The sequence below is a fragment of the Streptomyces sp. NPDC019890 genome, assembly GCF_044903445.1.
Taxonomy (GTDB): domain Bacteria; phylum Actinomycetota; class Actinomycetes; order Streptomycetales; family Streptomycetaceae; genus Streptomyces.
In genome coordinates, this window is the sequence record NZ_JBJDQK010000001.1 from 672,251 (window position 1) to 787,593 (window position 115,343).

The 115,343-nt window shown below is 68.1% G+C and carries 94 protein-coding genes and 2 pseudogenes (2 of these 96 running past the window's edge); 41 read left to right on the forward strand and 55 right to left on the reverse strand.

Annotation, left to right across the window (positions count from 1 at the left end):
* The 11 genes from ACI2LP_RS02985 to ACI2LP_RS03035 all read right to left on the reverse strand — a co-directional run.
* Positions 1-39, reverse strand: partial view of an ABC transporter ATP-binding protein gene (locus ACI2LP_RS02985; protein WP_404722765.1) — the beginning only. 858 nt of this gene lie to the left of the window's left edge; the window shows 39 of its 897 coding nt (coding positions 1-39); its start codon is at positions 37-39; the stop codon falls past the left edge of the window.
* Positions 29-1,021 (reverse strand): branched-chain amino acid ABC transporter permease, encoded by a 993-nt coding sequence (locus ACI2LP_RS02990; protein WP_404722766.1) that lies wholly within the window; start codon positions 1,019-1,021, stop codon positions 29-31. Before ACI2LP_RS02990 ends, ACI2LP_RS02985 begins: the two co-directional genes overlap by 11 nt.
* 10 nt (positions 1,022-1,031) lie before the next feature.
* On the reverse strand, positions 1,032-1,979 hold the full coding sequence (locus ACI2LP_RS02995) for a branched-chain amino acid ABC transporter permease (protein WP_404723044.1): 948 nt from the start codon (positions 1,977-1,979) through the stop codon (positions 1,032-1,034).
* Positions 1,980-2,394: 415 nt separating this feature from the next.
* On the reverse strand, positions 2,395-2,823 hold the full coding sequence (locus ACI2LP_RS03000; protein WP_404722767.1) for a nuclear transport factor 2 family protein: 429 nt from the start codon (positions 2,821-2,823) through the stop codon (positions 2,395-2,397).
* A gap of 146 nt (positions 2,824-2,969) precedes the next feature.
* The gene (locus ACI2LP_RS03005; RefSeq protein WP_404722768.1) at positions 2,970-3,401 is read right to left on the reverse strand and encodes an Rrf2 family transcriptional regulator; all 432 of its coding nucleotides are present in this window, start codon (positions 3,399-3,401) and stop codon (positions 2,970-2,972) included.
* A gap of 219 nt (positions 3,402-3,620) precedes the next feature.
* Positions 3,621-3,995, reverse strand: a complete 375-nt coding sequence (locus tag ACI2LP_RS03010) for a hypothetical protein (RefSeq protein WP_404722769.1) — start codon at positions 3,993-3,995, stop codon at positions 3,621-3,623.
* A gap of 28 nt (positions 3,996-4,023) precedes the next feature.
* On the reverse strand, positions 4,024-5,952 hold the full coding sequence (locus ACI2LP_RS03015; protein ID WP_404722770.1) for a polymorphic toxin-type HINT domain-containing protein: 1,929 nt from the start codon (positions 5,950-5,952) through the stop codon (positions 4,024-4,026).
* Between the two features lie 189 nt (positions 5,953-6,141).
* The gene (msrB, locus tag ACI2LP_RS03020; protein WP_404722771.1) at positions 6,142-6,549 is read right to left on the reverse strand and encodes a peptide-methionine (R)-S-oxide reductase MsrB; all 408 of its coding nucleotides are present in this window, start codon (positions 6,547-6,549) and stop codon (positions 6,142-6,144) included.
* 23 nt (positions 6,550-6,572) lie between these two features.
* Positions 6,573-7,967, reverse strand: a complete 1,395-nt coding sequence (gene murC / locus ACI2LP_RS03025) for a UDP-N-acetylmuramate--L-alanine ligase (RefSeq protein WP_404722772.1) — start codon at positions 7,965-7,967, stop codon at positions 6,573-6,575.
* Positions 7,968-8,025: 58 nt separating this feature from the next.
* A complete protein-coding gene (locus tag ACI2LP_RS03030) occupies positions 8,026-8,493 on the reverse strand; it encodes an indole-3-glycerol phosphate synthase (protein WP_404722773.1) in 468 nt (155 codons plus the stop codon).
* 106 nt (positions 8,494-8,599) lie between these two features.
* Positions 8,600-9,373, reverse strand: a complete 774-nt coding sequence (locus tag ACI2LP_RS03035; RefSeq protein WP_404722774.1) for a pyrimidine reductase family protein — start codon at positions 9,371-9,373, stop codon at positions 8,600-8,602.
* Here ACI2LP_RS03035 and zapE point away from each other — a divergent pair.
* From zapE to ACI2LP_RS03050, 3 genes are all read left to right on the forward strand, one after another.
* Positions 9,372-10,481 carry a cell division protein ZapE gene (gene zapE / locus ACI2LP_RS03040; RefSeq protein ID WP_404722775.1) on the forward strand — a complete coding sequence of 370 codons (1,110 nt, stop codon included), beginning with the start codon at positions 9,372-9,374 and terminating at the stop codon, positions 10,479-10,481. The two genes, ACI2LP_RS03035 and zapE, sit on opposite strands and share 2 nt — an antisense overlap.
* A gap of 35 nt (positions 10,482-10,516) precedes the next feature.
* On the forward strand, positions 10,517-10,942 hold the full coding sequence (locus ACI2LP_RS03045) for an OsmC family protein (protein WP_404722776.1): 426 nt from the start codon (positions 10,517-10,519) through the stop codon (positions 10,940-10,942).
* A gap of 153 nt (positions 10,943-11,095) precedes the next feature.
* Positions 11,096-12,472 (forward strand): alkaline phosphatase PhoX, encoded by a 1,377-nt coding sequence (locus ACI2LP_RS03050; protein WP_404722777.1) that lies wholly within the window; start codon positions 11,096-11,098, stop codon positions 12,470-12,472.
* A gap of 165 nt (positions 12,473-12,637) precedes the next feature.
* Here ACI2LP_RS03050 and ACI2LP_RS03055 read toward each other — a convergent pair whose 3' ends face one another.
* Positions 12,638-13,051: an organic hydroperoxide resistance protein gene (locus tag ACI2LP_RS03055; protein ID WP_404722778.1), complete on the reverse strand. Its 414-nt coding sequence runs from the start codon at positions 13,049-13,051 to the stop codon at positions 12,638-12,640.
* Between the two features lie 98 nt (positions 13,052-13,149).
* On the opposite strand from ACI2LP_RS03055, the gene ACI2LP_RS03060 reads away from it, so the two are divergent.
* Positions 13,150-13,647: a MarR family winged helix-turn-helix transcriptional regulator gene (locus ACI2LP_RS03060; protein ID WP_404722779.1), complete on the forward strand. Its 498-nt coding sequence runs from the start codon at positions 13,150-13,152 to the stop codon at positions 13,645-13,647.
* A gap of 102 nt (positions 13,648-13,749) precedes the next feature.
* Here the strand turns inward: ACI2LP_RS03060 and ACI2LP_RS03065 are convergent, their stop codons facing one another.
* Positions 13,750-15,174: a S1 family peptidase gene (locus ACI2LP_RS03065; protein WP_404722780.1), complete on the reverse strand. Its 1,425-nt coding sequence runs from the start codon at positions 15,172-15,174 to the stop codon at positions 13,750-13,752.
* 142 nt (positions 15,175-15,316) lie between these two features.
* Complete coding sequence (locus ACI2LP_RS03070) at positions 15,317-15,802, reverse strand: cupin domain-containing protein (protein ID WP_404722781.1); 486 nt, start codon at positions 15,800-15,802, stop codon at positions 15,317-15,319.
* 108 nt (positions 15,803-15,910) lie between these two features.
* Here ACI2LP_RS03070 and ACI2LP_RS03075 point away from each other — a divergent pair, with 108 nt between their 5' ends.
* Positions 15,911-16,780: a polysaccharide deacetylase family protein gene (locus ACI2LP_RS03075; protein ID WP_404723045.1), complete on the forward strand. Its 870-nt coding sequence runs from the start codon at positions 15,911-15,913 to the stop codon at positions 16,778-16,780.
* A gap of 24 nt (positions 16,781-16,804) precedes the next feature.
* On the opposite strand, the gene ACI2LP_RS03080 is transcribed toward ACI2LP_RS03075, so the two are convergent.
* Entirely contained in the window at positions 16,805-16,981 is a 177-nt protein-coding gene (locus ACI2LP_RS03080) for a hypothetical protein (RefSeq protein WP_404722782.1), read from the reverse strand.
* 93 nt (positions 16,982-17,074) lie between these two features.
* Entirely contained in the window at positions 17,075-17,752 is a 678-nt protein-coding gene (locus ACI2LP_RS03085; RefSeq protein WP_404722783.1) for an AIM24 family protein, read from the reverse strand.
* Between the two features lie 81 nt (positions 17,753-17,833).
* On the opposite strand from ACI2LP_RS03085, the gene ACI2LP_RS03090 reads away from it, so the two are divergent.
* From ACI2LP_RS03090 to ACI2LP_RS03120, 7 genes are all read left to right on the forward strand, one after another.
* Positions 17,834-18,598, forward strand: coding sequence for an aminoacyl-tRNA hydrolase (locus ACI2LP_RS03090; RefSeq protein ID WP_404722784.1), 765 nt, complete (start codon positions 17,834-17,836; stop codon positions 18,596-18,598).
* A gap of 109 nt (positions 18,599-18,707) precedes the next feature.
* On the forward strand, positions 18,708-19,472 hold the full coding sequence (locus ACI2LP_RS03095; protein WP_404722785.1) for a DUF4142 domain-containing protein: 765 nt from the start codon (positions 18,708-18,710) through the stop codon (positions 19,470-19,472).
* 139 nt (positions 19,473-19,611) lie between these two features.
* Complete coding sequence (locus tag ACI2LP_RS03100) at positions 19,612-20,988, forward strand: DUF692 domain-containing protein (RefSeq protein WP_404722786.1); 1,377 nt, start codon at positions 19,612-19,614, stop codon at positions 20,986-20,988.
* A gap of 6 nt (positions 20,989-20,994) precedes the next feature.
* Positions 20,995-22,059 carry a TIGR04222 domain-containing membrane protein gene (locus ACI2LP_RS03105; protein ID WP_404722787.1) on the forward strand — a complete coding sequence of 355 codons (1,065 nt, stop codon included), beginning with the start codon at positions 20,995-20,997 and terminating at the stop codon, positions 22,057-22,059.
* 74 nt (positions 22,060-22,133) lie between these two features.
* Positions 22,134-22,889, forward strand: a complete 756-nt coding sequence (locus ACI2LP_RS03110; protein WP_404722788.1) for a DUF4142 domain-containing protein — start codon at positions 22,134-22,136, stop codon at positions 22,887-22,889.
* 64 nt (positions 22,890-22,953) lie between these two features.
* On the forward strand, positions 22,954-23,724 hold the full coding sequence (locus ACI2LP_RS03115; protein WP_404722789.1) for a TIGR04222 domain-containing membrane protein: 771 nt from the start codon (positions 22,954-22,956) through the stop codon (positions 23,722-23,724).
* 99 nt (positions 23,725-23,823) lie between these two features.
* Positions 23,824-25,425, forward strand: coding sequence for an alpha/beta hydrolase (locus tag ACI2LP_RS03120; RefSeq protein WP_404722790.1), 1,602 nt, complete (start codon positions 23,824-23,826; stop codon positions 25,423-25,425).
* Between the two features lie 63 nt (positions 25,426-25,488).
* Here ACI2LP_RS03120 and hemQ read toward each other — a convergent pair whose 3' ends face one another.
* A complete protein-coding gene (gene hemQ, locus ACI2LP_RS03125) occupies positions 25,489-26,202 on the reverse strand; it encodes a hydrogen peroxide-dependent heme synthase (protein ID WP_404722791.1) in 714 nt (237 codons plus the stop codon).
* A gap of 4 nt (positions 26,203-26,206) precedes the next feature.
* Complete coding sequence (gene hemG, locus ACI2LP_RS03130) at positions 26,207-27,637, reverse strand: protoporphyrinogen oxidase (protein WP_404722792.1); 1,431 nt, start codon at positions 27,635-27,637, stop codon at positions 26,207-26,209.
* A gap of 127 nt (positions 27,638-27,764) precedes the next feature.
* Between hemG and ACI2LP_RS03135 the strand changes: the two genes are divergently transcribed.
* Entirely contained in the window at positions 27,765-28,679 is a 915-nt protein-coding gene (locus ACI2LP_RS03135) for a DUF4349 domain-containing protein (protein ID WP_404722793.1), read from the forward strand.
* 28 nt (positions 28,680-28,707) lie between these two features.
* Complete coding sequence (locus tag ACI2LP_RS03140) at positions 28,708-30,087, forward strand: FAD-dependent oxidoreductase (protein ID WP_404722794.1); 1,380 nt, start codon at positions 28,708-28,710, stop codon at positions 30,085-30,087.
* 82 nt (positions 30,088-30,169) lie between these two features.
* Here ACI2LP_RS03140 and ACI2LP_RS03145 read toward each other — a convergent pair whose 3' ends face one another.
* Genes ACI2LP_RS03145 through ACI2LP_RS03155 form a run of 3 tightly spaced genes read right to left on the reverse strand, consistent with a single transcriptional unit; the run spans position 30,170 to position 31,747 of the window.
* Positions 30,170-30,589, reverse strand: a complete 420-nt coding sequence (locus ACI2LP_RS03145) for an arsenate reductase ArsC (protein ID WP_404722795.1) — start codon at positions 30,587-30,589, stop codon at positions 30,170-30,172.
* Between the two features lie 28 nt (positions 30,590-30,617).
* Positions 30,618-31,364 (reverse strand): aquaporin, encoded by a 747-nt coding sequence (locus tag ACI2LP_RS03150; protein WP_404722796.1) that lies wholly within the window; start codon positions 31,362-31,364, stop codon positions 30,618-30,620.
* Positions 31,361-31,747 carry an ArsR/SmtB family transcription factor gene (locus tag ACI2LP_RS03155; protein ID WP_404722797.1) on the reverse strand — a complete coding sequence of 129 codons (387 nt, stop codon included), beginning with the start codon at positions 31,745-31,747 and terminating at the stop codon, positions 31,361-31,363. The genes ACI2LP_RS03150 and ACI2LP_RS03155 overlap by 4 nt, the downstream gene beginning before the upstream one ends.
* 101 nt (positions 31,748-31,848) lie before the next feature.
* Here ACI2LP_RS03155 and ACI2LP_RS03160 point away from each other — a divergent pair, with 101 nt between their 5' ends.
* Entirely contained in the window at positions 31,849-32,358 is a 510-nt protein-coding gene (locus ACI2LP_RS03160; RefSeq protein WP_404722798.1) for an ArsI/CadI family heavy metal resistance metalloenzyme, read from the forward strand.
* 52 nt (positions 32,359-32,410) lie between these two features.
* On the opposite strand, the gene ACI2LP_RS03165 is transcribed toward ACI2LP_RS03160, so the two are convergent.
* Together ACI2LP_RS03165 and hemE are read right to left on the reverse strand one after the other, a co-directional pair.
* The gene (locus ACI2LP_RS03165) at positions 32,411-33,535 is read right to left on the reverse strand and encodes an acyltransferase family protein (protein ID WP_404722799.1); all 1,125 of its coding nucleotides are present in this window, start codon (positions 33,533-33,535) and stop codon (positions 32,411-32,413) included.
* 405 nt (positions 33,536-33,940) lie between these two features.
* Positions 33,941-35,005 carry a uroporphyrinogen decarboxylase gene (gene hemE / locus ACI2LP_RS03170; protein ID WP_404722800.1) on the reverse strand — a complete coding sequence of 355 codons (1,065 nt, stop codon included), beginning with the start codon at positions 35,003-35,005 and terminating at the stop codon, positions 33,941-33,943.
* Between the two features lie 92 nt (positions 35,006-35,097).
* Here hemE and ACI2LP_RS03175 point away from each other — a divergent pair, with 92 nt between their 5' ends.
* From ACI2LP_RS03175 to ACI2LP_RS03195, 5 genes are all read left to right on the forward strand, one after another.
* The gene (locus tag ACI2LP_RS03175; protein WP_404722801.1) at positions 35,098-35,769 is read left to right on the forward strand and encodes a DUF3000 domain-containing protein; all 672 of its coding nucleotides are present in this window, start codon (positions 35,098-35,100) and stop codon (positions 35,767-35,769) included.
* A gap of 319 nt (positions 35,770-36,088) precedes the next feature.
* Positions 36,089-36,751: a response regulator transcription factor gene (locus ACI2LP_RS03180; protein ID WP_108153209.1), complete on the forward strand. Its 663-nt coding sequence runs from the start codon at positions 36,089-36,091 to the stop codon at positions 36,749-36,751.
* Positions 36,752-36,830: 79 nt separating this feature from the next.
* Positions 36,831-38,108: an HRDC domain-containing protein gene (locus tag ACI2LP_RS03185; protein ID WP_404722802.1), complete on the forward strand. Its 1,278-nt coding sequence runs from the start codon at positions 36,831-36,833 to the stop codon at positions 38,106-38,108.
* A 267-nt stretch (positions 38,109-38,375) separates the two neighbouring features.
* Positions 38,376-39,596, forward strand: a complete 1,221-nt coding sequence (locus ACI2LP_RS03190) for a thiolase family protein (RefSeq protein WP_404722803.1) — start codon at positions 38,376-38,378, stop codon at positions 39,594-39,596.
* A gap of 73 nt (positions 39,597-39,669) precedes the next feature.
* On the forward strand, positions 39,670-41,796 hold the full coding sequence (locus ACI2LP_RS03195; RefSeq protein WP_404722804.1) for a 3-hydroxyacyl-CoA dehydrogenase NAD-binding domain-containing protein: 2,127 nt from the start codon (positions 39,670-39,672) through the stop codon (positions 41,794-41,796).
* Positions 41,797-41,937: 141 nt separating this feature from the next.
* Here the strand turns inward: ACI2LP_RS03195 and ACI2LP_RS03200 are convergent, their stop codons facing one another.
* Complete coding sequence (locus ACI2LP_RS03200) at positions 41,938-43,089, reverse strand: hypothetical protein (protein WP_404722805.1); 1,152 nt, start codon at positions 43,087-43,089, stop codon at positions 41,938-41,940.
* Positions 43,090-43,202: 113 nt separating this feature from the next.
* On the opposite strand from ACI2LP_RS03200, the gene ACI2LP_RS03205 reads away from it, so the two are divergent.
* A complete protein-coding gene (locus tag ACI2LP_RS03205) occupies positions 43,203-43,589 on the forward strand; it encodes an NTP pyrophosphohydrolase (RefSeq protein ID WP_404722806.1) in 387 nt (128 codons plus the stop codon).
* 36 nt (positions 43,590-43,625) lie between these two features.
* Here ACI2LP_RS03205 and ACI2LP_RS03210 read toward each other — a convergent pair whose 3' ends face one another.
* The 11 genes from ACI2LP_RS03210 to ngcE all read right to left on the reverse strand — a co-directional run bounded on the left by ACI2LP_RS03210 (position 43,626) and on the right by ngcE (position 56,871).
* Entirely contained in the window at positions 43,626-45,143 is a 1,518-nt protein-coding gene (locus ACI2LP_RS03210; protein ID WP_404722807.1) for an amino acid permease, read from the reverse strand.
* 163 nt (positions 45,144-45,306) lie between these two features.
* Positions 45,307-47,220 carry a 1-deoxy-D-xylulose-5-phosphate synthase gene (dxs, locus tag ACI2LP_RS03215; protein ID WP_404722808.1) on the reverse strand — a complete coding sequence of 638 codons (1,914 nt, stop codon included), beginning with the start codon at positions 47,218-47,220 and terminating at the stop codon, positions 45,307-45,309.
* Positions 47,221-47,390: 170 nt separating this feature from the next.
* Positions 47,391-48,680, reverse strand: coding sequence for a sugar ABC transporter permease (locus ACI2LP_RS03220; RefSeq protein WP_404722809.1), 1,290 nt, complete (start codon positions 48,678-48,680; stop codon positions 47,391-47,393).
* Positions 48,677-49,465: an ATP-binding cassette domain-containing protein gene (locus ACI2LP_RS03225; RefSeq protein WP_404722810.1), complete on the reverse strand. Its 789-nt coding sequence runs from the start codon at positions 49,463-49,465 to the stop codon at positions 48,677-48,679. The genes ACI2LP_RS03220 and ACI2LP_RS03225 overlap by 4 nt, the downstream gene beginning before the upstream one ends.
* Before the next feature lie 207 nt (positions 49,466-49,672).
* Positions 49,673-50,785: a substrate-binding domain-containing protein gene (locus ACI2LP_RS03230; RefSeq protein WP_404722811.1), complete on the reverse strand. Its 1,113-nt coding sequence runs from the start codon at positions 50,783-50,785 to the stop codon at positions 49,673-49,675.
* Between the two features lie 121 nt (positions 50,786-50,906).
* On the reverse strand, positions 50,907-52,106 hold the full coding sequence (locus tag ACI2LP_RS03235) for an ROK family protein (protein ID WP_404722812.1): 1,200 nt from the start codon (positions 52,104-52,106) through the stop codon (positions 50,907-50,909).
* A 393-nt stretch (positions 52,107-52,499) separates the two neighbouring features.
* Positions 52,500-52,943, reverse strand: a complete 444-nt coding sequence (locus ACI2LP_RS03240; protein ID WP_404722813.1) for a MarR family winged helix-turn-helix transcriptional regulator — start codon at positions 52,941-52,943, stop codon at positions 52,500-52,502.
* Positions 52,944-52,945: 2 nt separating this feature from the next.
* Entirely contained in the window at positions 52,946-53,413 is a 468-nt protein-coding gene (locus ACI2LP_RS03245; protein WP_404722814.1) for a MarR family winged helix-turn-helix transcriptional regulator, read from the reverse strand.
* 103 nt (positions 53,414-53,516) lie between these two features.
* Positions 53,517-54,446 (reverse strand): carbohydrate ABC transporter permease, encoded by a 930-nt coding sequence (locus ACI2LP_RS03250; RefSeq protein ID WP_404722815.1) that lies wholly within the window; start codon positions 54,444-54,446, stop codon positions 53,517-53,519.
* A gap of 14 nt (positions 54,447-54,460) precedes the next feature.
* A complete protein-coding gene (locus tag ACI2LP_RS03255; RefSeq protein WP_404722816.1) occupies positions 54,461-55,390 on the reverse strand; it encodes a carbohydrate ABC transporter permease in 930 nt (309 codons plus the stop codon).
* Between the two features lie 44 nt (positions 55,391-55,434).
* A complete protein-coding gene (gene ngcE, locus ACI2LP_RS03260) occupies positions 55,435-56,871 on the reverse strand; it encodes an N-acetylglucosamine/diacetylchitobiose ABC transporter substrate-binding protein (RefSeq protein WP_404722817.1) in 1,437 nt (478 codons plus the stop codon).
* A 514-nt stretch (positions 56,872-57,385) separates the two neighbouring features.
* Between ngcE and ACI2LP_RS03265 the strand changes: the two genes are divergently transcribed.
* Positions 57,386-61,222 carry a GH92 family glycosyl hydrolase gene (locus ACI2LP_RS03265; protein ID WP_404722818.1) on the forward strand — a complete coding sequence of 1,279 codons (3,837 nt, stop codon included), beginning with the start codon at positions 57,386-57,388 and terminating at the stop codon, positions 61,220-61,222.
* A 204-nt stretch (positions 61,223-61,426) separates the two neighbouring features.
* Positions 61,427-62,347, forward strand: a complete 921-nt coding sequence (locus ACI2LP_RS03270; protein ID WP_404722819.1) for an FG-GAP repeat domain-containing protein — start codon at positions 61,427-61,429, stop codon at positions 62,345-62,347.
* Positions 62,348-62,429: 82 nt separating this feature from the next.
* Here the strand turns inward: ACI2LP_RS03270 and acnA are convergent, their stop codons facing one another.
* On the reverse strand, positions 62,430-65,144 hold the full coding sequence (gene acnA, locus ACI2LP_RS03275) for an aconitate hydratase AcnA (RefSeq protein WP_404722820.1): 2,715 nt from the start codon (positions 65,142-65,144) through the stop codon (positions 62,430-62,432).
* Between the two features lie 402 nt (positions 65,145-65,546).
* Here acnA and ACI2LP_RS03280 point away from each other — a divergent pair, with 402 nt between their 5' ends.
* The 3 genes from ACI2LP_RS03280 to ACI2LP_RS03290 all read left to right on the forward strand — a co-directional run bounded on the left by ACI2LP_RS03280 (position 65,547) and on the right by ACI2LP_RS03290 (position 68,241).
* Positions 65,547-67,076 (forward strand): helix-turn-helix domain-containing protein, encoded by a 1,530-nt coding sequence (locus ACI2LP_RS03280; protein ID WP_404722821.1) that lies wholly within the window; start codon positions 65,547-65,549, stop codon positions 67,074-67,076.
* Between the two features lie 651 nt (positions 67,077-67,727).
* A complete protein-coding gene (locus ACI2LP_RS03285; protein ID WP_404722822.1) occupies positions 67,728-67,952 on the forward strand; it encodes a DUF6193 family natural product biosynthesis protein in 225 nt (74 codons plus the stop codon).
* Between the two features lie 76 nt (positions 67,953-68,028).
* The gene (locus ACI2LP_RS03290) at positions 68,029-68,241 is read left to right on the forward strand and encodes a hypothetical protein (protein ID WP_404722823.1); all 213 of its coding nucleotides are present in this window, start codon (positions 68,029-68,031) and stop codon (positions 68,239-68,241) included.
* Here ACI2LP_RS03290 and ACI2LP_RS03295 read toward each other — a convergent pair.
* The 6 genes and pseudogenes from ACI2LP_RS03295 to ACI2LP_RS03320 all read right to left on the reverse strand — a co-directional run.
* Positions 68,210-68,461: pseudogene (locus ACI2LP_RS03295) on the reverse strand (helix-turn-helix domain-containing protein); the annotation flags it as partial. The gene ACI2LP_RS03290 and the pseudogene ACI2LP_RS03295 sit on opposite strands and share 32 nt — an antisense overlap.
* 39 nt (positions 68,462-68,500) lie before the next feature.
* Positions 68,501-71,638: a caspase family protein gene (locus ACI2LP_RS03300; RefSeq protein ID WP_404722824.1), complete on the reverse strand. Its 3,138-nt coding sequence runs from the start codon at positions 71,636-71,638 to the stop codon at positions 68,501-68,503.
* Positions 71,635-73,725, reverse strand: coding sequence for a dynamin family protein (locus ACI2LP_RS03305; RefSeq protein WP_404722825.1), 2,091 nt, complete (start codon positions 73,723-73,725; stop codon positions 71,635-71,637). The genes ACI2LP_RS03300 and ACI2LP_RS03305 overlap by 4 nt, the downstream gene beginning before the upstream one ends.
* Positions 73,718-75,079 (reverse strand): lipase family alpha/beta hydrolase, encoded by a 1,362-nt coding sequence (locus tag ACI2LP_RS03310; RefSeq protein ID WP_404722826.1) that lies wholly within the window; start codon positions 75,077-75,079, stop codon positions 73,718-73,720. The genes ACI2LP_RS03305 and ACI2LP_RS03310 overlap by 8 nt, the downstream gene beginning before the upstream one ends.
* An 885-nt stretch (positions 75,080-75,964) precedes the next feature.
* Complete coding sequence (locus tag ACI2LP_RS03315) at positions 75,965-76,903, reverse strand: tyrosine-type recombinase/integrase (protein WP_404722827.1); 939 nt, start codon at positions 76,901-76,903, stop codon at positions 75,965-75,967.
* Positions 76,904-77,252: 349 nt separating this feature from the next.
* Complete coding sequence (locus ACI2LP_RS03320) at positions 77,253-77,564, reverse strand: helix-turn-helix transcriptional regulator (protein ID WP_404722828.1); 312 nt, start codon at positions 77,562-77,564, stop codon at positions 77,253-77,255.
* A gap of 1,472 nt (positions 77,565-79,036) precedes the next feature.
* Between ACI2LP_RS03320 and ACI2LP_RS03325 the strand changes: the two genes are divergently transcribed.
* The gene (locus tag ACI2LP_RS03325) at positions 79,037-79,588 is read left to right on the forward strand and encodes a class I SAM-dependent methyltransferase (protein ID WP_404722829.1); all 552 of its coding nucleotides are present in this window, start codon (positions 79,037-79,039) and stop codon (positions 79,586-79,588) included.
* Positions 79,589-79,827: 239 nt separating this feature from the next.
* On the opposite strand, the gene ACI2LP_RS03330 is transcribed toward ACI2LP_RS03325, so the two are convergent.
* Genes ACI2LP_RS03330 through ACI2LP_RS03340 form a run of 3 tightly spaced genes read right to left on the reverse strand, consistent with a single transcriptional unit; the run spans position 79,828 to position 84,208 of the window.
* Complete coding sequence (locus ACI2LP_RS03330) at positions 79,828-80,730, reverse strand: phospholipase D family protein (RefSeq protein ID WP_404722830.1); 903 nt, start codon at positions 80,728-80,730, stop codon at positions 79,828-79,830.
* Positions 80,727-82,604, reverse strand: coding sequence for an ATP-binding protein (locus ACI2LP_RS03335; protein WP_404722831.1), 1,878 nt, complete (start codon positions 82,602-82,604; stop codon positions 80,727-80,729). Before ACI2LP_RS03335 ends, ACI2LP_RS03330 begins: the two co-directional genes overlap by 4 nt.
* On the reverse strand, positions 82,601-84,208 hold the full coding sequence (locus ACI2LP_RS03340) for a DEAD/DEAH box helicase (protein ID WP_404722832.1): 1,608 nt from the start codon (positions 84,206-84,208) through the stop codon (positions 82,601-82,603). The genes ACI2LP_RS03335 and ACI2LP_RS03340 overlap by 4 nt, the downstream gene beginning before the upstream one ends.
* Before the next feature lie 698 nt (positions 84,209-84,906).
* On the opposite strand from ACI2LP_RS03340, the gene ACI2LP_RS03345 reads away from it, so the two are divergent.
* The 5 genes from ACI2LP_RS03345 to ACI2LP_RS03365 all read left to right on the forward strand — a co-directional run bounded on the left by ACI2LP_RS03345 (position 84,907) and on the right by ACI2LP_RS03365 (position 93,565).
* Complete coding sequence (locus tag ACI2LP_RS03345) at positions 84,907-86,079, forward strand: cysteine desulfurase family protein (RefSeq protein WP_404722833.1); 1,173 nt, start codon at positions 84,907-84,909, stop codon at positions 86,077-86,079.
* 62 nt (positions 86,080-86,141) lie between these two features.
* Positions 86,142-87,248 carry a DUF4007 family protein gene (locus ACI2LP_RS03350; RefSeq protein ID WP_404722834.1) on the forward strand — a complete coding sequence of 369 codons (1,107 nt, stop codon included), beginning with the start codon at positions 86,142-86,144 and terminating at the stop codon, positions 87,246-87,248.
* A 2-nt stretch (positions 87,249-87,250) separates the two neighbouring features.
* Positions 87,251-90,856, forward strand: a complete 3,606-nt coding sequence (locus ACI2LP_RS03355) for an ATP-binding protein (protein ID WP_404722835.1) — start codon at positions 87,251-87,253, stop codon at positions 90,854-90,856.
* Positions 90,853-91,689 (forward strand): phosphoadenosine phosphosulfate reductase family protein, encoded by an 837-nt coding sequence (locus ACI2LP_RS03360; RefSeq protein ID WP_404722836.1) that lies wholly within the window; start codon positions 90,853-90,855, stop codon positions 91,687-91,689. Before ACI2LP_RS03355 ends, ACI2LP_RS03360 begins: the two co-directional genes overlap by 4 nt.
* A gap of 1,009 nt (positions 91,690-92,698) precedes the next feature.
* Positions 92,699-93,565, forward strand: a complete 867-nt coding sequence (locus ACI2LP_RS03365; protein WP_404722837.1) for a phosphoadenosine phosphosulfate reductase — start codon at positions 92,699-92,701, stop codon at positions 93,563-93,565.
* Positions 93,566-93,677: 112 nt separating this feature from the next.
* On the opposite strand, the gene ACI2LP_RS03370 is transcribed toward ACI2LP_RS03365, so the two are convergent.
* Positions 93,678-94,526, reverse strand: a complete 849-nt coding sequence (locus tag ACI2LP_RS03370) for a hypothetical protein (RefSeq protein WP_404722838.1) — start codon at positions 94,524-94,526, stop codon at positions 93,678-93,680.
* A 264-nt stretch (positions 94,527-94,790) separates the two neighbouring features.
* Here ACI2LP_RS03370 and ACI2LP_RS03375 point away from each other — a divergent pair.
* The 8 genes and pseudogenes from ACI2LP_RS03375 to aspS form a co-directional block, all read left to right on the forward strand.
* A pseudogene (locus tag ACI2LP_RS03375) lies at positions 94,791-95,001 on the forward strand (NUDIX hydrolase); the annotation flags it as partial.
* Positions 95,002-95,214: 213 nt separating this feature from the next.
* On the forward strand, positions 95,215-95,820 hold the full coding sequence (locus ACI2LP_RS03380) for a GIY-YIG nuclease family protein (RefSeq protein WP_404722839.1): 606 nt from the start codon (positions 95,215-95,217) through the stop codon (positions 95,818-95,820).
* Positions 95,821-95,847: 27 nt separating this feature from the next.
* A complete protein-coding gene (locus ACI2LP_RS03385) occupies positions 95,848-97,155 on the forward strand; it encodes a DGQHR domain-containing protein (protein ID WP_404722840.1) in 1,308 nt (435 codons plus the stop codon).
* A gap of 476 nt (positions 97,156-97,631) precedes the next feature.
* The gene (gene metG, locus ACI2LP_RS03390) at positions 97,632-99,350 is read left to right on the forward strand and encodes a methionine--tRNA ligase (RefSeq protein ID WP_404722841.1); all 1,719 of its coding nucleotides are present in this window, start codon (positions 97,632-97,634) and stop codon (positions 99,348-99,350) included.
* Positions 99,351-100,121: 771 nt separating this feature from the next.
* Positions 100,122-100,598 carry an NUDIX domain-containing protein gene (locus tag ACI2LP_RS03395; RefSeq protein ID WP_404722842.1) on the forward strand — a complete coding sequence of 159 codons (477 nt, stop codon included), beginning with the start codon at positions 100,122-100,124 and terminating at the stop codon, positions 100,596-100,598.
* A 476-nt stretch (positions 100,599-101,074) separates the two neighbouring features.
* Positions 101,075-102,364: a serine--tRNA ligase gene (gene serS / locus ACI2LP_RS03400; protein ID WP_404722843.1), complete on the forward strand. Its 1,290-nt coding sequence runs from the start codon at positions 101,075-101,077 to the stop codon at positions 102,362-102,364.
* A gap of 108 nt (positions 102,365-102,472) precedes the next feature.
* Entirely contained in the window at positions 102,473-103,066 is a 594-nt protein-coding gene (locus ACI2LP_RS03405; RefSeq protein WP_404722844.1) for a GNAT family N-acetyltransferase, read from the forward strand.
* 337 nt (positions 103,067-103,403) lie between these two features.
* A complete protein-coding gene (gene aspS / locus ACI2LP_RS03410; RefSeq protein WP_404722845.1) occupies positions 103,404-104,726 on the forward strand; it encodes an aspartate--tRNA(Asn) ligase in 1,323 nt (440 codons plus the stop codon).
* A 69-nt stretch (positions 104,727-104,795) separates the two neighbouring features.
* Here aspS and ACI2LP_RS03415 read toward each other — a convergent pair whose 3' ends face one another.
* From ACI2LP_RS03415 to ACI2LP_RS03440, 6 genes are all read right to left on the reverse strand, one after another.
* Complete coding sequence (locus ACI2LP_RS03415) at positions 104,796-105,329, reverse strand: restriction endonuclease (protein ID WP_404722846.1); 534 nt, start codon at positions 105,327-105,329, stop codon at positions 104,796-104,798.
* Positions 105,330-105,580: 251 nt separating this feature from the next.
* Positions 105,581-106,366: a hypothetical protein gene (locus ACI2LP_RS03420; protein ID WP_404722847.1), complete on the reverse strand. Its 786-nt coding sequence runs from the start codon at positions 106,364-106,366 to the stop codon at positions 105,581-105,583.
* 8 nt (positions 106,367-106,374) lie between these two features.
* On the reverse strand, positions 106,375-107,274 hold the full coding sequence (locus ACI2LP_RS03425) for a radical SAM protein (RefSeq protein ID WP_404722848.1): 900 nt from the start codon (positions 107,272-107,274) through the stop codon (positions 106,375-106,377).
* Positions 107,271-108,572: a radical SAM protein gene (locus tag ACI2LP_RS03430; RefSeq protein WP_404722849.1), complete on the reverse strand. Its 1,302-nt coding sequence runs from the start codon at positions 108,570-108,572 to the stop codon at positions 107,271-107,273. The genes ACI2LP_RS03425 and ACI2LP_RS03430 overlap by 4 nt, the downstream gene beginning before the upstream one ends.
* Positions 108,573-108,576: 4 nt before the next feature.
* A complete protein-coding gene (locus tag ACI2LP_RS03435; RefSeq protein WP_404722850.1) occupies positions 108,577-108,933 on the reverse strand; it encodes a hypothetical protein in 357 nt (118 codons plus the stop codon).
* Positions 108,934-109,112: 179 nt separating this feature from the next.
* Entirely contained in the window at positions 109,113-109,499 is a 387-nt protein-coding gene (locus ACI2LP_RS03440; RefSeq protein ID WP_404723046.1) for a helix-turn-helix domain-containing protein, read from the reverse strand.
* A gap of 613 nt (positions 109,500-110,112) precedes the next feature.
* Here ACI2LP_RS03440 and ACI2LP_RS03445 point away from each other — a divergent pair.
* Positions 110,113-111,111, forward strand: coding sequence for a phosphotransferase family protein (locus tag ACI2LP_RS03445; protein WP_404722851.1), 999 nt, complete (start codon positions 110,113-110,115; stop codon positions 111,109-111,111).
* A 242-nt stretch (positions 111,112-111,353) separates the two neighbouring features.
* On the opposite strand, the gene ACI2LP_RS03450 is transcribed toward ACI2LP_RS03445, so the two are convergent.
* The 3 genes in view from ACI2LP_RS03450 to ACI2LP_RS03460 are tightly spaced (at most 41 nt apart) and all read right to left on the reverse strand, a layout consistent with a single transcriptional unit that may run on beyond the window.
* Positions 111,354-113,462 (reverse strand): ATP-grasp domain-containing protein, encoded by a 2,109-nt coding sequence (locus tag ACI2LP_RS03450; RefSeq protein ID WP_404722852.1) that lies wholly within the window; start codon positions 113,460-113,462, stop codon positions 111,354-111,356.
* On the reverse strand, positions 113,459-114,604 hold the full coding sequence (locus ACI2LP_RS03455; protein ID WP_404722853.1) for a glycine amidinotransferase: 1,146 nt from the start codon (positions 114,602-114,604) through the stop codon (positions 113,459-113,461). Before ACI2LP_RS03455 ends, ACI2LP_RS03450 begins: the two co-directional genes overlap by 4 nt.
* A gap of 41 nt (positions 114,605-114,645) precedes the next feature.
* Positions 114,646-115,343 carry the 3' portion of an aspartyl/asparaginyl beta-hydroxylase domain-containing protein gene (locus ACI2LP_RS03460; RefSeq protein WP_404722854.1) on the reverse strand. It continues 274 nt past the right edge of the window, so the window shows 698 of its 972 coding nt (coding positions 275-972); its start codon lies off the right edge, out of view — the gene reads right to left on this strand; its stop codon occupies positions 114,646-114,648.

The following is a 115,343-nucleotide window of genomic DNA, read 5'->3' on the forward strand; positions in this document are numbered from 1 at the left end:
CAGCGGCTTCCGGGGCATGGGGGAGGTGTCAGCGGGCACTGAGCAACATCTCCTTCTTGCTGCCGAGAATGCCCTGCGGTCTGAACGCGACCAGCAGGATGAGTGCGAGCCCGACCAGGGCGAAGCGCACGGCGCCGACCTCCGCCGGGCTGATGACGTCGGCCGAGATGTAGCCCGCGTCGATGGCCTGCCGCAGCCCGCTGTCCAGGAAGGTCAGTACGAACCAGAACAGGACCGAGCCGACAATCGGGCCCATGATCCGCCCGGCTCCGCCCAGCACCAGGATGGTGTAGAGGAAGAAGGTGACGCCGGGATCGAAACTGTCCGCGCTCGCCGACTGCACCTGGATCGTCTGCATCATTCCGGCCGCCGCACCGATCACGCCGCCGATGATCAGGCTCTGCATCTTGTACGCGTAGACGTTCTTGCCGAGGCTGCGTGCGGCGTCCTCGTCCTCGCGGATGGACCGGATGATCCGGCCCCACGGGCTGTGGATCAGCAGGGCGAGCAGCGCCGCGACAACCATCACCAGGCCCCATACGACGATGAGCACCCACAGGTCCCGGGTGTTGAACTTCACCAGCCAGAAGCCGTAGCTGCCGCGCGGGATCGGGTTCAAGTCGTAGAAGTCGTTGGCGAACCGCTGCAGGCCGAACACACCGCCGGTGGTCGGCTCGGCCCAGCTGGAGCGATAGAACAGCCGAAGTGTCTCCCCGGCGGCGATCGTGGTGATGGCGAGATAGTCGGCTCGCAGCCTCAGGGTGGGCAGGCCGAGCAGCAGGGCCAGCACGACGGCCGAGGCCAGCCCGACCAGGATGCCGAGCCACATGGGACCGCCCCAGGTCGCCACGGTGATCGCGAGCCCGTACCCGCCGACGAGCATGAAGCCGACCTGACCGAAGTTCAGCAGTCCGGTGTAGCCGAAGTGCAGGTTGAGCCCGATCGCGGCGAGCGCGTAGATGGCGGCGATGGGCCCGATGCCGGACCGGATGGCGTCGGAGAAGATGACCGAGAAGTCCATGGCGCACCCCTCACCCGACCCGTTCCCGCTGTCCGAGGATCCCCTGCGGACGGATGAGCAGCACGATGATGAGCGTCAGCAGCGCCCAGGCGTACTGCAGGTCGATCGGGAACCACAGGGTGGACACCTGGGCGACGATGCCGATGACAAGGCTGCCCACCATGGCCCCGTACGCCGAGCCGAGTCCACCGAGGATGATCCCGGCGAACATGAGCAGCAGCAGCTTGAAGCCCATGTCCCAGGTGACGATCTCTTCCAGCCCGAAGAAGACTCCGCCGAGGGCTGCGAGACCACCGCCGAGCATCCAGACCACGAGCACCACGCGCTGTACGTCGATGCCCGAGGCCTCTGCGAGGTCCCGGTTGACGGAGACGGCACGGATGGCCGTGCCGATGCGCGTCTTCTGCAGCATCGCGGCGACGGCGAGCAGCACCGCCACCGAGAGCAGGGTGACGGTGAGATCCCGCGGGGTGATGCCGACGGGACCGAGGTCGTACGCCTTTTGGACGTCGTACTGGGCGTAGGAGCCGGGCCGCGCTCCGTAGAGCACGAGTACAACGTGCCGCAGCAGCAGCGACAGTCCGATGGTGACGATGAACAGGTTGATCAGCCCGGTGCCCCGGGCTCGCAGCGGCCTCATGACGCCCCGCTCGATGGCCCCGCCCAGCAGGGCCCCGAAGACGACCGCGGCGAGGGTGGCGGGGATCAGGTGCCACTGCGGACCGGCCGCGGAGACATTGAGGAAGAAGGCGAACGTGGCGCCGATGGTGACGAGCTCGCCGTGCGCGAAGTTGATCAGATGGACGGTGCCGAAGATCAGGGAGAGCCCGACCGCGCAGATCGCGATGATGACGCCGAACTGAATACCCTCGATCAGAGCCTGCAGGAAGCGCGCACCGAAGTTCGGGCCGCGCGGGACCTCATCACCCTGCGCCGACGCGTTGACCGCGGGCAGCATCACAAGGAACAGGGTGAGTACTGGTACCAAAAACCGCTGATAGCGCACGGGATGTCCGGTCTCTCACGACCACCCTTTGTCACTCAGTGTAAGGGCAGCTTGATTTTCTGGCTCGTGGAGAACCCTAATCTTCTGGCTCGTGGGGAACCCCCCGCTCACCGCGCGTCGCTCTCACGCGTCCCGCGACCTGAGCAGCGCGCCGCCCAGCAGCAGCGCCCCGGCCGCGTATCCGGCGAGAACCGCGAGACCCTTGACAGCCTACGAAACGGGCCTGGTGGTGCCGGGGACCCGGCCTGACGCCGGGCAGCCCGCTCCGTCGTAGCCGGGTGACGGTTCGTCATGGTGCGCCGGGACGTGACGCCCACCGGTCCCGTTCATCAGGCACCGGGGGCCGGTGAACCGCCCCCGGGACGGGTCAGTCGTCGGCGCCGTAGGCGTACGCGATCGCGTATGTGTCCTCATAAAGGTGCAGGCGGACGATCCGGCCGTTCTCCACGGTGAGGTGGACGGCCACGGGCGCGCTGAATCTGCGGCCGGTCGCCTCCATGGTGTTCCCGAAGCGGCCGAGCACGACCGCGTCGGAACCGTCGACGAGGATGTTGTGGATCGTGGTCTCGGCCGTACCCGGGACGAAGGCGGACCACATCGTCTTGAAGTACTCGGGTACCTGCTGCCGCTGTGAGCGGTGTCCGGCCCAGGGGAACTTGTCACCTCCGGGCACGAACCAGTCGATCTCCTCGGCGAAGTTGTCGGCGATGCGGTCGGCATCGCCTTCGGCGATCAGCCGAAGGAATGTCTCGACCGTCCCGCGGACGGTGGGTGTGTGGTTGGTGTCGGGTGACACGACTGCCTCCAAGAACGAGGATGGTGTGGGTGGTAACCATTTTGGTTACGTCTGAGGGTGTGGCGGAGGCCGGATGCCGACTGCGAAGCAGGAATCGGCTCCGGTCCTCCGCGCTCCGGATCGGGTGGGCTTCAGGCGGGTGGGCTCTAGCGGGCGGCCAGGACGTCCCGCAGTACGTCGGTGAGCGTGGTGCGGGCCAGTTCGCGCCGGACGGTGTCCTCGATCCCGTCGTAGATGTTCTGCATGGCCGGCCGGATTCCGTAGCCCACCGGGCATTCCTGGTTCGGTGTGGCGCGGTGCATGGCGAACAGGGTTCCGGGCTGTACGGCGTCGTAGACGTCCAGCAGGGTCATGGATTCGAGTTCGCGCGACAGCATCCAGCCCGCGCCTGCTCCGCGCCGGGACTCGACGAGCCCCGCCTTGCGCAGCTCGGCGAGCAGGCGCCGGATGACCACGGGATTGGTGTTCACGCTTTCCGCGATCTGCTCCGACGTGACGACCTCGCGGCCGTAACGCTTGTTGAGCTCCATCCACGCCAGGGCGTGAGCGGCGATCGTCAGCCTGCTGTTGGCGCTCATCTCGACTTCGCTCCTCCCGATGGTCGTAACCATAGTTGTTACGATTGCGGGCAGTCAAACTGTGGTGCGACCCGCCTCCAGCGGCCTGGCATGCTCACCTCTGTGCTGACCGAGGGCGCCGTGGTGGACCCCACCCCGGCAACCACCAAGATCGGCCTGGAGTCTGCCTGGCGAAGGCCCGGACCCGGCGCGTACGCAGCACGGGCCTTCGCCCCCGTACTAGGCGCGGACTTCCGTGGAGATCATCCCGGTATCCGGGAGCGCGCTGGGCGGCTCATCGCCGTACCAGGCGTATTCGATCGCCGACAGATATCCATCGGTGGCCCAGAGCAGGATCTCTCCGAAGAGTGATCCCGACTCGTCCACGACGGTCGCGTCCACAGGGATGACGCCCGCGGCAGCCGGCGAACGAGGAGCGCCTTCCAGCACCTCCAGGTCGACGCTCGCCGAATCCGCTGCCCATTGCGCAACCACCCGCGCGAAGCCGACCTGGGTTCGCAGTTCGGCCGCTCCGGGGAACTCGTTGGCGAGGATCAGATTGACGACAGCCCTCTCCCCCTGGGTCAGGGGGCGGGGATCCATTGCGATCGGCATGGCACAGTGCCTTCGGATAGAGCGGACGCTAGTTTCCCGTGAACTTCGCGGGAATGAAGGCCGTGCCGAGCCGGGGGACTCCGTTCACCACGGCTCCTCGGATCGTGACCACCTCGCCCGCGATGAGTCGGTTCACCTCGTATTTTCCCGCGACCGGGAGGTCTGTCGCACCGCGAAGGCTGTCCAAGATCCCACGCAGCGCTTCTTCTCGGCCTCCGGCTTTCGCGACCAAGGCCCCGAACCCGTGCTTGGGCGGGTCGATCACATGCTCAAGATTCGCCGGAGTGTTCCACGTCGACCAGGCCTCATCCAGAGTCTCCGTCGTCACTCGGCAGCCAGGGCCCGTGTTGTGCACCAGGACCGGGGTGTTGCCCGCCAGCACGTAGTAGGTGTGCAGATCGGCGACGGTGAGGTTGTGAACCTTCTGGTTCTGCGCGGTCCACGCCGCGACGGCACTGATCTGCACCTGGGTGCCTGCGCTCGTACGCAGCCACATGCCGGCCTTGAGGCCGTCCGCGGTGGTCCATTCCCTGAGGTTCTCGGTCCAGAAGGGGTGACCGTCCGTGGCGGTGACGGAGGACGTGCCGTCACCCCTGCCGTCGTCAGCCTTCACATCGACCTTGACGAGGTTCTTCTCGCCCTCTCCGGTGATCAGATCGGTAACCGGTTCGGCCTCGGTACGGCCGGTGTCCGGGTCGGTGGCGAGGACCTCGTCGCCCACCTGCACCTGCTCGATGGGCACATGGAAACCGTCCGCCATGAGCACCGGGGTGCCACCTGGGAAGCTGTTGCAGGGGACGGCGCCGCCGCTCTTGCGGGCCTTGCCGACCTCTTCCGCCGTGAGGGCCTTGCCGCCGGCCCTGAGCCAGTGCAGCACCGACAGCGAACCGAGCACCCGCTCCTGCGTGCTCAACTTCTCACCGGTCACGAGATCCTTGCCGGTGATCGCGTCGACGATGCCCTTGCCGTCGCCGATGCCGGGCAGCAGATCCAGCAGCAGCGACATCCTTCGCTGCTGCTCGGCGTCGTCCGACGAGCCCGAGCCCCAGGTGTCACCGATGTGGGAGAAGTCGAAGTCGATGCCTGGCATCTCGCGCAGCTTCTCTGCGCCCTTCTTGATACCGGCGACGTGCTTGTTCGCCTCCTGCACGCCCTTGTTGGCCTGAGCGATGCCCTCGTTGAGCTCCTTCATGCCCTTGTTGGCCTTGGAGACGCCCTTGTTGGCCTGCTTCAGGCCCTTGTTGACCTCGGCGACGCCCGCGTTCATCTCCTTCAGGCCACGGTCCATCTGGGCGAAGCCCCGGTTCATCTTGTCGAAGGCCGCGTTGATGTCCGCGAGGTCCTTCTTGAAGTCGAACACGGGCTTGGCGGCCGGGTACTTCTTCGGCTCGTAGTCCGGGTAGTGGTCGCCCACCGTGACGGTCAGGATGGCCAGCGCCAAGAGAGAATCGCTCTGGGCGCCCAGCAGCCGGTCGGCCTTGGCCATGTCGGAGCCGAGGCCGTCGAGGTGCGGCTTGGCGGCCTTGAAAGTCTTGACCGCCTGCTCCAGGAGCTTCAACTGCTGCTCCGGATCAGGGGCCTTGGTGGGGTCCGCCAGGTCGCCCGGCTTCAGTTCGCCCAGAGCCTTCAGCTCTTTGTTCAGAGCCGTGAAGCTCGCGCCGTGGTCCTTCATGGCGTCCTGCGTGATGTACAGGAACAGGGCCGTGCCGATGCCGAGTTTGACGGCCTTCCCGGCGAAGTCCTTGAGGCAGCCCGGCCTTTCCAGCAGCGGCAGGCGGTCACAGTTCGCGTATCGCGAAACCTTCGCCGCGATCTCCGCCAGACTCGGCTCGTCCCCCCGTTCCGCGGCGACAGCATTGCCGGCGGTGCCCGCGCCTCCTGCGAGCAGGATGCACAGCGCGACGATGATCGTCGCGACTCTCGATTTGAGGTTGTGGTACATGAATTCCTTGCTCAAGGGGCCGCGTTACCTCCGGTACCCGCGGCCCCTCGTTCCCCGTGACAGAAAGCGTCTTGTTACTGGCGCGTACGCCGTGTGGTCGGGTGCAGTTTAGCCAGGTTCATGTACGTCTCCGCACGGGGCGCCGACGGCGGTGCAACGCCGCAACGGCACGAACGCCGCGGCATGCCCCCTCGGGCGCAGACCTCAGCCCTCGTCCGGCGCCAGCCGCAGCGAGATCGAGTTGATGCAGTACCGCTGATCCGTCGGCGTCGGGTAGCCCTCCCCCTCGAAGACATGCCCCAGGTGCGACCCGCACCGCGCGCACCGAACCTCCGTGCGGACCATCCCGTGCGTGCGGTCCTCGATCAGTTCGACCGCGTCCGTGTCCTTCGGGTCGTAGAAGGACGGCCAGCCGCAGTGCGACTCGAACTTCGTGTCGGAGCGGAAGAGCTCGGCGCCGCATGCGCGGCAGGAGTAGACGCCCGCCGTCTTGGTGTCCGTGTACTCACCGACGAACGCAGGCTCCGTGCCGGCCTGCCGCAGCACCTTGTACTCCGTGGGCGACAGCTCCGCGCGCCACTGCTCGTCCGGCTTTTCGACGTCGTACGTCATGAGAACGGCTCCCTCGGTTCGCCTCAGTTCGACAGGCGGGCCAGGATCGCCGGACCAAGGTCCGTGACATCGCCCGCGCCCATGGTGAGAACGAGATCACCGGGCTTCGCCATTCCCGCGATCACGTCGGGGACGGTCGCCTTGTCGTGGACGGGTGTCACGTCCGCGCCCGCGGCCCCGGCGGCGTCGATGATCAGGGCGCTGGTGATGCCCGGGATCGGGTCCTCGCGGGCCGGGTAGATGTCGAGGACCACCGACGCGTCGGCCAGTGCAAGGGCCTGGCCCATCTCCGTGCCCAGTTCCTGGGTGCGGGAGAAGAGATGCGGCTGGAAGACGACCAGCAGCCGGGAGTCCGCCGCCGCGCCGCGCATCGCCTCCAGGTCGGCGGTCATCTCGGTGGGGTGGTGGGCGTACGAGTCGATGACCTGGACGCCCGCGGCCTCGCCCTTGAGCTGGAGGCGGCGCTTGACGCCGGTGTACTTGCCGATCGCCGAGGCGAGGTTGTGCGCCGGGATGCCCAGGGCGACACCGGCGGCGAGGGCGGCCACGGCGTTGTGGGCGTAGTGGCTGCCGGGGACCGAGACCGTGAAGGTCAGGAAGCGGTTGTCCAGCAGGACGGTGACCTCGCTGGTGAGGCCGCGCGGGGTGATCTTGTGGACGCGGACGTCCGCCGTCGCGGACTCGCCGTAGGTGACGACCTTCAGCGTGGAGAGGTCACGCACGCGCTGCGTCAGCTCCACCGCGCCCGACTGGTCCGCGGAGATCACCAGCGTGCCCCCGGGGACGACCTTGCCGACGAAGGTCTCGAAGGAGTCGTAGATCTCGTCCATCGAGGCGTAGTTGGCGTGGTGGTCGAGCTCGACGTTGAGGACGATCGCGACCTCGGGGTCGTACTTCTGGAAACTGCGGTCGCTCTCGTCGGCCTCGGCGACAAAGATCTCGCCCTCGCCGTGGCGGGCGTTCGTCCCGGGCCCGGCGAGGTCACCGCCGATGGCGTACGAGGGGTCGAGGCCCAGCTCGGTCAGGGCCACGGCCAGCATCGAGGTGGTGGTCGTCTTGCCGTGCGTGCCCGCGACGGCGATCGAGCGCAGGCCGGTCATCAGGGAGGCCAGCGCGTCGGAGCGGTGCACAACCGGGACGGACAGCTCGGCGGCGCGGGCCAGCTCCGGGTTGTCGGGGCGGATGGCGCTGGAAACGACGACGCAGCTGGCGTCGGAGGCCAGGTGCTCGGTCGCGTGCCCGATGTGGACGGTGGCGCCCAGCTCCCGCAGCGCTTGAGCCGTCGCCGACTCCTTGGCGTCGCTGCCCGCGACCTTCGCACCACGCTGCGCGAGAATCTTCGCGATGCCCGACATTCCGGCGCCCCCGATGCCGATGAAGTGCGGGCGTTCCATGGCGCTAGGGACGGCGGGTGCCATGCGTGTGTCTCCCCAAGATGTACGAGTGGTGCGCTGCGAGTACGTGCGAGGCTCCAGCCTATTCGCTGTGCGCGAAGAGCTTGAGCACCGGTACGCCGACCTTGTGACGGGCTCGGGAGGCCCAGTCCCGGTGGAAGAACTCCTCCACATAGTGCGGCGCGGTCAGCACGATCACCTCGTCGCCGCCCACCTCGTCCACCACGGACTTGAGCATGTCCAGCGGATGGTCCTCGACGATCCGGCCCACGGCCTCGGAGCCCGCGGCTCGCAGGGCGGCGACGGAGTGGTCCAGGGCGCGCTCGGCGGGGGCCTTCGCCGCCGCGCCCTCCGGTTCGTCGCCCTCCCGCACGGCGTCCTTCAGCTCGCCGAGCGCCACGTCGTCAATGGCGCGCAGCAGCACATCCTGGTCCCCGCGGGGCTGCATCAGCACGACGAAGGAGACGGCCTCGCGGCCGTGCAGGGTGGTGACGAATTCCACGTCGTCGGACGTCAGGGGCTTCTCGATCATCAATACGCTTGTGAACACGTCAGGAGCCCTTCTGCGGAAACCATCCTGCCCCGTGCCTGACGGGGGTCTGCGAGACTAAGTGTGCCCGGCCGAAGTTAACCGGAACGACCAATTCCGCCGATTGTCAGATGTGACGGTAGCGGGTGAAGAGGAACCCCGCCTCCTCCAGCACCGAAGCCACGGCAAACCTCTCCGGAACGGCCAGCGCCTGGCCGCCGGCGATGCGCTGTGCGTCCCCCGCCGTCATCGTCGGCGACAGCGTCAGACACAGCTCGTCCAGCACCCCGGCCGCCACGAACTGGCCCAGCAGCCGCGGCCCACCCTCGGTGAGCAGCCGCACCAGGCCGCGCTCCGCCAGCGCCCGGACCGCCCTGGCCGGCTCCACGCCGGGTCCGTCCCCGGCGATCACCACCTCCGCGCCCGCCTTCTCGGCGGTGCGGATACGGTCCGGGGGCGCCGCGGCCCCGGTCAGCAGCAGCGTCGGCACCAGCGGCTCGGCGAACAGCGGCAGCGAGAAGTCGAGGTCGAGCGAGGCGCTGACCACGGCGATCGCGGGCGCGGGGCCCTGACCGGCCGCGGCCCGCCGCTGCGCGAAGACCTCGCGGGCGCGAGCGGGACGATAGCCCTCCAGTCGGACCGTTTCGGCGCCGACCACGACCGCATCGGCGAGCCCGCGCAGTACACCGAAGATCCGCATGTCCGTCTCGGAGGAGATGGCCTGCGAGCGGCCCTCGTGCTGGGCGGCCCCGTCCAGCGTGGAGACCATGTTCGCCCGCAGCCAGGCCGGGCCCGTGGCCCCGGTGCCCTCCGGATACACATAGGCGTCGGCCAGCTCGTCCACGGACCACTCGCGGTCCTCGGCGGCTGTCTGGTCGGTCACAGGGAGCAGGCGTCGCATGCGATGCAGTCTTCCACGGCCCTTACAGTTGGGAACTGTGTCGACCAGTGCCATAGCCGAAGCGGCCCCGCTCTCCCTCTGCGCCCGCGAGCCGCATGTCCCCGCCGACCGGCTGGTGGCCGAGATGGTGCCGCCGCCGCGCTTCGACTCGGTGCGCTTCGACACCTACGTCCCCGACCCGAACCAGCCCAGCCAGCGCGAGGCGGTCACCGTCCTGAGTTCCTTCGCCTCGGGACTCGGCGGGGCGCACGCGAGCGGCTCCGGCCGGCGCAGGTGGTTCGCCAGGAAGCCCGCGGCCCCCGCCGCCCCGCGCGGGGTCTATCTGGACGGCGGCTACGGCGTCGGCAAGACGCATCTGCTCGCCTCCCTCTGGCACGCCACCCCGGCGGAGCCCTCCCTGAAGGCCTTCGGCACGTTCGTCGAGCTGACGAATCTGGTCGGCGCCCTCGGCTTCCAGCAGACCGTGCAGACCCTGAGCGGACACCGGCTGCTCTGCATCGACGAATTCGAACTGGACGACCCGGGCGACACCGTCCTCGTATCGACGCTCCTCGGCAAGCTCGTCGATGCGGGCGTCGCGCTGGCGGCCACGTCCAACACGCTGCCCGGCAAGCTGGGCGAGGGCCGGTTCGCCGCCGCCGACTTCCTGCGCGAGATCCAGGGGCTCTCGGCGCGCTTCCGCCCGCTGCGGATCGACGGCGAGGACTACCGCCACCGAGGGCTGCCCGAGGCCCCTCCCCCGTACTCCGACGAACAGGTCACCAAGACCGCGTACGCCACCGACGGCGCGTCCCTGGACGGCTTCCCGCAGCTGCTGGAGCATCTCGCGAAGGTGCATCCGAGCCGGTACGGGGCGCTCACCGACGGTCTGCGCGCCGTCTGCCTCACCGATGTGCAGCCCATTCCCGACCAGTCGACCGCGCTGCGGCTGGTGGTACTCGCCGACCGGCTGTACGACCGGGAGGTGCCTGTGCTGGCCTCCGGGATGACCTTCGACCGGCTCTTCAGCGAAGAGATGCTGAACGGCGGCTACCGGAAGAAGTACTTCCGGGCAATCTCCCGGCTGACGGCGCTGGCTCGGGACGCAAAGGGTCTGGTGGCGCAGTAGGTTTGGGGCCGTCACCCCGACCGAAGGGAAGCATCATGGCCGCTACGCGTACCGCCCACACCATCTGGGAGGGCGATCTCCTCCAGGGCTCGGGCGAGGTCACCCTCGACTCCTCCGGCAACGGCACCTTCGCCGTCTCGTGGCCGGCCCGCACCGAGCAGCCCGGCGGCAAGACCAGCCCGGAGGAACTGATCGCGGCCGCCCACTCCAGCTGCTACTCGATGGCGTTCTCCAACATCCTGGCCAAGGCCGGCCACGCGCCGACCCGCCTGGAGACCAAGGCCGACGTCACCTTCGTGCCGGGCGAGGGCATCACCGGCAGCCACATCACCGTGCGCGGCGAGGTCCCGGGCCTGGACAAGGACCGCTTTCTCGAGCTGGCCGAGGACGCCAAGAAGAACTGCCCCGTGAGCCAGGCGCTCGCCGGTACGACGATCACCCTGACCGCCGAACTCGCCTGACACCCGGCCCTCGCTCGACCCGGCCACAACACGAGGCGCAGTGGCCCGCATGGTTACGTGTCACCGATGTGCGTGATACACACGTGCGGGTCACATCTCCTGTCCTCCCCCATGGCCTTCGGCATGGGAGGTACCCCCACAGGGAGTTGCCTCATGTCTTCACGACCTGAAGAGTCCGCAACACGACGTCAAGTCCTCGCACGTACCGGTGCGTTGAGCGCCGGTATCGCTTTCACCGGCGCCCTCTCCGAACTCTTCGCAGGCACCGCGGCCGCCCGCGGCCACAGCGGGTACGGCCCGCTCGTCCCCGACCCGGCCGGGCTGCTCGATCTGCCGAAGGGTTTCCGCTACCGGGTCCTCTCCCGCGAGGGCGATCAGCTGCGCTCCGGCGAAGGACAGGTCCCCAGCAACCACGACGGCATGGGTGCCTTCGCGGGCAGCCGTGGCCGCGTGCACCTCGTCCGCAATCACGAGAATCGCGTCACTGCCAAGATCGGCGTCCCGACGATCGAGGGCCTGACCTACGATCCGATGGGCAAGGGCGGCTGTACGACGCTCGAGCTGGACGGCCGTAACAACGTCCTGTCCGAGCGGGTCGCGATAGCGGGCACGGCCGTGAACTGCGCGGGTGGGCCAACCCCGTGGGGCACCTGGCTCACCTGCGAGGAGACCGAGGACCGAGCGGGTACCAACGGCTACACCAAGGACCACGGCTTCATCTTCGAGGTCGACGGCGCCGATCCGCGCCGTACCGGAGCCGTGCCGCTCACCTCCATGGGCCGCTTCCAGCACGAGGCGATCGCCGTCGATCCGAGGCACGGGATCGTGTACGAGACGGAGGACGCCTTCGACCGGCCGTTCGGGCTCTTCTACCGCTTCCTGCCCGACAAGCCACTGGGCGGCACCGGTTCGCTGCGCGCGGGCGGCGCCCTGGAGGCGATGCGGGTGCCGGGCGTGCCCGATCTGTCGGCGATTCAGGAGACCGGCGCGAGCTTCGACCGCGTCGAGTGGGTGCCCGTACCGGACAGCCAGGCGAAGCAGACGCCCATCAGGCTGCAGGACTTCGGTCCGAAGGGCATCACGCACGCGCAGAAGCTGGAGGGCTGCTACTGGGGCGGGAGCTCGGTGTACTTCGTCTCCAGTTTCGCCGTGAGCAAGGCGGGCTCGGCGGCAGACCACTTCGGGCAGGTCTGGAAGTACGAGCCGCACCGGCGCCGGCTCACGCTGGTGATCGTCTTCGGTCCGGACACGGACATCCAACTGCCCGGCGAGTCGCCCGACAACATCTGCCTCGCGCCCAGCGGCGGCCTGATGGTGTGCGAGGACGGGAACGGCGCGCAGCATGTGTTCGGGCTGACGAAACGCGGCGAGGTCTACCCGATGGCGCGAGGCGCGCAGAACATCGGTACGCCCGAGGAGCCGGAGTGGGGCGAGTTCGCGGGCGTCACCTTCTCCCCGGACGAGAACACCATGTACGTCAACTGCTACACGCCCGGCACAACGTTCGCGGTCACCGGGCCGTGGTGCTGACGGGTCGACTCACCCGGCCGTGGGGCGGGTGCGGCGCAGCACGCGCGTAACGCAGCCGCCTCACGGCCTCAAAGATCGTCGACACGCGGAGGGGGCGTGAAGCAGAAAGCGGCCGCCCGGGAGTCCGACCCGGGCAGCCGCCACTGACCACTCGATGACGAGTGACTACTCGATGACGAGCTCGACCGGCAGGTTGCCGCGGGTCGCCTTGGAGTAGGGGCAGTACGCGTGCGTCTTCTCCAGCAGGTCGCGGCCCGCCTCGCCCTGCAGGTGGTCGGGCAGCTCGACCCGCATGATCACGGAGAGGCCGAAGCCGCCGTCGGTGTCCTTGCCGATGCTGACCTCGGCGGTCACCGAAGCGTCCTTGACGTCGATCTTCTCCTGGCGGCCTATGGCGCCCATCGCGCTGGCGAAGCAGGCGGCGTACCCGGCGGCGAAGAGCTGCTCGGGGTTGGTGCCCTGCCCATTGCCGCCCAGCGCCTTGGGGTGGGCGAGCGGCAGGTCGATGTGGCCGTCGGAGCTGACGGCGCGGCCTTCGCGACCGTTGGCAGTGGCGACAGCGGTGTAGAGCGCGTCCATGAGTTGCATTCCTCTGCGTCCGTGGAGAACCGTTGCCACTACTACAGCACACAATTCAGTTGTGCACAACTTAATGGCGCGCGGAGTACGCTGGCCCCATGGAGAAGACGACGTTGACGACCGTGCCGGACGAGGACTTCCTCCGCCTCGACCACCAGATCTGCTTCACGCTGCACGCGGCGTCCCGCGCCTTCAACAGCGTCTACCGGACCGTGCTGAAGGATCTGCACCTCACCTATCCGCAGTACCTGGTGATGCTGGTGCTGTGGGAACACGGCGAGCTGCCGGTGAAGCAGATCGGTGAGCATCTGCGCCTGGACTCGGGCACCCTGTCGCCCCTGCTCAAGCGCCTGGAGGCGGCGGGCTACGTGGAGCGCAGGCGCAGCCCCGATGACGAGCGCTCCGTCACCGCCCGGCCCACGGCCGCGGGCACCGAGCTGCGCGAGAAGGCGCTGGGCGTGCCGCGCCGGATCGCCGGGGCCACCGGCATGCCCCTGGAGCGCATCCGTGAGCTGCGCGCCGACCTCGAAGCGCTGACCGCCACTCTGGACGGGGCGGGCCTGGACACTCCCGACTGCGCGACCGAGGACGGCTGACGGTCGCGGCCGGCCGAGACGGGCAGGGCGCCGGCCTGACGCCGATGCACCCCGAAGCCCCGGACATCCGCCGACGTCCGGGGCCTCTCGCTGCTGTCGGCGTCAGCCGCTCTGGCCGCTGTTGTTGCTCGGGCTGAGCTGGCCCTGGCCGTCGTCGGCCGCGCCGCCGTTGTGGTCGGCACCGGCGTCCGCCGCGCCACCGTTGTTGTCGGCAGCACCACCGTTGTTGTCCGCAGCACCGCCACCGTTGTTGTCGGCCGCGCCACCGTTGTCGTCGGCGCCACCGGCAGCGTTGTTGTCCGCAGCACCGCCGCCGTTGTCGTCCGCCGCGCCACCGGCGGCGTTGTCATCGGCGCCACCGGCGGCGTTGTTGTCCTGACCGCCGCCGTTGCCCTGGCCGGCGCCGTCGCCGATCTGGGCGCCGACCGCCGCCAGGGCCGTCGTCACGGGCTGGAAGAACGTCTCGCCGCCCTGGGTGCAGTCACCGCTGCCGCCCGACGTGAGGCCGACCGCGCTGCCGTCCTGGGTGAAGAGCGAGCCGCCGCTGTCACCCGGCTCCGCGCAGACATCGGTCTGGATGAGCCCGGTGACGGTGCCCTCCGGGTAGTTCACCGTGGCGTTGAGCCCGGTCACCGAGCCGTCCTTCAGACCGGTGGTGCTGCCCATCCGGAAGACCTGCTGCCCGACCGCGGCGTCCGCCGCCTGCTTGATCTGCACCGTCTGCCCATTGCCCACGTCGACCGCGCTCGCGGCCTGGGTCGCCGGGTCGTCGTACTTGACGAGGGCGAAGTCGCCGTCGCCCGGGAACGTCGCCGCCTCGACCGTACCGATGGGCTGGCCGTTCGCGGCCTCCGACCACTGCTTCGCTGCGACCCCGCAGTGGCCCGCGGTCAGGAAGCCGGGGCTGCCGTCCTGAGTCGTCACATTGAAGCCGAGCGAGCAGCGGGCGCCACCGCCGAAGATGGCGTCGCCGCCTTCGAGGAAGGGCTTGAACTCACCCGCTGACTTCTTGATCCGGGCCATACCGTCGCCCAGGGACTTCACTGCCGTCTCGAGTCTGTCCCACTTGCCGCCGGAGACCGTGCGGTCCGCCGTGACGAGGATCTGGTTGGTCCTGGGGTCGACGGCCCACGCCGTTCCGGGGATGGTGGCCTTCTGAGCCAGTGTGCCGGCGGCGGCCTTCAGCTCGCCCACGCTGTTCTCGACGCTCCGCGCCACCGCGCCGGCCTTCTTGACCTGGACGACCAGGTCGTTGTCGTCGCCCACGACGTTCACGACGAGCTGCTGCTTGTCGGCGTCGTAGTACGCCCCGCCGTATGCCTCGCCGAGCTTCTCACCCAGCTGCTGGACGAGTTGTGCCGCTGCTGCGGCGCTCAGTTTCTCGGGGGCCGACCGTGCTTCGGATCCCGATCCGGATCCGGACTGCGAAGCGTTCGCGTTCGGAAGCAGGATGGCCGCGGCGGCGACGCCCACCGCTCCTGCTCCCGCGAGAATTGCCTTCCGCTTCGATATTCGCCTGTGACTCAACTCGTCGCCTCCTGTAGGGGGGTACGGAGACCGGTTGCCGACGGAAACCGGGGGACGCGTCCGACCCTTGATACGGATGGGGCGTGAGTTGTACTCATCAACGGTGTGGAAAAAGTCCTCTGACGGTCCGTAAGGCAGAGCACTACAACGGCAGTTGGGTGCCGCAACGACTGCAGTAACGTGCAGCGATGTCCTCGGCGGGACGGTCACAGCCGGGGCAGATCCGGTTCAGCAGACAGGCCGCTTCGCCGCCTTCGCGCCCGGCGGCACTGCGGATGGAGAGTCCGGGACGACGGCTGTGCACCGTCACATAGAGCAATCCGTTCTCGTCGGCGAACAGTGAACGCCGGGTGTGGTGCGGCAGCCAGGCCACACAGCCGGGCTCCAACGGCTGCTGTCCGCCGTCCGTTTCCAGCCGTCCGCTGCCGCCGAGCACGCACAGCAGCACATCGAGCTCCGGGTCCGAATGACCGGCGACCCGGGCGTCTGCCGGCATGCGGATGATGTTCGCGTCCAGCTGCCGCCCTTCCTCGGAGAGCCGCCACAGCGCTCCTCCCCGGTCGTCCGGCACATCGTGAAGCAGCTCCGCGATACGGGCGAGCACACCGGCCACAGGAGGCACAGTCATGTTCTTCCTTTCACACACACCCGGAGGAACCCAGACCCGACGCGGGAGAGCCGCGCTCCGATAGTCGGATTGATCGGATACGTTCCGCCCGTGACCCTTTTCGTACGAATGACTGCCGTGGCCGCCATGGGAGCCGTGCTCGTCGGCTGCGGAAGCGACGTCGGCAGCAAAGCCAACCCCGCGTCCACGGCGGCACCCGGCAGCACGGCCGCCGCTCCGGCAGCGCCGCAGCCGGGGAAGCCTATCGAGAAGCCGACGGAGCAGAAGGTTCCCACGGTCGCACCCGGGCCCAGCGGGTTGACGCCCGTCTTCGAGCGCGCCCCCAAGGCGAGGAGTAATACGGCGCCGAAGACCGTCGCGCTCACCTTCGACGCCGACATGACCGCCGGGCAGGGGCCGCGGGCGGCGCGCGGCGAGCGCTTCGACAACCCCGGCCTGATCGCCTCGCTGCGGAAGCTGAACGTCCCCTCGACCGTCTTCATGACCGGCCGCTGGGCCGAGGAGTACCCCGACCAGGCGAAGGCGATCGGCAACGACCCGCTCTTCGAGGTCGCCAATCACTCGTACAGCCACTACGCCTTCAAGTCCCCCTGCTACGGCCTGCCGGTCGTCGAGAAGAACGGCATGCGCGCCGACGTGGAGCGGGCCTTCGCCGCCTTCAAGAAGGCCGGGGTGCGCAATGTGGTGCCGTACTTCCGCTTCCCCGGCGGCTGTTACAACGACGCCGCCCTGCGCGCTCTCGCCCCCGTGCAGGTGACGGCGGTCCAGTGGGACGTGGTCAGTGGCGACGCCTTCGCGACGGACGCGGACGCGGTTGCCGAGCAGGTGCTCGCGGGGGTCCGGCCGGGGTCGCTGGTGGTCATGCACTGCACGCGCAGCGCGGCGCCTGTCACCGAGCAGGCGGTGCGGACGATCGTCCCTGAACTACGCAAGCGGGGCTATCGCTTTGTGAAAGTCTCGGACCTTATGCGCGGCTAGGGGGTTTTCTTCTCTCTCGGCCGGCTAGCCCGAGCACGCCGTCCGCTGGGCCTCCTGCCACTCGCAGACGGGGCAGAGCGTCGCGCCCTTGACCGACTCCGGATACTCCGTCGGCTTCCGGCACAGCACGCATTCGGCCCACGGCGGACCACCGGCCGCTACGGGCGCGGGGGCCGTTGTCTCGCAGTACGGCTCGTCCATGTGTACGAGGTTAACTCGCGTCCGACGCGACGTCCGCGCCGCGGAGCGCGCTCGGGGCACAAGGCCAGGGCGGGCGCCCGCGGCGGCGGAGTTTCAGTGGGCCGACGCGCTCTGCGGGGTGAGCTCGCTGGGACGTACGATCACAAATCCCTCGCCCTGGAGCATCAGCTGGACGGCCTCGCCCGAGCCACCGCGGATCATCGAGCCGATGGACTGCGAGCGGTGCAGCGAGGTGTTCAGCTGAGCGCTCCAGCCGACGACCGCGTCCGTGTCGACGTACACGGGCTGCTGGGCGGTGACGGGTATGACGATGGGGTTGCCCTCGCAGATGACGGCGAGCTTTCCGTAGCCGGTGAAAACGCTGTTGAAGAGGCCGCCGCCGGTCATGCCGGCGCCCTTCACCATCTTGATCTCGTACGAGAGGCTGGCGTCGAAACAGAGGACGTTGCGGCCGTTGACGGTCAGGGCGTCGCCCTGGTCGATGTCGACGATGAAGCAGTTGGCTGCCTCGTGCGCGAACCACGCCTCGCCCTGGCCGCGGACCGCCATCAGCGGCAGGCCCTCCCCGGTGACGGCGCGCTTGAGCATGCCGCCGATGCCCTGGCCCTTGCGCTCGAACTGGAGATTTCCGCGGAAGGCGATCATCGACCCCTGTCGCGCGTGCATCTCGCCGTTGACGGCGTACTTGATCGACTTGGCGTTCTGCAGGGTCATACCGGGCGCGGTCGCCTGCTGCGCCATGTTCTCCGTGGCGAAGAGATCACTTTTCATGGGGTGCATCGTGGCCCGGAGGGATTCGTTCCGCCAACAATCCCGGCAGAGCGGGACAGGACGGCTGGCAGACTGGCCGGTGTGAGCAGCGAAGAAACCCGCCCGGACAGCCCCTCCGCCAGTCCGTCCGACGGTCCGTCCAACCGGCCGTCCGACAGCCCTTTCCGGCACGAGAACACCGCGCGCGACGAGGCGCCCCAGTTTGTGCTTCCACTGGTGGTGCGCATCGAGAAGGCCGAACCCCCGGCGCGTACCGACGCGCTGGAGACCGCGGCCCGCGCGGTGCTCGAAATCCTCAGCGACGAGCGGTCGCTGGGCGAGGGCCAGTGGTCGCAGGCGATACGGGACTGGCAGGACGCCCGGATCCGCAAGGTGGTGCGGCGGGCGCGGGGCGCCGAGTGGCGCAAGGCGTCGGCGTTGGAGGGCCTCACGGTGACGGGTGAGGCCGCCGAGGTACGGGTCTTCCCGCCCGTCCCGCTGGACGGCTGGCCCAAGGAGCTGGCCAAGCTCCAGGTCTCGGGCACGGACCTGGACGACCCCGAGCCGCCGGCCGCGCCCGACCTCGCGGGACCGGTCCTCTGGCTGAGCCCCCATGTCGACATGTCGGCCGGCAAGGCGATGGCGCAGGCCGGGCACGGTGCGCAACTGGCCTGGTGGGAACTGTCGGAGGCGGACCGCAAGGCGTGGCGGGAGGCCGGTTTTCCGCTGTCCGTACGCACCGCCGAGCCGCGGCGGTGGGGAAAACTCACGGTCAGCGGGCTGCCGGTGGTGCGGGACGCGGGTTTCACCGAGATCGCTCCGGGGTCCTGCACGGTGGTCGCGGATCATCCATCGCTGCGCGGCTGAACAAAGCCACCCCCCGTTACGTACCCTCCAGTACCGCCGATTAGGTTGAACGCCGTTTCGGTCGGCGGTTGGTTGCCGTGAAACGCATCTCGGCTCTGGAGGCACATTGTTGCGGCGCATCAACGGAACAGCACTCATCATCGCGGCTCTGGTCGCCACGGTAGGGGCGCTGGCGTTCCCCGTGTGGTCCTATGCGGACCGTTCCGGCACCGGTCAGGACAACCTCAATGCCTCAAGCGTGGCGACCCAGTGGGGGCCGCTGACGGCCACGGACCGGGACTTCCTGGTGAAGGTCCGGCTGGCCGGGCTCTGGGAGCTGCCCGCGGGACAGCAGGCGATCGAACGCGCGCCGACGAAGGCGATCAAGGACACGGGTGACCACCTCGTCGTCGGCCACACCGACCTCGACAAGCGGGCACGCGATGTGGCGGCGAAGCTCGGCGTGGAACTGCCGAACCAGCCGAACGAGCAGCAGCAGGGCTGGCTGCGGGAGCTGTCGGCGGCGAGCGGCGAGGAGTACGAGCGCAAGTTCGCGAACCTGCTGCGCAATGCGCACGGCAAGGTCTTCGCGCTGGTCGCACAGGTCCGGCACACCACGCGGAACACGCTGATACGTCAGCTGGCGACGGACGCGAACCAGACGGTGCTCGACCACATCACCATGCTGGAGTCGACCGGTTTCGTGGACTTCGACGCCCTCGCCAACGAGGCTGCCGGCAAGGCGACGGCAAGCCCGACCGGTCCGCCGCCGCCGAACGGGAACCTGCCCCCCGCGCCGGCGCCCGCGTCCCCGACCGGGCAGGACCAGTCGTTCACGTCGCGGCCCTCGACCCAGCCGGGAGCACCGACAGCGATCAACACCAACCGTCCGTGACAGAGGGGCCTGTCCGGTTCGCCGGCAGCCTGCGGAACCTCAAATCAACCTCTGAACGTCCCCTCCCCTGGATTCGCCGCCGTCCGGCGGGGCCATGAGCCCTGCACGCACCGGCACACGGCGCAGGGGGAGGGGACACATGGAACTCGGTATCGGCATCGGCTGGCGGCCTGAAATCGCGGACGCGGTCGAGGAGCTGCAAGGCGTCGACTGGGTCGAGGTCGTCGCGGAGAACATCTGCCCGGGCCATCTGCCCGCCGCGCTGACCCGGCTGCGCTCGCGCGGTACCCGTGTCATCCCGCACGGCGTCTCGCTCGGCCTGGGCGGCGCGGACCGCCCGTCGCAGCAGCGGCTCGCGGATCTGGCGGAGCGGGCGGTGGCGCTGGGCGCGCCGCTGGTCACGGAGCACATTGCGTTCGTACGGGCGGGAGGCGTGCTCACCGCGTCCCCTCAACTGGAGGCGGGCCACCTTCTCCCCGTCCCCCGCACCTGGGACGCGCTGAAGGTCCTCTGCGAGAACGTCCGCATCGCCCAGGACTCGCTGCCGGTGCCGCTGGCGCTGGAGAACATCGCGGCGCTGATCTCCTGGCCGGACCAGGAACTCACCGAGGGCCAGTTCCTTGCGGAACTGGTCGAGCGGACGGGCGTCGGCCTGCTGATCGACGTGGCCAACCTCCACACGAACCACGTGAACTTCGGCGAGGACCCGTCGAAGGCGCTGGACGAACTCCCGGTCGAGGCGATCGCGTACGTCCATGTCGCGGGCGGCGTGGAACGCGACGGCGTCTGGCACGACACGCACGCCCACCCGGTGACGGAGCCGGTCCTCGATGTCCTGCGGGAACTCCGGTCGCGGGTGTCTCCGCCGGGCGTCCTGCTGGAGCGGGACGACGACTTCCCGCCCACGGCTGAACTGGCGACGGAACTGCGCACGATCCGCGAGACGGTGACGGCGGGGTCGCACGGCACCGCACCCACGGCTGTCCCGCACGGCGAAGCCCGCGCCACTGAAGGCACGGACACCGGACCGCGCAACGCATCCCGTGCAAGCGCGGGGCCGGGGGCCCGCCCCCAGGCCCAGGGAGAGGCGGCGGCGGACAGCTCACCCGGTGCCCGCGAGCGGGGCGCGCTCGCGCAGGCCGCGCTGCTCTCCGCTCTCGTCGCCGGCACCCCCGCTCCCGAAGGCTTCAGTCCCGGACGCCTGCGCGTACAGATCCGCGCCCTCGCCGCCAAGCGCGCCGACGTCGTCGCCAAGGTCGCCCCCGAACTGCCCGGGATCCTCGGCGCGGGATACCGGAGCGCCTTCCTCGGATACGCCAAGAACCGCCCCATGCGCGCCGGTTACCGCCAGGACGCGCTCGACTTCGCCGAGCAGTTGCTTGTCGCCGGGCGGCCCGAGGACGACAGTGCCCGGCGCGCGCTGACCCGTTGGTGGGAGGAGCGCGCCGCCCCGCACCCTCCGCGGCGCTCCGCACGGATCGTACGCGCGGCCCGCGCCGCGCTCGTCAGAAGGTGAAGCCCGATGGTCCTGCTCGCCGTACTCGTCTATGTCGCCATCGGCGCCTCGTCCGCCGCACTGATCATCCGCTCCGCCGCGTCCTCACCCCGCCCCCGCCATCCCGCCACCACCCAGATCCAGCACGTCTACGAGGCCGCCTTCCTCAGCGGCGGTCCCGCCCGCGTCACCGACTCCGCGCTCGCCGCGCTGCACGCGGACGGCCGCCTGGTCATCGGGGGCCCGGGCATCGTCTCCGTGCGCCACGCTCTCGCCCACGACCCCGTGGAACGCGCCGTGTTCGAGCAGCTGGCCGCCGCGCCGACGGGCGCACTCCACTCACTGCGGCGGGCGGTGATGCGCCACCCCGCCGTGCAAGAGGTCGGCGACGGTCTCGCCGCCCGCGGGCTGATGACGCCGCCGGGACAGAACCGGGCGCTGACGGTGTGGGGTCTGACCCAGGGCATCGTGTGCCTGCTGGCGTTCCCCGTCTCCATCGTTCTCACCGTCGTCATCTTCGTCGACGACGCCGTGGGCGGCGCGGACGACTTCGCCCCGCCGTTCTTTGCCATGGTCTTCCCCGCACTGATCGCGGGCATCGTCATCGGCTTCGCCATGGCGAAGCGCTCCAAGCGCCGGATCACCCCGGCCGGGCGGGACGCCCTGCGCTCGTACGGAGTGCAGCACGCCCAGGTCTTCTCGTCGGCCCATCTCGTCGCCGTGCACGGTCTGCGCGGAGTGCCGGACCCCGAGCTCCAGGCGCAGCTGATCGCGGCGGCACGATTCCCGGCGGCCGGCGACAGCTCCTCGTCGTCGTACACGGACTCCACCGCCGTGTGGTGCGCGGGCTCGAGCCCGGGATCCGGCTGCGGCAGCTCCAGCTGCGGCGGCTCCTCCGGATCCAGCTGTGGCGGCTCCTCCGGATCCAGCTGTGGCGGCTCCTCCGGATCCAGCTGTGGCGGCTCCTCCGGATCGAGCTGCTCCAGCGGGTCCAGCTGCGGAGGCTCGTCCGGATCCAGCTGCGGAGGGTCGAGTGGATCGAGCTGCTCCAGCTCCAGCGGATCCAGCTGCGGTGGCGGCAGCAGCTCCTGACCCCGCACTTCGCCCAACAACCCACAGGATCACCCCGGTGCCGACTAGCGTGCGGATCGCACGCAGGAGGCACCATGCGTACCCTCACCGGCACCGGCCTGATCGTCGTCGCCCTGACGGCGACCATCGCCGCGATCCTGTTCCCCGTCTGGTCCTACGACGACCGTTCCGGCACCGCCCAGGCCAATCTCTCTGCCGGTTCCGTCGCCACCCCCTGGGGCCCGCTCTCCGCCGCCGACCGGGACTTCATCGTCCGTGTCAGACTCGCCGGCCTGTGGGAGCTCCCCGCGGGCCAGCAGGCCGTGGGCCGCGCGCCCACGGTCGCGATCAAGGTGGCCGGTGAGCATCTCGTCGAGGGGCACACCTACCTCGACGCCCGCGTCCGCGAGGTCGCGGCCCGGCTCAACATGGAGCTGCCCAACCAGCCGAACCCTCAACAGCAGGGCTGGCTCAGGGAGTTCTCCGCCGCGCGCGGCCAGGAGTACGCGACCAAGTTCGCCAATGTCCTGCGCCGCGCCCACGGCAAGGTCTTCTCGCTCGTCGCCGACATCCGCAACAGCACCCGCAACACACTCGTGCGCGCTCTCGCCGACGACGCCAACACCACCGTGCTCGACCACATCAAGATCCTTGAGGCGACCGGGCTCGTCGACTTCGACGCCATCGCCGCCGGGGCGGCCGGCACCGGGACCGCGAGCCCCACCGGACCGCCGCCGCCCGCACCGGGGGCGACACCGTCACCCGCCGACGCCGTCACACCCACCCCGGCCACCTCCTTCTCGTTGCCGCCCGCGGCCTCCCGCCCCCGCGCCGGCGTCACGAACCCATAACGCCACGGTCCGCATGGTGAACAACCCATGGCACTGGTGCGGACATCTCACGTAGAACTCGGCCATGCTCTGGGTCCTCTTACTGCTGGTGGCCTGGGTCGCGGCGGGCATCAGCTGCGCCCGGCTCTGCCTCGCCGCCGTCGAAGCCGCTCGCCCCGGCCCACCCGAAGGGGCGGTGCACGAGCGGCAGTTGAGCCTGTACGAAGCGGCCTTCCTGGCCGGCGGCCCGCACCGGGTCACCGAGCTCACCCTCGTCTCGATGCACCGCCGCCGCATGCTGCTGCTCGCGCACACGGGCTGGGCCACGGTCGTCGTCCCGGACGGCGAGGACGACCTGGAGCGCTCGGTCATCGGCGCGATAGGGCCGGCAGGTCAGGCCCGGATAGGGGCCGTACGGGCCGCCGCATCCGCCGCCGACGCGGTACGGGCCCTGGCCGACCGGCTCGTCAGCGCCGGGCTCGCCGTCCCGGACCCTGCCAGGGCCTCGGTGGCGTCCGCCGTGCGCGCCGTCCAGGGTGCGGCCGCGCTCACCGTCGCACTCGCGGCCGCCGCGCTGCTCCTCCCCCGGGAGCAGAGCGCGAACGCACCGCTCCTCGGCTGGTTCGCGCTTCCCCTCCTCCTCACCCTGGGCTGTCTGGCCATCGCGCGGATCGAGGTGCATCCGTACACCCGCTGGGCCTCACCCGACGGCCAGCGCCTCCTCGGCACGCTCTCCACCGCCCGGGGCACGCTCACCGCCGTCGCGGTGCGCGGCGTCGCCGCGCTCGACGATCCACACCTGCGAGCGGCACTCACCAGCGACCGCCGGGCGCGGGTGACGCATCGGAGTCATTGACTTCGACACCGGACATTTGTCCTTTACACGATCAACTGATCCGCAAAGGATCCCTTTGTCCTGTGGCCATACGGCCACCGTGCGCACGAAGGGAACGCGATGAGAGCAGTTGCGATGTACGGGGCCGTGACAAGCCTCAGTTCCTTGGTCATCTCCGCCCTGGCCGTCGCACCCGCCGGCGGCACGACCACAGCGAACGCCCAGTCTCACGGCACCACCGTCGCCGCCGAGCGCGCCGCCGCCGCGGGCATCACATTCGGCAACTGCCCCAAGACAGAGATGCTGCCCTCTCCCATCCAGTGCGGCTCGGTCGAGGTCCCGCTCGACTACGCCGATCCGTCGGGCCGTCAGATCTCCCTGACCGTCAGCCGGGTGAAGGCGAGCGGCAAGCCGGCCGAGTACCAGGGCGCCTTCGTCTACAACCCCGGCGGGCCCGGCGCCTCCAGCATGAGTTTCCCGCTGGCAGCGCAGTTCCCCGAGTGGAGCCGGATTGCCCGCGCCTACGACATCGTGGGCTACTCGCCGCGCGGCGTCGGCCGCTCCGCCCCGCTGTCCTGCCAGGACCCGGCCGACTTCGCGAAGGCGCCGACGCCGGCTCCGGTGTATCCGTCGTCCTCGTACAAGCTGGAGCGGATCGCGCAGGCGAAGGCCTATGCGCAGGGCTGCGCGCGCACCGCGGGTCCGGCGCTGCGCCACTACACCTCGCTCAACAACGCCCGCGATCTCGATGTGCTCCGCGCGGCGCTCGGCCAGCAGCGGCTGACTTTCATGGGCGCCTCGTACGGAACCTACTTCGGGGCGCTGTACGCGACCCTCTTCCCCTCCCATGTGCGCCGCATGGTCTTCGACTCGGCGGTGAACCCCGAGCCGGGCCGGGTCTGGTACCGCAACAACCTCGACCAGTCGCTCTTCTTCGAGAAGCGCTGGGCGGACTTCCGCACCTGGGTCGCCAAGCACGACAAGACGTTCCACCTGGGCGCGACGCCCGAGGCGGTGGCGAGCAGCTACGAGAAGGCACGCGCACAGCTCGCGCTGAAGCCGGCGGGCGGCACGGTCGGCCCCGGCCAGCTGCATGCGACGTTCCTGGGGGCCGGTTATTACGACGACTACTGGGTGTCGCGTGCCACCGCGCTCGCCGAGTATCTGAAGGGCAATGAGAAGCCGCTGATCGCGCAGGCCGCGCCGCGGCCGGAGGAGGCACCGGAAGCGGAGAACGGCAACGCCGTGTACACCGCGGTCGAGTGCAACGACGCCCCTTGGCCGACCGCGTGGGAGGTCTGGGACCACGACAACACCAAGCTCGCGCGCCGGGCGCCGTTCGAGACCTGGGACAACGCCTGGATGAATCTGCCGTGCGCCTTCTGGCCCGCGCCCCGGCAGCAGCCGCTGGACGTCCGTACGAAGAAGGGTGCGCTGCCGCCGACGTTGATCCTGGCTGCCGAGCGGGACGCGGCGACGCCGTACAAGGGGGCGCTCGAGCTGGCGCACCGGCTGAAGGGTTCCGTGCTGATCACGGAGGAGGACGCGGGCACGCACGGCATCGGCGGCGGCACCAACGAGTGCGTCAACGCCTACCTGGAGAACTATCTGTTGCGTGGTGAGACGCCGGTGCGGCGCGCTTCGTGCGCGCCGCACCCGGAGCCGGACCCGGTGTCGCTGGACCGGCGTGCGGCTCGGCCGAAGCTGCCGCACACCGTCTGATCTTCCGGGTCGTGGACGGCCGGGTCCGCACTGCGCGGACCCGGCCGTCAGGCTTTTCGTGGCTCAGGCGAGCCCCGCCACCAGTTCCGCAACCGACCTGCGCCGACCCGTGTAGAACGGGACCTCTTCGCGGACGTGCATACGCGCCTCGGAGGCGCGCAGATGGCGCATGAGGTCGACGATGCGGTACAGCTCGTCCGCCTCGAAGGCCAGGATCCACTCGTAGTCACCGAGCGAGAACGACGCCACCGTGTTGGCCCGCACGTCCGGGTAGCCGCGCGCCATCTTGCCGTGGTCGGCCAGCATCCGCCGGCGGTCCTCGTCCGCCAGCAGGTACCAGTCGTAGGAGCGTACGAAGGGGTAGACCGAGACATAGTTGCGCGGCGTCTCGTCGGCCAGGAAGGCCGGGATGTGCGACTTGTTGAACTCGGCGGGGCGGTGCAGCGCCATGTTCGACCAGACCGGCTCGAGCGCGCGCCCGAGCTTGGTGCGGCGGAAGAGGTTGTACGCCTCCTGCAGCTCGTCCGCGGTCTCGGCGTGCCACCAGATCATGAGGTCGGCGTCGGCGCGCAGCCCGGAGACGTCGTACGTGCCGCGCACGGTGACGTCCTTGGCGGCGAGCTGGTCGAACAGCTCCTGGACCTCGTCCGCGTAACCGGCCCGGTCCTCGGGCAGCACGTCGCGCAGCTTGAAGACGGACCACAGCGTGTACCGGATGACCTCGTTGAGGTCCTTGGCCTTCTTGCCTGCGTTCGGAATCTTTTCGGGCGCACTCATGGGGCTATTCTCCCGCGTCGTCCCCGGTGCCCCGCACCCGGGTGGACGTGGCGATGATCTCGTCGGCCGCGCGCCGCGCGCTCGCGATGCAGGCGGGGATGCCGACGCCGTCGTACGCGGCCCCGCAGACCCTGAGGCCGGGCAGTTTGGCGACCTCGTCACGGATCCGGGCGACCCGCGCGAGATGCCCGACAGGGTACTGAGGCAGCCCGCCGATCCACCGTGTCACCTCGGAGGCCACCGGCCGGGCCGCGAGCCCGGTGGCCGCACCGAGGTCGCTCAGCGACACGCCGACGAGCTCGCTGTCCTCGCGGTGCAGCCACTCCTCCTCGCCGTGGCGCCCGATCGAGGTGCGCAGTACGAAGAGGTCGGACGAGCCCTTGTCGACCCAGCCCCACTTCCGGGTCGAGAACGTGGACGCCTTGATCGTGCGGCCGTCCACGGGCGGCACCAGGAACCCGCTGGCTTCCGGCATCCCGGCCAGGTCGCTGCGCCGGAAGGCCATGGTGACCAGCGCCATCGAGGCGTACTCGACCTGGCCGAGCTCGGCCGCCGCGGCCGGGCACTCGGCCCCCAGCAGCGCGGCGGCGGACCAGGCGGGGGCCGCGAGCACCACGCCGTCGGCTGCGATGACGAGCTGGTCGGTGCGGATCTGCCAGCCGTCGGCACTGCGGGTGAGACCGAGGACGGGCGTCTCCATGAGGATCTCGCCGCCCCGTTCGCGTACGGCGTCGGCGACGGCGCCCGGCAGCACCCCGATGCCACCGTCGATGCCCATGAAGACGGGCCCGGCGCTCTGTGGCTCGGCGGCGGCCTGCGCCTGGATGTCACGTACGCCGGCGAGCAGCGAGTCATGGGTCTTCGCCGCCTCGAAGAGCTTGGGGACGGCGGCCCGCATCGAGATGCGGTAGGCGTCGCCCGCGTACACCCCGCCGAGCAGCGGCTCCACCAACCGGTCGACGACCTCGCGACCGAGGCGCTCCGCGACATACGCGCCGACCGCGACGTCGTCGCCGAGTTCGGCCGGCGGCAGGTCGCGCTCCTGCTCGATGCGGGCGACGCCCTCCGGCGACAGCAGCCCGGCGAGAGCAGCCGGGTCGGAAGGCACACCCATGACGTGCCCCTTGGGCATGGGGCGCAGGGCGTCGCGCGTCCAGACCGACGCGGTGGTGGTGGCGGGCGGCTGGAGCCGGCCGGCGAGGCCGACGGCGCGGGCCAGTTCGACGCCCTCCGGGCGGCGGGCGAGCATCGACTCGGCACCGAGGTCGACGGGGGCACCCTCGATCTCGCCTGCCTGAAGTTTGCCGCCGAGGCAGTCGGTGGCCTCCAGCAGGGTGACACGCACCCCTGCGGAGACCAGCCGGTGGGCGGCCGCGAGGCCGGCGATGCCGCCGCCGATGACGACGACATGACCCGTACGTGTGTCCGCGTTCATGAGCCAACTCTCTCAAACCCCGTACCGAGTCCTGACCGTGACCGCTTCGGGATCGAAAGTGGGCAACCCGCGCCGTGGCCCCGTACGTCGAACCGGCAACACTCACCACCTGTCCCGGGGGGCCTGTATGCATGCACGTCGTACGGTCGCAGCGCTGTTTCTCACCGCCTCACTCGCCCTCGCCGGCTGCAGTGCGGACGACGCCCGGTCCACCGCAGACGAGAAGAGCGTCGCGAAGCCCGCGGCGGAGGGCGCCGCGGGCTCCGGCTACGCCGCCGACCAGAGCTCCGGCGCGCGACAGACACAGCCGAAGCAGCCGCTGCTGCCGACTCACATCATCCGCACCGCCGAGCTGGAGGTGGAGGTCGGGGACGGCGCGAAGGCCCTCGCCGCAGCACGTAGGACCGCCGAGACCGCGGGCGGCCATGTCGCCAACGAGACCACCGAGCGGCTCGACGACGCTCATGTGACCTCACGGATCGTGCTGCGCGTCCCGCAGGAGAAGTACGACGCGGTCCTTGCCGAGCTGGCGGGCGCCGGAAAACTGATCTCCCGCAAGGCGGACGCCAAGGACGTCACCGACCAGGTTGTCGATGTGGAGAGCCGTATCGCGACGCAGCGGGCGAGCGTGGCCCGGGTGCGGACGCTGATGGACCGGGCGCAGAAGCTCAGCGACGTGGTCACCCTGGAGGGCCAACTGAGCAGCCGCCAGGCACAGTTGGAGTCGCTGCTGGCGCAGCAGGCGGCGCTCAAGGACCGTACGACGCTGGCGACGATCACCCTCTCGCTCTCCGAGAGCGAGAGCAAGGGCCACAAGAAGGAGGACGACGGGCCGGGCTTCCTGGACGCGCTGGGCGGCGGCTGGGACGCACTGCTGGCGACCGGCCGGTGGATCGCGGTGGCGATAGGCGCGGTGGCACCGTTCGCCGCGGTCATCGCCGCGCTGTACGCGCTGTGGCGCTGGGTGCTGCGGCCCCGGCTGCCGAGGCGCCGGGTGGCGGCTGCGGCGCCGGCTCCCGCCCCGCGCCCCGAGCAGGACTGAACGGCCATTCCCCCGTAGCGTGTTCCCCATGGCAGCAGAGCGACTGGTGGTCGTCGGGGGCGATGCGGCGGGCATGTCCGCCGCATCGCAGGCACGCAGGCTCAAAGGCCCGGACGAGCTGGAGATCGTCGCGTTCGAGCGCAGCCACTTCAGCTCGTACTCCGCGTGCGGAATTCCGTACTGGGTGGGCGGCGATGTGCCCGAGCGCGACGACCTGATCGCCCGTACGCCTGCCGAGCACCGGGAGCGCGCGATCGACCTCCGGATGCGCACGGAGGTGACGGAGATCGACACCGCGCGCGGCCGGGTGCGCTCCCGTGACCTGGTGAGCGGCGACGAGACGTGGACGGGCTACGACAAGCTGGTGGTCGCGACCGGTGCGCGACCGGTCCGTCCGCCGCTGCCGGGCATGGACGCGCCGGGCGTGCACGGTGTGCAGACGCTCGACGACGGCCAGGCGCTGCTTGACAGCCTGGCGCGTACGCAGGGCCGGCGAGCGGTCGTCGTGGGCGCGGGCTACATCGGCGTCGAGATGGCGGAGGCGATGCTGAAGCGCGGCTACGAGGTGACCGTCCTCAACCGCGGTGAACAGCCGATGGCCACCCTCGACCCGGACATGGGCCGCCTGGTGCACGAGGCGATGGACGGCCTCGGCATCACGACGGTCATCGGCGCCGAGGTCACCAAGATCCTCACCGGCGAGGACGGCCGGGTCCGCGCGGTGGCGACCGAGGACGCGGAGTACCCGGCGGACGTCGTGGTCCTCGGCATCGGTGTGGAGCCGGAGACGACCCTCGCCGACGCCGCCGGTCTGCCTCTCGGGGTGTACGGCGGGCTGCTCACCGACCTCGCGATGCGGGTGCGCGGGCACGAGAACATCTGGGCGGGCGGCGACTGTGTGGAGGTGCTCGACCTGGTCTCCGGCCGCGAGCGCCATGTTCCGCTGGGCACGCACGCCAACAAGCACGGCCAGGTCATCGGCGCGAACGTGGGCGGCGGCTACGGCACCTTCCCGGGCGTCGTGGGCACGGCCGTGAGCAAGGTCTGCGAGCTGGAGATCGCCCGCACCGGGCTGCGCGAGAAGGACGCCCGCGAGGTGGGCCTGCAGTACGTCACCGCCACCATCGAGTCGACGAACAGCGCCGGCTACTACCCCGGTGCCGCCCTGATGACGGTGAAGATGCTCGCGGAGCGGCGTACGGGCCGGCTGCTGGGCGTCCAGATCGTCGGCCGCGAGGGCTCGGCGAAGCGGGTGGACATCGCGGCCGTCGCCCTGACCGCGGGCATGACGGTGGAGCAGATGACGGCGCTGGACCTCGGCTACGCGCCGCCGTTCTCGCCGGTCTGGGACCCGGTACTCGTGGCTGCGCGCAAGGCGACGAGGGCGGTCCACGGGTCGGCCACGTAACACCTACGCCCTGCGGGCGTCCTGGGGGTCCCCAGCCGAGGAAAAGGAAGCACGCAGACGATCCGTACCGGGACGTCGTAGGTCATGCCCGTGCCTCGACGCCGAGTTCGGACAGCAGGCCGCGGATGCGCTGCTCGATCTCGTCACGGATCGGGCGGACAGCGGCCACGCCTTGGCCGGCGGGGTCGTCGAGCTTCCAGTCGAGATAACGCTTGCCGGGGAAGTAGGGGCAGGCGTCGCCGCAGCCCATGGTGATCACCACATCGGAGGCCTGCACAGCTTCGGGGGTGAGGATCTTCGGCTTTTGGGCGGAGATGTCGATGCCGGACTCTCGCATGGCTTCGACCACCGCAGGGTTCACGGTGTCGGCCGGTGCGGAACCGGCGGAGCGGACTTCCACCTGCTCGCCTGCGAGGTGGGCGAGGAACGCGGCGGCCATCTGGGACCGGCCCGCGTTGTGGACGCAGACGAACAGCACAGACGGGGTATCGGGAGCGCTCACGTGCGGATCTTCCTTCGTTGAGGAGGGTTCAGCGGCCCGAGGCGGCGAGCTCGGGCTCACCGTGGGCAACGATCATGTCGTCCGCAGCCGGGCGGGATCGGCCGAACAGCGCGGCGACCAGGACGACACCGACGACCGCGCCGACGAGTTGGGCTGCGATGAACGGCGATACGGAGCCGGGGGCGATCCCGGCGAAGGTGTCGGTGAAGGCGCGGCCGATGGTCACTGCCGGGTTCGCGAAGCTGGTGGAGGAGGTAAACCAGTACGCCGCCCCGATGTAGGAGGCGACCGCGACCGGGCCGATGCGCTGCTGTCCCGTGCGAGGCAGCCCGAAGATGAGGAGGACCAGGCCCGCGGTGGCGACGACCTCGCCGAGCCACAGGTGACCGGCGGACCGGTCGTGCGTCGAGAACCGCACGAGGGGCTCGGCGAACATCGCGTTCGCCAACACCGCGCCGCCGATGCCACCGGCCACCTGCGCAGGCACGTACGCCGCCACGTCCCGCAGCCTGAGACCATCAGCGCCTCGGCGGCCGGTCCACCAGGCGGCCAGCGTGACTACCGGGTTGAAGTGGGCTCCGGAGACCGGGCCGAGCAAGGCGATCAGCATGCCCAGACCGAATACGGTCGCCAGCGAATTGGCCAGCAGCTGAACACCGACATCGCGCGTCAGCTCGGTCGCCTGGATGCCGGAGCCGACCACGACGGTCACCAGAGCCGCCGTGCCCACCAGCTCGACCAGGACGCGGCGTCCGAGCGAAGGGATGCCGATCATCCCGCGACTCCCGCAGCAACGGTGCCGGCCGGAGTCTGGAGGAGAGAGGAGAGCCTGGCGAGAGCGGCGGGCAGCACCCAGTAGTAGACCCAGGTCCCGCGCCGCTCCGAACCGACGAGGCCCGCGTCGCGCAGCACCTTCAAATGGTGGGAAATCGTCGGCTGCGACACGTCGAACGGACCGATGAGGTCACACACGCAGGCCTCACCACCCTCGTGCGAGGCAATCAAGGACAGCAGGCGCAGGCGCACCGGGTCCGACAACGCCTTGAACATCCGGGCCAGGTCAACGGCGGCTGCTGCCCCCAGCGGCTCGCGGACCATCGGCGAGCAGCAGACCGCCTGATCGTCCTGCCCGAGCACGGGCAGCTCTGATTTCGACATGCGTCTATGTTGACAGCCATCTATCCGAGTGGCAACCTCGACTTCATCAAGCTGTATCGATGAACGTCGATTCAGCGCCGGATCAGGACCAGGAGACAGCCATGTCCCGCGTTCAGCTCGCCCTGCGTGTCAACGACCTCGAAGGCTCCATCGCCTTCTACTCCAAGCTTTTCGGTGTGGAGCCCGCCAAGCTCCGCCCCGGGTACGCGAACTTCGCGATCACCGAGCCCCCGCTCAAGCTCGTCCTGATCGAGGGCGAGGCCGACGAAGACACCCGCCTGGACCACCTCGGAGTGGAAGTGGAGTCCACCGAGCAGGTCACCGCCGCGACGGGCCGACTCCAGGAGGCAGGCCTCGCCACATTCGAGGAGAACGACACCTCCTGCTGCTACGCGGTGCAGGACAAGGTCTGGGTGACCGGACCGGGCAAGGAACCGTGGGAGGTGTACGTCGTCAAGGCCGACGCCGAAAACCTCGGCAAGAGCAGCGAAGGCGCACCGGACGCCTGCTGCGGCACCACCGACTGCTGCACTCCGGAGGAGCAGGCCCTCGACCCGAACCAGACCCCGGCCGAGGCAAAGGCCACCGCCGGATGCGCCTGCGGCGTCTGACGCAAGGGGTGCGGGTGTTCCTGGCCGGCGACGCGACAGGCGGCCCGTGAGATCACATCTCTCGAGCCGTCAAGCCATCTGATTCCGCTGACATCAACCTCGCGGGTGAGCGCCCGGCCGGGCCGCCCAGCCGTCGCTCGCCGCGCGCGGTCGCCTCGGACAGCGCGCCGGAGAGCCGGCGGCGCAGCAGCCGGGTCACCGGTCGTTCGATCAGCCGGTGCACCAGCCAGGAGGCCAGCAGCATGCCGCCGGTCACCAGCGCGAGCACGGTGTAGGGCGGCAGCCGGTGCCCCAGCACTCTGATGAGCTCCCAGCCTGCGTACTGGTGCAGCAGGTAGAGCGGGTAGGTGAGCGCCCCGGCGTACGGCAGCCAGCGCCACTTCATCCAGTCCAGCTTCCCGGTCGCGACCAGGGCCATCGCCCCGAAGCAGACGGCAAGGACCGCGACGACCGGCCAGAAGGGGATGCTCTGCCTGAAGTGGCCGAGGCTTCGGCTCCAGGTGTCGTGCGCGGAGGGCAGGGCCGCTCCGAAGCACACCAGCACAATGCCGGTGAGCAGCAGGCTGGGCCGGAAGCGGTACATCAGGAAGAAGGCCATTCCGGCGATGAAGTACCAGCAGTAGTCCGGCATGATCAGCAGCTGGAGCACCGAATCGTCGGACTGGGCGAAGAGCATGCCCGCCGCGGCCCAGAGGCTGCAGAAGGCCAGCACGCGTCGGTAGGTCAGGCCTCGCCACGCCATCAGCGCGAACAGGAGATAGAAGCGCAGCTCGGCGAAGAGCGTCCAGTACACCCCGTCGACCTTGCGGACGCCGAGCGGCTCCTCAAGCATGGTGAGGTTGGTCAGCACGTCCGCCACGGGCAGCGGATTCCCGCCACTCGGTATGAGCAGCAGTACGGCGGTGGTGGCCAGGACGGCGAACCAGTACGCGGGGTACAGCCGGCTCACCCGGGAGACGAAGAAGTCGCCCAGCGACCTTCCCCAGCAGCTCATGCATATGACGAAGCCGCTTATCAGGAAGAAGAGCTCGACGCCCAGCCAGCCGTAGGCGGTGAAGGGGAACGCGCCCGGGAAGTGCGCTTCCCCGCGGGTCGTCCAGCCTCCGTAGAGCGCCATGTAGTGGTAGGCCACCACCATCAGCGCGGCCAGCAACCGCATGCCGTCCAGTGCGGGCAAGCGGCCGACGCGCCGGGGCGGCGTGGTGGGCGCCGGCGCCGGTGCCGGCCGCACACGGGGCAGCGTCAGCGTCGGGGAGTCTTGCACGTGCAAGGGTTCGCCCCCGTTTTCTTCTTGGTGGCCCGCTTCACGATTCCCCGTCCCAACAAGCCCCGCACGCGGCTCCCTCCCTTGGTCATTCCTTCACTTACTTGACGGCCTGACCCACCCGCGACGTTTCATCAGGGGTCGTAAATTTTCTGTGCAGCCTGGCACCGGCATGCTCAAATTCCGGCGAAGGGGACCAGGCGGCCGAGGGAAACAGGGCCGAGGGAAACAGGCAGGAGCCGGCGGCGCAGCCCGCAAAGTCAACGCCGCCGCGCGGGACGGCCCTTGGCCGTTGCGGGGCACCCAGCAGGTGGCCCCTCAGCGCGCGGTCTGCGCGTGGACGTACTCGACGAGACGCGTCAGCGCGTCCGGGTCGGTCGTCGGCAGGACACCGTGGCCCAGGTTGAAGATGTGCCCCTCGAGCCCGGCCGCGGCGTCCAGCACCTCGCGCGTCTTGGCCTGAACCGCCTGGGTCGAGGAGAAGAGAACCGCCGGGTCCAGGTTGCCCTGGAGCGCCTTGCCCGGGCCGACCCGGCGCGCGGCCTCGTCCAGCGGGACGCGCCAGTCGACGCCGACGACGTCCGCGCCCGCCTCGCCCATCAGACCGAGCAGTTCGCCGGTACCCACGCCGAAGTGGATGCGCGGCACTCCGTACGAGGCCACCGCGTCGAAGACCTTGGCGGAGGCGGGCAGCACCGAGCGCCGGTAGTCGGCGGGGGCCAGCGCGCCCACCCACGAGTCGAAGAGCTGGACGGCGCTCGCGCCCGCCTCGATCTGCACCTTGAGGAAGGCGGAGGTGATCTCGGCGAGCCGGTCGAGCAGGTCGGCCCAGAGCTGCGGGTCGCCGTACATCAGCGCCTTGGTGTGCTCGTGGTTGCGCGAGGGGCCGCCCTCGACGAGGTAGCTCGCGAGGGTGAACGGCGCGCCCGCGAAACCGATGAGCGGCGTGGCGCCCAGCTCTCCGGTGAGCATCCCGATGGCCTCGGTGACGTACGAGACGTCCTCGGGCGTCAGATCGCGCAGGCGCGCCAGGTCGGCGCGGCTGCGGATCGGCTCGGCGACGACCGGCCCGACGCCCGGCTTGATGTCGAGGTCGACGCCGATGGCCTTCAGGGGCACGACGATGTCGCTGAAGTAGATCGCGGCGTCCACCCGGTGGCGGCGCACCGGCTGGAGCGTGATCTCGGTGACGAGCTCGGGCCGCATGCAGGACTCGAGCATCGGGATGCCCTCGCGGACCTTGAGGTACTCGGGCAGTGAGCGCCCCGCCTGACGCATGAACCAGACCGGCGTGTGCGACACCGGTTCACGCCTGCACGCCTTCATGAAGGCGGAGTCGTACGTCTTTGTCGGCTGGCCCGTCGGGCTGTCGTTGGCGCTCACGTCCAGAATCTTCGCACGTACACCTGAAGTGGCCGCCCCGGGCCGGGTGTCCCTCCCTGCGCGAAGCCCCCGTTCCGCCTACTCTTCCCCGCATGGCTGCGGCTCAGGGACATTTTTCCGATCATTCCAACGGCGCTGAGGACACGGACAGCGCGGAGGGGAATGCCGTCCCGCGCGCGTTCCGTCTGGCGGTCGAGGCGCTGCGGGCAGCGCGGTTGCGCCCGGAGATCGAGGTGGACCCGACGCGCCCGCCGCAACGGCTCGCCCCGCATGCGTACGCCCTTGAGGCGGCGGTCGTCGACGGTGACGATGACCTGGCGGACGGACGTCTGGTGCTGCTGCACGATCCGGCCGGCCATGAGGCCTGGCAGGGCACCTTCCGGCTGGTGACGCTGGTGCGCGCGGAACTGGAGCCGGAGATGGCGGCCGATCCGCTGCTTCCGGAGGTCTGCTGGTCGTGGCTGACGGGCGCGCTGGAGGCGCGCGGTCTTGCGTACGGGGAGCCGAGCGGCACCGTCACCCGCGCGGGGTCTCACTATTTCGGTGGACTTGCCGAGCGCCGCCCGGCGACGCAGATCGAGATCCGGGCGTCATGGACGCCGCGCGAGGGCCGGGGCGGGGTTCCCGACTCGGCCGCGCACCTTGCGGCCTGGTGCGATCTGCTCTGTCAGATCGCGGGGCTGCCGCCGTCGCCGGCCGGTCCTGCGGACGCGGGGACGGGTGTGGTCTCGCTGCCGCAGCGGCGGGGTCCGCAGCGTCCGTGACGGAAGACCCGGGGCAACAACCAGGAGACTGAGCGAGAGACGCCGTCGACCGCCCTCGCCCGGTCGCGGCAACCTCGGCAGCCGCGCGCACGCGGGCGCGCACGCCCGTCGGAGCGCCTCGCGCGCGTCCGCCAGTCAGCTCGTTCGTAGGATGATCGATCACGCGTCCTAATTGCCCCAATTGTTACTAACCAAATCGTGATCATTCTCTAAAGGCGGGCGGGTTCGCTGCCGAAGAGGTCTGTGACCCTAACTGCACGGTTCGCCCCCGGCTTTCCCCGAGCCGGCTCCGTCCCGCACCTTCCCCCCAGGAGGCCTGGTGTCCGTTCTTCTCGAGCAGCCCGCAAGCCTGGTCGCCTACCGCCCGAACAAGCCGACGGCCATGGTCGTCGTGGCCGACCCGCGCGTCCGCTCCACCGTCACCCGCCACCTGTGGGCACTCGGAGTACGTGACGTCATCGAGGCTTCGTCCATCGCGGAGGCCCGTCCCCGCGTCGGCAACCCGCGCGACATCTGCGTTGCCGACGTCCACCTGCCCGACGGTTCCGGGCTGACCCTGCTGTCCGAGACCCGAGCCGCGGGCTGGCCCAACGGCCTCGCCCTCTCCGCGGCCGACGACATCGGCGCCGTACGCAACGCACTCGCGGGCGGCGTCAAGGGTTATGTCGTCACCGGCACGCGTACGAACATCGGGCACCCGACCCGTCCCGGCGCCGCCCCCATCGGCGCCGCGGCAGGCCGGATGCACCGCCGCCCCCCGGGTGCCCCGAGCCACCCGGGCGGCTACCGCGAGCTCTCCGGCCGTGAGGTCGAGGTGCTCCGTCTGGTTGCGGAGGGCCAGTCCAACAAGGCGATCGGCGTCTCGATGGGCCTGTCCGCGCTGACCGTCAAGAGCCACCTCGCCCGTATCGCACGCAAGCTCGGCACGGGCGACCGCGCCGGGATGGTGGCCGTCGCCCTGCGCACGGGCATCATCCACTGAATCGTTCCCCCACTCATTCGCGCCCGTCGACGGAACGTTCCGTCGACGGGCGCCGTCCGTTCACGGATACCCTTGACACGTGACCGACGCCCAAGAGACCGCAGCAGAGACCGCACTGCGAACCACCGGGGGCGCTCCCCCGGACGACGTCGAATCGGCGCCGATCCCTTTGCTGGAGCCCCGTGAAGGCATTCCGCCGGTGGTCGCCGACGACGACGCGCTGGCCGAAGTGATCGCCGCCTTCGCCGCCGGCAGCGGCCCCGTCGCCGTGGACGCCGAGCGCGCCTCCGGTTATCGATACGGGCAGCGGGCCTATCTCGTCCAGCTGCGCCGCGAGGGCGCGGGCAGCGCGCTCATCGATCCGGTCGGCTGCCCCGACCTGTCCGGGCTCGGCGAGGCCCTCGCCGGTACGGAGTGGATCCTGCACGCGGCCACCCAGGACCTGCCGTGCCTGCGCGAAATAGGCATGGTCCCCACCCGGCTCTTCGACACCGAGCTGGCCGGGCGGCTCGCGGGCTTTCCGCGGGTGGGGCTCGGCGCGATGGTCGAGTCCGTCCTCGGGTACGCCCTGGAGAAGGGCCACTCGGCGGTCGACTGGTCTACCCGTCCGCTTCCCGAGCCGTGGCTGCGCTATGCCGCGCTCGACGTGGAGCTGCTGATCGATCTGCGCGACGCACTGGAGAAGGAGCTGGAGCGGCAGGGCAAGCTGGAGTGGGCCCGCCAGGAGTTCGAGGCGATCGCCTCGGCCCCTCCGCCTCCCCCGCGCAAGGACCCCTGGCGTCGTACGTCCGGGATGCACAAGGTGCGCCGCCGTCGTCAGATGGCGGTCGTACGCGAGCTGTGGACGGCCCGCGACAAGGTGGCGCAGCGGCGCGATGTATCGCCGGGCAAGGTGCTCAGCGACGCCGCGATCGTCGAGGCGGCGCTTGCCGTGCCGGCGACCGTCCCGGCGCTGACCGCGCTGCCCGGGTTCGGCCACCGGATGGGGCGGCGTCAGCTGGAGCAGTGGCAGGCGGCCGTCGACCGGGCCAGGGCACTGGCCGACGCCGAACTCCCGCAGCCGGGCCAGCCGCTCAACGGCCCGCCGCCGCCGCGCTCCTGGGCCGACAAGGACCCGGCGGCCGCGGCCCGGCTCTCCGCGGCGCGCGCGGCGGTCTCCGCACTCGCCGAGGAGCTGAGCATGCCGCAGGAGAACCTGATCACGCCGGACACGGTGCGCCGGGTCTGCTGGGAGCCGCCGTTCGAGCCGACGGCGGAGGCGGTGTCACAGGCGCTGGCGGGGCACGGCGCACGCGCGTGGCAGATCGAGCTGGTGGCCCCGCTGCTGACGGACGCGCTGACGGCGACGCCGGCGTAACCGGGGGCGCGGGCGGACGCCTGCGGCGGGCTGCTCCCGGGGGCTCCGCCCCCGGACCCCCGGTCCTCAATCGCCGGACGGGCTTGTTCCTCACGCCCACGGGGGGCGTAGGGGGAGGGTCTGGGGCGGAGCCCAGTACGTGTGACGTACCGCTCCCGTCCCCAGGGGTGTGCAGGCTGGTTACCCGCAAGTAGCATGACGTGAGGAAGCGCGCGCTTAGCCGCGCGCCCGCAGCAGTGCCACCCCGCACCCTGGAGGAGAGCCATCGTGCCTCGTACCGTCAGGGATGTCGTCTTCGTCGACGGCGTCCGCACCCCGTTCGGCAAGGCGGGCCCGAAGGGCATTTACCACGAGACCCGTGCCGACGATCTCGTCGTGAAGGCCATCCGGGAGCTGCTGCGGCGCAACCCGGACCTCGACGCCCAGCAGATCGACGAGGTCGCCATCGCCGCGACCACGCAGATCGGTGACCAGGGGCTGACCATCGGCCGGACCGCGGGCATCCTCGCGGGTCTGCCGCAGTCGGTGCCGGGCTACTCCATCGACCGTATGTGTGCCGGCGCCCTGACCGCCGTGACCGCGGTGGCGGGCGGCGTGGCCTTCGGTGCGTACGACGTCGCCATCGCCGGTGGTGTCGAGCACATGGGCCGCCACCCCATGGGCGAGGGCGTCGACCCCAACCCCCGCTTCGTGTCGGAGAAGCTCGTCGACGAGTCCGCCCTCTTCATGGGCATGACCGCCGAGAACCTGCACGACCGCTACCCGCACATCACCAAGCAGCGCGCCGACGAGTACGCCGTGCGCTCGCAGGAGAAGGCCGCCAAGGCGTACGCCAACGGCAAGATCCAGCAGGACCTGGTGCCGATCTCCGTACGCCGGACCAACCCCGAGGCCGGCGAGACCGGCTGGGGCCTGGTCACCGCCGACGAGCCGATGCGCCCGGGCACGACGCTGGAGAGCCTGGCCGGTCTGAAGACGCCGTTCCGTGTGCACGGCCGCGTCACCGCCGGTAACGCCGCTGGTCTCAACGACGGTGCCACCGCGTCGATCATCGCCTCCGAGGACTTCGCGCGCGAGAACAACCTGCCGGTCAAGATGCGCCTGGTCTCGTACGCCTTCGCGGGCGTCGAGCCCGAGGTGATGGGCTACGGCCCGATCCCCGCGACCGAGAAGGCCCTCGCCAAGGCGGGCCTGTCGATCGAGGACATCAACCTCTTCGAGGTCAACGAGGCGTTCGCCGTTCAGGTCCTGGCGTTCCTGGACCACTACGGCATCGCGGACGACGACGCGCGCGTCAACCAGTACGGCGGCGCCATCGCGTTCGGCCACCCCCTCGCCTCCTCCGGCGTACGTCTGATGACGCAGCTGGCGCGGCAGTTCGAGGAGCAGCCGGAGGTCCGCTACGGCCTCACCACCATGTGCGTCGGCTTCGGCATGGGCGCGACGGTCATCTGGGAGAACCCGCACTTCGACGGAGGCAACAAGTGAGCGAGCGCAGCGAGCGAACAATGAGAGGGTGCAGCACGTGCGAGTGCTCGACCGAGCGAAGCGAGGGAGCGGCATGAGCACCGCTGAACTCCTGAAGGGCGCGGCCGAGCTGTTCCCGGACGAGGTCGTCACGCAGGCGCACGTACGCCACCTCGACCTCCCCGCGGGCGCGGGCAAGTTCGCGCTCATCACGCTGGACAACGGCCTGGACCACACCAAGCCGACCACCTTCGGCCCCCAGTCGCTGGCGAACCTGAACGCCGCCATCGACCAGGTCGAGAAGGAAGCGACCGAGGGCTCGATCGTCGGCGTCGGCATCACCGGCAAGCCGTTCATCTTCGCCGTCGGCGCCGACCTCAAGGGCGTCGAGCTGCTGAAGCGGCGCGAGGACGCGCTCGCCATCGGCAAGGGCGGCCACGACGTCTTCAAGCGGCTGTCCGCCCTCGCGGTCCCGACGTTCGCGTACTACAACGGCGCGGCGATGGGCGGCGGTGTCGAGGTCGGTCTGCACTGCTCGTACCGCACCGTCTCCAAGGCGATCCCGGCCTTCTCGCTGCCCGAGGTCTTCCTCGGCCTCGTCCCCGGCTGGGGCGGCTGCGCGATCCTGCCGAACCTGATCGGCGCGGACCGCGCGGTCTCGGTGATCATCGAGAACTCGCTCAACCAGAACAAGCAGCTGGGGGGCGCCAAGGTCTTCGAGCTGGGCATCGCCGACGCGATCTTCGAGGGCGCGGACTTCCTGGAGCAGTCGCTGATCTGGACGGCGTCCGTCCTCAAGGGCGACACCGCGGTCGAGCGTCCCGAGGTCGACCGTGGCGAGGCCTGGGACCAGGCCGTCGCGCGCGGCCGCTTCATCGCCGACTCCAAGGTGCACGGCGCGGCCCCGGCCGCCTACCGCGCGCTGGACATCATCGCCGCCGCCAAGAACGGCGACCTGCAGGCGGGCTTCGACGCCGAGGACTCCGCCCTTGCGGACCTGATCATGGGCGGCGAACTGCGCAGCGGCATCTACGCCTTCAACCTGGTGCAGAAGCGCGGCAAGCGCCCGGCCGGTGCGCCGGACAAGTCGCTCGCCCGCCCGGTCACCAAGGTCGGCGTCGTCGGCGCGGGTCTGATGGCCTCGCAGCTGGCGCTGCTCTTCCTGCGCCGCCTCGAGGTGCCGGTCGTGCTGACCGACATCGACCAGGAGCGCGTCGACAAGGGTGTGGGCTACGTCCACGCCGAGATCGAGAAGCTGCTCGGCAAGGGCCGGATCAACCAGGACAAGGCCAACCGCCTCAAGGCCCTGGTCACCGGCGTACTGGACAAGGCCGAGGGCTTCTCCGACGCCGACTTCATCATCGAGGCCGTCTTCGAGGAGATCGGCGTCAAGCAGCAGGTGTTCGCGGAGGTCGAGGCGGTCGCCCCGGCGCACGCGATCCTCGCCACCAACACCTCCTCGCTGTCGGTCACCGAGATGGCATCCAAGCTCCAGCACCCGGAGCGCGTGGTCGGCTTCCACTTCTTCAACCCGGTCGCGGTCCTCCCGCTGCTGGAGATCGTCCGCGGTGAGAAGACGGACGACGCGTCCCTCGCCACCGCCTTCGGTGTCGCGAAGAAGCTCAAGAAGACCGCCGTACTGGTCAAGGACGCCCCGGCCTTCGTGGTCAACCGCATCCTGACCCGCTTCATGGGCGAGATCCAGAACGTCATCGACGAGGGCACCCCCATCGAGGTCGCCGAGAAGGCCGTCGAGCCGCTGGGTCTGCCGATGTCGCCGCTGGTTCTGCTGGAGCTGGTGGGCCCGGCGATCGGCCTGCACGTCTCCGAGACCCTCAACCGGGCCTTCCCGGACCGCTTCACGGTCTCCGAGAACCTGGCTGCGGTCGTCAAGGCGGGCAAGCGCGGCTTCTACGTCTACGACTCCGGCAAGCCGGAGCTGGACCCGGAGGTCGCCGCCCTCCTCAAGCAGGGCGAAGTCGTCCTGACCGAGGAGGAGACCCGCGAGCGCGTGCTGAACGCGGTGGCGCAGGAGATCGGTCTGATGCTGGACGAGGGTGTCGTGGCCGAGGCCCAGGACATCGACCTCTGCCTGATCACGGGTGCCGGCTGGCCCTTCCACCTGGGCGGCATCACGCCGTACCTGGACCGTGAAGGCGTCTCCCAGCGGGTGAACGGCAAGCCGTTCCTGGCGCAGGGCGTCGCGAGCGTCCCGGCGTAACGCGTCAAGCAGGCGGCCCCGGCACCGATATCGGTGCCGGGGCCGCCTGCTGTGTGCTCAGCGCCTGGTCCGGCTCAGTGCTCGGGCCGGCTCAGCGCCTGGTCCGGCTCGGCGCTCGGGCCGGCTAGTGCTCGGTCCGGCTCAGTGCCTGGTCCAGGCCTCCATGGCCAGACCGGACTCGTTCGTCTTCTGCCGGGTGATCCGCAGGCTGCCGTCCTGGCCGAACGCGGCGAGCACCACGCGCCCGTCGGCGTCGACGGCGAGCGCCGGAGCGCCCACGCACGCCTCTCCGGTGCCGGTCCAGACCGCACCCGCGGACTCGGTCTCGGTCGGGTAGGCCGCGAGGGCGGGCCGCCCGTCGGCGTCCCGGTGGGCCATGAGCGTGCAGTCGTGACCGTCCACGTGGGCCCGCAGCAGCGCGACCGGCCCTGACCCCGTGCCGCCGCCCAGTGGCTCGGGCACATTGTCCTGCCGCCAGGCGTGCACCTCGGCGGACTTGTCGTCGCGCCAGAAGAAGGTCAGCCGGCCCTCGCCGGTCGGTACGGCGGACACCGAGCCGTCCTGGACCTGCGAGGGGATGTCGGCGTCCCTGGTGAAAAGAGGCTCGTCGCCGTCCTGCACCCAGCGCATGATGCCGTCGCGGGCGGGCGCGAGGATCTCGGCGCGGCCCCCGGCGGCCGCGCCGGCGGCCAGTCGGCCGTGGGCCCCGCTGCCCTTCAGGTCGACCCAGCCGGTCCACGAGCCGGTGCTGGTCTGGCTGCGCCCGCACACCCCGCCGCCGGCGTTGCGCACGAAGACATGGACATTGCCCACGCCGTCAACGACCGCCGCCGGACGGCCTATCTGCCCGGCGAGCCCCAGGTCATTCGGATAGGGGGTGCCCAGCGGCTGCCACTCCTTGACCGGACGGGCCGACTGGTACTGGATCGAGTGGACGACGTCCGTACGGACCTGGCCACCGCCGGCCGGGGTCTGCAGCACACCGAAGAGGTGCACATAGCCGTCCGCGCCCTGGGCGAGCGAGAGATACGGCAGCAGGCCGTCAGCCTTGGCGACCAGCTCGGGTCCCGACCACTGGGGACCGGCCGGCCTGGTCTCGGTCCAGCGCAGCACACCCCCCGGGGTGGGTGCATACGCCGTGAGCCGACCGTCCTTGCCGAGCAGCAGCCAGCCGGTGGCTGTCGGACTGCCGTCCTCCGCAGTGCTGACCGGGACGTGGTTCCGCAGCGGGGTGGAAACCTCGCGAGTCCGGCCCGCTTCTCGCCTGGATCTTCGCGCAGGCCCCAACGCCATGGCTCACCGGCCACCTTTCCTGATGAGAACCGCACTGAGCGGCCGAGTACAACGCTCCATGAAGTCCTGCGACAATAACACCCAGCCGGGCAGGGAATTTTTGGGGATTTCTGATGCGAACACTGGTGATCGTCGACGCCGCGAATGTGATCGGTTCAGTCCCTGACGGGTGGTGGCGCGACCGCCGCGGGGCCGCCGAGCGGCTGCGCGACCGGCTGGCCGGATTCGAGGCTTCCGGGCTCCCCGGGCATCCCGGCCCCGTCGAGATCGTGCTGGTCGTGGAGGGGGCCGCCCGCGGAGTCGAGAGTGTGCCGGGCGTACGGGTCGAGTCCGCGCCGGGCAGCGGCGACGTCCGGATCGTGGCGCTGGCGTCCGCCCGTGAGACGGGCCGGGCGTGTGTGGTCATCACGGCTGACCGGGAGTTGAGACGGCGCGTGGAGGCGCATGGGGCGCAGTACCTGGGGCCGCGGGCGGTTCAGCTGCCCGGCGGCCGTACGTAGGCGCCAGGCCCCGCAGGATCCGGCGCCGGACACCCCCTAGAACACGGCTTCCTTGCCCACCTTGCCGAGGCGGCTGTTCCTGCGCCCGTAGAGGAAGTACACGACGAAGCCAATCAGCATCCAGACGGCGAAGCGGAGCCACGTCTCGCCCGGCAGGTTCAGCATCAGCCAGAACGATGCGGCGATCGACAGGATCGGGATGAACGGCACCCACGGCGTGCGGAACGAGCGGGGCAGATCGGGGCGGGTGCGGCGCAGGACCATCACACCGACGGCCACGACGACGAACGCGAAGAGAGTGCCGATGTTCACCAGGGTCGCGAGCTCGTTGATGCTGGTGAAGCCCGCGATGACGGCGATGAGGACGCCCAGCAGGATGGTCGGGCGGTACGGGGTCCTGAAGCGCGGGTGCGTGATGGAGAAGAAGCGGGGCAGCAGACCGTCGCGGCTCATCGCGAAGAACACGCGCGTCTGCCCGAGCAGCAGGATCAGACACACGGTGGTGAGGCCGACGGCGGCGCCGAAGCTGATGGCGCCGGCGTACCAGGGGTGACCGGTGGCCTTGAAGGCGTCGGCGAGGGGCGCGCTGACCGACAGCTTGGTGTAGTGCTGCATGCCGGTGACCACGAGCGAGACGGCCACGTACAGCACCGTGCAGATGAGGAGCGAGCCGAGGATGCCGCGTGGCATGTCGCGCTGCGGGAACTTGGTCTCCTCGGCGGCGGTGGCCACGACGTCGAAGCCGATGAAGGCGAAGAAGACGACGGAGGCGGCGGTGAAGATGCCCATGACGCCGAAGTTGGTGGCTTTGTAACCGAAAATCAGCTGAACCATGGGGGCGTCTTCCCAGCCCAGCCCGCCCTTCGGGGTCACCGCCTCGGGGATGAACGGCGAGTAGTTGTCGCCCACGATGAAGAACAGCCCCGCGATGATCACGATCATGACCACCGTCACCTTGATGGCCACGACAACCGTGGTGATGTTGGCGGACAGCTTCATGCCGACCACCAGGATCGCGGTCAGCACCAGGACCAGCAGGAAGGCCAGGAGGTCGAAGGTCCCGCCCGGTACGTCGGGGCCTTCCAGCGCATTCGCCAGATGCCAGCCCGCGTTGTCCATCAGAGAGCGCACATAGCCGGACCAGCCGACCGCGACGACGGCCGTGCCCAGCGCGAATTCGAGGACCAGGTCCCAGCCGATGATCCAGGCGGGCAGCTCACCGATGGAGGCGTACGCGAAGGTGTACGCCGACCCGGCCACCGGGACGGTTGAGGCGAACTCGGCGTAGCACAGGGCCGCCAGCGCACAGACGATGCCGGCGGCGACGAAGGCGAGGGCGGTCGCGGGTCCCGCGTTCTCCTTGGCCACCTTTCCGGTGAGGACGAAGATGCCGGTGCCGATGATGACACCGACGCCGAAGACGGTCAGATCCCATGCCGAGAGGGACTTCTTGAGGGCATGCTCCGGTTCTTCGGTGTCGCGGATCGACTGCTCGACCGTCTTGGTCCTGAACAGCCCGTTCCCGCGCGGGCCCGTGTCCTGCTGCGTACTCACCGGCGTACCTCCACGCACTCGTCGTGAACGCCATGATTCGGACATTGGCGGCCCGACTGAGCTCCGTACGGGTGGATTTCACGCGAATGGGCCGGTCGGACCACCCATACAGGGTGACCGACCGGCCCATCGGCAACAGGAAACCGGGCCCGGTGGCTTCCGCTCAGTCGCGCGCGGGCTCCACGGCTTCGTTCTCGTACCGCCCGTCCAGCTTGGAGACCAGGCCGGTGACCTGCCGGGCGATGTCCGGGGCGGTCAGGCCGATCTCCGCCATGACCTCCTTGCGGGAGGCGTGGTCGAGGAAGCGCGGCGGGATGCCGAAGTCGCGCAGCGGTACGTCGACGCCGGCGTCGCGCAGGGCCTGGGAGACCGCGGAACCGACGCCGCCGACACGGCTGTTGTCCTCGACGGTGACCACGACGCGGTGCTGCTCGGCGAGCGGCGCGAGCGCCTCGTCGACCGGCTTGACCCAGCGCGGGTCCACGACGGTGGTGGAGATGCCCTGGGCGTCGAGCAGGTCGGCGATCTCCAGGCACATCGGAGCGAGCGCGCCGACGGAGACGAGCAGGACGTCGGGCCGGTCGGTGTCCGCGTTGCGCAGGACGTCCATGCCGCCGACCCTGCCCAGGGCCTTCACGGCCGGGCCGACCGCACCCTTGGAGAAGCGCACCACGGTGGGCGCGTCGTCCACCTCGACGGCTTCGCGCAGCTGGGAGCGGACCTGGTCGGCGTCGCGCGGGGCGGCGATCCGCAGCCCGGGGACGACCTGCAGGATCGACATGTCCCACATGCCGTTGTGCGAGGCGCCGTCGGTGCCGGTGACGCCCGCGCGGTCCAGTACGAAGGTGACGCCGCACTGGTGCAGGGCCACATCCATCAGCACTTGGTCGAAGGCGCGGTTGAGGAAGGTGGCGTACACGGCGAAGACGGGGTGCAGTCCGCCGGTGGCGAGGCCGGCGGCGGAGACCGCGCCGTGCTGCTCGGCGATGCCGACGTCGTAGACGCGGTCCGGGAAGGCCTTGGCGAACTTGTCGAGACCGACCGGCTGCAGCATCGCGGCGGTGATCGCGACGATGTCCTTGCGCTCCTTGCCGAGCTCGACCATCTCCTCGCCGAAGACCGAGGTCCAGTCGAGGCCTGAGCTGGCGATCGGCAGGCCGGTGTCGGGGTGGATCTTGCCGACGGCGTGGAAGCGGTCCGCCTCGTCCTGGAGGGCGGGCTGGTAGCCGCGGCCCTTCTCGGTGAGGCAGTGGACGATGACGGGGCCGCCGAAGCGCTTGGCTCGGGCCAGGGCGGACTCCAGGGCCTCGATGTCGTGGCCGTCGATGGGGCCCACGTACTTCAGGCCGAGGTCCTCGAACATGCCCTGCGGGGCGATGAAGTCCTTCAGGCCCTTCTTGGCGCCGTGCAGGGTCTCGTAGAGCGGCTTCCCGACGACGGGGGTGCGCTCCAGGATGTCCTTGCCGCGGGCCAGGAAACGCTCGTAGCCGTCGGTCGTACGCAGCGTGGCGAGGTGGTTGGCGAGGCCGCCGATCGTCGGGGCGTACGAGCGCTCGTTGTCGTTGACGACGATCACCAGCGGGCGGTCCTTGGCGGCCGCGATGTTGTTCAGCGCCTCCCAGGCCATGCCTCCGGTGAGCGCACCGTCGCCGATGACGGCGACGACGTGGTCGTCCTTCTTCAGTACCTCGTTGGCCTTGGCGAGGCCGTCGGCCCAGCCGAGGACCGTCGATGCATGGGAGTTCTCGATGATGTCGTGCTCGGACTCGGCACGTGCGGGGTAGCCGGAGAGGCCGCCCTTCATCTTGAGCCGGGAGAAGTCCTGGCGGCCGGTGAGCAGCTTGTGGACGTAGCTCTGGTGGCCGGTGTCGAAGAGAACCTTGTCCTTCGGCGAGTCGAAGACACGGTGCAGGGCGATGGTCAGCTCGACCACACCGAGGTTGGGACCGAGGTGACCGCCGGTCTTGGAGACCGCGTCGACGAGGAAGGTCCGGATCTCGGCTGCCAGCCGATCCAGCTGCTCCGGGCCGAGCCGGTCCAGATCGCGCGGTCCCGTGATGCGGGTCAGCAACGCCACCCGTGCCTCCTTGCAGTTGTGCGGTCCAGCTTGCCGGTTCGCCGAGTCTAATGTTCCGCCTGCTACGCCGGTCGGCGGGCGGTGCGATCTACATCACGATCACGCCATCGGGTGAAACACAGAGGTGCCCGGCACCGCGAACGGTGCCGGGCACTCCTGCGGAGCCACGGTCAGGCGCGGCCCGCGGTCTTCTGGGTCTTGCGGGTGATGGAGTCGATCACCACGGTCGCCAGCAGCACGCCACCGGTGATCATGTACTGGATCGGCGTGGCGATGCCCTCCAGCGCGAGCCCGTACTGGATCGAGACGATCACCATGACACCGAGCAGCGCGTTCCAGGTCCGGCCGCGTCCGCCGAAGAGGCTGGTGCCGCCGATGACGGCCGCCGCGATGACGTTCATCAGCAGGTCGCCGGCGCCGGCGCTCTGGTTGGCCGCCGCGATCTTCGAGGCCCAGAACAGGCCGCCGATGGCGGCGAAGGTGCCCGCGATCGCGAAGACCGAGATACGCACCGCCGTGACGTTGATACCCGCACGCCGGGAGGCCTCGACGCTGCCACCGAGCGCGAAGATCTTGCGGCCGTACGTGGTGCGGCGGAGCACGAAGTCCGTGAGAACCAGCACCGCCAGGAACAGGACCAGCGCCAGCGGCAGGCCCTTGTACTGGTTGAACATGACCGCCCCGGCGAACGCGATCACACCGAGCACCACCGTACGGAAGACGGTGTCGCTCAGCGGCCGGGACGGGATGCCGGCCTCCGCGCGGCGGCGGTTGTCGAGGTAGGACGACAGGAAGAAGCCCGCGACCGCGACCGCGGCAAGGCCGTAGGCGGCCGCCACGTCCGAGAAGTAGTACGTGGTCAGCTTGCCGACCACGCCGTCGCTGTCCAGATTGATGGTGCCGTTCTCGCCGAGCAGCTGGAGCATGAAGCCCAGCCAGAACAGCAGACCGGCCAGGGTGACGGCGAACGCGGGCGCACCGATCCTGGCGAAGAAGAAGCCGTGGACAGCGCCGATGGCCGCGCCGCTCGCGATCGCGACGATCACCGCGAGCCACTCGTTCATCCCGTGGGTGACGGTCAGCACCGCGACGATCGCGCCGGAGACACCGCTGACCGAGCCGACCGACAGGTCGATCTCGCCGAGCAGCAGCACGAAGATGATGCCGACGGCCATCATGCCGGTGGCGACCATCGTCACGGCGATGTTGCTGAGGTTCTGCGCCGAGAGGAAGTTGGAGTTCAGGCTCTGGAAGATGATGCAGATGATGATCAGGCCGATGACCACGGGGATCGAGCCGAGATCACCGGCGTGCAGCTTGCGCCGGAACTCCGAGACGTAGCCCTTCAGGCCCTGCTCACGTACGAGCAGCCGGGGGTCGACCGCCGTGACCGCGTCGTGCGCGGCCTCCGGGTTCACGACGGGCGCGTCGGTGGGGGTGGAGGTCTTTTCGGTGTTCACTTCGAAACCTCCGTGCTGCGCGCCGCACGGCGGGTCACGGCGTTGTCCGTGGCGCCGGTGATGGCGGAGATGATCTCTTCCTGCGAGGTGGACTTGACGTCGAAGACACCGTTGTTGCGGCCGAGGCGCAGCACGGCGACCTTGTCCGCGACGGCCTTGACGTCCGCCATGTTGTGGCTGATCAGGATCACGGCGTGGCCACGCTCGCGCAGCCGCTCGACGAGGTCGAGGACCTGGGCGGTCTGCTCGACACCGAGGGCGGCGGTGGGCTCGTCGAGGATGACGAGCTTGGGCTCACCGAGCATGGAGCGCGCGATGGCCACTGTCTGGCGCTGACCGCCGGAGAGCGAGGCGATCGGGATACGGACGCTGGGGATGCGGATCGACAGCGTGTTGAGGAGCTCCCGGGCGCGGCGCTCCATCTCCACCTCGTTGAGGATGCCGCGCTTGCGGATCTCCCGGCCGAGGTAGAGGTTTCCGACGACGTCGATGTTGTCGCACAGCGCGAGGTCCTGGTAGACGGTCGCGATGCCCAGGTTCTGGGCGTCGTGCGGCCTGTTGATCGAAACGGCGTCTCCGTCCCACTCGATGACGCCCTCATCGATGGGATGCACGCCGGCGATCGTCTTGACCAGCGTGGACTTTCCGGCGCCGTTGTCGCCCACCAGGGCGACCACTTCACCGGAGTGGACCTCAAGCTCTACGTCGGTGAGCGCCTGAACGGCACCGAATCGCTTGGAGACCCCGCGCAACGCCAGCACGGGCGTAGCGGACACGTGAACCATCTCCTTCGCCGCCTGACCGGCGGGGATTCCGCGCCGGGGGACCGGGCGCGGAGGCTGAGCAGAAGCGAACAGTTGTGGAGAAGCGTTTCTGTCCGGCGTCCCGCCTCGATAGCGGGGGCTGGAAGGGGCGGAACGCCGGACAGGCTTCCAGGGGTGGTAAGACCCGTGCGACCCCGAGGGCGATGAGACCCTCCGGGCCGGGGGAACCTACTTCAGGCCGATCGCGTCGCAGGCGGCCTTGTACTTCGGGGTGCAGATCTGGGCGACGGTGTAGACGCCGTCCTTGACGACCGTGTCCTTGATGTTGGCCTTGGTCAGCGAGACGACCGGGACCAGCACCGAGGGGATCTTCTTGGTGGTCGGGCTGTCGACGTCCGACTGGGCCACGGAGTCGAGCTTCTCGCCCTTGGCGAGCAGAACGGCCATCTGCGCGGCCGCGGCGGCCTCCGGAGCGTACGGCTTGTAGACGCTCATGTACTGCTCACCCGCGACGATGCGCTGCACACCGGCAAGCTCGGCGTCCTGGCCGGTGACCGGCGGGAGCGGGGAGAAGCCGGCGGCCTTGAGGGCCGTGATGATGCCGCCCGCCATGCCGTCGTTGGCGGAGTAGACGCCGATGATCTTGTCCTTGCCGAGGGCCGAGATCGCGGCCTCCATGTTGGCGTTGGCGTTCTCCGGCTTCCACTCCTTGGTGTCGTACGACTTGCCGACGTTCACCTTGCCGTTGAGCTCGGCCAGCGCGCCCTTCTTGAACAGGGCGGCGTTCGGGTCGGTGATCGCGCCGTTCATCATCACGATCTGGCCGTCCTTGGCCTTGGCACCCAGGGCCGCCAGCAGGGCCTTGCCCTGGACGTGGCCGACCTCTTCGTTGTCGAACGAGGTGTAGGCGTTGATCGGGCCCTCGGCCAGGCGGTCGTAGGCGACGACGGGGATGCCGGCCTCCTTGGCCTTCTTGATACCGCCGGCGATGGCCTTGGAGTCGACCGAGTCGACGATGAGGGCGTCCACCTTGTTGGTGATCATCGTGTCGATCTGCTGCGTCTGCAGGGTGGCGTCCTGCTTGGCGTTGGCGTAGACGACCTGGGCCTTGCCGTTGGTCAGCTCGCTGATCTTCTTCTCGATGAGCGGCTTGTCGAACTGCTCGTAGCGCGCGGTCTGGTTCTCGGGCAGGAGCAGACCGATCTTGATGTTGTCGCCCTTGGCCGCGCCGCTCGACTTCGTCGTCTCGCCCGACTCCTTGGCGCTGCCACAGGCGGCGAGGGACACAGCCATCGTGGTGGCGGCTACAGCTACGGCGGCACGACGCATACGCGTGTTCATCTTCGAAACCTCCCTGACGAGGCCGCGTCGCTGCGGCCGAGGTGGCTGGAAGTCAACTCGGCCCCGCCGCCAGCGTCAAGGAGTAAATCCTTAACGAGATGACAACGGTGCCATTCGTTATCTAAGTGAAGACAGGTGCCCCGGCTGGGAGCGAGCTGTCCAGAAGGGTCGAATCGCCCATTTCGCTGAGCACGAGGGCCAGTGAGCCAAGTACCTCGGCACGCCCTCCGAGCGCCCCGGGAAGGACGGACAACTGGCGTGCCGCGCTGGGAATCGCGTACCGGGATACCGACTCTCGGATCGGTCCAAGAACCAATTCTCCCGCTTCGGCGAGATTTCCGCCCAGCACGACGCGACTCGGGTTGAGCAGATTGCACAGATTGGCCACGCCGCTGCCGATGTGCCGTCCGACGTCGGCGATCACCCGGCGGCAGCCGGGATCGCCCTCACGGGCCAGCTGGACCACGCGCTCCATGGTCAGATCGGCGCCGTGACTGGACTGCAGCAGCGGCAGTACATAGCGGGCCGCGGTGAAGGTCTCCAGGCAGCCGCGGTTGCCGCAGCGGCAGACCGGGCCCGACTCGTCCAGCGTGATGTGGCCGATCTCGCCGGCGGTGCCGCCGGGACCGCGGTAGATCTGGCCGTCTATCACCAGACCGGCGCCGACACCGCTGGCGACCTTGATGTACGCGAGGTCCCGCACCCCTCGGCCGCTGCCCCAGACCAGCTCGCCCAGGGCGCCGAGATTGGCGTCGTTGTCGACGTACACGGGCACGCCGAGCCGCCCGGAGAGCTCCTCGCTGGGGTTGATGCCGGTCCAGCCCGGCAGGATCGATGTGGAGCCGAGCGTGCCCGATTCCACGTCGATGGGGCCCGGCACGCCGAGGCCGACGCCGATCACCTTGTCCGGGCTGATGCCGGTCTCCGCGATCAGCCGGTTGACCAGCTGTTCCGCCCGGCCGAAGCCCTGCGCGGAGGAGGCGTCCACATCGAGCGGCTCGGACTCCTCGGCCAGCACCTGATGGGCGAGGTTGCCGACGGCGACGCGCAGGTGGGTGTGACCGAAGTCGACGCCGATGACGATGCCGGCGTCACCGCTGAGGGAGACGCTGCGGGCCCGGCGGCCGCCCGCCGAGGTGGGCGTCACCTCGACGGTTCCGCCGTCCTTCAATTCGCGAACAATGTTGGAGACCGTGGCCGCGGAGAGGCCGGTACTCCTCGCGATCTCCGCCTGCGTGAGCGAGCCGGCCATGCGCACGGCGCGCACGACCCGCTCGAGGTTGGCCCGGTGCAGAGATGTCTGCGATCCCGGAGTCTCCATCGACTCATCCACTCCTGCCCCCGGTGGGCGGCGCGACGACCGCCCCCGGCCGGGGTCACTGCGACGAGACCCCGACGTTTCTCCAACTTGTGAACTCTAAGCTCAATGCCCGGGGCTTATCGCGTCAAGACCTTGAGCGGTGACAACCACGGATGAGCGGGATGGGGGCGTGGGGCCATCCGAGGGGTGAATTCAGGATGGCGCGGGCGGGCGGGAGGCGCACGGCGGGGGCGCGCAGCGGGCGCACGGGAGGGGCGGGACAGGCGCACGGTGGCGTTGCACGGCGGGTGCCTGGACGGGCGGCGCGACGGCAGGCCGCACCGGGAGGCCTGTAGCGGCACCAGCCCGGCGCGGGGCGGCGGGCCTCCGGACGGCCGCCGCCCCGGACAGGGCCTAAGCGTCGGCGAGCGCGGCGTTGGCCCGGGCCGTGACCAGGGTCAGCAGTCGGCCCGCGGTCTGCAGGTCCTCGGCCGGCATGCCGCCGTAGAGCCGCTCGGTGATCTCGGCGACGGCCGCCCGGATCCGCCCGTTCAGCGCCCGGCCCGCTTCCGTGAGGCGGAGGCGGGACGTGTCACCGGGCAGGGTCTCCAGCAGCCTCGACTCGGCGAGCTCGCCGATGGTCGCCAGGACCGCCGACTCGTCGATCTTCAATGTGCCGGTCATCCGGGCGACGAGGGCGCTCTGCTCGACGGCCTCACCGCCGCCCGCGACGGCGTTCAGCGCCACCGACTGATTGAACGTGGTGCCGGTGGGAGCCAGCACGGTCTCCAGCAGGGCTCGCGTCGCATAGTGGGCCTGGCCTATGACCTGGCCGTTGAGGGTCGGGGCTGTGGACATCGTTACTCCTCGGTCGGAAGGTCGAGCGGTGCGTCGAGCAGGAGCGCCAGTTCGCGCGAGAAGGCTTCGGCACGTGAACCGTGCAGTCCCCCCAGGGGCTCCAAGAGCTGATCGAGCAACCGCTGGACGACGGTGATCGCGCGATGCGTGACCTCACGCCCCTCGGGGGTGAGCGACAGCTGGACGGCGCGCGTGTCGGCGGGGTCCGGGACGCGCTCCAGGAGACCGGCGGTCTCCAGGGTGCGCGCCAGCTTCGAGACATAGAGCGGTTCGAGGCCGGTGTGGTCGGCCAGCTGACGCTGACTGGGCCGGAGCCCGGAGCGCTGCATGCCGAGCAGGGATGCGACCAGTGAGTACTGCGCGTGGGTCAGACCCAGCGGCGCGACGGCCCGGTCCACGGCGACCCGCCATTTCATCGACAGTCGCCAGACCAGGAAGCCGGGCGTGCGGCCCTCGGATGCTGCACTCATGACAGATACAGTACATAGATACTATGTACATGGCTACTATAAATCCGCGTGGAACCCCGGCCCGTCACGGGCCGGGGTTCGCGGGTTCCGGGGTTCCGGAGTCCTACTTGAGCGTCGCCGACGTCAGACCGGCCTGAACCTGCCGCTGGAAGGAGAGATAGACCACCAGCATCGGGACCATGGCGATCGTGACACCGGCGAACAGCACGGGCAGATCCGTCGCATATCCCTGCTGCTGCTGAAGCTGGACCAGGCCCTGCGTGAGCAGATAGCGCTCCGGATCAGCGTTGTCCTTGGGCTGCATCAGCACCATGGGGAGGATGTACTGATTCCACTGACCGAGCGTGTTGAAAATCCCCACGCTGAGCAGTCCCGGCTTCGCCATCGGCAGCATCACCTGGAAGAACACCCGGGTGTGCGAGGCTCCGTCGATCACCGCCGCCTCGTGCACAGCCGTCGGAAGCGTGCGGAAGAAGGAGTGCATGAAGAACACGGTGAACGGCATCGAGTAGGCGACGTAGACGAGGATCAAGCCCTGATACGTGTTCAGCATCCCGAACCGCTGCACCATGAAGTACAGCGGTACGAGTGCGAGGAACACGGGGAACATGGCCCCGCCGACGAAGAAGTAGTAGATGAGCCGGTTGCCCGGGAACTCGTACCGCGCGAGGACGTACGCGGCCATGGAGCCGAGGAGCATCGTCAAGGGCACCGAGAAGACCAGCACGATCACAGTGTTGGTGAAGTAGTCGCCGATGCCCTTGTCCCAGGCCCGCCCGAAGACGTCCAGGGACCATTCACTCGGCCAGCTGAGGGCTGATCCGCCGATCTGCGCGTCCGTCTTGAACGAGCTCAGCACGAGCCAGAGCAGCGGCAGCACGATCAGCACGGCCCACAGGGCCAGGAAGCCGTGGGAGAACACTTTGAGGGTGATGCCCTCGCTGGAGGGGGCGCCGTGCGGGACGGACCGCCCTCCGGCGCGCTGCCGGGGCACCTGGCCCGTCGACGCGGGCTCTTTGGTGGGTGTGGTCATCGCTCGTCCCCTGCTCAGAACTCGATGCGCTCGCGGCGGGTGGCGCGCAGCGTGACGACGGACAGGATCAAGGTCAGCACAAGCATGACGACACCCATGGCGCAGGCGTAGCCGCTGTTGCCGAAGTAGAGGAAGTTGCGCATCAGTACGGTGGCCATGACCTCGCTGTGGTGGTCGGGACCGCCTCCGTACTGCCCGGAGGTCATCGTCGACACCAGCACGAACAGGTCCATGACCGTGATGCCGAGGTAGACCCAGGACGTCTGCACCGAGTCCCACAGCAGCGGGAGGGTGACCCGGAAGAAGGTCTGGGCCCGGCCTGCGCCGTCCAGCAGAGCCGCTTCGTATATGTCCCTGGGGATGGACTGCATGGCCGCCGAGAAGAGGACGAGATAGAAGCCCACGCCGTGCCAGACGACCACGGCCATCAGGCACCAGAGCACGAGGTCCGGCTCGTTGAGCCACTCGATCGGGCTCGCTGCGTCCACCAGTCCGGCCTTGACCAGAAGACCGTTGAGCAGGCCGCCTTCGTCACTCCGGTACACGGCGCCGAAGAGCACCGCGAGAATCGCCAGGGACAGGACCTGGGGAAAGAAGTAGACGATTTTGTAGACACCGGACCCCCGGACGCCCTTGACGCCTCCGGCACCACCCCGCCCGCCGGCATTCACCATAAAGGCGAAGAAGAGGGCGAGCAGGATGGTGATCACCGGAATGAACACCAGGAACACGATGTTGTGCCAGATCGCGCTCAGGAAGACGTCGTCATCGAACAGAGCGGTGTAGTTGTCGATACCGACGAATCCGAAGGTCTGCGACTGGCCCTTCCAGTCGGTGAACGAGTACCCGATCGTCTGCACATACGGCCAGATCACGAAGATCAGATACAGCGCCAAGGGTGCCAGAAGAAACCCTGTGACGAACCGGTACTGCCCTTTTCGCATGGCGTCCTGTCCCTGGTGTTCCGGGGTGAGCGGGGTGAGACTGCTCAGTCGCGGCGGTTGTTCTTGGCGTTCGGGTCCTTCGCCGCCTTGTCGACCGCCGCCTGGGCCCGCTTCAGCCATTCCGCCGGCTGGATTCGCTTGGCCATGAGTTCGTTGGATGCGTTCTGGATGTCGGTGTCCATCTGGCTGTACCAGTTGGGGTACAGGTAGTTGAAGGTGTTGTCGGCCGCCGCCTTCACCGCGTCCACGGCTGACTTGGTGCCCGGGCGAAGCTGGACGTTCGGGTCCACACCGTCCTTGAGGATGGTCAGCGAGTTCGCCTTCTGGGCGAAGATCGTCGACCATTCCTTGGAGAGCATGGAGCGCAGGAACTGGTGGCCCGCGGCCTTGTTCTTCGCCTTTTCCGGGACGATGAAGGGCTCGCCGGCTCCGGCCCGGATCGCCTCGAAGGGCAGCTTGCTGCCGGGCAGCACCGGCATCGGCAGGAACTTCATGTCGAAGTCGTCCGGAGTCTGCTTGAGCTGCTCGTTCTCCAGCCACGAGCCCGAGGTGATGAACGCGGCCTTGTACTGGTTCCAGCGGGTCTGCGACTCGGTGTGCGTCAGGCCGTTGGTACCGGGCATGAGATAGCCCTTCTCGACCACTTCGTAGACCGCTTCGACGGCCTGCTTGGCGACATTGCTGCCGACGAACGCCTTGGGGTCGAGATTGTCGATCGCCTTCATCGCGTCCAGACCACCGAGCTTGGCGATCAGGTCCATGATGGCGACGTTGATGTAGTACGGGAACTTGCCCTGGTGGGCGAGACCGCCGATGCCCGCGTCCTTGGCCGACTTGCAGACGGCGAGGAACTCGTCCCAGGTCTTGGGCGCCGTCCAGCCCTTCTCCTTGAAGAGCTTGCCCGAGTACCACAACCCCCAGACGGTGTAGACGTAGTTGAGCGAGACGATCTTGCCGCCCTGGAGGCCCTGTTCGGCGGTGCCCGCGATCAGGGTGTCCCGGACCTTCTTGCTCGGGTCGTCGATGGAGGGCGAGTCCAGGACCGGCGCCAGATCGGAGAGTTGGCCGCTCTTGAAGAGCACGTCCAGCTTGATCTGCTGGGCGCCGGAGTCGTCGACGACGTCCGGCGGGTTGCCGCCGTTGAAGCGCGGCTGCAGCTTCCCGGTGATCTCCTGGGTTCCCAGGTGGGAGGACTTGGTCCCCCACTTCTTGTCGAAAGCGGCTTCCCACGCCTTGGCGTAGTCGTCTCCGTAGCCGCCCTTGAAGACGACGACGTCGACCTTGCTGCCCTTGGCCACACCGAACGGGTTGTCCTTGCTGACCTTCCCCTTGGCAGCGCCGTCGTCGTCGCCCCCGCCGCCGGAGGCACACGCGGACAGGAAGCTCATCGTCGGAACGGTGATCAAACCGAGTGCGGCAGACCGCTTGATCAGATCACGACGGCCGAGGCCCTCGTTGTCGGGGGCGGAGGTGGATCCCATGCTCAAGTCCTCGCCTTCTACAGGACTCAGGCGGTGTACCGGTCGCCCGTCCTCGCCTCAGCGAAGGGCCCCGCCACCGCGGTCAGTTGCTGTGTTTTCCCGGGGGGAAACTCAGTGAAGCTTGGGTCGTGCACGGTTGGCAGCGGGAACGGAACTTCTGCGGCGGGCAGTCGATGCACACGCCTGCCCGTCGTTGTCGTCCCCCCTGGCCCGCTGCCTTGTGGAAGAGCTATGCGGGTGCCGACAGGTATAGTCCACTTCCCGCCGACGGAGCAAGATCGAAAGCAAGGTTGGACGGCAGTCTTTCCCGAGTTGAGACCTCGCGGATATCTGAGCCTCGCGCGCGCCCATCCGATCACAGTCGTTTCCCTGAACGACTGAATCCGGCCGCCCCACCCCGTCAACACCCTTGACACCGTCTGGCACTTACCTCCCTACTGGAGCCTGCGCATGCGCCTGACAACGTTGTCCAATGCGGTTTTCCAGCGGCTTCCAACTGGAGGAAAGGCCCGGGATGCAGCCCAGACCCCGACCTCGGCAGAGACAAATCCACGCGGCGGCCTTGGTGGCGGCCGCTTCACTGCTCGTGATGACGGCCCAGTCGGCGGCCGTCGCCCTGCCCGCACAGTCCGCCCAATCCCCCTCGGCGGACCCGGAATTCACCTCGTCGTTCGAGGCGGACGAAGCCCAGCCGGACTGGCGCAATACCGTTGAGGTCGGCGCCGACGGCACGAAGCGCTCGTCCGGCGTCGACGGCGGCTTCGCAAGCGGCATACCGGGCAATGTCACCGATAAGGTGATAGACCTCCGCGCCAGCGACGAGAACACCGGCGCGGGCGAGACCAAGGAGAACCTGGTCGATCTGCAACCGGGCACCAAATGGCTGGGGTTCCAGCCAACGGCCTGGATCGAGTTCGACACGGACACTCCGGTCAAGGTGGTCACCTATGCCCTGACCTCGGCGAACGACTACGACTCGCGCGACCCGAAGGACTGGACCCTCAAGGGCTCGACCGACGGCAAGGACTGGAAGGTGCTCGACACCCGGGAGGGCGAGACCTTCGAAAAGCGCTTCCAGACCAAGACGTACGACATCGCCGACGGGGCCGGCGCCACGGCGTACGCGCACTACCGGCTGGAGATCACCAAGAACAACGGCGCGGACATCACCCAGCTCGCCGATGTGCAGTTCTCCAACGGCGACACCAGCACGCCCACGCCCGACGACATGCGCAGCCTGGTCGACCGCGGACCCAATGGCTCCCCCACCGCCAAGTCCAACGCGGGATTCACCGGAAAGCGCGCTCTGAGGTACGCGGGCACCCACAAGCCGGACGGCCGGGCCTACTCGTACAACAAGGTCTTCGACGTCAATACGGCAGTGCGCCGCGACACCGAGCTGTCGTACCGGATCTTCCCGTCCCTGCCGGAGACGGATCTCAACTACCCGGCCACGAATGTGTCGGTGGATCTGGCCTTCACCGATGGCACCTATCTGAGTGATCTGCGGGCTCTCGACTCGCACGGCGGGCTGCTGACCCCTCAGGGCCAGGGCGCCGCCAAACGGCTCTATGTCAACCAGTGGAACCAGGTCGCGGCCAGGATCGGTACGGTCGCGGCCGGCAAGACGGTCGACCGGATCCTGGTGGCGTACGACTCCCCCAAGGGTCCGGGCAAGTTCCAGGGCTGGCTCGACGACATCTCGATCGCGCCCAAGGCTCCCGAGAAGCGGCTGGCCCATCTTTCGGACTACGCCTCGACCGTCCGCGGCACCAACTCCAGCGGCTCCTTCTCGCGCGGCAACACCTTCCCGGCGACCGCCGTGCCGCACGGCTTCAACTTCTGGACCCCGGTGACCAGTGCCGGGTCCAAGAGCTGGCTGTACGAGTATGCGCGGGGCAACAACGCGGACAATCTGCCCACCCTGCAGGCCTTCAGCGCCAGCCATGAGCCGAGCCCGTGGATGGGCGACCGGCAGACCTTCCAGCTGATGCCGTCCGCGGCGGCAGGCACCCCGGAGACCGACCGGACCAAGCGCGCCCTGCCCTTCCGGCACGAGAAGGAGACCGCGCGTCCGCACTACTACGGGGTCACCTTCGAGAACGGCCTCAAGGCCGAGATCACCCCGGCCGACCATGCGGCGATGATGCGGTTCACCTATCCCGGTGACGACGCGAGCGTCGTCTTCGACAACGTCACCAAGGAAGGCGGACTCACCCTCGATCCGGCCACCAGCTCCTTCACCGGCTTCTCGGACGTCAAGAGCGGACTGTCCACGGGTGCGACGCGGCTCTTCGTGTACGGCGTCTTCGACGCGCCCGTCACCGGGTCGGCCGCCGAAGGGGTCAGCGGCCACCTCCGCTTCGACGCGGGCAAGGACCGCACGGTCGGTCTCCGGCTGGCCACCTCGCTCATCAGCGTCGACCAGGCGAAGAAGAACCTCGCCGACGAGATCCCGGCGGGCACCGGCTTCGAGCGGGTGAAGGACCGGGCGCGGGACGCCTGGGACGAGCTGCTCGGCCGGGTGGAGGTCGAGGGCGCGAACCGCGACCAGCTGACCACGCTCTACTCCAGCCTGTACCGCCTGTACCTCTATCCCAACTCCGGATTCGAGAACACCGGCACCAAGGCGGACCCCAAGCACCAGTACGCGAGCCCGTTCTCGCCGATGACCGGGCCCGACACTCCGACCCGTACCGGCGCAAAGATCGTCGACGGCAAGGTGTACGTCAACAACGGCTTCTGGGACACCTACCGGACGACCTGGCCGGCGTACTCCTTCCTCACCCCCCAGAAGGCGGGCGAGCTGGTGGACGGCTTCGTCCAGCAGTACAAGGACGGCGGCTGGATCTCGCGCTGGTCCTCGCCCGGCTATGCCGACCTGATGACCGGCACGAGCTCGGACGTGGCCTTCGCCGACGCGTACGTCAAGGGAGTGGACTTCGACGCCGAGGCCGCGTACGAGGCAGCCCTGAAGAACGCGACGGTGGTGCCGCCCACCTCGGGCGTCGGCCGCAAGGGCATGGAGACCTCGCCGTTCCTCGGCTACGCCTCCACCGAGACCCATGAGGGGCTGTCCTGGTCGCTGGAGGGCTACCTCAACGACTACGGACTGGCGAAGATGGGCCAGGCCCTCTACAAGAAGACCAAGAAGGTCCGCTACCAGGAGGAGTCCGAGTACTTCCTCAACCGGGCCCGGAACTACGTCAAGCTGTTCGACTCCAAGGCCGGTTTCTTCCAGGGCCGCGACCTGAAGGGCGACTGGCGGGTCCCGTCCGACACGTACGACCCGCGGGTGTGGGGCTATGACTACACCGAGACCAATGGCTGGGGTTACGCCTTCACGGCACCCCAGGACAGCCGCGGCCTCGCCAATCTCTACGGCGGCCGCTCCGCACTCGGCGAGAAGCTCGACGCCTACTTCTCCACCCCCGAGACGGCCTCGCCCGACTTCGTCGGCTCGTACGGCAGCGTCATCCATGAGATGACGGAGGCCCGCGATGTCCGGATGGGCATGTACGGCCACTCCAACCAGGTCGCCCACCACGTCACATACATGTACAACGCGGCGTCGCAGCCCTGGAAGACCCAGGAGAAGGTGCGCGAGGTGCTCTCCCGCCTCTACACCGGCAGCGAGATCGGGCAGGGCTACCACGGCGACGAGGACAACGGCGAGCAGTCGGCCTGGTACCTCTTCTCCGCGCTCGGCTTCTACCCGCTGGTGATGGGCAGCGGCGAGTACACGATCGGATCGCCGCTCTTCACCAAGGCGACCGTCCATCTGGACAACGGCCGCGACCTGGTGGTCAAGGCTCCCAGGAACAGCGCGAAGAACATCTACGTCCAGTCTCTGAAGGTGAACGGCAGGGCCTGGAACTCCACTGCTCTGCCGCATCGGCTGATCGCACGGGGCGGCACGCTGGAGTTCGCGATGGGCTCGAAGCCGTCCCCGTGGGGCACGGGCAAGAACGCCGCCCCGGTCTCCATCACCCAGGACGACAAGGCTCCGTCGCCACGCCACGATGCCATCACGACCGGCGGTCCGCTCTTCGACAACGCCTCCGCGACGGAGGCCACGTTCGAGACGGTTGAGCTGCCGGTGGCGTCGAAGACGCGGGCTGTGCAGTACACGCTCACCTCGTCGGCGCGGGCCAAGGCCCCGGCCGGCTGGGTACTGCAGGGCTCGCAGGACGGGACCGTCTGGAAGGACCTGGACAAGCGGTCCGGACAGAGCTTCGCCTGGGACCGGCAGACGCGCGTCTTCACGGTGGCCGCGCCCGCCTCGTACACCAAGTACCGGCTGGTGGCCACGAGTTCGGCGACGCTCGCGGAGGTGGAGCTGATCTCCTGACACCGACGTTTTCGTCACAGACTGACGGAGCCCCGCACCCGGTTTTGCCGGGTGCGGGGCTGTTTGCACCTTCTGGGAAGGCGTTGGACGCCTCGGCTCCGCTTCAAACCGACTGACGGGTAAAGAGATTGTGCAAAGATCTCGATGATCCAGCGGTGAACTCATGAGGTTCATCGCGCCTCATCACGCACATGGAGAAAATACGTGGCCAATCTTCCCGGCCGTAAGCGCGGGCGAGTCCTGTCGCGTCTCACCGTCGCAGCCATAGCCGCTGCCCTGGTCGGCACGTCCGCCGGGTCCGCCGTGGCCGACACCCCGGCGCCGGCGCCGAAGAGCGCCGACATCGCCGCTTCCGTGGCCGAGCCGTCGAACGCGCCCGCCGCGGCGCAGGCCGGCGCCACCCAGGTGTTCCTTCTCTGGGGTGTGGACAAGAACACGAACGCCTACCTCTACGGTCCGAACGGCAGCGGGGGCTTCGCCACCCGCAGCTTCATCGACGGGGGCTGGGACGCGGTCAAGCTCGCCGCGGCGATCGACCTCAACGCCGACGGCCAGTCCGACGGCGCCTGGACCTGGGACAACGCCGGCTACGTCGCCTTCGGCGACGACGCCGGCAGCAAGCTGGTGGGCAAGGGCTGGAACATCTACAACCTGGTCCTGACCCCGAGCAACCTCGGCGGCACCTCGACGGACGACGTCCTCGCCCGGGACAAGTCCGGTGTGCTCTGGCTGTACAAGGGAACCAGCACCGGCACCCTGTCCACGCGTGTGAAGGCCGGTTCCGGCTGGAACATATACACGCACATCACCGGCAAGGGCGACCTGTCCGGTGACGGCCGCGCGGACATCCTCGCCAAGGACGCGTCCGGCGTGCTGTGGCTGTACAAGGGCACGGGCAACGCTGCCGCGCCCTTCTCGGCCCGCACCAAGGTCGGCTCCGGCTGGAACATCTACAACAAGATCATCGCCAACGGTGACCTGAACCTGGACGGCCGCGCGGACGTCGTCGCGCGCGACGCCGCGGGCGCCCTGTGGCTGTACAAGGGCACGGGCAACGCCGCGGCCCCGTTCAGCGCCCGTACCAAGGTCGGCTCCGGCTTCAACATCTACAACAAGCTGTTCTGATCCGGTAACCGATCGGCCGGCTGATACGGAAGGGCCGCACCCCCGTCACCGGGGGTGCGGCCCTTCTGCCGTACTGCCGTGCTTACTTGCGGATCAGGTTCCGCAGCACGTACTGCATGATGCCGCCGTTGCGGTAGTAGTCCGCCTCACCGGGGGTGTCGATGCGGACGACCGCGTCGAACTCCACACCTGTGTCGGTGGTGACCTTGACCGTGCGCGGCGTGGTGCCGTTGTTCAGCTCGCTCACGCCGGTGAAGGAGAAGGTCTCCTCGCCGGTCAGGCCGAAAGACGCCGCGGAACCGCCCTCCGGGAACTGCAGCGGCAGGACGCCCATGCCGATGAGGTTCGAGCGGTGGATGCGCTCGTACGACTCGGCGATGACGGCCTTGACGCCGAGCAGCGCCGTGCCCTTGGCGGCCCAGTCGCGGGACGAGCCCGAGCCGTACTCCTTGCCGGCCAGGATTACCAGCGGGAGGCCGGCGGCCTGGTAGTTCTGCGAGGCGTCGTAGATGAAGGAAACCGGGCCGCCCTCGACGGTGAAGTCGCGGGTGTAGCCGCCCTCGGTGCCCGGCGCGATCTGGTTGCGCAGGCGGATGTTGGCGAAGGTGCCGCGGATCATGACCTCGTGGTTGCCTCGGCGCGAGCCGTAGGAGTTGAAGTCACGGCGCTCGACGCCGTGCTCCGTGAGGTACTTGCCGGCCGGGGTGTCGGCCTTGATCGCACCGGCCGGGGAGATGTGGTCGGTGGTGACCGAGTCGCCCAGCTTGGCCAGCACGCGGGCGCCGGAGATGTCCGAGACCGGGGTGGTCTCCATCGTCATGCCCTCGAAGTACGGGGGCTTGCGGACGTAGGTGGACTGCGGGTCCCACTCGAAGGTGTTGCCGGTCGGGATCGACAGCGCTTGCCACTGTGCGTCCCCCGCGAAGACGTCCTGGTAGGACTTGTTGAACATGTCCTCGCCGATGGCGTTGGCCACCACGTCGTTGACCTCGGCCTCGGTCGGCCAGATGTCCTGCAGGTAGACCGGCTTGCCGTCCTGGTCGATGCCCAGCGCGTCCTTGGTGATGTCCACCTTCATGGAGCCGGCGAGGGCGTACGCGACGACCAGCGGCGGGGATGCCAGGTAGTTCATCTTGACGTCGGGGTTGATGCGCCCCTCGAAGTTGCGGTTGCCCGAGAGGACGGACGTAACAGCCAGGTCGTGATCGTTGACGGCCTTGGAGACCTCCTCCGGCAGCGGGCCGGAGTTGCCGATGCAGGTGGTGCAGCCGTAGCCGACGAGGTTGAAGCCGACCTTGTCGAGGTAAGGGGTGAGCCCCGCCTTGTCGAAGTAATCGGTGACGACCTTGGAGCCCGGGGCGAGCGTGGTCTTGACCCACGGCTTGCGGGTCAGGCCCTTCTCGACCGCCTTCTTGGCCACCAGCGCGGCGGCGACCATGACGTACGGGTTCGAGGTGTTGGTGCATGAGGTGATCGCGGCGACGGTGACGGCGCCGTGGTCGATCTCGTACGTCGAGCCGTCGGGAGCGGTGACCAGCGTCGGGCGGGTCGGTACGCCGTTGTGCTCGGCGGGGGCGTCGGAGGCCGGGAAGGACTCCTTACCCGCCTCGTCGTCGTTGTCGACGTAGTTGCGGACGTCCTGCGCGAACTGCTCCTTGGCGTTGGCCAGGATGATGCGGTCCTGCGGGCGCTTCGGGCCGGCGATCGACGGGACGACCGTGGAGAGGTCCAGCTCGAGCTTCTCGGAGAAGTCGGGCTCCGCGGCCGGGTCGAGCCAGAGGCCCTGCTCCTTGGCGTACGCCTCGACCAGCGCGAGCTGCTGCTCACTGCGGCCGGTCAGCTTCAGGTACTTGATCGTTTCGTCGTCGATCGGGAAGATCGCGGCGGTCGAGCCGAACTCCGGCGACATATTGCCGATGGTGGCGCGGTTGGCGAGCGAGGTGGCGGCGACGCCCTCACCGTAGAACTCGACGAACTTGCCGACGACGCCGTGCTTGCGCAGCATCTCGGTGATCGTGAGCACCAGGTCTGTGGCGGTGGTGCCGGGCTTGAGCTCACCGGTGAGCTTGAAGCCGACGACGCGCGGGATGAGCATCGAGACCGGCTGGCCGAGCATCGCGGCCTCGGCCTCGATGCCGCCGACGCCCCAGCCGAGCACACCGAGACCGTTGACCATGGTGGTGTGCGAGTCGGTGCCGACGAGGGTGTCGGGGTAGGCCTGGCCATCGCGGACCATGACCGTGCGCGCCAGGTGCTCGATGTTGACCTGGTGGACGATGCCGGTGCCGGGCGGGACGACCTTGAACTCGTCGAACGCGGTCTGGCCCCAGCGCAGGAACTGGTAACGCTCCTTGTTGCGGCCGTACTCCAGCTCGACGTTCTGCGCGAAGGCGTCGTTGGTGCCGAACTTGTCGGCGATGACGGAGTGGTCGATGACCAGCTCGGCCGGGGCGAGCGGGTTGATCTTCGCCGGGTCGCCGCCGAGCTCCTTCACGGCCTCACGCATGGTGGCGAGGTCCACGACGCAGGGAACACCGGTGAAGTCCTGCATGATCACGCGGGCGGGCGTGAACTGGATCTCCTGGCTGGGCTGCGCCTGGGAGTCCCAGCCGCCGAGCGCCCGGATGTGGTCGGCGGTGATGTTCGCACCGTCCTCGGTGCGGAGAAGGTTCTCCAGCAGAACCTTGAGGCTGTAAGGGAGGCGCGCGGAGCCCTCGACCTTGTCCAGCTTGAAGATCTCGTACGACTCGTCGCCCACGCGCAGCGTGCTGCGGGCGTCGAAGCTGTTCGCCGACACGACAGTCTCCTTCATCAATGTGCGCGTACTACCTCAATGCTGCCGCCACGGCTCGTCGCCGATCCGCTAAGGTAAGACTTAGTTAGGTAACCCTTACCGGATGGCGGCTGCGGTACGCCTTTCGGCAGATATCTCGATGTCGAGATAACTCTAGTACATGACCGCTGTTCGGTCATGCCCGGACCTCCCGTGTTCGGCGTCACGCAAGGGTTTGCCATGCCGCCCGCACCGCCGCGGGAGGCAGCCGAGCGGCCCGGTCGGGACGCGGCAGCCGGGTACGCGGATCGCCCGGCTGACCTTCCGACAGATCTGACGCACCGTCGGGCACCACCTGCCAAGAGGCTCACCCATCCGGTCCACCCCACCAACACCGCCATCTCATATCTGAGATAGCGTGCACCCATGGCAGACGACTATCTCGTACGCATCGGCAAGCTCATCCGTGACGCCCGTCAGCACCGGGGCTGGACACAGACGCAACTCGCAGATGCACTCGGCACCAGTCAGAGCGCGGTGAACCGCATCGAGCGCGGCAACCAGAACATCAGCCTTGAGATGATCGCACGCATCGGCGAGGCGCTCGACAGTGAAATCGTTTCGCTCGGCTACGCCGGTCCCATGCATCTGCGGGTGGTTGGCGGGCGCCGGCTCTCCGGCGCCATCGACGTCAAGACGAGCAAGAACGCGTGCGTGGCGCTGCTCTGCGGCTCACTGCTCAACAAGGGCCGTACGGTGCTGCGCCGGGTGGCCCGCATCGAAGAGGTCTTCCGTCTGCTGGAGGTGCTGAACTCCATCGGGGTGCGCACCCGCTGGATCAACGAGGGCCTCGACCTGGAGATCGTGCCGCCCGCGCAGCTCGACATGGACGCGATCGACGCGGAGGCCGCGCGTCGTACCCGTTCGATCATCATGTTCCTCGGTCCGCTGCTGCACCGGATGGACAGCTTCCGGCTGCCGTACGCGGGCGGCTGTGACCTGGGCACGCGGACGATCGAGCCGCACATGATCGCGCTGCGCCGGTTCGGACTGGACATCACGGCGACCGAGGGCATCTACCACGCGAAGGTGGAGCCATCGATCGCGCCCGACCGCCCGATCGTGCTGACCGAACGCGGCGACACGGTGACCGAGAACGCGCTGCTGGCCGCCGCCCGGCACGACGGAGTGACCGTCATCCGCAACGCCTCCTCCAACTACATGGTCCAGGACCTGTGCTTCTTCCTGGAGGCGCTGGGAGTGAAGGTCGACGGCGTCGGCACCACCACGCTCACCGTCCACGGCATCCCCACGATCGACGTGGACGTCGACTACTCCCCCTCCGAGGACCCGGTCGAGGCGATGAGCCTGCTCGCCGCGGCGGTGGTCACCGAGTCCGAACTCACCATCCGCCGTGTCCCGGTCGAGTTCATGGAGATCGAGCTCGCGGTCCTGGAGGAGATGGGCCTCGACCACGACCGCTCCCCCGAGTACGCGGCGGACAACGGCCGCACCCGGCTTGTGGACCTGACCGTGCGCCCCTCCAAGCTGGAGGCGCCGATCGACAAGATCCACCCCATGCCGTTCCCGGGCCTGAACATCGACAACGTCCCGTTCTTCGCGGCCATCGCGGCGGTCGCCCAGGGCAAGACGCTGATCCACGACTGGGTCTACGACAACCGCGCGATCTACCTGACGGACCTCAACCGCCTGGGCGGCCGCCTGCAACTGCTGGACCCCCACCGCGTCCTGGTCGAGGGCCCGACCCGGTGGCGCGCGGCGGAGATGATGTGCCCGCCGGCGCTGCGCCCTGCGGTGGTGGTCCTGCTCGCGATGATGGCGGCGGAGGGCACATCGGTGCTGCGCAATGTCTATGTGATCAACCGGGGTTACGAGGAGCTGGCGGAGCGGCTGAACTCGGTGGGGGCGCAGATCGAGATTTTCCGGGACATTTGATATGCGAGTGCCGCCGCACCCCGTCTGACCTGCAGTGAAGCGGGTCAGGGAGGGGGGCGGCGGCACTCGTGGGACTTCTCTGGGACTTTGAGGCCGAGCCGGGCTCCTACGAGCTGTTTTCCGGGCCCAGCGCCTCCCGTTCGAGGCTACGCGAGGATCACGTCGATGGCGGCGCTGCCGCGTGCACCGGCGCGGGGCAGGAAGTGGGAGTACTTCCGCAGCGTAAACCCGGGGTCGGAGTGGCCGAGCCAGCGCGCCAGCGATACGACCGATTCGCCGGCCTCCAGTTCCTCGGAGGCGTAGAAGTGGCGCAGGGCGTGGAAGCCGTGCTCTCACGACGGCTCCCGGGCGCGAGACCCGTCCGGGGCGCTCTCCTCCAGTGAGGCGATCACCCCGGCCTGGGCCAGAGCGGGCTTCCAGACGTAGGAGTTAGTCCGCACTTTATCGCCTTGCGCTCGCGGCACCTCTCCCGTGGCCGTCCCTCTGGACAGCGCGCAGGATCACGCCAAGGCTGCCTCCGGGTCCGGCACTCCCCACCCCGATTGATCAAGTTCGAGGGGCCATTCGACCAGCCAAGCCGCCGCAGCCGACAGGCATGATGGGAAAGGGATTCATCGGGCGACGCTGTCGTGGAAGCCTGGCAGGCAGTACGTGACGACGGTCGTACGCGCCGAACTCCTGAAGGCGGCCTACGCGGAGCCGCGCTTGCGGCAGCTGTTCCCCTGGACGGGGATGGGCGCCTTGCGATCCGTCCCCTCGGCCCTGGCGGGCCGGGGGAGATCCATGCACCAGACTCTCCCCCTACGCCCTACGCCCTGCGGGCGTGGGCGGTGCCCCCACTCGCTGATCCGGCCTGATCCAAACGAAAGGCCCTAGCCGCAGCCGACGGGAGTTACTGGGTCTCCGCACCGAGACGGTGGGCCCAGCCGCCACAGCGCAGGAGGCCATCGCCATGGTGGTCGAACGCCTTCCAGCAGGCTGTGGCCACGCATCCCTCGGAACCCAGAAGAACTCGCAGAGCACGAGGCCAATACCCGCAAGCCGCAGACGGACTGAGGTTAAGACAGGCTCAGAAGCCGTCTCTCAAGATCCCGGTCAAGCCCCTGCCGCCCGCAGGCACCGAAGGCCCGCCGCCAGCGGTTCGCCGACATCCGCGTCACCCTGAACCGCCGGGCCACCTCCCGGTCACTCGCCCCGGCCTCGATCAGATCAGCGGCCGCGAACCGGATCCGCTCACGCCGAGCCCGCTCCTCAGCCGTCAGCCCACCACCATCCGGATAGCCGTGTACCTGCGGACCCCCAGCACTACCTGCGACGCGGCTGCCCGCTCGTCTACTGCTGACAGCGCTGCCTCCGTCGTGCCATCCGGAATTGATGCTGTCCAGGGGCGTCGATGTGTTGCGGAAGTCCGAAGACCGTGCCGCTCAGAACGTCCCCGCCTGCGCGGCTTTCGCCAGGTCGCGCAGCGCGGCGAGGACCTCTGGATCCGCGTGCGGGGACACTCCGGCGAGGATCACCTCATGCCGACCGGGGTCGGTCTCATGGAGGACGGCGTAGCCGCGGCCGACCTCGTTGTGCCGGGTCAGCGTGAGCAGGCCGAGGTGGGCCGCGGGGCGCGGATCGTCCGGTTCGGACATCGCGAGGGCGGCCAGGAATTCTTTGCATGTCCGCCCGACCAGAACGGAACGGTGACTGCGCAGGTAGGCGCTGGAGGCGTCCCAGTCGGGAGCGAGGAGCACCCAGGAACGTGCGGTCTCCTCGGCTTCCACCTGCCGGTACGCCTCGTCCACGCCATGCTCCCGGATCAGTTGGAGCATCCTCCGGTACGGCTCGACCGCCACCGTCTCCGGGTAGCTGGCCAGTACCTGGGTGAGCAGCGAGGCCGCCCGCTCACCGGCGATCTCGGGATGGGCCGCGGCGTACGCCTTCGACCGTCCTGGCCCCGGGATCGTGAGCCACGTCCTGAGGACCGTGAGCAGCCGCGCATCGGCCAGCCAGTCGGGCATCGGCCCGATCTCCCGGTTCCACAGCTCTTCGAACTGCTCCGGTCCCTCCTCGTACAACTGACGCAGGGTCGTGCGTGTCAGGGACACCGTCGCCTCGTACCGCTCGCCGTCCGGACCGGTGAGCAGCCGCAGCGCTTCCACCGCGTCGGTGAAGCGGGCGGAGAACGCCCTGTCGTGCAGGGTGCGGCAGCGCCAGATCAGCAGGAAGGCCCGGCCGGCCGGCTCGTCGAAGCCCTGGATGACCGTGTGGAGCATGTCGTCGGCCTCGGGCTCGCGTCCCAGCGCCCTCAGCAGATGCCGGACGTTGTCCAGCGACACCGTCAGATCGCCGAGATAGACATCGGGGTGGTCGGCGGCGAGCTGCCGGCGAATCTCCACCGCCCGCTCCGCCAGAGGCAGCGCGCCGGCCGGATCCGCCTGCTCGGTCAGCCGCAGGGACAGGTCGTGTAGCACTCCGGCGAGGAGTGGGCGGTAGGCGTCCGGAGTGCTGTCCGCCAGTTCTTCGAGCAGGGCTATCGCCTCGGTGCCCTGCCGGGCCAGGTGCGCCACCGCGTAGAGCTCGAGGTACGGGTTGACGATGTCGGCTCCGGGTCCGGTGCGTGTGCCGTGGAGGGGGCCGCCAGCGGGCTCGGCACCCGATGGTCCGGGGCCGTTGTTGTCGAACAGCAGCCTGCCCACCGCGAGGTCCACGCGCCCTCCGTCGGCGGGGTCGGCGGACAGATGTTCCACCAACTCCTGGTGGAACAGCCGGTACACGGCCTGTCCCTCCTCGCCGGACTCGACCAGGTACCGGCCGAAGTTCGTCAGCAGCCAGTCGATATCGTCACCGGTGTAGCGCGTGCCCTCGCCGCCGATCGCGGCCGCGAGCTCCGGCCACAGCTCCCGCGTCGGCAGCCCGCGTCCGAAGGACCACGCCAGCGCGGACAGCAGGTGCCTGGCGGTCACAGCGGCCGTGGCGGCATCCTGACCGGGCGGTAGTGTGTGCGCGGCGGTGACGAGATCCTTTTCGAACACGGCCGGGACACTGTCGGCGAGCTGCGCGCGCCATTCCGGAACCGTCGTGTCGGCCGGCCGGACCCGCAGTTGTGACGTCACCATCCGGGCGTAGAGGAACCCTCCGCCGGTGCGCGTCGCCCGTTCGGCGATCTCGGAGGTGATGAGGGCGACCTCCGTGTTCCCGGTGTCTGTCAGTCGGGCGGTGACGTAGTCGGCGAGATCGGTGTCGGAGTCCGTCGCCAGGGCGAGGTCGTGGATATCGGCGTACGGCTTCAGCAGTGACAGCAGCCGGGTCTCCCCGTCGATCGTCCGGTCACGGGTTCCGACCAGGATCAGGGCGTGTCGGCTCAGCGGTTTCAGCAGCTTCTCAACCACCGGCCGCAGCGCACCGCTCTGCACCTCGTCCAGGGCGTCGATGGCCACGACGGGCGGGACGCTCGCTTCGACCACTCGTTCCAGCACCCCATATACGGAGGCCGCGCCACCGGCGCCGAGCCCTTCGGCGATCAGGGTGAGGAGGGACGATAGGCTCTGTCCCCGTGCGTGGACGACCAGATTGATCTCGATTCCGGCGAGGTCGGGCTCGTCGGGAGCCGGTCCCTGGCACGAGGGCATGGCCGCGCGGCGAGCGGGATCCGCCAGAGACACCACATGACCGATCACCGCCGACTTTCCGCAGCCCGCCGGACCGGTCACCACGAGCAGACCCGGTTCACACGCGCGCAGCCAGTTGGCGATCCGAGCCACCGACTGCCGTCGGCCCCTGAAGAACCAGCCGTCCTCACCCGGCGCCAAACCCTGGGCGGCCGGATACAGGACGTCCTCGACGAATCGCTCGGGAGCGCTGCGGGAGTACTTGCTGTTGAGCAGCAGCGGCTCGGACACCCCGTAGCTGGCGGCTTGCGGCTGCTGCGCGTCGTCCCGTGGCCACTCCGCGCACAGCGCCCGGATCAGGTCCTCTCCGGAAATCTTGCTGTTGTGGGCACTCCAGCGCCGTCGGTGCTCGACGGTGGAAGGCCCCTCGCTGAGCAGACGCAGCAGCGCCGACGAGAACTTGCCGTCGACCGCCCGCTCGTAGCTCTGCGCCGAGGCGAGCAGACCAACCCAGATCCGCTTCCCTCCGACGGCCGCCCTGGCCTCCTCGAAGCGCTGGGCAAGCTGGGTGAGTCGTACGATGTCGCTTCCCGCGTAGCAGGTGTCGAGGATCACGAGTATCTGGCGGGCGTCGGCGCGGAGCGCGGTGTCGAGCAGGGTAGCCGGGTCGGTCATCGCGTTCCTGTCGGGGTCCCCGCCAGGGGTGTCCCGGGTGATCAGGCCGAACACGGCACCGTCGTTTCGGGCGTGTCCGGCCCAGTAGATGATGACACCGTCCGACAGATCTCCCAGCCTGCTACGGAACGTCGAGCGGTACTCGGCGTCGGTGGGGTCCTTCATCACCTCGGGTGTCATCCCGCGCCGCGCCAGTTCGTCCGCCATCTTCCGTACGTCGGTGACCGCGCGGGTCAGCTTTTTGTAGTGGTGGTAGTGGGAGATGCCAATCCCGAAGTAGCGGCCTGTCATCCGAGAGAGCCGTCCTCGTCCGGTGCGCTTGTCGGGGACATCCTTCGCATGCGCCCGTCGAGGTCGCGCAGTCGGCCCCTGGAACCGTCCAGTCGCCGTGCCGCGTCATCGAGCCTGGCCAGCAGCAGATCGCGCTGTGCCAGGTCGGCCGCGTCGAGTTCGTCTAGTTGTACGAGGTCCTCCCGCAGTCGCGTGAGGGGAGCGTTGAGCGCGGCGTCGAGCGCGGCTCTCAGCTCACCGAAGATCTCGGTCAGTTGCCTGCGTATCACCGGTTCCATCTCGCCGGGCAGGAGTTCGAGCTGCTTGTCGGCGTAGAGGAAGACCTTCGCCTTGGCCCGGGAGGCGGCGGTGGCGCCCACCAGCCCGATCGCGGTGCCGGCGACCAGTACGGCGGGCCAGAAGAGGACGGCGGACGCCGCTCCAAGGCTGCCCAGTACGAGGCTTCGGGCGATGGACGCGGCGGCCCCGGCACCGGCGGCGAAGGCTCCGGCTCGGGTACCGGTGAGGAACGGCCGAGGGGTCAGAGCTCCCTCCAGCCAGTCGTTGCCGATACCGATCTCCTGCAACCGCTGTCCCCTGTGGCGGATCTCGCCCTCGATCTCCGCACCCAGGTCTTCGAGCAGGGGCTGGAGCAGCGCCGGAGCGGTGTGCGCTCCCCACTCGGTGATCCGCCGACTGACGAATTCGCTGATCTCGGCGCCCGCCTCATGGAGGAGTCGGTTCTGCTGGAAGGCAAGGCCGAGTGCCCGTTCCGAGGGCAGCCTGACCTTCTCCATGTGGTGCGGCAGTTCAAGGCGTATCCGAGCCACTGCCTGCGCGAAGCTGTCGGTCATCAGGCGTTCGGCTTCCCGGTGGCTGGCCGCGAGCCGGTCCTCGGCGTACCGCGAACGCTCGTGCATCGTGCTCAGTTCGCTGCGCACCGCGCTCCGCCGGGCCTGGCGCTCCGCCGCGTCGCTCAGCGCGGTTCTGTGGTGTTCGCTGATATTTCCGCCGATGCCTCGCACCAGTTCCTCGGCCTCGTCGAGGAACGCTCCTAGGTGCAGGTGCTCACGCTCACTCAGGAGAAAGTGCCCCAGGCTCTGTTCCAGGGCGGTGAGGCCGTCGGCCATGACCGTGGGTTCCGGTCCCGCGTCACTCTCCCGGCTGTCGGCGTCCGGCTCATCCGTCATCGCCGCACGGGCCTCGGCCCGGACCGCGTTCGCGTCGCGCCGTACGCGCCACGCCTCGGCCGCGTTCACGACATGGAAACGGTCGTCCGCCAGATTCCGGCTCGCACCCGGCGTCTCGCGCAGCGCCTCACGCAGCAGGTCTCTGGCGAACTCCGGGAAGTGCGCGTCCGTCTGATGGTCGAAGACGTTGAGCACGAAGAAGAGAGGCACGTGCTTCGCGGCCAGCGCGGCCACGTTCTCCAGATCGCTCCGGCTGAAATACAGCATGTCCCCCCGAAAGACCAGCAGAGCCGCGTCGCATCGGCGCACCTGCTCATGTGTGATCGCGGTCCGCATCGGAAGGTCGTCGAGCCCCGGAGAGTCATAGATCGTCAGCCCGGCCCGGCACAGTCGGGCCGGGTATACCAGCGCGAACTCCTTGATTCCACCGAAGCGTTGCTGGGTGGCCTCGTCGTCGGCTTCGCGGGCCCCGCTGGTGAAGGTGTCGAGCGGCCACGTGGCGGTGACCGAGCCGTCATGGCCGTGCGCGGCCACCAGGGGTGTGGTGGCGTACCGGACGGAGGTGAGGACGGGGGTGGTCGGCACGGACGACACCGCCAGCGGCCCGACCGAGGACGGCATCCGCATCGGCGGCGCGGTCTCGGCTAGCAGGGCGTTGACGAGCGTCGACTTCCCGGTCTTGAAGCTTCCCAGGACCATGACCCGGAACTCGTCGTTCTCCAGGGCGGCGACGATCGCCCGCGACCTGGCGGTGAGATCCGACACACCGAACTCCTCGGCGAGAAAACCCAGTTCACCGATCAGCTCCCGGACGACGCCCTTGGTCCGCGCCGAGTGCTCCAGTTGCAGGGCCAGTGACTGTCCGGCCGGCCATCCCATTAATGTCCCCCTGCGGGTCGGTACCTGCACATCACTCATCGCCCCCGGTTTCGTCGGGATCGATCACGACGGTGGCGGTCGCGACCACATTGGTGAGATACCCCTCCCGGTGAGCGCGGCCGACACGGACCTCATAACCTCCCGGAGGCAGATCCACCAGGTCGACCGCGTACCGGCCGTCGCCCTGAGCGATCATCGGTTCGAAGGCCACGTGGGTACCCTCCGCCGGGTCGATCACCTGAACCGCCAGCCGTACGCCGTGGTCGTCGCTCTCGGCGCGGGCGCGCAGCGGCTGCCCGGCCAGGGCGTAGTCGTCGACGTCGACGCCGAGCCGGAACTCGCCGCCGCGGAACTCCGTCTCCGTGCCGGTCAGCACCCCGTCGATGTGCTCGAGCACCGAGCGATGACCGGGCAAGGCGCCGTGCGTCTGCCCGGCGAAGTGCAGTGCGGTGTTCAGGTCCCCGAACCCCGGTGGATAGGCGGCGAATCGCGCCACCGTTCCGTCGCCGCCGCGGTCGAGCCGTGTCCCGTCCGGGGTGAGCATGGTGCGCCGCAGTGTCGCGCCGCACGCGTCGAGTCGTACGGATGCCTTCGTCGGCTGGTCGATGCCGACGACCGGCTGGAACGGGTAGGTCGGTACGGTGGCCAGCTGGGACTGGAACCTCGCGCCGTCCTCGACCGGTGCGCTGCGGAGTCCCGGCAGTCCGCCGACCTCGGAGAGCGTACGGAGCTGCCCGGCGACCTCCACGCACGCATAGCCGGGCAGCAGTTGGTACAGAGAAGGCAGGCTCCGAGCCAGTGCGGAGAGATCGATGCCGATGGGGCCGACTTTCTTGCGCAAGCCGTTCACCAGTCGGTCGACGGCCTGGACGGATCCACGATGCGGTGTTCCCGTCGTCACCAGTCGGCGGATCCGGTCGGCACCGCCCTCGTGCTCGGCGTACCAGCGCGCGACCAGCCCGCCCATGGAGTGGGCGAGGATCACCAGCCGTGCGTCGGAGTGTCCCGACCGCTCGCGCCAGCGCTCCAGGAAGGGCTCGGCGATTTGCTTCAGTCGGCGCCCGTTGTACCGGTTGGACAGCCGCCAGTCGTAGGGGAACAGCAGGAGATTGGCGGGCCGTTCGGGGACGGTCGCGTCGTACGGGGTGAGCGCGTAGCGGTTGCGGAGGTGGCGGCAGAGCCCGGAATAGCCCAGGGATACGCTCCACACGCCGAGGGAGGCGTGGATGCCGCGCACGAGCGATACGGGGACCACGCCGTCGTCGGGCGCCTCGTCGCCAAGGTCCTCGGGGAGCGTGAGCTGTCGGATCCCGCCCCGTAACACCCCGTGCAGCAGCCCGGATCCCTGCCCCCAGACCTCGTGCCCGTGACGGTCGTGGAGCGTACTGCCCATGATCCCCGGGATGACCACCAGGACGTCGGTGAACGGTAAGCGCCCGCCCGGATCTCTCGTCGCCCGCCCCATCACGGCCTCCCCGCCCTGGCGTTCCCGGGTGCGTGGTGTACCACTTCGCCCCCGACTGGCTATCGCTCCCCGGAGTCTAAAATCGGAAATATCCTTCTGTGAGGGAATCACACAAAATGGTGAGCGCGGCCTCGCAGGCAACCGGCCGATCCCTACCCGCACGGACGCTGTGCCTTGACCGGCCGATCACGTGACTGCGGCGTCCGAGGCTTGGCGGGCACCGCCGACTCACTGCCGCCGACAAGCGCAGTGTCGTGGGGGTGATGACCGTGCCGCAGAGAGAACCGGCCGGCCTCGGTGATCTCTACACGGACGTGGCTACCGCCCTTGCCAATCGTCAGAAACCCACGATCACGTAGGGCATAGGCCGAGCGCCAGTCTTCCGGCGCCCAGGCTCGTCGTTGGCTGCGAGCCGTTCGAGAAGCGCGCGCTACCGTTCATTCAGCGTGGACCACCGGTGCACCAGCTCCAGCCGACACCGCACCCGGAAGCCGAAAGAGTGGCCGTCAGCGGCGGGAGTCCTTTCGGACTCTTCTGGGACTTCCGGCTGCGTCAACGGGCACGAGCATGAAACAGTCGAAAGGTCATTTACACAGGTCAGCAACGTGCGGCTGGCCAGCATGGCAGGTCACAGAGCCGACTGGTCTCTTCAGCGACGACATCTGAACGGCGAATGCCGCCGCACCCTCTCTGACCTGCGAAGCAGCGGGTCAGGAAGGGGTGCGGCGGCACCTGTGGGACTTCTCTGGGACTTTGGGCCTGAGCTGGGCTCCTACGGGCCGCTGTCCGGGCCCGACGCCGTCCGGCGCGAGGCTACCCGAAGATCGCGTCGATGGCGGCGCTGCCCCGGGCGCCGGCGCGGGGCAGGAAGTGGGAGTACTTGCGCAACGTGAACCCCGGGTCGGAGTGTCCCAGCCAGCGTGCCAGCGACACGACCGATTCGCCGGCCTCCAGTTCCTCGGAGGCGTAGAAGTGGCGCAGTGCGTGGAAGCCGTGCTCCCGGGACGGCTCCCACACGCGGGACCCGCCCGTGGTGCTCTCCTCCAGCTGAGCGATCACCCCTGCCTCGGCCAAGGCTGGCTTCCAGACGTAGGAGTTGAGGTAGTTCCGGTTGATCGCCTTCCGCTCGCGTCCAGTCACCAGAAGGCTGTACGTCCTCGGCCTCCGGTGCTTGGCTTCCACTGGTGTCTCCGGAGGACGCGGGTCGTCCCAGGGCAGCGTGACCGGCACGGGCGCGAAGAGCTCCATGTGCAGCTGGATTGCCCGCGCCACGCTTGACGGCAGCGGCACGTCCCGGACCTTGCGGCCCTTGGGAAGCGCGAAGCACAGTTTCGCCCGTACCATCTTGACCTGTCGCCGGATATGGACGACTTCCTTGGTGAAGTCGATGTCCTCCACGGCGAGCCCGAGTGCCTCCCCCTGTCGGAGCCCAAGACCCGCACCGATCTCGACGAGGAGTCGGTAGCGGTCCGGCATCGCCGCCCGTACTGCCAGCACACGTTCGGGCGGCCACGCTTCGACCCTGCCGGGCGCGGCAGCCGGCGGACCGATCGTGCTGGACCGGCACGGATTGCGCCCGAGGCGGCGGTCCTCGACGGCAGCCTGGAGGACGCTCGACAGCGTCGCCCAGACGAGACGGATCGAGGTCGGACCGAGGTCTTTCTCCAGCCGCTTCCTCCAGTGGCGCAGATTTTCCGTGCCGATGCCGTTGAGCGGCTGGGCACCGAGATGCGGAACGATGTGTCGGCGCACCCTCTGCTCGATGCGCTCGATCGTGGACGGATCGCCGCTCTGGGAGGGCCACCAGTGCGTCGCGATGTACTCCTTGAGCGAGATGGCCCCGTCGCGCGGATCGACGAATTCTGCTCGGCGGGCGTCCGTCTGAGCCTGGGCGAGCCAGGTCTTGGCGTCCTGGAGCGTGTCGAACGAACGGTCCTTGACTCCAGGAATGCCCTTGACTCGGTAACGCGTGCACTTGCCATACAGCGCGGTGCGTTCGCGTTTACCGGTCTGAGGGTTGGGACGCTTTTTGAGCCATCGGTCTTCTATGTAGCCAGCCAGGGAGAACTCCTCCAGGAAGGGGCTCTACGAGGCGCCGGTGTCAAGCGCTTGTCGTATAGCCGGATCGATGCTGGGGTGCAGCACTCAGAGGACTCAGTGCCGTGTTGGAGCGCGAGTCGGCCTTTTCCTGTTCCTGGATCCAGGCGTCGAGCGCTTCCAAGCGATACATGACTCGGCCGCGTTGGCCCATGCGGAAGCTCGGCGGTCCTTGGCGACGGTGCCGCCATACGTACAGAGTGTGAGGCGAGAGGCCGAGGTACTCGGCTGCGTCCCTGACATTCAGGAACGCTTTGCTGAGGGCGCCACGCGCGTCCGGTGCGGTGGAGGGAGCGGGTAGCGGGCGTGAAGGCATGGGAAGTCCTGTGTGACAGAAGTGAGAGCCGCGGGCGGGTGGAGCATACGGCTCCTGGCCTGCGTCCGCGCCTTGCTGGAAACGGGGTCAGACCCGCGGTCAATCCGCAGATTGGCGCACCGCTACGAATTCCGGGCAGCGCGCTTCGGCTCGCGCTCCAACCCCTGGAACCGTCATTAGCTCATCATTCTTTTCGGCGGTCCTCATTCGCTGCCCTCGATGCTGGCATCCAGCCGGGGGCGGTACGGCTGCGGATCCGTCACGCCCTCGATATGGAGGCTCCCTACGGGCAGCTCAGGCGACACTCGATTCTGCCTTTGGGCAGGGGGGATCAACGAAAGGCGCACGAGGATTCCTTACGGGGTGGTGCAGGAGCGGGCGTGTCCTGCCTTGAGCGGACACGGAATTAGCGGTTGAGCGTCGTTCCTTTCGTGGTTGTTCGGTCCTATGGCCAGCCAAGCGCTGACGCACCTGAAGGCACTCGGAAGTGCGGTCCGCTCCAGGTCCACCGCCAAGCAGCCGGTGCGAACTACATCCATGGTGTGGACGATCCCCGGTTTGGCTAACCGGGCATCGTCGGCTATGTAGGGGCTGCCGCGTGGAATACCCCGCCGCCCGTTTCCGAGCCGGGCCGGGCCGGCGTCAGGAAGCCAGGTGGTACGAACGGAGGCGGGCGTCGCGCCGTCCGTGCCAGGACGAGGAGGCCGTCGGCAGTGAGGCGGCTGAGGTTGCGGACGACGAGTCGTTCGCGTGTGCCGATGGCGCGGGCGATGGGCCGGGTAGCAGCGCCAGGGTGGGCGGCGACGTGCGCGAGGACCGCTCAGTCACAGCGATAGTCGCGTTGCAGCAGGTCTTCAGCGCTATGCGGTCCAGGCGTTCAGGGTGCCGAGGGCGAAGAGGATCGGGGCGGTGACGCGCAGCGAACGAAGAGCGGTCTTGCACAGGTGGGCTCCTTGAATCGGGCCTCGCGCGAGGCGGGGAGCAGCGAAGCTGGCCCGCATCCGGGGACGCGCAGTGGCCGGTCTTTTGCCGGTGCCCGGCTGAGAGCCTGAGCCCTGCCCCTTCGCTGACCTGGTGTTTTCGGGGACGTTGTACGTTGACATGGTCCCGGAATACGTTCCAGTCCCTTTGGGCCCTTTCTCGTCTGCCGTGGGCGAATCTCCGCCGGGCGCCACGCATCCGGCAGCACTGTGTGGGCTCACCCTGCCAGCTAAGGGTGCCCCGGCTTCCCGGTACCGCGACTGCTGTGCGACCTCGTCGATGCGCGCCTCGTCGCGTTGGCCGTCTGCCGCAGGCGAACTAGCCTGTCGGCCGGGCGGCCTCTAATCCGCAGGCGAAGGCTGGCGGCACACCGCCCGCACTAGTAGCGACTCTTAGGGCGGCTCGAAATGCACCGCAGTGGCGAAAAGACTGAGGCGGAGGTCCGCACGGATCGCGGCGAGGCAGACGTTCTGGCGTCACAGTACGAGAGCGTGGCTTTTGAAGAAGTCCACCACCAGGTGCTCCACCTCCTGCCGACAAGGCCGGTCAGGATCTTGGACATCGGTGCCGGTACGGGCAGGGATGCAGCTGCATTGTCGATCCAGGGCCACACTGTTGTCGCAGTCGAGCCCGCCGAGGAGCTACGAGCCATCGGTCAGCGCATCCATGCCACGCGCCACATCGAATGGGTGGATGACTCCCTCCCGTACCTGGCGCGCCTCGGCCAGCAGCGTGGCCGCTTTCAACTCATCCTGCTCACGGCGGTGTGGATGTTCCTAGGCGAGGAGCAGCGGCGCGAAGCCGTGAGCCGCATCGGTGAGCTGTTGGAGCATGGCGGCCGTCTGGGGATGGTCCTGCGCAGCGGGCCGGCGCCGGCCGACCGCGGCATGTTCAGCGTGTCTCCGGTTGAGACAGTCTCGCTGGCAGCCACCCGGGGGCTCCGCCTCATCCACGAGAGTCGGCAGGTCGATGTTCTTGGGCGCGAGGGCGTGGTCTGGAACAACCTGTTCTTCGAAAGCGCTCGGCCGCGAGGTGACAACTGACTCATCGGTAGCCGAAGAGCTCTGGGCTGGACGCGATCGTCGTCAACCCAGAGCCCAAGGCTCCAAGTGGCCCCCGGTCATTGGCGGTAGCAGACGGAGGATCCCGCGTAGTCGTCGTCGGAGTCGAGTGCGTCAGTCGACACTTCGAGCAGAGGCCGGCTTCCTTGTGGCGGAACCGAGGCAGCAACGCCATCACGCCGATAACGTGCAATGGGCATCCCGACCGCAGTCCTAGGTTCTTAGTTCAGTTCGCGCCCTCGACGGAGCTCCCAGGCCCCTACTTCTGTGTAGTACCGGTCGAAGTGCTGGAGCCAGGCTGCGATGTTCTCCGTTCTCCTGCGGGCCAGAGCATCGCTCACACCTGTGTGTTTCGCGATGGCGCTCTCCAGCTCCAAGTTGCTGAGACTCTCTCCGGTCTGCAGTTTCTGGAGCTCCGGTATCTCGTGCAGCCGGGTCCGTACGACAGCGTTGAAATCGCCTTCGCCCAGGCCAGCCGGGATGTTGAGCAGCGCCAGGTCCTGCAGGATGCCAGCCTCCACGGCGGCCGCGAACGTCGCCCGCCCGCTGTAGAGGGCGTAGAGGTTCTCCGGGCGCCGTGTGGCGGGGTACCAGAGCGGTGCCAGCATCCCTGCGACTTCAGCTTGCGGGATGTTCGCGTCGGCCTGAAGGAGCTCTGCCTGCTTGCGGACAAGCGCGGCAAGATGCGGAGTCGCCTCAGCTGCGGCTGCCTCGACCTGGACCAGTACGCGCTGTACCTCGGGGTGGGCCGTGGCTGCTTCGACCAGCAGCTCGAAGTTGGCGTTCGGGACTCGGCCGGTGGCCTTGCCAGTCAGGTTCGCGGAACCGACCAGGCAGCGGTCGTCAGCGACGTAGATCTTCGCATGCAGGGCAGGGCACAGGGCGATGTGGACGCGCTTGTCGCTCTCGGTCAGTTCCATGATCTCTGGGTCGGAGACCCCGGCGGCGACTTCCGCCGGGGCCCACCGCGTCACGCAGTGGATGCGTTCCACGGACGCGGGCACGGCTGCGACAGCCGCCTCAAAGATCGGCTTCTTGATGAACGGCGCGATGAGGGTCACGCTCCGCGAAGCGTTTTGCAGCAGTCCCTCGATCTGCCGCCAGACGTGGTCGGGATCCGTCACTCCCCGTCATCCTCGCCGTCGATGAAGTCGCGGGCGTAGCGGCCCCAGTCCTGCCGGGCATCCGCGATCTTCTCGCGCTGCCGGTCGCTGGGGATCTCGTCCTCCATGCGGGCCCACGAGAAGAGAAGCAGCTTGAACGTGTCGGCCGCGCGGCCGAGGCGGTACCGGAGGTCATCGGCGGTGGCATCCTCGGGGACTTCCTCGAGCACAGCCATCAGCTCGCCGTGCAGCGGGTGCTTTTCGTTGAAGATCACCTGCAGCATGCCCGCCATGAGGTCGACGCTGAAGAAGGCGTGTGAGTCCTGGTAGCTGGAGATCCACCGGACACGCCAGTCCTGCTCCAGGGCTTCGTCCACCATGGACTGCGCGGTGTCTTCATCGAGGTGGTGCCTCTGGGTCAGGGCATCGAACTGCTCCTGCCGCTTGTCCTCGGCACTCGCTCCTTCTGCGAGGTCGTCGGTCTTGCCGGTGTGCCCGTCTTCGCTGCGGCGTTTGACCACATCTGTGGCCTTGGACGTGATGTCGGAGTCGTGGCGCTTCTTGCTCTTGCGGTTGCCCACGGTCTGCTGCCTGAGCTGCCGCCGGATGCTGGGCAGCAGCTTGGTCTCGAGGTAGTTGGCGAGATCGATAAGGTCTACGCGCGGGTCGCCGAGGTCTGCGAGACGGTCCTTGAACGCCTTGAAGCTCTCCCCGTCCTCCGTCTCCGCCTTGAGCTTATCCTTCAGGTGTGCGAGGGACGTGAACGTCGTGGCGCTCTGCTTGTTGTTCGTGACGCCGAAAACGTCGTCGAGTGCAGGAGGGAACTCGATCTCGACGCCCCACCAGCGCTCCACGGGGTCGTACCCGATGGCCCAGGAGGAATCGAGGTCGAGTTCACGGCCCTGGCGGACCAAAGAGATGCCGATGTTGCGCCCGGCATGCTTGCCCCAGAGGTGGTTACCCGCCTCCTGGTTGGGGTTTGCGTTCTCGGGCCACGGGTGGTCCTCGATGTCTGAGCGCCGGGCCTCAGGACGTGCGATGGACGCCCGGACCGTGATGACGTGCTGCTTGCCCTTGACAGTGATCGGGAAGTGGGCGACGCCCCGTTCGTCCTCGTTGCCCATGTCGAAGGGCTCGAACATTGGCATCTCAGCGAACGGCGCCGGCGTGCCCGAGGATTCCGTCAGGTACAGGGGATCGTTCGCCTTGGCGTAGTTGGCGTGGCCGATCACCCTGCCGTCGCGGACCGGGGCCATCTTGATGGCGACCTTGCCGGCAGTCAGATAGTGCCGGTAGACGCGGCCGATCAGTTCTGCCGTGTTCTTCAGCGTTGCCGCGGCTCCATGCCAGTTGACCCGGTCGAGATCGGACCAGACGACGAGGGTGCCCGTGTTTCCGAGGCCTTCGCTGAGTTCACGCCAGTACTCGGGCAGCGGGTCGTGTTTCGGTGCCGGTACGTCGTCGAGTCCGTCGTTGATCTCTGCGAGGTCGAGGTAACTGTGCATGGCGTTGCCCGGGCCGTTGGTCCAGGACCACACCTCGAGCCGGGTGCACTGCGACATGCTGGAGTTGGGCAGGCCCATGCCGAAGCGGCCGATGCGTTTGCGGTCGTCGCCGAGCCCGTCGCCGTACTTCAAGGCGCGGCGCAGCGCGTCGGCGTCCATGCCGGTGCCGTTGTCGAGCACGGCGATGGTCTCGACCCGGTGGCTCGTGCGGGAGGCGCCCTGCACCGGGCTCTCGCAGGCGAAGACCTCCACGAGGGTGGCCTTGGCGTCGATGCTGTTGTCGATCAGCTCTGCGAGCGCGTACGCCGTGCTCTTGTAGCCGCTGTCGCGCATGGCCTTCACGGTCAGCGAAGGGCTGACGATCCGGTAGTTGTTGCCTTCGCTGGTCATGCGGTCTCCCATACGTCTTCCCAGTTGATGAATGCCTCGGCCACGTCTCCGAATCCGGGGAGTTCCGGGTCGACGACGGTGACGATCTCGCAGGTTGCGGTTCCGCCGGCCTTCGGGCCGCGGATGACCCGGCCGACCATCTGGCTGTAGAGCACCAGGGACATGGTCGGGCGGGCGATGACGGCGGCGCTGGCCGCCGGCGCGTCGAAGCCCGTGGTCAGGACCCCGTAGTTGCACAGGATCATCGGGCGGGGGGCGGCGCTCTTGAAACGGGTGATGACCTGGTTGCGGTGCCGGGCGGAGGATTCGCCGGTGACGAACTCGGCGTCGAGGCCGACGGCGGACAGCACTGCGGCGATGAGGCGACAGTGGTCGACGGACGCAGCGAACACCAGGATCCTGCGGTGCTTCCGCTCCAGCAGATCCATGATGGTCTGGACGACCTTCAGGTTCCACTGCTCGTCGCGGGCGAGTTCGGCGATGATCCTGGCAGGGATGTCGAACGAGTTGGCCAGCAGGCGCTGGTCCTGCACTGACAGGTGCAGGCCCGCCTCCGACGCCACCGTCTTCATGGTGGGCTTGGAGAGGTAGCCCTGCTCGATCAGGGCCGTGACCGGGTTGCTGTAACCCTCGATCTTCAGCATGACCTTCTGGCGCGAGAAGAAGTCGGACAGCCGCTCATCCTGTGCAATGTCTGCCCATGTACGCCCCGGCGTGGCCGTGAGGCCCAGCAAGCTCGCGTCCGGGCGGATGGTCAGTGCGTCCACGACCCGCTGGAAGGTAGGCGCGATGATCTGGTGCGCCTCGTCGAACACTGTCAGGCTGCTGCGTGCGGCGAGGAGCCGCAGGAACTCCGGCCTGCTCTTCGCCGCCGAGACCGCCTTCTCCAGGCCGAGGATGACCACACCGTCTGTCACGCCCTCCAAGTCGGTTGGAGCGTCAGCCCACATGCGGACCACGGAGACCGGCCGGTCGCCCAACTTGCCCCAGGCCCGCTCGAATTCGGCTGCAGCCTGTTCGAGGAGCTCCTGCCCATGGGCCAGCCACACCACGAGTGTTGGCTCATGCTGGCGCAGGTGATCGCAGATCAGGTTCATGCCCGTGCGGGTCTTGCCGACGCCGGTGGGCAGATGGAGGACAACCCGCCGCGGACCGTCGTACAGGAGCTCCTTCACCCGGGCCGCCGCAGTGCGCTGATGCGGGAAGAGGGCGTACTCCGGCTCGCAGTCCTGACGGAACAGCGGTGGCGCCGCCTGCGCCCGGTCGATGATGAACCCGAAGAACTCCAGCAGCTCGCGCCGCTGATCGAGCGCCCACTTCAGGGAGTTGAGGTAGTTCAGCGGCTTGGTTTCGCTCTGCTCGGCGCCCATCCGCTGCGCCAACTCCCGCTGCTTCGAGGCCGGCAGCAGTGCGCAGAGCGCCTCGCGCTCATCCGCCTCGGAGACCAGCGCCTCGGCATCGATGGCTACGGATGCCACTGCCCGAAGCCGCTCATCTCCCGCCGTGCCGCCGTCGATGAGGTCCAGCAGGGCGCACAGGTCCTTGCCGAGCCGTTCACGGATGTACTGCATCGGAGCGGCGTCCAGGACCACCTGAAAGGCCACGCCAGGCGACCACGCCGTCACGAGAACGCCGCCCCGCCAGCAGCCGTCGCGACGCATTGCGACGCACGTACCTGACCAACCATCAACATGAAGTGCCCCCACCTCAGTTCAACCCACGCCAAGCATCGCTCTAGCAATGAGTTGCCCCAGAACAACAGCGTGCGATCACCCTAAACCCACCCACTGACAATGGGCTTCGAGTCGCGCATATCTGCAGTTCAACAGCCTTTCGTCAGGCCATGCACGACGAAATTGACTCATGCCGAGATGCCGCCCGACGGTTTGCGGACGAGTCCGGAAACCTAGAGAATAGAAATTCAGTTCGATATAGTGTCGGCGATCCTGGCAGGTTCATTGCGAAGGCGGCGGCGATGGGGGCTGATTCGACTCCTGGCGAAAGCCAAAGACCTGCCCCCACGAGCCGCCAGGAGTGCCAGTGATCGGCGCTACAGGGCGAGCGCGGACGCCGGACGCCGCGTCACGGGCCTTCGGGTGCTGAGTGCGGAGGCCGGACGGCTCGGAGATCCGGCGCGTGTGTGATAAGTCGCGGAGCCGTGTGGCCGGGTTGCGGCGAGTCTGTCTCAGCTGTCCCGGGTGTTGGTTAGGATCTCAGTGCACTCCTGGTGAAACGAGAGATCCTGCCGCCGGGAGTCACCAGGAGAGACCTTAGGAGCGCATCGCAGCAAATGGGGGGAAACATGGCCAGCGATCCAGAAGGCACGGTGGTCTACCTCGACTACAACGCCACCGCACCGCTGCGGCCCGAGGCGCTTGACGCGACCCTCGCTGCCCTCGGCAGCGTCGGCAATGCCTCAAGCATGCATCACCCCGGACGCGATGCGGCCGCCCGGGTGGATACGGCCCGCCGTCAGCTCGCTGACCTGCTCAATTGCTCCCCTGGCGAGATCATCTTCACCTCCGGGGCCACGGAAGCGAACAACTTTGCCCTGCGCGCTGCCTATGCGCGCGGAGGAGTTCTGGTGACCACCGCCGTGGAGCATCCGGCAGTGCTCGAAACCGCGCGCGCCGTGACAGCCGAGGCCCCTGACTCTCTCCTCGTACTGCCCGTCGACGGGGACGGCGCCGTCGATATCGAACCGCTGGATGCGATGCTCCGCGACCGCGAAGTGGCCCTCGTCTCGATCATGATCGCAAACAACGAGACCGGCGTGCTAACCGACTTGAGGCCGGTCATCAAGGCGGCCCACGAGGCCGGGGCCCTGGTTCACACCGATGCAACACAATACGTCGGCCGTTTGCCTCTCGACCTCACTGACGTCGAAGTCGACCTGCTGTCCCTGTCGGCGCACAAGTTCGGCGGCCCACAGGGCGTCGGCGCGCTCTTCGTGCGCCGGGGAACGTCCCTGCCTCACCGCCCTCTACTGGTCGGAGGTGGGCATGAGCGCGGATGGCGCGCCGGCACTCTCAACGTCGCGGGCATCGCGGGCCTCGGCGCCGCCGCCGAAGCCGCCCGGCTGCAACTCACGCAAGAGGCCGGCCGCACCAGCACCCTGAGGGACGCCTTCGAGGCGACACTGACCGCCGAGGTGGCCGACTGCCGCATCAACGGTATTCGCGCGCCACGCCTTCCTGGCGTCACCAGCGTCACGTTTCCCGGCGTTCCTGCGGACGCCGTGCTGGCGACCATGCCGCAGGTGGCGGCGTCCGACGGCAGTGCCTGCTCCTCAGGCGCACCAAGCCCGAGCCACGTATTGCTGGCCATGGGGCACAGCCGCGACGACGCCGACTCCACCGTGCGCTTCTCCCTCGGCTACGCCACCACCGAACGCGACATCGAACGGGCCGTTACGGCGGTAGTGGACGCCGTACGGCACGTCCGGTCGGTCATGGCCGCGACGGCTGAGCCCTGATCGGCGTTATCCCCACATAGACACGCATCCTTCTCGATCTTGTTCACTGAAAGGCCCCTCGCATGTCAGACAGCCGGCTTCCTGAAGCCGTAGAACTCTCCTTCGGGCGCCACGAGACCTTTGCCCCGCGTTTCGGCTGGCTGCACAAGGCATACATGCAGGTCAAACACGACAGCGAGATCTTCCATCGCGAGGACGCCCCGGTCCTGCTCGGCGTGGGCAAGAACATGGTCTATTCCATGCGGCACTGGTCAAAGGCATTCAAACTCACCCAAGAGCACCCTCACGAGGACCCCTCCTACCGGGCCCACGTCGCATCCCCGACCTGGCGGGCCCGGTGGCTGCTGGACGAGGAGGGAGCCGATCCCTACCTCGAGGACACGGGCAGCCTGTGGCTGCTGCACTGGTGGCTGCTATCGAGTGACTCTGAGGCCAAGTGCTGGGTGCCGAGCTGGTACGCGATCTTCAACCTGGCACCCCGCTCCCGGGTCACCTCGGCGGAGATGACGAGCTTCATCACGCGCCAGATCCACGAGAGCTTCAAGGAGAAGGACTGGCCCGCAGGGGAGTCCATCTCACGCGATGTAGAATGCATGATCAAGATGTATGCGCTGGACCAGGAGTTCAACCCACTGTCCCCTGGCAGCTTCGAAGACCTCCTCATGTCACCATTCCGTGAACTCGGCCTACTTGAGGGCCAGGGCAGGGGCCGGGACCGCACCTGGCGCTTCACGACCGGGTCCCGTTCCAATCTTCCGGCATCCGTTCTGGCCTATGCCTGCCTGGACTACGCCTCGCGGTTCTCACCAAACGCCGGCTCCATCTCTCTGGCACGGCTCGCCGAGGACACGGGATCCCCTGGCCGAGCCTTCCGCATGCGGGAGCCGGAACTAACCAAGTCCATCGAGTCTTTGGTCGCTGACCATCCGGACCTGCAGATCGTCGAGGCCCTGGGACAGCGCAGTCTCGCCTTCTCCAAGGCTCCGCTGGCGCTGGGTTGGGACATCCTCGACGCGCATTACGGACGCGTGCGGGACCGCGAGGGATTCCCCACCCCGCAGGAATGGACCAAGAAATACCCCGGACTTGACGGCGAGCCGCCCAAACGAGCGCGCAAGAAGCCTCCCCAGCAGGTCGAGGCGCTGGACCTGATCGAGGAGAACGCGTAACCATGGCGACGAAGACCACCCCGCGTCCTCACCAGGCCGTTGCCGCCAAGCTCCCCGCTGGCATCACCCTGGTCGGCTCCGAGCTGCGCTCCACCAATCTTGAGCGCGACGTCCAGGAGAAACATCTCAACGACCCCTATGTAGGGGTCCGCGCGCTCGACATCCTTGAGCGTGTCACCAACGCTGCGGCCGATCTCCGCCGTACCCGCGCCTGGTCCTTCACCGGTCCTTACGGCTCCGGCAAGTCCACGCTTTCGAACCTCTTCGACGCCTTCCTCGGCCACGACGAAACCCGCCGTCGCGAGGCCGAGGCGGCGGTCATGGCCACCAGCCCCGGGCAGACAGCCCGGCTGGCCCGGGTGCGCGACGAGCTCACCGATGGGGCGGGCTTCCTCGGTGCGGTCGCCACCGCTCGCCGCGAACCTCTCGCCGCCACCGTGCACCGCGCTCTGCAGACCGCGGTCGAGCGCAAGTGGAAGAAGCGGGTCCCCAAGGAGGTCGCTCAGGCGCTGGCTGCATGCGCGGAGCGCGAGGTGCCGAGCACCCAGAGCATCGTCGACGCCGTTACCATCCTGTGCGACAGGCACCCCCTGCTGCTGATCATCGACGAGTTCGGCAAGACGCTCGAATATCTGGCCGCCGACGGCGACTCGGGCAGCGCCGAGAGCGACGTGTTCCTGCTGCAGATGCTTGCCGAAAAGGGTGCCGGCCCCTCGGGCATGCGACTGTTCATGTTCACGCTGCAGCACCTGGCGTTCACTGACTACGCGGCGCGGTCCAGCGTCATCCAGACTCAGGAATGGGCGAAGGTCCAGGGCCGCTTTGAAGACATCACCTTCGCGCCGAACCTCGGCGACGCCGTCCATCTGATGCGCCGACGTCTCGACCTGACGGGTGTTGCAGAGCCGGGCCTCGAACTCATCCGCATCCAGGCCGACGCTGCAGCAAACGCCTGGAGCCATCACGCCCTGAGCGCCATCGTGGACATCTCCGCGGAGATGTTCGCTCGCCTCTACCCGCTGCACCCGCTCACCGCAGTTGCCGGGCCGCTGCTCGCCTCCCAGATCGGCCAGCACGACCGCAGCCTCACAGGCTTCCTAGCCAGCGACGAGCCGAACACGGTCCGACGCTCCCTGGACACCCTGTCGTCTGACACCCCCGAGCGGGCCTGCACCATTCGCCTGCCGCAGCTGTACGACTACTTCTTCGCGTCCGGCCGTACCACCATCCTTGCTTCGGCTAACGCCGGCCGCTGGCTCGAGGTCGACAACCGCCTCAGCGAGGCCAATGGACTGCCCGCCGAGGACCAGGAGGTCCTCAAGGCGATCGGCATCCTGAACCTGATCGACGCCGACGGCCTGTTGCGCGCCACTCCGTCCATGATCCAGTTCGCGCTGCATGACCCGGCTGATGCGCCCGACCCCGAGCGCTATACGGCCCTGCAGGAGCGGCTGAACAAGCTTGTCGCCGACGGCTTCATCGTCCACCGCGCCTACAGCAACGAATACCGGGTCTGGCAGGGCAGCGACTTCGATATCGACGCACGGGTCCGGGAGGTCGCCACCCGCATCGCCCCGGCCGACGTCATCGGATACTTCGGCAAGCACCTCGGGACTGTGCTGCCCGCGGCCGTGGTGGCCGGCGGGCACAGCCAGCGCACAGGCATGCTGCGCTACTTCACCACCGCCGTCAGCCACAAGAGCGAGAAGCTCAAGGGGCCCGAGGTTGTCCAGGACGCTGCCGACGGTCTGATCATCTATCACCTCGGGCCGCTGGAAACCCGTCCCGCGGTGCAGTCACCGCTGCCCGTAGTCATCGGCACCACGAAGACCCCGGAAGCTGTCCTGCAGGCCGGCATCGACCTCGTCGCCCTCGAGGAGCTCCTCGACGACGACACCATCGACCACGTCGCCACCCGCGAGATCGAAGAACGCGCAGCGTACATCTCGCAGACCATCGGGACGCTGCTGGACGAGGCATTCAACCCCCTGAGCCCGCAGTCCAGCTGGTACCTCTGGCACAAGGGAACCGAGGTCCGCGGCGACGAGAGCGAGCCGATCGAGGCCCGCAGCTACGCCAACCTGGCCTCCCAGGCGTGCGACCGGGTCTACCCCCACACGCCGCACATCCGCAACGAGATGGTCGGGCGCCACCAACTCACCAGCAACGGCGCCCGCGCCCGCCGCGAACTGCTCACCTCCATGCTGCAGCGCTCGGGCAACCCCCTGCTGGGGTACGACAAGACGAAGTACACCCCCGAGCGGGCGATGTACCACGGCGTCCTGGAATACCTCGGGCTGCACCGGGCCGCCGGCGAAACCGACACGGGCACCGACACCACAAGCATCCTCACCCACGGTCTATCGCGCCCCAACCCCGAGAAGAACCCCAGCATCACCAAGGCATGGGAAGCCCTCGAGGAAGCACTGACCGGCGCGAAGCAGCCCACGCCGATCGTCGACATCTACCAGCAGCTCATGGCGCCCCCGTACGGCGTTAAAGCAGGCGTCGTCCCCATCCTCGTGGTCACCGCACTCATCCTGCGGGCCCAGGACATTGCCCTGTTCGAGGACGGCAACTACTGCCAGCGGCTGACCCCGGAGATCGTTGAGAGGCTCAACGTCCCCTACCCGGACCGCTTCACGGTCAAGGCCGCCCCAACCGGTCGCGGACAGCGCCTCCTCGTCGTTAGCAGCCTGGCCAAGGCGCTCAACGTGGACACCCCCCGCTCCCGCGCGGCGCGTAACCCCGCACTGCTCGGCGTGACACGGGCCATCCTCGAGCGCGTCATGGTCCTGGAGCCCTACACCCAAAAGACACGCCGGCTGAGCACCGAGGCACTCGCGATCCGCGAAGTGCTCTCCCAGGCTACCGACCCGGACGAGCTCGTCTTCACCTCCCTGCCCGCGGCTTTGGGCTTCGAGCCGATCGGGGCCACCACCCCCCGGGACGAAGAGACCGCCAAGGCGTACGTCGCCAGCCTGACCACGGCGCTCGACGATCTCACCGGCGCCGGCGCCGCCCTGCGCGAGGAGGTCGTGGCAACGATCGGACGCGAGTTCCGCCTTCCCGGCGAACTCACCGGCCTGCGCACCGGATTGACCGATCGGCTGCTGGGCTTTGCCAATGCCCCACTCGAGCTCAACCTGCAGGGTTTCGTCTCCCGCGTCCTCAACGAGAGCCTGCCGGACGAGGACTGGCTCGACCCGATCATCATCCGCCTGTCGAACAAGGCACTCGGAGACTGGAGTGACAAGGACGCCACCTCTTTCCCCCGGCAGGTCAAGGAGGTGGCCCGCGCACTCGACCGCGTCAGCCACCTCTACGAAGCCCACACGCCGGCCGCCGCCGCCAAGGAGGAGGCCGAGTCCCGGCAGATTGACACCCACCTGCTGACGCTCACCACCCCCCGGGGGACGGAAGAGCGCACCCTCATCCACGTGCCCAAGCAGTCTCGCCGGGCAGCCGATGACCTGGTTGTCAGTGTCATCAGGCAGGCTGAGGAAGCACTGGGCCCCGACGGCGCACGCATCCTGCTCGCCGCCCTGGCTGAGCGCCTGGCCGCACAGGACACCGCCGCGGCCCCCCAGAAGAAGGAGACTCTGTGACCGACACCAACGGCTCCAGCGGGAAGAAGCGCCATGTCCTCGGCCTGTCCGGAGGCAAGGACTCCTCCGCTCTCGCGATCCACATGCGCGACCGCGTGCCGGACATGGAGTACTTCTTCTGCGACACCGGCGCCGAACTGCCGGAGACCTACGAATACCTCAACCGCCTGGAAGCCGCCGTCGGCAAGCCGATCGTGCGTCTCAACGCGAGTCGCGACTTCGACCACTGGCTCGAGGTCTATCAGGGCACCCTTCCGAGTCCTCAGATGCGCTGGTGCACCAAAAATCTGAAGATCAAGCCGCTGGAGGAGTGGGTCGGCGACGACGAGGTGATTTCTTACGTCGCGATCCGCGCGGACGAGAACCGCCTCGGCTACGTCAGCACCAAGCCGAACATCACTGCGGTCTTCCCCTTCCGGGAAGACGGCATCGACCGCGCCGGCGTCGACCGCATCCTCGACGAGGCCGGCATCGGTCTGCCGGACTACTACGAGTGGCGCACCCGCTCCGGCTGCTACTTCTGCTTCTTCCAGCGCAAGCACGAATGGGTCGGCCTCAAGGACCGTCACCCGGAGCTGTTCGAGAAGGCCATAGCGTACGAGGAAAAGGTCAACTACCGGCGCAGCGCCATGCAGGAGCGTCAGTACACATGGACCCAGGGTGAGTCCCTGCACGAACTGATAGAGCGCCGGGACGAGATCGAGGCCAAGCACCAGGCGGCACTCGATCGCGCGGCCAAGCGTGTGAAGCCGAACCGTCCCTTGCTCGAGATCCTTTCCGACGCTCACGATGAGGACGACGACGAGGCAGGTTGCGCCGTTTGCCACCTGTGACCGCAGTCGAAGGGCCCTGCTGTCCCCGGCTCGCGCCGGGAATGGCGGGCCCTTCGTATCCCGCTGCGAGCCACCGAACGCTGTATCAGCCCGGCGGCCGACGACCTGTCTATGGAAGGGCCACAGCGGGGATCAACCCGGGGTCGCCGACGGCCCAGTTGCCGTCAGGTGGGGCGAGAATCGGCTGCCAACGAGCCCGTGCCAGTTGTCGATGCCAGGTCGCCCCGTGGTCGTTGATCATGCTCCGTGTGGTGGGGAACCGGACAGGTGCAACGATCGTCCGACGCCAAAGGATCACGGGGTTTGATTCGCGATGTGAGCGCTGACCTCGTCTCCAAGATCGCGCCTTATAGCCCGAGCGGCGCCAGGCTGTGCTCGCGGTGCATTCTCGGAAGAGAGCTGTTGGCGCTCGAGCAAGGCGCAAGCTGGTCTTCGTCGACCGACTGCTGGCCACCCTCGTCCACCTCTGTCACGGTGCCACCCATGATGTGCTGGCCTGATGGTTCGGCGTCGACCGCGCGGCTATCACGCGCAACCGGTACGGCCGCTGCTGACGATGCGCGGCTGCACGATCGGACCCGGCGTCCGACTGCGTACCTGGCCTACGTCGTTGACTATCTCAGCGTCAGTCGGCAGACCGGGATCAAGCGAAGTCACCCCCAGGAGATCCCTGCCCTTCAGAGGCTGGTCAACACGAACGCTTGAGTGACGTCGAACTACAGAAAGGGCTGGAGAGCGAAGCGGGCCTGCCGGAGAGCCGGGCGCAGAGCTATGGAGACCAGCGCCGCATGGTTGCGCCGCTTGGGACTCTTCTACGCCGACATCGAAACATGGGCACTGCGATCCGGTCGCAGTGTTTCCCTAACCGCAGCCGCGATCCCGCCTACCCGTAGCTGACACGTGCACCCAGAAGCAGCATTTAATCACGTTTTCCATTACCAGAGTTTACCGTTGACTTTGCGCACGAGGTGGGGTTGTTTGTGTCGTCCGCGCATAACTGGAGGACGGAATGGCCACGCCGCAACGCAACGACATAATCTCGGCACACCCCACAGAACCGAGGGAAGAATGCGCGCCAGACGAAGCTCTGCGGGTGATCTCGTACGGTGGCGGCGTCCAGTCCACCGCCCTGCTAGTGCTGGCTGCGGCCGGCCGGATCGATTACCGGACCTTCCTCTTTTCAAACGTTGGTGACGACAGCGAGAACCCTGCGTCCGTGCGGTACATTCACGAGGTCGCCTCCCCTTATGCACGGCGACACGGAATATCCATTGTGCACCTGCAAAAGCTGCGCCGCGATGGCACTTCCGAGACACTGTGGCAGCGTCTCCATCGCCCGGATACCCGCTCCATCCCTATCCCTGTCCGCATGGCGAACGGCGCCCCTGGGCGCCGTAACTGCACTGCCGACTTCAAGATCAGGGTGATCGGAAAATGGCTTAAGCAACACGGCGCCACGGCAGACAATCCGGCGACGGTCGGCGTTGGCATTTCGGTAGATGAGATTCATCGAGCGAACAGGCGGAGGAGTGAACCGCATGAGGAGATCTCATACCCCCTGCTCGACCTTGAGTTGCGACGCGAAGACTGCGTCCGTCTCATTGAAGAGGCTGAACTTCCAGTACCGCCTAAGAGCTCGTGCTTCTTCTGCCCATTCCATACAGTGGGCGAGTGGCGTCAGCTGCGCAAAAATGACCCTGAGCTCTTCGCAAAGTCTCAGGAGCTGGAGGAGGTCATCAATGCACGCCGAGCAGCGCTAGGCCGTGACGCCGTCTATCTCACTCGGTATGGAATACCTCTGGGCGACGCCATCTATGACGCGTCTAGAGAAGATGAGGGCGATGCGTCGTGTGACTCTGGCTGGTGCATGACCTGAGCAACCAGCATCAGCAATAACTGCACGTTAAGTTCGTGGGGTGGGTTCCACGAAGGGTCACAGAACCCACCCCACACGCATCCGACATTTCGCGCTCTGTCGCGCTTATGCGCTAGGCGAGTGGGGGCTCGCCATGTTCCAGATGCAGAAAGGCAAGGTAGTCCCCATAGGGAATTTCTTCGTCGACCCAGACGGGTTCTCCCGTCGGCCCCTGAATCCACATTCCGTCGAGCAAGTACTTGTCTTCGTCTGGGGCTCCGATGATCCCCTTTTCCACAGCCCCGGCCAGCAGAACTTGCCCGCCGAGGAGGAGCGCCGATGCGGCTTCCCTGCTGGCGCAGACCAGTTCGTGCCCAGCGGGCAGGAAGTTCATGTCGTCGTCGTGTCCGGGCTCGGGGACTCCCATTTCACCGTTCGCCGTCTTCCTGCTCAGATCGAGTGCGGCACGTACTGCGGAAGACACAGGAGCGGGAGCGGCTGAAGGGACTGCAGCGAGATGTTGGTCGAGGTGCTCGGCGAGGCTGCGCGCATGGACGAGCCGTGTCCACTGGGGCAGCTTGACGTCCGACTCGGCACCCTCGACGGCGGCTTGCACATCGCCGACTGGCAGCCGAAGCGCACGAACCAGCGCCTTGATCGCGGAAGCTGCATAACCGAGGCGTACCTGGTACACCTGCCACTCGTTCATCATCTCTGACCAGACGAGGTCGAAGTCCCCGCCAGCGCACATGCCGCCATCGTCGTAGGCCATATCGAAGGAGATGGACCTGAGCCCGCTCGTCACGCGGAGCCATGAGTAGGCGGCGTCCCACGCCTTTCTATCAAGAGGCTGCAGGGCCGTGGTAGCGCGCTCCATCCAGTCAGCCAGCTCGTAGGCGTGCTCGTGCGGCTCGAGAAGGAGGAACTCCGACAGCGAACGGTACGCGGGGACGCATGCACGAGATGTTCCGACAGGTGTCATGCTGGCAGCCTCCCACCTGGCACTGACAACGGGCCGGCTGGAATGGGGGTATGGAATGATCGAGGTCAGCTTGGTGACGTGCGAGTGAACGTCCATCCCAGCCCAGCGAACACTGCGAGCGCCCGGCACCGCTAGGTCAACGTCCGTCGCATGAGGTGGAGTTAGAGCAGCATTGCGACCACCACCTAGACATCATCGATCAGTTGCCGTGCGGATTTAGGGTGTGCCAGCCGTTGTCGAAGCCGTGCCTGCGGCTCGCCGCCGTTCCCTGCCGGGGAAGTCGAGGCTGGCGAGTCTGATGAGGCTGCCGCCGTCCGCGAGACGCGTGAAGAGACTGTCTCGACGTAAGGGCCGTGAGGGCACTTGGGAAGGGGATGCACCCCAAGCCCAAGCGGCACATGTCGTATGCCGCATGCGAGGTCGTGTCCGGGACCGCGCATGTAGCTGCCACTGCGAGCTCGCGGAACTGGCCTGGTGCTCCTCGCACAGCGCTCAGAGCGCTCTCATTTTATCGTTTCGCCTCTCGGCTCCGCGAAGCGAGAGGCCCAGCGAGACCAACGGCTGGGCCTCGCCCGGGCATTGGAAGCAACAGGACAGCCGTTCGCTGATGGATTGTCAGTGCCCCCTGACACAATGGAATCAACACAGCCACACGGTGGGGGGCTCTTCAGGCATGACCAGTTCAGGCATGACCAGTACGGACGCGCTCCATCGCGTCGTCCAGAGGTATCGGGAGGACGACAGCCCCGCCCTCCAGATCGAAGTGGGCTTGCTCCGCATGCTGGATGCCACGAACTCGCGGCAGCTCGCTGCCGACTTACGTGAGTTTGCCAGTCCCTGGGAGATCCACCAGGCGACGGAGGACCTCTGGCCCGCGCTCCCCGACGAGCCAGGGCTCTACATGTTCGTCTGGCGCCCGCCGTTCCAGTTCAACGTCGGCACCATGCCCACGCACGGCAGTTTTCCGCAGCTGCTCTACATCGGGCAGGCCGGCGCATCCAACAACGACCACGGCAACACGATCCGGCTCCGGTACAAGGACTACCGGCGTCATCTTCGCGGTAACCCCGAGGACCTGTGGACGCAGGACGAGCCTGCCACTCGGAACCAGCGGCTCACACGCTACCTCTCCCTCCGGCCCCTGGAGTTCTGGTGCGCCACGGTTCGGGAGCGGAACAGGATCGACGGGCTGGAGAAGCGGCTCATCCGCCTGTACAACCCGCCGCTCAATGACCGCGGCCGACCGAAGCTCCGCGGACGTCTCGGTACCCCGCGTTCTGCCTGGACGGCCTGATCAACTACGTACTAAGAAGAGGTACCAATGCCCTCCAAGACGTGGGTTCCAGCTTTCGAAGCAAAGGTCGGGAACTGGACGTACTACTCCTGCCTCATGAGCTACGCCGCCGTGGCGAGAGAGATCAACTTCGCGCACGACCTGGGCGGGAACCAGGATCTCGGCACGATGATTCAGCGTGGTGTTGGCGCCCGCACCACCGAGATCACCAACTACCTGCTCACGAACGAGAATCGCTTCCTCGGCGCCATCATCGTCGCGGCCTGGGGCGGCGCGCCGGAGTACATCCCGCTGGAGATGGAGAAGAACCCCGAGAACAGTGACGTTCTGTCGGGCATGGACGGAAACTTCGGCGTTCTCACCTTCGACGGTACGCACCAGTTCTTCGCGCTCGACGGCCAGCACCGTCTCAAGGCAATCAAGGACGCGGTGAAGCGGGATCCCGAGCTCGGACGCGAAGACATCAGCGTCATCGTCGTCCCCCACTTCGACAACGAGGAGGGCCGACGACGCACTCGCCGCCTCTTCACCAACATCAACCGCAACGCCGTCAAGACTACGGCTCAGGAGAACATTGCCCTGGACGAGGACGACGGCTTCGCGATCCTGACCCGTCGACTTCTGGATGATCACGCCTTCCTGAAGCGGGACGGAGTAGTCCAGGTGTTCAGCAAGGTCGGGGCCGACGGGGAGCTGAAGCTCGCCACACGCCAGGTGGGCGTAACCGGGACGGCCTGGACCACGATCGGGGTGTTGTATGACCTGCTAACCGATCTCGGATTCGGGCTACACGACAGCATGAACAAAACGTCGCAACGCGCGGCAGACGACGTGCTGGACGAGAGCTACGACGTCCTCGCCCAGCGAATCGACGAGCTGCTGAAGTCCTGCGGCAACCTGCGGGAGCGGTACGAGGCACAAGCAGCACCCAAGGAATTGCGCGCACCCAAGGGACGCGATGGCGAAGGCCACCCGTTCATGCGGCCGGCGGTCCAGGTCCAGGTCGCGCGTGCTGCACGCCACATCATCGAGCAGCGCATGCTGGATTGGCCCGGCCTCCTGGAGCGGCTCTCCGAACTCGAATGGCGGATGTCCGCGGCTCCGTTCAGTGCTGTCTGGCAGGAGACTCCCGACGGCGCGAGCCGGAAGGGAAAGATGATCGCAGCAAAGGACAACAACCAGGCGCTCTACGAGCTATTGCTGGCCCACCTCGCGCCCAACTCGCGCGCACAGATCGAACGGGCACTGAAGTCGTACCGCACGGTGAAGAACGAGCGGTACCCCATCGGTGCAGAGGTGCTTGCGAAGCACCTGCCCACGGTGGACACACTCTGAGGTGTCCGGTGTCGGCAGGACCACGGAGAACCCGTTGTTCTGCCGCCATGATCCGCCGGGGCGCCAGCAGCAGCACTACGCCTTAGCAGGCGGCCACTGGCCGATTTCTAGGGTTACGTCGCCGCCCACTTTTGCCTGGTCGTCGTGCTGTCCCCCTCGTTGGAGTGGGGCAAGGGCAGTGCACGGGGATCTGCGGTCGCGGTGGCTCTAGGGTGGGACTGCCTCGGCCGTACGAGACTCGCTTGGCCGCCTGTCTCGGACGGCCGAGTGCCCTTTCGGCCCGGGCTAGGGCACTCATAGACGGCTGGCAGGCGCGTTCCCCGGGTTCGCTACGATAGTGGCTGCCTGCAGACCCACTACGTCACCGAGCGTGACGCCACTGAGCGACCTGAGTGGTCGCGTCGGCTGCAGCCCCCAGATTGGGCCCGCCGCGGCACTTTCATCTGCCCCGTACGTACGAAATGGAGCATCCGAGGATGGCTCGACACCTGATCACCAGCGCGCTTCCCTACATCAACGGGATCAAGCACCTGGGCAACATGGTCGGGTCGATGCTCCCGGCGGATGTGTACTCCCGATACCTCCGCCAGCGCGGTCACGACGTCCTCTACATCTGTGCCACCGACGAGCACGGCACGCCGGCTGAGCTTGCGGCCAAGGACGCCGGACTGCCTGTCGCGGACTTCTGCGCGCAGCAGCACGATATCCAGAAGGCGATCTACGACGGCTTCGGTCTGTCGTTTGATTACTTCGGGCGAAGCTCGTCCCAGCAGAACGTCGAGATCACGCAGCACTTCGCGCGGAAGCTGAAGGAGAACGGCTTTATCGAGGAGCGGGCGATCCGCCAGGTCTACTCGGTGACAGACGGACGCTTCCTCCCGGACCGCTACATCGTCGGTACATGTCCGCACTGTGGCTATGACAAGGCCCGCGGCGACCAGTGTGAGAACTGCACCCGTGTTCTGGACCCGACGGATCTGATCGACGCCCGGTCCGCGATCAGCGGCAGCCGTGAGCTGGAGGTCCGCGAGACGAAGCACCTCTTCCTTCTGCAGTCCAAGCTTCAGCACGAGGTCCAGGAATGGCTGGACGGCAACGGCAGCAAGGAGTGGCCGACGCTGGCCTCCTCGATTGCGCACAAGTGGCTGACCGAGGGGCTCAACGATCGGGCCATCACCCGCGACCTGGACTGGGGGGTGCCGGTCCCTGCCGACACCTGGCCTGAGCTGGCAGCCGAGGGCAAGGTCTTCTATGTCTGGTTCGACGCCCCCATCGAGTACATCGGCGCGACCAAGGAGTGGGCCGACCTCGACCCGGCGGCTCGAGACTGGAAGTCCTGGTGGTACGAGGCCGACGACGTCCGGTACACCGAGTTTATGGCCAAGGACAACGTCCCTTTCCACACCGTGATGTTCCCGGCCACCGAGCTGGGCACCCGCGAGCCGTGGAAGAAGGTCGACTACGTCAAGGCCTTCAACTGGCTGAATTACTACGGCGGTAAGTTCTCGACCTCCCAGCAGCGCGGCATCTTCACGGACGCGGCGCTGGAACTGCTGCCCGCCGACTACTGGCGTTACTTCCTGATCGCCAACGCCCCTGAGTCGGACGACACCTCGTTCACCTGGGAGCTGTTCTCCTCCTCCGTGAACAAGGACCTGGCCGATACCCTCGGCAACTTCGTCAACCGGGTGCTGTCCTTCTCCCGCAAGCGGTTCGGTGATGAGGTTCCGGCGGGCAACGAGGCCGCTACGGCTGAGAGGAAGCTGGGCGAGGAGATCGCCCGTCTGCTGGCCGAGTACGAGGACCACATGGATGCCCTGCAGTTCCGCAAGGCCGCGCACGCGCTGCGCTCGCTGTGGAGCGCGGGCAACTCCTACCTCGAGGAGAAGGCTCCCTGGCTGGAGATCAAGACCGACCCGGAGGCCGCCGCGCTGACCCTTCGCACGGCCATGAACCTCATCCACCTGTACGCGGTCGTTTCGGAGCCCTTCATTCCGTCGTCCGCGAAGGCCATGCGGGAAGCGTTCGCCCTGGCCGACGACACCGCGGTGTGGGTCGCCGCGGAGCAGGCGAAGTCGCTGGACGCGGTACCGGCTGGCACGGCCTTCACGGTCCCGCCGGTGCTGTTCGCAAAGATCACGGAAGAGGACCTGGAGACCTACCGGGCGCGCTTCGGCGGCGCCGACGCCGCCTGACCGTGACTCGCGGTGCCGGACGACGTCGCGTAACCTGCACTGCCTTGGGCCGCGAATCAGCAATGGTTCGCGGCCTCTTGGCATTGAATGAGTGACGGCCCGCCAGCCTGGGATCGCGAGGAGCCGTTCTACAACCAAGGTAGTCAAGCCCAGTGCTCCCGCGATCCCTTCGGATGGGCGATCAACGTGGGCTGATGCAGCGTACAAAGCCCGGCCGGGAACCGTACTGCGTGACTTCGGTGGCGGCATCGAAGAGGCGATGGGGGCGTCGAGGATGCACTGCACCGAGAGGTTCGAGACGTGCCGGGCGGATCTCTCAGCGACGCGCACCTCGTCTATCTGATTAACGATGAGCTCGCGACAGTCGTCGCGTCCAGCACATGCTCGCCGCACGCCTGGAGACCATGAACCTCGCGGCGCGGACGGGTACGGAGTTCGCCAAGCCCGAACGGGGTGGATACGAGGTCCTCCGTATGCCCTTCACCACCGAGGTCGTACGCACTTTGATCCGGCCCACCGATTCGCCTCGGTCAAAGCCCTCACCCATGCGTGGCGTGGCGCAAGCGAGACACCGGGTTGATCTTTCTACTCTCCTGGTTCGCGAATCGGCATGGCCTACCGGGCACTGCGGGCCTGCAGAGCCGTCCTCAAGTCGATCAATGGCCACAGGAAGTAACGGGCAAAACCGTGCCTGCGATTGCGTGCTCATCTCGAGAACGTGGAGTTCCCGGACGAGACCGCGGCCGAGCCCGTCGGCTCTACCGTGGAGCGATGGCTGAATCTCTGGGTGGTCGCGCTGCGTTCCAGGTGTTGGTGCTGCTGTACCGGCAGACTGAGGGAGGGCTGCTCTACGCCTTGTTCCGTCGCTCGGACGGCGCCTACTGGCAGGGGGTGGCGGGTGGTGGTGAGGCGGGAGAAACACCACTGCAGGCCGCCAGGCGAGAGTCAGCCGAGGAGGCTGGCCTGGCTGGCGACTTCGAATTCATCGAGCTGGACGCGCGGGCGACGATCTCGGTGCTGCACGTGACCGGTGAGTTCACGTGGGGGCCAGATGTACTGGTGATCCCCGAGTTCACCTTCGGGGTCCGAGTCGACAACCCAGAGTTGGATCTCTCCGGCGAGCACACCGAGTACAGCTGGTTCGCCATCGACGCCGCGATGGAGGCGGTGCAGTGGGACTCCAACCGGACGGCGCTGTGGGAACTCGATCACCGTCTCCGGCGCGGCGGGCCGGTTCAGCCTTCCTGAGCAGTGAGAGGTGGATGCGCGCATGGTGCTCGCCCCTGCCCACAACGGAGCAGCGGCGCGGCCTGGGCAAGTGAATCCTCAAGGTGAGGGGCAGCAGGTGGGTGGACGACCGGCCGTCGGTCTTCGCCCACCTGTCCCGGCAAATTCATTGGCCGTGCGAGAGAGACACCTCTAACCTCGGGTGCAACGCGATGACGGAGACAAGTAGCCCGGGATCACGCGAGCCGAGAGAGCCGCCAGCTGCTGTGACGGCGGTCTCGCAACCCGGTGTGAATCCACTCCCGAGTGCGGGGAGGAACAGCCTCACCCTGGTGTGGCTCAATGCCCCGCCGGCTGACCCCCGTGACCGGGTTGTGAACGAGGCCGCCACCTCACGGTGGCGGCGAAGGCGCGGTGGCACCGCGAGTTGCCCCTTCTCGCCCGCGCTCCCAAGGGATCACGCCAACAGATGGCTGATCGAACGGAGCACCGACGCCATGCTGGATATCGCCCTCATCCGCAAGAACCCCGAGTACGTACAGCGAGCCCTGGCCAAGCGTGCCGTCCATGTGGATCTCGATGCGTTTCTTCGGCTGGACCTGGATCACCGGAGGGCACGGGCCGACGTGGAGCGGCTGCGGGGACAGCGGAAAACGATCTCGGGAGAGATCGCGAAACGCCAGCGGGCGGGCGAGCCCGTCGACGCCCTGCACGCGGAGGCCAAGACAGTCGGTCAGGCCCTGACCGACGTCGCGGCCCACCTTGCCGAGCTGGAGCAGGCGTGCCGGGACTTCCTTGATCCGCTGCCGAACCTCCCCGACGATGACGTTCCCGCCGGAGGCAAGGAGAACAATGAAGTCGTACGCACTGTCGGGCAGGTGCCGGAGTTCGGGTTTGTGCCGAAGGATCATGTGCAGCTCGCCGAAAGCCTGGGGCTGGTCGACTACGAGCGCGGGACCAAGCTCGCCGGCAGTGGGTTTTGGATCTACCGCGGCCATGGTGCTCTCCTGGAGTGGGCGCTGCTGAACTACTTCGTCGAGGCCCACTTGCGGGACGGCTACGAGTTCCTGCTGCCGCCGCACATCCTCACTTACCAGGCTGGATACACCGCGGGCCAGTTCCCGAGGTTCGCTGACGAAGTGCTCGCCCTGGAGCAGGGTGAGCACGGTCCCGAGCGGTTCCTGCTGCCGACCGCGGAGACCGCGTTGGTCAATCTGCACCGGGACGAGACGCTCGCGGAGGCCGAGCTGCCCAAGAAGTACTTCGCCTATACGCCGTGCTACCGCAAGGAGGCCGGCGGCTACCGTACTGCGGAGCGGGGAACCCTGCGCGGGCACCAGTTCAACAAGGTGGAGATGTTCCAGTTCACTCGCCCCGATGACTCGGCCGCCGCTCACGCCGAACTCCTCGCCAAGGCCGAAGAGTTGGTGAACCAACTCGGCCTGCACTACCGGATCACGCACCTGGCTGCTGGGGACACGAGCGCCGCCATGGCCAAAACCTTCGACGTCGAGGTATGGCTGCCCAGCCTCGGCGCATATGCAGAGGTCAGCTCGGTGTCGAACGGCCGTGACTACCAGGCCCGGCGCGGCAACATCCGCTACCGGCCCCGGCAGGGCAAATCGGGCTTCGTGCACACCTTGAATGCGTCGGGACTGGCCACAAGCCGACTCCTGCCCGCGATCCTCGAGCAGCATCAGCAGGCAGACGGCACCGTCGTTGTACCTGACGTCTTGAGGAAGTGGGTGCCGAACGAAGTGCTGGCCCCGCCCCGCCCGGCCCAGTAGATCAGCCGGGTGTCCTGCTGGAGGCATCCGTTGCCTGGCGACGGATGCCTCGCAGCGAGCGGTCGCCCTCCTGTAGCTGAGGCGCCAGCGGCGATTGCCCCACACCCGGTGCCGTTCCTCGGCCGGAATCGAGTGATGGATCACGTGACTGCCTACGGTGCAACACCAATCGACGTGCCCGTCCTCGTCACCGAACGGCTCCGACTCCGCCCCTTCCACCCCGACGACGTCAACTGGGTGTATGAGCTCTCACTCGACCCGGAGATGCTGCACTGGGTCAGCCTGCCGATCCCCTACGAGCGCAGCCACGCCCAGTTCTTCGTCGAGAACATCGCCATCGCGAGGGCCCGCAATGGGACGGCAGCGAACTTCGTCATCGAAAACGCTGCCACGGGCCAGCCGCTCGGCCGGATCGGCTTGCACCACAAGCCGGACGGAGCTGCCGAGGTCGGTTACTGGCTGGCTGCGCACGCTCGCGGTTCAGGCGTCATGACGGAGGCTGTCCGAACCGCATGCCGGTGGGGATTCTCCCCGGAGGGCATGGGGCTGCGGCGTATCTTGTGGCACGCCCTCGTGGGGAATGTCGGGTCTCGCAAGGTCGCGGAGCGTGCCGGGTTCACCATCCACTCGAAGACGGAAATCCTGTCCTGGCGCGGCCAGCCGAGCGAGAAGTGGTCCGGCGTATTGATCGCTCACCAGTGACGGGATGCGCCACGCCTCGGCTGATTCCTTGTTGCCGCTGCGACTTGTCTCCTCCTATCCTCGATGGCAACGCGTTGATGGAGACGAGTAGCCCGGGATTACGCGAGCTGAGAGAGCTGCCGGTAGCTGTGAAGGCAGTCTCGCGCCCCCTTGGTGAAGACCCTCTTGAGCGCGGGGAGGAACGACCGCCAGGTCCAATGCCCCGCCGGCTGGCCCCCGTCATCGGGCACGAATGAGGCCGCCGCTGTCTGGCGGTGGCAAAGGCGTGGTGGCACCGCGAGTACCCTTCTCGCCCACGCTCCCAAGGGATCATGACGACGCCCCTGGGAGGGCTGCGATGATCCACACGACTAGCCGTGTATTGGTCTCTGACCTGCGACAACACGTAGGCGAGACTGTTTCTGTGTCCGGCTGGGTGAACACGCTCCGGCTGCAGGCCAAGATGCAGTTCGTGGTTGTGCGCGACCACACCGGCATGGTGCAGGTCACCCATCGCCGTGGCGGGGAGGGCGACGAAACCGAGGCCGCCCTGGAAAGCCTGACCACCGAGTCCGCGGTCCGCATCACCGGGCGTGTGGTCGACAACGCGATCGTGAAGCTCGGCGGCCTGGAGCTCATCCCCGAAACCGTCGAGGTCCTGAACCGGGCTGAGACGCCGCTCCCGATCGACGAGCAGACCGGCCTCGAGCACCGTCTGGACTGGCGGTTCCTCGACGTACGGATCCGCCCTCAGGCACAGCTGCTGTTCGCGGCGCAGACCACCTTCGAGCAGGGCATGCGCGAGTACGCCTACAGCCAGGGGTGCACAGAGATGCACACCCCCAAGCTCATGGGCACCGCCTCGGAGTCCGGCGCTGAGGTATTCGAGCTCGGCTACTTCGGCCGCTCCGCCTACTTGGCGCAGTCGCCGCAGTTCTTCAAACAGATGGCGATCGCCGCCGGCATCGACAAGGTCTTCGAGATCGGCCCTGTCTTCCGCGCGGAGCCGTCGTTCACATCCCGGCACGCGACGGAGTTCACCGGCGTGGACGTGGAGCTGGCGTGGATCACGGACGTCGAGGACGTCATGCGCTTCGAGGAGCGCATGCTCGCGCACGGCCTGACCCAAGTCGTCGAGCAGCACGGTGAAGCGATCCGAGAGGTGTTCGGGGTCGAGGTGGCCGTACCTCAGGTGCCGTTCCCGCGTATCACCATGGCCGAGGCTCAGGAGATCTTGCGCGGCAAGGGCTGGGACCGGGAGGGGGTGAAGGAGGACCTGGACCCCGAGGGCGAGCGTGGCGTCGCGGCGCACATCAAGGAGCAGACGGGCCACGAGTTCGTCTTCATCACGCACTATCCCACGAGCATCCGGCCCTTCTACCACATGCGCCCCGCGGACCGGCCTGACCTGACACTGAGCTTCGACCTGCTGTGGAAGGGCTTGGAGATCACCACGGGCGCGCAGCGCGAGCACCGCTACGACGTGCTGGTCAAGCAGGCCGCCGAGAAGGGCATGAGCACAGAGCCGCTGCAGGACTATCTGAACGCCTTCCGCTACGGCTGCCCACCGCACGGCGGTCTGGGCATGGGGCTGGGCCGGGTGCTGATGGTGATGCTCGGCCTGGACTCGATCCGTGAGGCCACGTTCTTGTTCCGTGGCCCGAACCGCCTGACCCCGTAGGCACGTTCATGCAAGAGTGAGGTGCCCGGGTGGCGAGGTAGTCAGGTATGCACCGCCACCCGGGCAGTTCTATGCGGTGTCTGCCTCCGGCTTGCGGAGGGTGTTCTGCTTTCGGCGCGGCCCGTCACCGGCTCCGTTGAGTGGGAGCAGGGATTCCAGGGGTGCGCCGCTGTTCCAGGCGCCGAACAGGTCGCGGTTGATGGCGATGATGTCGTGCCGCACAGCGAGGTCTCGGGCGGCTTTCCCGAACGGGCAGGTGGCGACGAACAGCGCCACATCCGCTTTGTGCTCGAGTTTCGCGGTACCGACGAACTTCTGCATGTCCCCGCTGGGGACGTACCGGTTGGGTGCGTAGTGCTTGACCTGGGCCACCAGGTGTCGGCCGTCGGGAAGTGTGCCAACGACGTCTGCTCCGAGATCGCCCGAGCCTCCGGTGACGGTGACGTTGGTGCAGCCGTCGCGGCGGCACAGTTCGGCGACGTAGTGCTCGAAGTCTTGCCAGCTCATGGCGTCGATGGTGGACATGGAGCGTTCGAGTTCCATGCGGCGGTTCTGTTCGCGCCAGGCGCGGTCCCCGTCCGCTCCCGCTGGTGTGCCTTCCACAGCACCCATCCCACGCCGGTGAGCGCCGTGGCGCACAGGATGGTGATCAGGAGCCAGGGTGACTGCCACAGCACGAAGAGGACCGCCGCCGCGACGGCCGCCGTGAAACTGATGCGCTGCTTGGCTTCGCGGCGTCGCCTGGCCTTACTGCGGCGTCTCTTCTTCGCAGCCATCGAGCCCCCCTCGTTCGTGATCTTCCGGTCAGTGTGGAAGTGGTCCGCCGGGTAGCCAAGAGTGCCTTCTCAGCCACGTCAGTAGCGGACGTTCCGGAGGTCGGTCAGCCACGGCTGCTCGGGGTGTTGGTCCCAGTGCTTTCGGAGCGCCATCTCGCGTGCGCTGTAGCAGCCGAGGTGACACAGCCCCGCGTGCGTGAGGGTGACACTCATGCTGAGCTGGGTTTCGCCGGTGACCCAGTGCGGGGTGAGCGCATGGCTCCACAGCAGGTCGCCGGGCTGCATCCGTACGGAATGGTGCACGTCCTGTGCAAGCGGGGGTGGGTGCTCGGCGGTGAACGCCCCGCTGATGGCGTCGTCGACCGGCACGGCCTGGTCAGGGTCGAGGTAACTGTGGAACGTCTTGATCCCGTCGAGCTGCCAGACCAGGCCGTGCGAGTTGTCGGCGTGGAAGGTGGACGCCGAGCGGTGGCCGGAGATGAACAGGGCGGGGGCGCAGCGGTGCCAGGTGAACCCTTGCGCGGCGAGGAACATCCGCCAGGGGATCATTACCCGTTCCTGGAAGCCAGCCAGGACGCCCGTGTAGAACCGGCTGAGGTTGAAGTGGACGAGCCGGAACGGCCACTCGATGATCTCGGTGACCGGGGCCGTGGTGAAGGCCATGGTTCTCGCCGTCCTGACTGTCGGCGCCAGATCGCCAAGCAGAGCGACCCGAGTCTCAGCGTCATGGCGGACAGCGTCGAGGACCTCAAGGGCGGTCGGCCAAGCGAAGTCGAAGTCGATGAGGGCAGGCCCGACCCGGAAGTTCGGCGGGGTACGCCACCGGTCCAAGAACTCGTCAGTCGTGATCACGTTGGTGGGCATCGAGGTCCTCATGCGCGGTCCGGGCGACAGATCGCTGCGCATTCCGGTGTGACGGAGTCTTGCGGTTCTGCGCTGAGGTAGTCGCGGATGCTGCAGCGGGGTTCTTGGACGCTGACGCCGGCGGTGCCGTAGGGGCAGCGGCGTATCTGGCCTGAGGCCGATACGTACAGGGCCGAGGAGCGGCACGGCTCGTTCTTGGGGTGGAGCTGCATGTCCCGCAGCACGGCTAGATGATGCTGGAAGCGGGGGCTCAACTGAACGTATTTGTTGAGCTGTTGCGCGTCATGGCGCTGTTGGTGGATGTAGTCCCAGGTGGTCAGGCCGGCCCGCTGCTGGCTGGTGCGGTCGAGTGCGACGGGGCTGAACTGGACCTCGACGTCCGCATCGAGGATCTCCTCGTACATGGTGCGGCACTCGTCGTCGGTGAACTGCCAGTACGTGACGTGCAAGACCTTGACTGGTGTGCTGATCGCTTTCAGCGTCGCGATCCCTGTGGTGATGGACCTGGCTGTGCGGCCCAGCTCCATCGCCCCGGCTGAGTCTGCGGAGACTGTGATGTTCGACAGCAGGTGGGAGATCTTCTCCAGGTCGGTGACCTCGGTCAGCGTGCGGGCCGAGGTCACCATGGAGATAGCGATACCGAACTGGTGGGCCAGGCGGACCAGGTCCCGGAGTTGCGGATGGTGTACCGGCTCACCGCCGGTGAGGCAGATCCCTTCGACTCCGATCTCTTTGAGTCTGGACAGGGCTCGGGTGAAGGTCGGGATCTCCAGGAAGCCATGGGCTCGGTCGGCGCGGAAGCAGAATCCGCAGGCGGTCGCGCAGTGCCCCGCGGTGCTGACGAGCGCCGTCTTGAATGGCGTCCGCAGCGAACTGAGCGCGGACGGGGTGGAGTCGAGGGCGCTCATTGCACCCCCGTGTTGTCCCACACCGCGATCTCCACGGTGCTCGTGTAGAAGGCGCACATTTGCGGGTCTGGGGTGTCGCCGCCTATGAGGAGCTGTTCGTTACGGGAGGGGCCGCCGCAGATCGCGAGGGCGGGGCAGGTGCCGCACGCCGGGATCGGGGCGACCTCTTTCGCGATGCCGCTCATCAGACCGGGATCCTGGCGGAGCTCGTCGAGGGTGTGCAGGAAGGTGGGCTCGTCGAAGTTGATGTCGCACAGGCTGATCCGATTGCCGGGCAGCAGCGCGGCGTTCAGTGTGCGGTCGCTCTGCATGTGATCGAAGAGCATGGGCTGGCGACGGTCGAGTGCCTGGAACGCCCGGTCGAGAACGGAGAACATCATGCCGCCGCGGGACAGCGCCACCATCCGGGCCTCGTACAGCTCCTGCGCGAGCTCACGGCCGTCGACGAGCCAGCGGCCCTTCGAAGGGATGGGCGTGTTGGCGTAGATGAATTTCAGGCCCAGCTCGTCGGTGATCCATGAGACGGTCTCGGCGAGACGTCCGATGTTGGCGCTGGTGGGGGTGAGATTGCAGCCCACATGCACGCCTTCTGTGACGACGAGACGGCGGACGTTGCGGCGGATACGGTCGTCGGCCGGCTGGCCCCCGAGCAGTAGCCGGTTCTCAGAGTTGATCGCCGGAGGGCCGTCGATGGATATTCCGACCCCATATTCGTAGCGGACGAAGTGGTCGACCATTGAGTCGGTGAGGTGAGCTCCATTGGTGACGACAGTTCTCCTCACGCGACGTACGCCGTGCTGAGTGGCGAGGTAATCCGCGAGGGCGTCGCCGTACTGCATGAGGTCGAAGCGGATGGTGGGCTCGCCGCCGAACCATTGGAGGGAGACCTCGTCCTGGCCAGCGTTCGCCTCGAAGAGGTAGGTCAGGCCTTCGGCGAGCTCTGCTTCTGTCATGTCGGGCTTGCCGGTGTTGGTCTTGACGAAGCAGTACCCGCACTTCATGTTGCAGCGGTCTGTGAGAACGATGCGGAGTCCGCTGATACGTAGTGGGGCCGGGTCCAAGCCGAGGTCGGTGAGGCGGCGGACGAGTGCTTGGCGGGGGTCGATGGCCGGGCTATCGGGGGCGAAGCCAAGCTCTGCGAGAGCAACGTGGGTACGAGTCGGGGGAACCGCGGAGAGGTCAGCGACCTCTCCGCGGTCGAGGTACACGCTGCTCAGTAAGACCGGGTCGAGGAGCGCGGACTCTCCGTCCCTGTCGTACTGAGCGTACTTCCCCCACAGGAGGTGGGAAGCAGCCATGCGATCAGGCTGCTTCCTCTTCAGCGATCCCCAGATCGGCCATCGCCTTGCGGATGGTCTCCTCGGCGACGGCCTGGAGCTCAGCGGACGCGGCAGGGGAACCACCGTCGGCGAGGGCGATGAGCCCGGGCAGGGTCGGGTTCGGTGCGATCACTGTGATGCCAGCCGGGGCGGTGCTGATGACCATGATGGCGTTGTCGAGCGGCACCCAGCTGGCGTTGTCCTTGAGTGCCTCCATGATCTGGCCCTGCTTAGCCTGGTAGGCGTCCTGCGCGCCCATCCAGACACCGGCCTTGCTCTTCGAGTCGACTACGTCCGCGTAGATCAGGTGGTCATTCTTGGTTCGGCGTGGTGTTGGCATAGCACTCATCTCCTGTCGCTCGCGCGGTCTGTCTCGGATCTGACGTCGTGCTGTGCAGGCCTGCTGTTCGCTGGCCAGTTCACGACTGTGCTCCGGAAGCGTCGGAAGCGCACATCGCGGCGGTGATATCACTGAGGTGATGCGGAGCGTGGCGTGTGAGCAGCAGTGAGGCTCTGCTGTTAGTCCTCGCCTGCTGTTCCGGCCGGAGGGCGCAGCATCGGCCCCGTCAGCTCAGGGGGCGTGTTCACTCCCTCGAGGAGAATGATGATCTTGTCTATGTTTGTGAGACGGCGTGCTCCGGACTCCAGCATCGACAGAAAGGCCTGACTTAGGCCGGTCAACATGGCCAAGTCCTCTTGCCTCAACCCGCCCAGTTTGCTGACTAGTTGGCAGAGGGCCCCGAGTTCTCGTTCTACTAACGCTTGTTGGACATCGGTGTCCAGCCAGAACTGGTGCGGCACCGATTGCTCCACCGGCAATCGCTCCGCCGTGATAGCTATGACCTGTCTAGCAAGCAGTCGGTGGGCCCTGGTCACCCGGCCCGTGGCGACGATGCGGCAGGGCATCAGCACGCGCGCCGACCGGGACGCCGTCTCCCGGCCGGGCCAGAGCTAGCCAGCCGCCTCATCGGCCAGCAGCGGCATCAGCGCCCACTCCACCCGGCCCAAACGCTCCGACATACCCCGCTAGGACGGCCGCGGCGATACGGCCCGCCAGCGGAGACGCAGCCAGGTCAGGAGGAAGGCGGGTTGCCGAGGCCGATCAGCACGCCGATCACGATAAGCGCGATCAGCAGGTAGAACTTTCCCTTGAGGCCCATCCGCCTCCCCCTCCGTCTGCGCCCGCCAGGTCAGGCCCCGGGGCGCTCTATCGCATTGTCAGAACGGTGGCGCCGCATAACAACAACGCTCCACAGCGAGCTTGTTGAACTGACCCGTTCGGTTTGTAGCTCACCGCGCCGGCAGCGTAGCGGTAAGTTCGCTGCCCGCCTCTCAACTCTGCAAACCGCGATTGTCTCGAACGGATACCCTCGATGCGTTCTTGTCCGCCCTCGGCGCCTTTTGTCGTAAGGTGCAGACAGGCGATGAAGGAAGCCGATTTGCGTCCCTTCCTCCTCGGCAGGCCGCCGAAGGCAACGGAGCATGTGCCCCCCGGACAGGACCAAGGCGAAGCCGAGTGATGGGAAGCAGCATGGACTTCCGGCCGATCGAGCGCGCTTCTGAGGCGTTCCAGCAGTCGGTGACCATCGAGGAGATCCAGGGGATCTGCCGACGGATCTTCGGTGCTGGCACCCGGGCCCTGTCTGCCACCGAGTTGGGCGCGGGCATGTACAACAACACCTACCGGATCGAACTCGAAGGCCAGGAGCGGCCGGTCATCCTGCGGGTTGCGCCAGAGCCAGCCCGCCAGTTCCGCTCCGAGCACCAGCTGATGCGCAACGAGTACGCCAGCGTGCCGTGGCTCGCGGTGATCGCACCGCTGATGCCGCAGGTGATCGCTGCGGACTGGTCGCATGAGGTGATCGGCCGGGACTACATGGTCCAGAGTCTCCTCGACGGTGTCCCCGCGCCGGACCGCCTCGGCGACTATCCCCGCACACTCTGGCCGATGTTCTTCCGGCAGATCGGCACGATCGCCCGGGACGTGCACGCGGTACGCGGCCCGCACTTCGGGCCCGTCGCTGGTCCGGCATACGGCACATGGAGCCAGGCGGTGATCGCGTCTCTGGAGGAGATCGCCGCCGACCTGGACAGCGTCGGTTTGGACGGCGCCGACCTGCGCAAGGTCGCCGCCGTGGCCGAGCGTGAGCGTGCCGTCCTCGACGAGATCACCGAACCTCGGCTCTTGAGCGGCGACCTCTGGACGGTCAACGTGATGCTCGATGGAGCCGCGCCGGAGCCGACGATCACCGGGGTGCTCGACATGGACCGCACCTGGTGGGGGGACGGGCCCGCTGACTGGACGATCCGGATGGCGATGGCGAAGCCGGACGAGCGGGAGGCGTTCTGGGAGAGCTACGGCCCACCGGACCGGTCGCCCGCAGCGGTGTGGCGCTCGCGGATCTACGAAGCCCGGCACCTCGGCGCCATCCGCCTGGAGCGCCACCGTCTCTCCAACACCGACGGGGTACACGAGAGCTACTCCGCGATGGGGACGGTGCTGGCCGACCTGACCTGAGACGGCTCACGCCACCAGATCACACCGGGGCCGTTAGCGCCGCATGAAGGATCAGGCCGTGGCGGCTTCTGCACGCGAGCTGCGCTGGGGGCAAGGTCGGGTGGCACTGGCGCGACCGTCGACGGCCGTCGGCAGCGCGCGAGCGCACTGCCCACTCCGCCTCGCGGTACTCCTGTCCGTGAATCCGGCATAGCACGGTCGCGCTCATCACGCCGAGATCAACTCTTAGCGTTACCCCGGACTCAGCCAGCGATTGCGGTAACGGCGATTCGGCTCAGGAGGTGGGCGGTGGGCAGCCGCCGCCTGGCTTCACTCTGCAGACCGGCGAGCGCGGCGTCGTGTCCCGGGTCGCCCAGTTGCAACGCGACTCGGTAGATACGCTGGTAGGTGTCGGTCCAGGCGGGTCGGGCGTGGCATTCCACAGTGGTGAAGTTGGCGGCGCACAGCACTGTGGGCCAGTCAGTGTGGCGGTGCCGCTCGGGCAGCCGTGAGTCACCGGGACTGGCCGGGTGCCAGCCGGTGACGACGAGACGTCCGCCCCGTCGGAGAATCCGGCGGGCCTCGTCGGCTGCGGCTGCGCGGTCGTCGGCGTATTGAAGGGCGTCGATGGAGACGGCCGCCGACACGCTCGCATCGGGGAGCCCGGTGGCGGTCAGGTCGTTCACCACGAAGTGCGCCTTACCGGCCATCCCGAGCGCGGCGGTTCGTTGCCGGGCCTGGGCCACCGCGACCGGCGAGAAGTCGATGCCGACCAGGCTGGCATGTGCTGCGCGGGCCAGCCACAGACCGGGGCCGCCGCGCCCGCATCCGAGATCGGCCAGGACCTCGCCCTCCTCCAACCTCAGGGCAGTGGCGATGTGGTTCAGCAGATCGGTGGAGAGGAAGGAGAACGGCTCGATCTCTGGCGGCAACGCCGGATCGACGATCCGGGATACCCGGCTGAAGCCGCCGGAGCGGGCCTCGCCGCGGAACAGCGCGTCGAACTCGCCTGTCGGCGTTGCCGGGTGCTCCTCTTGCTTGGCGTATGGGGCGCTCGGCTCACGGTGCAACGTCCCTTCCCGGGCCCCGGCCCGGCTCGGCTGCGGCGGGCGATTCAGCGCGGTCTGCGCCGGGGTTCCGGTCACCTCGATAGCGATCTGGGCTAGCAGTCGCTCGGCTCGGCGTTCGACGGTGGCGGCGTCCGATCCGGTGACGATGAGGTGGCCGAGGCGCCCGCGGTTGGTCTGTGCCTGCCCTACGGTCTCGCCGACGGCTGTGCGTAGCCGGACCTCGGGCACGCCCGGGCCCGCCGAGGGCAGGCCGGTCACCGCGACCAGGCGGCCGGCGCGCGGGCTGGTGAGAAACCGTACGGTGGCGTGCTCGTGGCGCGTCGGAGTGAGGTGGGTGGGGCGGCCGAGGGCGGTGTCGAGGAGCGCCGTCCATGGATTGATGCCCAGCGCGTGCTGGAGGAGGACGCCGATGTGTCCGGCGCCGAGGCGGGCACCGATCTCGATGACAGTGCAGCGGCCGTCATCGGTGAGGATGACCTCGGTGTGGGAGGCGCCGTTGTGGATTCCAACTGCGGCGATCGCCCGCTCCACCTCCTGTTGCACGGCCCGTTCGGCGGCAGGCAGCAGGTCGGCGGGCAGGCTGTGACCGACCTCGACCCGGTGCGCACCGGAGGTGAGGGTCTTGCGGGTGGTGCACAGATGCCTCGTCCGGCCGTGCTGGGTGATTGATTCGACGCTGTACTCGGTGCCGTCGGTGTAGTCCTGGACCAAGACGCGTGGATCGAGAGGCATGCCATACATGCCGCGCGGGGCGCTCGCCGCCCGCCAGGCGTTGGCCGCTCGTCCGGGGTTGGTCACGACGGTGACTCCGACGGAGCCCGCGCCGTCGGCGGGCTTGATGACGCACGGGAAGGTGATCTGCCCGGCCTCGCACTGGCGCAGCAGCTCGTTGCGGTCGTCGAGGATGCGGGTGCGGGGCGTGGTGACGCCGTGGCGGGCGAATGCCTCGCTCATGGCGGCCTTGTTGCGGGCGGCGGCTGCGCGGTCCGGGTCATTGCCGGGCAGGTCGAGGGAGGCGCACGCCTGCGCGAGCAGTTCGGTGAGGTACTCGTTGGTGGTGAGCACCGCGTCGGCGCTGATCCGGCGGGCGTAGCCGACGATGTCCTTCAAGGCCCGGTCGGGGCGGGCGAAGTCGGTGAGCAGGCAGCCGGACAGCACTTGTTGGAGTTCGGCGCTGTAGGTGGCGTGCGTGGCGGGATCGGTGGCGGCGTGGACCTGGTAGCCGGAAGCGGCTCCGGTCGCGGCGAGGGCGCGGGACTCGGGGCCGGCTGCCTCCAGCAGCAGGATGCGGGGCGGTCTCACGACAGGTAGTCCGTGCAGCCGCCCTCGCGGACCGTGTCGAGGGTGAAGCAGTGGAAGCCGCCGCCGAACAACCGCCGGTGGCGGTGCCGTACGGGCACCACGGTGAAGCCCTCCGTTTCGAGGATCTTGATCAGGCTCGTGCAGTCCTCGTTGACGAGCACCGTCTCCTCGTCGAGGGACAGGACGTTGAGGTCGATGTACGGGCTGGTGAGGACCAGGTCGGCGTCGTCGTAGGCGGGGAACGCCCCGGGGTCGGGCTCCGGCGGAACAATGAACTTCCACGACCGCAGGGCCTTGGGCAGCAGGTCGCGGAGGCCGTCGTGCCGGGCGAGGAACACCCCCGGCCGCAGCGCCAGCAGCATGGAGTCGATGTGGTTGTCGGCCATCCGGTGCACCCGGTGGATGCGGTACCGGTCGCCGAGGTGCCGCTCCAACCAGTCCGCGCCCTGGCGGTGGTTGTCCTGGGCGATGTTGACCACCAGGTCGCGTCCCAGGCGCAGGACCTGGGCGCCGTCGAGCATCATCTCGAAGCCGACGTCGTACGGGCTCGGCTGCGGGTCGGCGACCGGCTCGGTGGGCCCGCCCAGGGTAGTCGCGGCGTCCCTTGCGTAAGACAGGTCGAAGGAGAGATCGGTGAGGGTGGGGCGCGGCATCGTCGTCCACCGGGCCCCGGCCTCGTAGTACCGGCGGAAGACAGGAGCCAGGAGGCGGGTCTCCAGGTAGCGGGAGCGGATCGCCGGCGGCGTCTCGATGATCTCGTCACCGAGGATCAATGTGTTGTCGCGGATGTTCAGGGCCGGCGTGGGCGCGGCCTGCCAGCCCAGCCCGGCGATGGGCGCGGCGTCCGGCGGCAGCGGCAGGGGCCGGTGCACGGTGACGCCGAAACTGGCGAGCGTGGCGGCCAGGGCATCGACGTCCTGGTGGAGTTCCTCGGTGAAGCGCCGCTTGATGCTCCAGCTCTGTGCGCTGCCGTCGCCGGCGGCGGCCAGGCGAGGGTAGGCCCAGTCGGAGCGGAATCCGGTCAGGTTCTCGTGGTGGAACAGTTCGAAGGTGACGTCACGCTCGTGGGACAGGTAGTTCTCGGCGGAGCCGACGATGATCTCGCGCAGGGGCGTGAAGTCGTCGTAGCTGGTCAGTTGCATGGGGTTCCTCATCTGCGGCGGGGTGGGGACCGGCCGGGCGGTCACCTGGCGCCCGCCGCCGCTGGCAGGCGGCGTTCGGCGAGTTGGCGGCCGCGGCGGGCACACAGCACCACGCCGGCGCTTGTGAGCTGGAGGGTGCGCTGCTCGCTCCACCCGGCGAAGCGGAACTCGCTCTGTCCGACCGGGACAAGAGCGAAGGCCCGGTCGGCGGTGGTCAGGCTCAGATGTCCGTCAGCCTCGGTGACCTGCACGGGCTGAAGTGGACCGTCCAGCGGCTGGTCCTGGTCGAAGTCGGTGAGACCGCGCGGGAGGTCGGCGGTGTACGGGAGCGCGATGGGGCAGGGCGCAGTTGCGGAGGCGGGCCGGTTGAACAGCACGTCGGCGCGGGCGAATGCGACCTGCCAGCCGGCGGGGAACAGCTCGGCCAGCTCGCGGGTGAGCAAGACATCGATGACCGCGTGCACCCGGGTCGCCGGGCCGATGTTGCGTACCAGATGCTCCCGGGAGAAGTCCCCGTACCAGAACTCGCCCGGCTGCCAGCAGTGCTCCACGCCGTCGATGACGAGGACCGCGGCGGGGTGGGTGACGAGCGGGATGTGCAGACGCATGAAGCCTCGGCGCAGGGCGTACTTCGGGTCGCGGTGGGGATGGGAGGCAGCTCCCGGGCCGAGCGCCATCAGCCGTACGGCGTTCAGCGGCGCCGGAATTCCATCGAGGATCTCCCGCAGGTACGGCATCC

Excerpts from the sequence above, each read along its gene's own strand:
- ACI2LP_RS03255 (WP_404722816.1), bottom strand. The coding sequence starts at position 55,390 with ATGCGAAAAGGGCAGTACCGGTTCGTCACAGGGTTTCTTCTGGCACCC.
- ACI2LP_RS03115 (WP_404722789.1), top strand. The coding sequence starts at position 22,954 with ATGCTCTGGGTCCTCTTACTGCTGGTGGCCTGGGTCGCGGCGGGCATC.
- ACI2LP_RS03155 (WP_404722797.1), bottom strand. The coding sequence starts at position 31,747 with ATGTCGAAATCAGAGCTGCCCGTGCTCGGGCAGGACGATCAGGCGGTC.
- hemQ (WP_404722791.1), bottom strand. The coding sequence starts at position 26,202 with ATGAGTGCGCCCGAAAAGATTCCGAACGCAGGCAAGAAGGCCAAGGAC.
- ACI2LP_RS03335 (WP_404722831.1), bottom strand. The coding sequence starts at position 82,604 with ATGACCAGCGAAGGCAACAACTACCGGATCGTCAGCCCTTCGCTGACC.
- zapE (WP_404722775.1), top strand. The coding sequence starts at position 9,372 with ATGCGATGCAGTCTTCCACGGCCCTTACAGTTGGGAACTGTGTCGACC.
- ACI2LP_RS03200 (WP_404722805.1), bottom strand. The coding sequence starts at position 43,089 with ATGGCGTTGGGGCCTGCGCGAAGATCCAGGCGAGAAGCGGGCCGGACT.
- ACI2LP_RS03100 (WP_404722786.1), top strand. The coding sequence starts at position 19,612 with ATGGAACTCGGTATCGGCATCGGCTGGCGGCCTGAAATCGCGGACGCG.
- ACI2LP_RS03395 (WP_404722842.1), top strand. The coding sequence starts at position 100,122 with ATGGCTGAATCTCTGGGTGGTCGCGCTGCGTTCCAGGTGTTGGTGCTG.
- ACI2LP_RS03290 (WP_404722823.1), top strand. The coding sequence starts at position 68,029 with ATGGTGGTCGAACGCCTTCCAGCAGGCTGTGGCCACGCATCCCTCGGA.
- ACI2LP_RS03070 (WP_404722781.1), bottom strand. The coding sequence starts at position 15,802 with ATGACTGTGCCTCCTGTGGCCGGTGTGCTCGCCCGTATCGCGGAGCTG.
- ACI2LP_RS03005 (WP_404722768.1), bottom strand. The coding sequence starts at position 3,401 with ATGAGCGCCAACAGCAGGCTGACGATCGCCGCTCACGCCCTGGCGTGG.
- ACI2LP_RS03010 (WP_404722769.1), bottom strand. The coding sequence starts at position 3,995 with ATGCCGATCGCAATGGATCCCCGCCCCCTGACCCAGGGGGAGAGGGCT.
- ACI2LP_RS03235 (WP_404722812.1), bottom strand. The coding sequence starts at position 52,106 with ATGGAGACTCCGGGATCGCAGACATCTCTGCACCGGGCCAACCTCGAG.
- ACI2LP_RS03135 (WP_404722793.1), top strand. The coding sequence starts at position 27,765 with ATGCATGCACGTCGTACGGTCGCAGCGCTGTTTCTCACCGCCTCACTC.
- ACI2LP_RS03080 (WP_404722782.1), bottom strand. The coding sequence starts at position 16,981 with ATGGACGAGCCGTACTGCGAGACAACGGCCCCCGCGCCCGTAGCGGCC.
- ACI2LP_RS03045 (WP_404722776.1), top strand. The coding sequence starts at position 10,517 with ATGGCCGCTACGCGTACCGCCCACACCATCTGGGAGGGCGATCTCCTC.
- ACI2LP_RS03445 (WP_404722851.1), top strand. The coding sequence starts at position 110,113 with ATGGGAAGCAGCATGGACTTCCGGCCGATCGAGCGCGCTTCTGAGGCG.
- ACI2LP_RS02995 (WP_404723044.1), bottom strand. The coding sequence starts at position 1,979 with ATGCTGCCCGCGGTCAACGCGTCGGCGCAGGGTGATGAGGTCCCGCGC.
- ACI2LP_RS03385 (WP_404722840.1), top strand. The coding sequence starts at position 95,848 with ATGCCCTCCAAGACGTGGGTTCCAGCTTTCGAAGCAAAGGTCGGGAAC.
- ACI2LP_RS03370 (WP_404722838.1), bottom strand. The coding sequence starts at position 94,526 with ATGACACCTGTCGGAACATCTCGTGCATGCGTCCCCGCGTACCGTTCG.
- ACI2LP_RS03355 (WP_404722835.1), top strand. The coding sequence starts at position 87,251 with ATGGCGACGAAGACCACCCCGCGTCCTCACCAGGCCGTTGCCGCCAAG.
- ACI2LP_RS03055 (WP_404722778.1), bottom strand. The coding sequence starts at position 13,051 with ATGGACGCGCTCTACACCGCTGTCGCCACTGCCAACGGTCGCGAAGGC.
- ACI2LP_RS03085 (WP_404722783.1), bottom strand. The coding sequence starts at position 17,752 with ATGAAAAGTGATCTCTTCGCCACGGAGAACATGGCGCAGCAGGCGACC.
- aspS (WP_404722845.1), top strand. The coding sequence starts at position 103,404 with ATGATCCACACGACTAGCCGTGTATTGGTCTCTGACCTGCGACAACAC.
- ACI2LP_RS03265 (WP_404722818.1), top strand. The coding sequence starts at position 57,386 with ATGCAGCCCAGACCCCGACCTCGGCAGAGACAAATCCACGCGGCGGCC.
- ACI2LP_RS03280 (WP_404722821.1), top strand. The coding sequence starts at position 65,547 with ATGGCAGACGACTATCTCGTACGCATCGGCAAGCTCATCCGTGACGCC.
- ACI2LP_RS03175 (WP_404722801.1), top strand. The coding sequence starts at position 35,098 with ATGGCTGCGGCTCAGGGACATTTTTCCGATCATTCCAACGGCGCTGAG.
- ACI2LP_RS03305 (WP_404722825.1), bottom strand. The coding sequence starts at position 73,725 with ATGAGTGATGTGCAGGTACCGACCCGCAGGGGGACATTAATGGGATGG.
- msrB (WP_404722771.1), bottom strand. The coding sequence starts at position 6,549 with ATGACGTACGACGTCGAAAAGCCGGACGAGCAGTGGCGCGCGGAGCTG.
- ACI2LP_RS03105 (WP_404722787.1), top strand. The coding sequence starts at position 20,995 with ATGGTCCTGCTCGCCGTACTCGTCTATGTCGCCATCGGCGCCTCGTCC.
- ACI2LP_RS03140 (WP_404722794.1), top strand. The coding sequence starts at position 28,708 with ATGGCAGCAGAGCGACTGGTGGTCGTCGGGGGCGATGCGGCGGGCATG.
- ACI2LP_RS03435 (WP_404722850.1), bottom strand. The coding sequence starts at position 108,933 with ATGCCAACACCACGCCGAACCAAGAATGACCACCTGATCTACGCGGAC.
- ACI2LP_RS03455 (WP_404722853.1), bottom strand. The coding sequence starts at position 114,604 with ATGCAACTGACCAGCTACGACGACTTCACGCCCCTGCGCGAGATCATC.
- ACI2LP_RS03205 (WP_404722806.1), top strand. The coding sequence starts at position 43,203 with ATGCGAACACTGGTGATCGTCGACGCCGCGAATGTGATCGGTTCAGTC.
- serS (WP_404722843.1), top strand. The coding sequence starts at position 101,075 with ATGCTGGATATCGCCCTCATCCGCAAGAACCCCGAGTACGTACAGCGA.
- ACI2LP_RS03350 (WP_404722834.1), top strand. The coding sequence starts at position 86,142 with ATGTCAGACAGCCGGCTTCCTGAAGCCGTAGAACTCTCCTTCGGGCGC.
- ACI2LP_RS03060 (WP_404722779.1), top strand. The coding sequence starts at position 13,150 with ATGGAGAAGACGACGTTGACGACCGTGCCGGACGAGGACTTCCTCCGC.
- ACI2LP_RS03345 (WP_404722833.1), top strand. The coding sequence starts at position 84,907 with ATGGCCAGCGATCCAGAAGGCACGGTGGTCTACCTCGACTACAACGCC.
- ACI2LP_RS03035 (WP_404722774.1), bottom strand. The coding sequence starts at position 9,373 with ATGCGACGCCTGCTCCCTGTGACCGACCAGACAGCCGCCGAGGACCGC.
- ACI2LP_RS03440 (WP_404723046.1), bottom strand. The coding sequence starts at position 109,499 with ATGCCCTGCCGCATCGTCGCCACGGGCCGGGTGACCAGGGCCCACCGA.
- ACI2LP_RS03300 (WP_404722824.1), bottom strand. The coding sequence starts at position 71,638 with ATGACAGGCCGCTACTTCGGGATTGGCATCTCCCACTACCACCACTAC.
- ACI2LP_RS02990 (WP_404722766.1), bottom strand. The coding sequence starts at position 1,021 with ATGGACTTCTCGGTCATCTTCTCCGACGCCATCCGGTCCGGCATCGGG.
- ACI2LP_RS03245 (WP_404722814.1), bottom strand. The coding sequence starts at position 53,413 with ATGAGTGCAGCATCCGAGGGCCGCACGCCCGGCTTCCTGGTCTGGCGA.
- ACI2LP_RS03320 (WP_404722828.1), bottom strand. The coding sequence starts at position 77,564 with ATGCCTTCACGCCCGCTACCCGCTCCCTCCACCGCACCGGACGCGCGT.
- ACI2LP_RS03365 (WP_404722837.1), top strand. The coding sequence starts at position 92,699 with ATGGCCACGCCGCAACGCAACGACATAATCTCGGCACACCCCACAGAA.
- ACI2LP_RS03230 (WP_404722811.1), bottom strand. The coding sequence starts at position 50,785 with ATGAACACGCGTATGCGTCGTGCCGCCGTAGCTGTAGCCGCCACCACG.
- ACI2LP_RS03310 (WP_404722826.1), bottom strand. The coding sequence starts at position 75,079 with ATGGGCAGTACGCTCCACGACCGTCACGGGCACGAGGTCTGGGGGCAG.
- metG (WP_404722841.1), top strand. The coding sequence starts at position 97,632 with ATGGCTCGACACCTGATCACCAGCGCGCTTCCCTACATCAACGGGATC.
- ACI2LP_RS03380 (WP_404722839.1), top strand. The coding sequence starts at position 95,215 with ATGACCAGTACGGACGCGCTCCATCGCGTCGTCCAGAGGTATCGGGAG.
- hemG (WP_404722792.1), bottom strand. The coding sequence starts at position 27,637 with ATGAACGCGGACACACGTACGGGTCATGTCGTCGTCATCGGCGGCGGC.
- ACI2LP_RS03075 (WP_404723045.1), top strand. The coding sequence starts at position 15,911 with ATGACTGCCGTGGCCGCCATGGGAGCCGTGCTCGTCGGCTGCGGAAGC.
- ACI2LP_RS03225 (WP_404722810.1), bottom strand. The coding sequence starts at position 49,465 with ATGGTTCACGTGTCCGCTACGCCCGTGCTGGCGTTGCGCGGGGTCTCC.
- ngcE (WP_404722817.1), bottom strand. The coding sequence starts at position 56,871 with ATGGGATCCACCTCCGCCCCCGACAACGAGGGCCTCGGCCGTCGTGAT.
- ACI2LP_RS03195 (WP_404722804.1), top strand. The coding sequence starts at position 39,670 with ATGAGCACCGCTGAACTCCTGAAGGGCGCGGCCGAGCTGTTCCCGGAC.
- murC (WP_404722772.1), bottom strand. The coding sequence starts at position 7,967 with ATGGCACCCGCCGTCCCTAGCGCCATGGAACGCCCGCACTTCATCGGC.
- ACI2LP_RS03150 (WP_404722796.1), bottom strand. The coding sequence starts at position 31,364 with ATGATCGGCATCCCTTCGCTCGGACGCCGCGTCCTGGTCGAGCTGGTG.
- ACI2LP_RS03425 (WP_404722848.1), bottom strand. The coding sequence starts at position 107,274 with ATGAGCGCCCTCGACTCCACCCCGTCCGCGCTCAGTTCGCTGCGGACG.
- ACI2LP_RS03050 (WP_404722777.1), top strand. The coding sequence starts at position 11,096 with ATGTCTTCACGACCTGAAGAGTCCGCAACACGACGTCAAGTCCTCGCA.
- ACI2LP_RS03430 (WP_404722849.1), bottom strand. The coding sequence starts at position 108,572 with ATGGCTGCTTCCCACCTCCTGTGGGGGAAGTACGCTCAGTACGACAGG.
- ACI2LP_RS03160 (WP_404722798.1), top strand. The coding sequence starts at position 31,849 with ATGTCCCGCGTTCAGCTCGCCCTGCGTGTCAACGACCTCGAAGGCTCC.
- ACI2LP_RS03120 (WP_404722790.1), top strand. The coding sequence starts at position 23,824 with ATGAGAGCAGTTGCGATGTACGGGGCCGTGACAAGCCTCAGTTCCTTG.
- ACI2LP_RS03240 (WP_404722813.1), bottom strand. The coding sequence starts at position 52,943 with ATGTCCACAGCCCCGACCCTCAACGGCCAGGTCATAGGCCAGGCCCAC.
- ACI2LP_RS03110 (WP_404722788.1), top strand. The coding sequence starts at position 22,134 with ATGCGTACCCTCACCGGCACCGGCCTGATCGTCGTCGCCCTGACGGCG.
- ACI2LP_RS03420 (WP_404722847.1), bottom strand. The coding sequence starts at position 106,366 with ATGCCCACCAACGTGATCACGACTGACGAGTTCTTGGACCGGTGGCGT.
- ACI2LP_RS03250 (WP_404722815.1), bottom strand. The coding sequence starts at position 54,446 with ATGACCACACCCACCAAAGAGCCCGCGTCGACGGGCCAGGTGCCCCGG.